The following is a 115,343-nucleotide window of genomic DNA, read 5'->3' on the forward strand; positions in this document are numbered from 1 at the left end:
AATGAATATAATGGGGTTAAATATCAACGGTTCTAAACCAACGACCCCTAAAAAAGATCGTGATATTATTAGGGCAACGTTGCATCGTTTTGATAAGCATCCAGCTTCTTTTTCAGTAGAAGATTTACGTAGTTTACAGGGAAAGATCATAAATATTCGGCGTATGCATGTATCAAAAGGTGAGAAGTTTCTTAAGCAATTCAAAGAAACGTTACATAAAAATCATATTACTATATAAGATTTAGCTTAATATAAATTTGTATATTTAAAATTGAAGTATATTTGCTTTGTAAATAAGCATTTTATTTAATAAAGTTATAAATAATTTTAGTTTAGGGAGAGAGCATACCAATGGTTCATATCAGTCGATGGAAGAAATTATTATTCAGCACCATGTTGGTGCAAATTGGAACTGTTGGTTATGGGATGATTTCGATCCCTGCGTGGGCGGATGAAAATACTAAATCTGCACAAACACAAGAAAAAACACAAGAACAGGCATTGATGCGTTATCCAACCTTACACGGGGATAAGATTGCATTTGTTGCGCGTGGTGATGTGTGGGAAGTCGATAGAAAAGGTGGAACTGCACATCGTTTGACTGCGGATACGGGTGAAGATTTAATGCCACGATACTCGCCTGATGGAAGATGGTTGGCTTTTACCGCCAGCTATCAAGGCAATCGTGATGTTTATGTCATGCCTGCCGCTGGTGGAGCGGTTAAACGGTTAACTTATCACTCTGATGTTGTCGCTTCGGCTCCTGAACGGTGGGGGCCTGATAATATGGTTGTCACATGGACGCCTGATTCAAAGGAAATTGTCTTTTTATCTCGTCGTAATGCGTGGAACAGTTGGATGAGCTTGCCGTTTACGGTTTCTGTCGATGGTGGTTTACCTAAACAACTTCCCTTAGATCGCTCTGGATTTATCAGCTACGGCGCTTCGGACAAAGAAATTGCTTATACCCGTATTTACCGTGATTTCCGCACATGGAAACGGTATGATGGCGGGCTGGCTCAAGACGTTTATACGTATAATTTTGATACAAAAAAGCTCGATCAAATTACCCATTGGAAAGGCACAGATACCATTCCAATGTGGTATCAACATAAGATTTATTTTCTATCAGATCGTGATGCCAATCGTCGTTTAAATTTATGGGTATATGATAAAACGACGGGGAAAACCACACAGGTTACACATTTTACGGATTATGATATTGATTTCCCATCATTAGGTGATAATGGCATTGTTTTCCAACAAGGTGGCAAACTCTACGTCTTGGATTTACCTTCGGAACAACTTCATACGGTTTCAGTTAAAGTTCCTGATGATGGCACACGTACGATGCCTCGTTTTGTAGAGGTCAGTGATTCTATTTGTAAAATTGATGCTGCACAACAACCTGATTATTCGATTTCTCCGAATGGTAAACGTGCTGCCTTTGCTGCCAGAGGAAATATCTTTACCGTGCCAGTCGAACACGGTGCGATACGGAACTTAATTTATGCGAGTGATGTGGATGCAGATCATCCAGTTTGGTCTCCTGATGGGCAATGGATAGCCTATACAACGGATAAAAATGGTGAGCAAAATATTGCAATTCGTCCATCAATTGGTGGTGAAGAAAAAATCTTAACGGATTTCAAATCAGGATATTATTATGCACCGCGTTTTTCTCCAGATGGTAAAAAACTAGCTTTTTCTGATGGAAATCATAATTTATGGCTGGTCGATGTTTCTGGTAAGAATCTAAAGCAAATTGCTGTGGATCGGAATGCAGAAATTCATGATTTTAATTTCTCGCCTGATAGCAAATGGATTGCATATAGCCTAACACAAGCCAACCAACAACGTACCTTATGGGCGTATAATATTGCTCAGAATATGCCTTCTCGGCTGACTACAGGTCAAAATAGTGATTATTTACCTGTATTTTCTCCTGATGGTAAATATTTATATTTTGTTTCTAACCGATATGAAAATACAGTGTTTGCTGATAATGAAATGAATGCACTAACGGTTAAAAGTGCAGGAATCTATGTCGCGACTTTGGCTTCGGATATCCCATCACCTTTTGCTGTGCGTTCCGATGAAGGCCAAACTGAAACCAAAGACGACAAAGAAGCGAAAAAAGCATCTGTGCCAGAAGTAAAATTTGATACGCAAGGATTTGGTGAACGGATTGTTCCCGTGCCGATGACTGGTGGTGAAATTACAGATATGCAAGCTGCTGGGGATAAGATTTATTATTTACTATCTCCACCACAAACGATTTCTGGAGAATTTTCTGGTGAAAAGCCTGAATTGCATGTTTATGATCTCAAAGAACGTAAAGATTCATTGATTGAAAAAGGGATTGATAATTACAGCCTGTCTTATGATGGTAAAAAGGTTCTCTACAATCAAAAAGACTCTTGGATTATTGCGGATGCCAAAGAAAAACATAGCGATGATAAAACATTAGACGTTTCTTCGATGCGTGCTCGGATAGAGCCACCCAAAGAATGGCAAGAAATGTTTGATAATGCTTGGCGTTTACAAAGAGATTTATTTGTTAATCCAAAGATGAATGGTCAAGATTGGCAAGCCATTCACGATAAATATGTGGCTTTGATGTCTTTGGCGGGTTCCAGAGCTGACGTAAATTATATTATCGGACAAATGGTGGGTGAAATCGGGAACTCTCATACTTATGTAGGGGGTGGGGATCAACAAGACCCCGTTAAAGCAGTTCCAACTGCTTTATTAGGTGTTGATTTTGCCTATGATGCACAAAAGGAACGCTATTCATTGGCAAAAATTTACCAAGGGGATAATAGTCGTCAACAATATCGCAGTCCTTTGACAGAACCAGGGCTAAACATTAACGAGGGGGATTACTTATTGTCTGTGAATGGGCAAGAGGTCAAAGGAAATGTGAATCCTTATCAGTTCTTTGTTGGGGTTTCTAATCCTGTGCAATTGTCTTTTGAAGATAAAGATTCAGGTAAAATCAAAAATGTTGAAGTGAATACCCTTAAAAACGAGCTTTCTTTGAAAGAAAGAGCATGGGTAGAGCATAATCGTAAACTCGTTGATCGTTTATCAGATGGCAGAATTGCTTATATTTATCTGTCTGATATGGAAGAGTTGGGAATGCAGCAATTTATTCGCCAATTTTACTCTCAACTTGACAAAGAAGCCGTGATTATTGATGACCGCTGGAATGGCGGTGGGTTCATTGATCAAATTCTGTTGGAAAGATTACGACGCATCTTGGTTGGTATGACAACCAATCGTGAAAAGATGCAAGCAACCCTGCCTCAACAATTAATTAATGGACCCAAAGTAACTTTGGTTAATCAATATTCTGCTTCTGATGGCGATATTTTTCCATATTATTTCCGTAAATATGGATTGGGTAAAGTCATTGGTAAACGCACATGGGGCGGTGTTCGTGGTATTCGCGGATATTGGCCTTTACGTGATGGGGGATATATTACCATTCCAGAGGAAAGCCTGTATGGATTGAACTCTGAATGGATTATTGAAAATTATGGTGTTGAACCTGATATCGAAGTCGAAAACACACCAAGTGAATTACAAGATGGTCATGATAAACAACTGGAAACAGCAGTGAACTATTTAATGAAAGAATTAAAAGATCACCCTACGAATTTGCCATCTTCTCCAAGTTGGAAGACTGCTTATCCTCCTCAAGGAGAGCCATTTGCTAAAGATCAACCTAATAAAGAAACTAAATAATAAATAATTTTATAGTAAAAGGGCATATTTGATAGAATATGCCTTTTTTATATTTTAATAGTGACCTGATTAAACAAAATAATATATTTGTAATGTAAGAAATATTATTCTTGGAGATATACCATTGATAAACCGTTTCTTTTGCTGGAGCATCCAAGCGATACAAAGATCTTTTGATTATAAAGGTCGTGCTTGCAGAAGAGAGGTTTGGAGTTCCTTTTTTCTTTTTCTTGGAATTGGTGTAATCGTATCTTTATTAGCATCATGGATGAGTGATGGTGCATATCTTTTGTTACTATTGATGATGTTTGGGATCTTTATTGTTCCTGTTATTTCATCATGGGTGCGCAGGTTTCACGATATTAACCTCAGTGGAAAATGGTTTTTTCTTTTATTGAGTATGATCCTTTCTTGTTTTGGATATTTGATTAATTATTTTATCTTGGCATTACCTAGGACTTTACAAGACTGGGAAGCGTTAGAAAATGTGGAACGAGCAGAGGACCCATTATGGGTTGCTCTGAGTATATTATGCTTATTTTGTGTGTTGTTGATCGTCTTTTTGACGTTGATGTTAGTCCGTGGTTCGGAAAAAAATAAATACGGCTTACTTCATGATTATATAGATCATGATAATTGGTTACTTCGTTAAGTAAATAGATACTGAAGGATATGTAGCTTATTGATCAAATCTTGTTAGGAATATTAAGAAGTATCTTAGTTGCTATTGCTAAAAGTATTTTTTCATTTGAAAGTTTGTTAATAGTTGCCCACGACAATATACATGCTGATGGGTAACAACTGTAAATTGATGTTTTTCAAAAAAAGGTTTAGCAGTAATGCTGGCATCGGTACTGAGCATTTTTATATGATGTATCATTTCTTGATCTTCTAATTTTTTTAAAAGTTGAGCTGCTACACCGATACGTTGATAGGTTGGATGAACATAGAGCATCTCAATATGATGAGTTGCTTGGAGGCTGATAAAGCCAATAATGAAATTTTCTTTTGTTATAGCAACCCATGTGGTCAGTTCTTTAAATTTATTATGCCATTGTTCAGGGTTGATTTGCGACCATGCTTTAATTTGTTCTGGACTATAGTCTTTATTGGCAGTTTCATGGATGGATTTAACAAACAAATCTATAAGCAAACCTGAATTGTCAGCTTCCAAAGGACGTATTGTAAATTTTGTATTATGAATCACTGGCATGCTCAATATTTTATAGAGTGTGTGAATTAATACAGCTTACAACAACGGTAAATGCGGTACAAATATTGTGTAATACCCAGTGGCAAGGGTACAGCTTTCTATCTTTTTACCGTTTTGTATGGGGCATTGAACCCAATGATGATTTTCTAAGATCATAGCAAAACCATCTTCTTCTTTACAATCTTTTTTTAACCATCCATTAGCAACGGTGCATTTTTTATAAAGGTCTTTTTCTTTGATAAAATAATAGCCATCTGCTGGGTTGCAATTAATGGTTGCCACGCCTTCTTTAATCCAACATCTTTTATAATTAGCATATGCAGAACATGAACCGACCAGACTTGAAAAACATATTCCTAAAAGGGTAAGGAAATTTATACGGTGATGAGGCATAATATTCATATTTCCTATATTGAGATGCAGAATACAAAGAATGATATTGTTTTCAGGGATCAAGATAGCTTAGGATGCGTAAGGAAGAAATTCTTTTTTATACATAAAGGATAAAAAGTGCAAAAATATTATAAAATCAAGTCTGCAGCTCTTTGTGTTTTGGTAGGAGCTAGCGTTTTGGGAACGTCTGTATATGCAATTGATGTCAAAAGCTCTATTCCAAAAGCGAACCAAACATTGCAGGCTGGCACTCAAGAAATCATGTTGAAATACGATCATGAATTTAACCCTTTTCGTAGCAGATTATTACTGGTTGGGGAACAAGGAGAGCCAAAGCTCATCCCAGCAACGGTTTCTTTAGATCACACGCAAGTAAAAACACAATATCCATTAACAGCAGGAAAATACAAACTGCAATGGCAGATTTGGACGTGGAAAGGCGAAGAAAGCTCTGGTGAAATTCCGTTTACAGTCGAGGAAAATGCACTTGATACCACTCACTCTACGGCTAATTTAAGTCCAGCCCCAGCGACGAATGGGCAAAGTGGTAATGCCAGTGCAAAACAAGCCCCGAGTAATTGAAGGTGAGGCATATAATTTAATGCATGGAGCTGAGCATCCGTAATCATTGCGCCGAAAATGATAATTGGGGTTAGTAAAGGAAAGGTCAGTAAAGGAAGTAAGAAAGCACTTCTTCTGGCACCTAGGGCAATACAAGTTGCCATGCCGCCGAGTAAGGACAAGCATCCTGTGCCAATCATCAGGCTAAATAGGAATAAAGGGATTGCATGATAGGGAAAATTGAACATCAACGCTAAAGGAACACTGGCAATCAGTAAAGGCATCCCTGTTGTTAACCAATGCCCTACTATTTTTGCGAATGCAACACCATATGGGGGCAATCCCAACAATAAGAGTTGCTCCAATGATCCATCTTCATATTCATGGTTAAACAGACGCTCTATGGGTAATAGAGCGGCGAGTAAAACACATACCCATAAAATACCTGGGGCGATTTGACGCAATAATTGTGGCTCTGGCCCCAAGGCTAATGGAAACAAAGAAGCGATTAAAATAAAAAATAAAATCGTGCCTAAACTATCCGTCCCGTATTTCAAGGACAATTGTATTTCTCGGTGAATAAAGAATAAAAATATACGCATTTTATAGGGATGGTACCAAAGACGATAAAGAGGGTAGATGAAGCGTTTTGCTATTTTCTAAAGGTAAGGGAATATGAGTTGTGGTAATAATCATTCCCCCTTGTTTTGTAAATTTTTTAAAGATTAAACCTAATTGTTCGATGGTTTCTTGATCTAATCCAACAGACGGCTCATCCAACAACCATAATTGTGCAGGTTTTAATAAAATACGTGCTAATGCTGTGCGTCGTTTTTGCCCTGCGGATAGCATGCGCACAGGAATATCCGCCATGTGATCTAGGTTCACTGTTTTTAAAGCTGCTTGAAGATCAGTTTTGTAAATTTGGCTGGTGATTAGTAAATTTTCTTTGACGGTAAGAGCGGGTTTTAAAGAATCTTGATGGCTCAGCCAAGCAATATGTTGTGTATGTTCTATAGCGTTTTTGGTAATATCGGCCTTATTCCAAGTCATTTGTCCAGCATCAGGCGATCTAAGTCCTGCTAAGAGACGCAGTAATGTACTTTTTCCTGCCCCATTTTTTCCTGTGATAATCAAAGACTCACCGGAAGAAAGTGAAAAGCTGATATTTTTTAAAACTAACTTTTCCCCATGAAATGCGCTGATATTGATAATCTCAAAACAATTTGTTGATATAATAGACAGTATTTATATCCTTTTCGTTTCAGTACACACGTAAGTGAAAAAACAAATTGACTCATATAATTGCTTTTATTCGATTCGGGATATAAAAACTATAGTAATCGATAATTTTGGTAAAATAGTTTACTATATAGATTGTTCAGAAACGAAATACACGAATAAGGAAGCCATTATGAAGCTCATTGGCCAAGATAGTTTAAAAACATGTCGCACATTAGATGTTGATGGAAAAAACTATCATTACTTTTCTTTACCCGAAGCAGAAAAACAAATAGGCTCTGTTAAACATTTGCCTGTTACGTTAAAAGTATTACTTGAAAATATTCTACGCTTTGAAAATGGAAAAGCCTTTACCGTTGAGAATGCAAAATCTGTCGTAGAATGGTTAAAAAATCATCGTAGTGATTCCGAGGTTCCATTTCGTCCAGCACGTATTTTGATGCAAGATTTCACAGGGGTTCCTGCCGTTGTTGATTTGGCGGCTATGCGTGAAGGGATGATTAGTTTAAAAGGCGACCCTCAAAAAGTTAATCCTTTGATTCCTGTGAATTTGGTTATCGACCACTCTGTGATGGTCGATTATGCAGGTTCTTCAACAGCATTAACACAAAATATTACGTTAGAATTTGAACGTAACGCTGAACGTTATGCATTTTTACGGTGGGGACAAGAAGCATTCAAAGGTTTCTCAGTGGTTCCTCCTGATACAGGGATTTGCCACCAAGTCAATTTGGAACATATTGCCAAAGTGGTTTGGCATAATGAGGAAGATGGTAAAACCTACGCATATCCCGATACGTTATATGGAACTGATTCACATACAACCATGATTAATGGTTTGGGTGTTTTGGGTTGGGGTGTTGGTGGAATTGAAGCCGAAGCCGCAATGTTGGGGCAGCCAATCACCATGTTAATTCCTGATGTTATTGGGTTTAAATTAACAGGCAAATTGGCTGCTGGTGTAACTGCTACAGATTTAGTTCTTAAAGTTACCGAAATGCTGCGTAAAAAAGGTGTTGTTGGTAAGTTTGTTGAATTTTTTGGTCCAGCGTTGGATCATTTGCCACTTTATACTCGCGCAACAATTGCAAATATGGCTCCTGAATATGGGGCAACTTGTGGATTCTTCCCAGTTGATCAACAAGCCCTTGATTATTTACGCTTAACAGGCCGTGATGAACATCAAATTAAATTAGTTGAAGCTTATCTTAAAGCTCAAGGCATGTTCCGTGATGCAAACGCGGTTGATCCAGAATTTACCGATACATTAGAACTTGATATTGGCACTGTTGTTCCTTCTATTTCTGGCCCTCGTCGTCCACAGGATCGGATTGATTTATCTGCTGCAAAAACGGTATTTGAAAAAGAATTAACAGACGGATTTAATGTTCCAGCGGCTCAAGACAAATCTTATCCTGTTGCCAATGCTGATTATGAATTAGAACATGGTTCTGTCGTGATTGCTGCGATTACCTCTTGTACCAATACATCCAATGCTGAAGTGATGATGGCTGCTGGGTTGTTGGCGAAAAAGGCACATGCATTGGGATTAACCCGTAAACCTTGGGTTAAGACCTCTTTGGCACCAGGATCTAAAGTTGCAACAAATTATTTGCAGAATGCTGGCTTGATTGAGCCTTTAAATGCATTAGGATTTAATATTGTCGGATATGGTTGCACAACTTGTATCGGGAATTCAGGTCCGTTAGAAGATGATATCATTGATACGATTGAAAATAATAAAATGGTAGCCACAGCCGTTCTATCTGGTAACCGTAATTTTGAAGGTCGTATTTCTCCGAACGTTCGTGCGAATTATCTTGCCAGCCCTCCGTTGGTGGTTGCTTATGCAATTTTGGGAACATTGCGTAAAGATATTACCAAAGATCCAATTGGCGTTTCCAAAGATGGTAAAGAAATCTATTTGAAAGATATTTGGCCATCAGCCAAAGAAATCTCTGATGCCATGGCTTCTTCGATTACCAAGGCTGAATTCCTTAAAGGATATGATGGCGTTGAAAAAGGTCCTAAAGAATGGCAAGCTTTGTCTGTTGCAACTGGGTCGCAAACGTATAGTTGGGATGAAAAATCAACTTATGTCCGTAATCCACCATATTTTGATGGCATGGGTCAACAAGCACCAGCAACACGTCCTGATATCAAAGGGGCCAGAGTATTAGCAATCTTGGCTGATAACGTAACAACTGACCATATTTCTCCAGCAGGCTCTATTCGTAAGGATTCCCCAGCAGGAAGATATTTGACCGATCATGGTGTGAAAGTCGAAGACTTTAACTCTTATGGTTCTCGTCGTGGTAACCATGAAGTCATGATGCGTGGAACCTTCGCTAATATCCGCATTCGTAACGAGATGGTTCCAGGTGTTGAAGGTGGCTACAGTAAACATTATCCAGATGGCAAAGAAGGTGCGATTTACGATGTTGCGATGCAATATATGCAAGAAAACACCCCACTAGTTGTCTTTGGTGGTAAAGAATACGGAATGGGTTCTTCTCGTGACTGGGCAGCCAAAGGCACCAATCTTTTGGGTGTGAAAGCTGTTGTTGCAGAAAGCTTTGAGCGTATTCACCGTTCTAACCTTGTAGGAATGGGTGTGCTTCCATTATTATTTGAAGAAGGAACAACGCGCAAAACGTTAAACCTTAAAGGGGATGAGCAAATTGATATTCTTGGTGTGGAAACATTACAACCACGTCAAAAGATGACAATGCGTATTCATCGTGCTGATGGGTCAACTCAAGATGTTCAATTGATTTGTCGTGTGGATACCCAAGAGGAAGTTGAATATTACCGTCATGGTGGTATTTTGCCTTATGTTCTTCGTCTTATGGCTGAATAAGATTTGCTGTTATAGATCATGAAAAGGGAGGCTTTAAAAGCCTCCTTTTGTGTATGGAGATTATTAGTCGGCAGAATCAGTATTGCCTTCTTTTTTACAAGAGTTTGTCAGTTGAACTAAGAAAATAGCAGCATCTTGTTTATAATAAGTAAGAATTTGTTTTAGTCCCTTATTGGGGAATTGTGGCTTTACGTAATAGTTAAAGCGTTTTTGGAAAGTTGGCCAAGACACAAAAGGATATTCTTGACTAATATCTGGTTTCCCCAAAGCAGCTCTTTTTTCTTGCTCTAACATAATCTGACTTGTAATGGCGATATCAGCAAGAATACATTGTTGAATATCAGGCGACGTTCTATCTGTGTTTTCATAGCAATCTGATATTGCATTGATCAGACCTCCTATATCTCCTTGACATAAAGGTGGGGAAAACCGTTTTGATGCAGCTTCTATTGTATCAAAAGCTAAAGGTTTTTTTGTATTTGCAGCAGAAGCGCATATGGGTAAAGCCATTAAACCTGCCACAATTAATATTTTCTTCATGAAAAATCCTGTTATATTTATGATTGTTCACTGAATATATACAGACATATAATACTTATGAAATTTTTTAATAAAAATAATTATTATTTAATTATTATAGTTGCTGATAAACAATCAAGATGTATTTATTATTCGTGGCGATCGTCAAAAATTAATAAATAACCTTATGCCCATAACTTGCCAGAATAGATTGTAACCGTTTTAAAGTTTCAGCAGATGGGGGTTCAACGCCTTCCAATTTATATTCTTTTCCTAGAGTTTTCCATTTGTTTGCGCCCATTTGATGGAAAGGCAACATTTCAATACGTTCAACATTATCCATCTCTTTGGTAAATTGTCCCAATAAATGTGCGGATTCATCGTCATCTGTCCATCCAGGAACAATAACATAACGTATCCAAGTGCGTTGATTTTGTTGATGTAAATATTTTGCAAACTTTTTGGCATATTGATTGGAAATGCCAGTCAGTTTTCTATGGATATCATCATTCATTTGTTTTAAATCAAGCATGACCAGATCAGATTCATTGACTAAATTAACAATATCTTGATTATACTCACCGACATAACCATTGGTATCGAGGCAAGTCGTTAGTTGTTCTTGATGCACGGCTTTAAAAAGTTCTGTTACAAATTTTGCTTGTAAAACAGCTTCTCCCCCAGAAGCAGTAACCCCACCGCCATTCGGTTGTAAGAAAGGTTTGTAGGTTACGATTTCTTTCATTAACTCAGGAACGGTGACAATTTTCCCTCCTTTAATATCCAAAGCATCGGGATTATGGCAGTATAAACATTGCATTAAACAGCCTTGAACAAAGACAATAAATCGAATTCCATCGCCATCAACAGTACCAAAAGATTCAACGGAATGAATACGTCCTGTAATAAGCTCTGCTGACATATTTATGCTTTCATTTATAGTTGTAAGAAAGACCCTATAAAGGGTCTTTCGTTAGTATTCGTTCGTTATAGAGTAAAAGGATTGTTTAATCTTTACATAGAAGCTGTGAATGTACGATTAATCACATCATTTTGCTGTTCAGTGGTTAACGAGTTAAATCGTACCGCATATCCAGAAACACGGATCGTTAGGCTTGGATATTTTTCAGGATGTTGTTGTGCATCGACCAAGGTTTCTTTGTTAAATACATTGACGTTCAAATGCTGCCCACCTTCACGGTTGTCATTATGATGGAAATATCCATCCATCATGCCTGCAAGGTTGGCTTTGCGCACAATGTCGTCTTTACCCAAGGCATTCGGAATAATTGAAAATGTATAAGAAATGCCATCTTTTGCATAGGCATAAGGTAGTTTAGCGACAGAAGTCAAAGAAGCAACAGCGCCTTTTTTATCCCTGCCATGCATCGGATTTGCGCCTGGTCCAAATGGAGCTCCAGCACGACGACCATCAGGCGTATTGCCTGTTTTTTTGCCATAAACAACATTCGACGTGATGGTTAGCACAGATTGTGTTGGTACGGCACCACGATACATGGGAAGTTTACTAATCTTCTTCATAAAGCGTTCAACAAGATTACATGCAATATCATCTACACGATTATCATTATTGCCGAATTGCGGATACTCGCCCTCAATTTCAAAATCGACAGCAACCCCATTTTCATCACGAACAGGGTGAACTTTGGCGTATTTGATTGCTGATAAAGAATCTGCAGCAACGGAAAGTCCAGCGATACCACAAGCCATTGTGCGAATAACATCACGATCATGTAACGCCATTAATGCAGCTTCATAGCTATATTTATCATGCATATAATGGATACAATTCAGGGCTGTGACATATTGTTTTGCTAACCAATCCATAAAGTTATCCATACCTGCCATCACTTTATCAAAGTCAAGCACTTCATCCATCATAGGCGCAGTTTTAGGTCCAACTTGAGCTTTTGATTTTTCATCAACACCGCCATTAATGACATAAAGCAATGTTTTAGCAAGGTTTGCACGTGCGCCAAAGAATTGCATTTGTTTACCAACGACCATTGGGCTGACACAACATGCAATGGCATAATCATCACTGTTAAAATCAGGACGCATTAAATCGTCATTCTCATATTGCAATGATGAAGTGTCAATGGAAACTTTACTGCTGAATTCTTTAAAGCCTTGAGGCAGTTTTTCAGACCATAAAATGGTAATATTTGGTTCTGGTGAGGGTCCCATTGTGTAAAGCGTATTTAGGAAACGGAAAGAGTTCTTTGTGACCAAGGTGCGCCCGTCAAGTCCCATACCACCAACAGATTCTGTTGCCCAAATTGGATCACCAGAAAAGAGCTCATCATATTCTGGAGTGCGAAGGAAACGAACCATTCGCAATTTCATCACAAAGTGATCGATAAACTCTTGAGCTTGCTCCTCAGTAATAACACCATTGTCTAGGTCACGTTGAATATAAATGTCCAAAAATGTTGATGTACGTCCCAAAGACATTGCCGCCCCATTTTGGGATTTAACAGCTGCCAAGTAAGCAAAATATGTCCATTGAATGGCTTCTTGTGCGTTGGTGGCTGGGGCTGAGATATCGTAACCATAGGATGCTGCCATGGTTTTCATATCATTTAAAGCACGATACTGCTCTGTAATTTCTTCACGTAAACGAATAGTTTCTTCTAAGTTTTTGCCTGTTTCCAAATTATCTTGTAAAGAATCAAATTGTTGACGCTTTTCAGCCATTAAGAAATCAATACCATAAAGGGCTACACGGCGATAATCGCCGATGATACGACCACGACCATATGCATCAGGAAGGCCGGTAATAACACCAGATTTACGACAAGCCATGATTTCAGGGGTATAGACATCAAAAACGCCTTGATTATGGGTTTTACGATATTTGGTAAAGATGTCCAAAACTTCAGGATCCAATGTTTTATCATAGGCTTTACAAGAACTTTCGATCATACGAATACCACCATTTGGCATAATCGCACGTTTTAAAGGTTTATCGGTTTGTAAGCCAACGATTTTCTCTAAGGATTGGTCGATATATCCGGCGTCATGAGAAGTAATGGTTGAGATAATTTTAGTATCAAAATCCAAAGGTGCCTTGGTGGCATTTTCGATTTTAATTCCCTCCATAACGTCAGCCCATAATGCATCCGTTGCTTTGGTAGCAGAAGCTAAAAAGGTTTCATCTCCTTCATAAGGAGTGTAGTTATCTTGGATAAAGTCGCGAACTTCGACTTTAGCTTGCCAAGAGTGACCTTTAAAACCTTTCCAGGCCAGGACTTGTTTTTCAGTGAGGTTAGACATATTCATCTCCATAGATAGTTTAGTAAGAGAAAATCGTTTTCATTTTTAATATGAAATGATAGGCAAATCCTTTGTTTGATATATTTTTGAATAAAATTTAGAAATATTCGTCGTAAAATAAAAATAGAGCTTACGGCTGAAATAATATTGAACACGCAAAGCTGAATAAAACGGCGAAGATTGGCATAGCCTCTTAATAAAAGGGAGGAGGCGTTAAAGAAAATTTTATATTTCGCCAATCTCTTCATAGATTTTAACTCTATATTCTATAACGTCACTAAATTCACGTTATTGTGATTATTAGTTTAAGGTTGATATTGTTTTTTTTCAAGGGTTAAGTAGTATAATTGATAAATAAAGCTAAAGGTTTATTAATAATTACAGAATCTGTTACATTAATATTTAAGTTCGCAAATATTTCGCAAATATTAAGTCTGAGTAAGGAAAGAATCATGCCCAATCTTCCTCGTACGGTTACGTCTCCTAAGAAATTTATTATCGGTAGTGGAATATTAAAAGAGCTGCATGAATATATTAAAGATTTTGGAACTAATGCATTGTTGCTTTGTGATGAGTTTATCATAGAGCGTGTTAACCAAGAAACGTTGCCTTATCTGCATATGGCAGGATTTAAAGGAAAAACTGAAAAATTCAACCGTGAATGTACTGATGCAGAAATTAAGAGAATTATCAGTATCATTGATGGTGCATCTGCCGATATTATTGTGGGAATTGGTGGTGGAAAAACGCTTGATACAGCCAAAGCTGTTGCTTTTTATAAAAAAATCCCCGTGATTATCTTTCCAACGATTGCCTCTACGGATGCGCCTTGCACAGCATTAACGGTTGTTTACAAAGAAGGTGGGGCATTTGATCGTTATTTATATTTACCACAAAATCCAGATGTTGTGATTGCAGATACTTCTATTATTGCGCAAGCCCCGGCTCGGTTTTTTGCTGCTGGAGTAGGGGATGCATTGGCGACTTATTTCGAGGCCAGAGCTTGCTATGCTGTGGATGGTGTTAATCTTGTGCTAAAAAGACCTTCTCGAACAGGATTGGGATTGGCACATTTATGCTATCAAGTATTGCAAGAAAATGTCGAATGCGCCATGGATGCGGTGCGCGATAAAATCGTGACTCCTGCTTTGGAACAAGTCATAGAGGCCACGATTTATCTAAGCGGCGTCGGTGCGGAATCAGGCGGATTGGCAGCTGCACATGCGGTGAATAATGGAATGTCTATGGTGCCCGATTTACACAAAGCACAACATGGTGAAAAAGTAGCTTTTGGACTGTTAACACAGTTGGTTTTAGAAAATGCCCCCAAACATGAATTTGAAGAAGTTATTCGAATTATGAAAGTGGTCGGGTTACCTTTGACCTTACAAGATATGGGACTAACCAAGTTTGCAGAACAAGAATGGCGTAAAGTAGCCGAAGTTGCTTGTGATAAGCATGATACGATGACGAATATGCCTAAGAAAGTCACGTCAGCAATGCTTTATGATGCTATTATTGCAGCGAATAATTTGGCTGAACGCTATAAATAATTGTTTTATATACGATAATAATGTCACGAAGATCGTTGTTAAAAAAGTTAATGCTTGTAAACCAGAGTAGTTTCAAGTAAATTGATAAAAAATTATCTTCCTTATTGTGGGGGGTGGCCTTAGTCGGCCGCCTTTTTTGTTTTGGATTCATTAGAATTTTCAGATAACCGTCTTGAACACCGTATTGCTGCATTGATCGAACCAACATTGATCGATATGGGATACGAAGTTGTAAGAATTATGATCTTAGGTAAGGTCGCATTGACCTTGCAAATTATGGTCGATCGTGCCGATGGATCTTTGATTAATGTCGAAGATTGCGAACAGATCAGCCATGCTGTAAGCGCTATTTTAGACGTCAGCGATCCTATCGATGGCGCATGGACATTAGAGGTCTCCTCTGCTGGGATTGATCGTCCTTTGGTTCGTCCAAAAGATTGGAATCGTTTTTCTGGGCATTTGGCAAAAGCTGAAACCATGATTCCGATTGAGAGCAGAAGACGCTTTTCTGGTATTGTCCTAGGGGCAGATGATGAGTATGCTCGGATGCGTTTGGATGATGGGTTGGAAGTGGCATTGCCATTTTCAGAAATTCGCAAAGCGAAATTGGTCTTAACAGATGCGTTGATTGATGCTTGTCAGCATATGTTGAGTTCTAGTGGTGGTGTATCTGACAATTCGCAAGATGCTGTCGAAGAAGATACAAAAAAAGACCAGTCAAAACGACCTGGTAAACATAATCGTTATAAAACACATTGAGAGGTTTCAATGGATACGTCTGTTTCTCGTCCTGAGTTGTTATTAGTTGCGGATGCGGTCGCTCGTGAAAAAGCGATTAGTCGAGATGAAGTGCTTGAGGCCATGGAACAGGCCATTCAAAAGGCTGGTCGCGCTAAATATGGTCATGAAAAAGATATTCGTGCTGTGATTGATCGTAAAACAGGAGAGGTTCGCCTTTCCCGTTGGACAGAAGTTGTCGAAGAGGTCGAACACGAAGATTCTCAGATTCCGTATGCAATTGCGATCAAAATTCAACCCAATATTAAAATTGGTGAACATATTATTGATCCGTTGCCTCCGATTGATTTTGGACGAATCGCAGCACAAACGGCGAAGCAAGTCATTGTGCAACGCGTTCGTGAGTTTGAACGTAACCGTCAATACGAAGATTTCAAAGACCGTGTAGGCGAAATTGTTAACGGAACGATTAAACGTACAGAATATGGTAATTTATTGGTTGAAATCGGTAGTTCAGAAGCATTATTACGTCGTGACGAATTGATTCCTCGCGAAAACTTCCGTAACTCTGAACGGGTTCGTGCCTATATTTATGACGTTCGCAAAGAACCTCGTGGGCCACAAATTTTCTTATCTCGTTCTCACCCAGCATTTTTAGCAAAGTTATTTGCTCAAGAAGTTCCTGAAATTTATGATGGGATTATCGAGATTAAAGCGGTTGCCAGAGATCCTGGCTCTCGCGCGAAAATGGCTGTGACCTCAAAAGATACCACGATTGACCCTGTGGGTGCTTGTGTGGGTGTTAGAGGGTCTCGTGTTCAAGCAGTCGTGCAAGAATTACAAGGTGAAAAGATTGATATCGTACCTTGGAGTGGTCAAGCGGCGACTTTTGTGGTCAATGCGCTTGCTCCAGCTGAAGTCACCAAAGTGGTGATGGATGAAGAAGCTGGTCGTGTAGAGGTAGTTGTCCCTGACGATCAACTGAGTTTAGCGATCGGTCGTCGTGGTCAAAATGTGCGTCTTGCAAGTCAATTAACACGCTGGGATATTGATATTCTGACGGAAACAGAAGAATCAGAACGTAGACAAGAAGAGTTCAAAACCAGAACAACGGCTCTTGTGAATGATTTAGATGTTGATGATGTGATTGCAGGCCTACTGGTTACCGAAGGATTCCACAATATTGATGAACTTGCTTTTGCAGCGCCCGAAGAAATTGCCGAGATTGATGGTTTCGATGAAAATGTTGCACAAGAGCTTGTTCAACGTGCGGAAGAATTTCTAGTAAAACAGCAAGATTCCTTGGATAAAAAACGTCAAGAGCTTGGTGTAACGGATGATATTGTTGAACTTGATTGCTTCACACCACAAATGTTGATATTATTAGGTGAGAAAGGCGTTAAAACGCTTGACGATTTGGCTGATCTTGCAAGTGATGAACTGATCGATATCTTGGGGGCAGATTCTTTGGATGAAGAAACCGCAAACGCAATCATTATGAGTGCGCGTGAGCATTGGTTTGAAGATGAAGAAGTCGAAGAGTCTCAGGAAAATGAAGGGTAATTAAGCCAATTTACGTAATATTTGTAGCTGTTTTGATGAAACCTCTTTTAATTCTTGGTAAACTGCGGTAATGATGAAGAAATCTGAAGCACCAAAGGAACAGCGTTGTTGTTTGGTCACAAGAGAGAAAGGTCGTCCAGAAGATTTGATTCGTTTTGTTGTATCCCCTGATGAAATGGTGGTTCCCGATTTAACAGAGCGTCTTCCTGGGCGAGGAATGTGGTTGCAAGCCAATCAAAATGTGCTACAAACAGCAATACAACGTCGTATGTTTTCCAAAGCAGCACAATGCCAAGTAAAAGTCCCAGATAATTTATTATCAATGATCGTTGATGGTTTAAAATTTAGGATAAAAGATGGCTTGGGTCTTGCAAGACGTGCTGGACAGATTACATATGGTTTCGTAAAAGTAAGGGAAAAGATTTCTCAAAATAATGTTGGGTTAATCATACAAGCCACAGATGGTAGTGAAGACGAGAAAAATCGTTTACTTTCTGGGGCAAAAAATTTGCCAGTTGTAGCAATTTTTACGGGTGAAGAATTAGGAAAATTCTTTGGTCGTGATTATGTGGTTCATGCGGCAATTCACACAGGTCCGTTTACGGGTCGTCTTTTGAACGATAGTAAACGTTTGGCAGGGTTTATCAATTAAGGTATTGGGTTCGGCGGGTTAAATCCGGCGAATGGATAAAGAATAGGCAGGTATATGAGCGAAGGCAACGATCAAGAACAAGGGCAAGGCAAAAAACGTCTATCTTTACGTTCGCCAGTAAGACAAGATGCAGGACGTACAGTCGATGCTGGGTCGATAAGACAAAGCTTTAGCCATGGGCGTACAAAAGTCGTGCAAGTAGAAGTTCGCAAGAAACGCGGTGCTTCTGGAAATAGTGAAAAAGCAACGGGGGCTTCAACTGGGGTTGCTCGTAAACCAACTGCAAAGAAAACAGCTGGATCATCGACTGGCAAACGTGCTTTGACAGCTTCAGAGTTGGCAACACGTCAACGCGTGCTAGAAGAACAACGTCTTGATTTGCAGCGCAAAGAAGCGGAACGTAGAGAGCAAGAAAAGATTGCAATTCTATCCGCAGCAGAAGAAGCAAAGCGCCGTGAAGAAGAAAAAGTGCAGCAAGAGGCTGCCGCTGCATTAGCAGCAAAAGAAGCCGAGCAAGCAGCTCGTTTAGAAGCCGAAGCTGCTGCAGAGCAAGCAAAAGCTGATAAAGGTAACACTGAAAAAGAAGTTGTTAAAAAACAATCTTCTGCACCTAAAGCTGCAACTGGTGCCAGAAAGAATGTTGATCAATCTTTACCTGTGCGTAAAACAAAGGTTTCGCATACACCAATTCCTGGTGAAATTACATTGGCACCAACGCCAAAACCTGTTGAACCTTTGGCAAAACGTGCAGTGATGCCAAGTAGACCTGCATCTAAGAGTAATTCTGCGTCTGCTGGTGTGGAAAATGATAAAAATGCTGGTTTTGCTGGGCGGAAAACTGATAAAGACGATAAAGTTATTAAGAAAAGTAATGACTTTGTTCGCACGCGTACTCCATCTCATGACGATTCTGATGGTGATGATGGGGATGGTCGTAAAGGTGGTTCTCGTCGTGGCGGTGCTGGTGGTGCTGGCGCTGGCGCAGGTCGCAAAGTTAGCAGCGGTCGTGGAAAAAGTGGTGATAATCGTCGCTCTGGAAAAATTGATATTCAGGCAGCGATTGAAGGTGAAGACGACAAAGTTCGTTCATTAGCTTCAGTTCGCCGTCAAAGAGAACGTGAACGTCGCCAGGCTGAGCTTGAAAGATTACGTGCAGACCAAGTTAAAGTCGTACGTGATGTGACACTACCTGAAACCATTACTGTGCAAGAGTTAGCCAACCGTATGGCGGCACGTCAAGGCGATGTCATTAAAGCCTTGATGAAAATGGGCGTTATGGCCACGGTTAATCAATCATTAGACGCAGATACTGCTGAATTAGTGATTGAAGAATTCGGCCATCGTGTTCACCGTGTTGCCGATAGTGATGTTGAATTGGGTATTGAAGGTATCGAAGATACAACAGAAAACCTACTTTCTCGTCCACCTGTTGTGACTGTGATGGGGCACGTCGATCATGGTAAAACCTCTTTACTAGATGCGTTACGTACAACAGATACAGCCAGAGGTGAAGCGGGTGGAATTACTCAACATATCGGTGCTTATCAAGTAAAACTGCCTTCTGGTGCTAGAATTACATTCTTGGATACTCCAGGTCACGAAGCTTTCACGGCGATGCGCTCTCGTGGTGCATCTGTGACGGATATTGTGGTATTGGTTGTTGCTGCTGATGATGGGGTAATGCCTCAAACCATCGAAGCGATTAAACATGCTAAGGCTGCTGGGGTTCCGATTATTGTTGCGATTAATAAATGTGATCTTCCAGGTGCTAATCCAGATCGCGTTCGACAAGAATTACTGCAATATGAAATTGTCGTTGAGCAAATGGGTGGTGATACCCAGGATGTTGAAGTTTCCGCTAAAAAACGCATTGGTTTAGATAAGCTTGAAGAAGCAATTATTTTATTGGCTGAATTTCAAGAGTTAAAAGCAAATCCAAATCGTATTGCCGAAGGTGCAGTGATTGAAAGTCGTTTGGACAAAGGACGTGGACCTGTTGCAACGCTATTAGTGCAAAAAGGAACCTTGAACAAAGGGGACGTGATTGTTGCTGGTGCTGAGTGGGGTCGCGTTCGTGCGATGCTAGATGATAAGAGCGTGAATATGAAACATGCTGGTCCATCTGCTCCTGTTGAATTGCTTGGGTTAACCGGTGTGCCTCGTGCGGGCGAGCCTTTCATTGTCGTTGATAGTGAAAGCAAAGCCAGAGAAATCTCTGAGTTCAGACAACGTAAAGTTCGTGAAAAGCAAGCTGCTGTTCGTTTGGCTGCTCGCGGTACTTTGGATCAAATGCTTGAACGTATTCAGGCTGGTGAACAAAAAGAAGTTGCTGTTTTGATTAAGGCAGATGTTCAAGGTTCAGCTGAAGCGATCCAAGCAACTGTTCTGAAGCTTGAGCATGAAGAAATTAAGGTTAATGTAATTTCTGCTACTGTTGGTCAGATTACAGAAAGCGATATTCAGTTAGCAAAAGCATCAAATGCGATTATTGTTGCCTTTAATGTGCGTGCAACTGTTCAGGCCAGAGAATTAGCTCAGCAAGAGGGTGTTGGAATTAATTATTATTCAATTATCTATCAAGTGATTGATGATGTTGAAAAAATGATTAAAGGACGTATTGCTCCTAAACAACGTGAGAAATTCTTGGGTTATGCAGAAATCCGTAAAGTATTTACTATTGGTAAAACGATTAAGATTGCGGGTTGTTATGTCACACAAGGCGTTGTTCGACGTGGATGTGGTGTACGTTTGTTACGCGATAACGTGGTTATTCATGCAGGCAACTTAAGCCAATTAAAACGCTTTAAAGACGATGTTAAAGAAGTCACACATGAATATGAATGCGGACTTTCTTTCGCAGGATTTAACGATCTCCGCGAAGGCGATGTTGTTGAGTGTTACGAAATGGAAACTATTGAAGCGTAATGAATAAGCCTTTATTTACAGGAAAGGGTTCCTTGGGCAATATGCCCAAGGGCCCATCCCAAAGACAATTACGTGTAGCAGAAGAAGTAAGACACGTGCTTGCGGACGTCTTCGCTCGTACAGAATTTCGTGATCCTGAGTTGCGTGATAAACGCTTAACAGTGACCGAAGTCAGAATGACTCCTGATCTTCGCAATGCTATTATTTATGTTGTTCGTTTAGGACAAGATAATGTTGAGGATTTATTGCCTGCTTTAAAAAGAGCAGCACCGTATCTTCGTTCTCAATTAAGTCAAAAATTACGTCTTAAATTCTTGCCTGAATTACGGTTTCATGCCGATACAGGTTTGGACTATGCCGCTAAAATTGATGTATTGCTGCATAGTCCAGAAGTTTTAAGAGATTTAGATAAAGATGATGAATAGATTAACGTAGCTGCTGAATAGTTGTATTAATATTATTTGTCAGCTGCGTTAACGCATTTTGTTCTAATTTCACAATATCATTATCGGTTTGTATTGACCCCTGAACAACGAAGCTCGATCTTTGTTTTTGTACAGGGGCTTTGTCGTTTTGTGGAATGATTGACCATGAGGCCTCAAGGTTCAAAGTTCCAGTTTTATTTGCTTCTGCTTGTAGGTCAAATCGTCTGATATTAATCCTTACTTGATAGGCAGGTGGACTGACCGGTGCCTCGTCTGTAATCCATAAATTAGGATTTTTGTCTGTTAGAAGATTTGTAATTAATCCTGTAGCACCCACAGACAAAATACTGCTTAGTCGACCATTGACACTATGAGTTAACGCTGTGCCATTGCGTGTCGTAATATCAGTTGTATTAAGATAATCAGGGACAGTGACTCGCGCAATATAGATGATAGAGGCATTATTTGTAGGGGTAAATGTTTGCGCTGATTTTGGTGCGGGGTTGCCTTCCGTTAATGTATAATATTGTAGAGAAGGCGCAGCGCATCCCGCAAAGAAAGCGAGAGCACTGAGAGAACAATAGGTAATTATCTTATTCATTGGCGACGACCTGTCAGTAAGATTTTAGGATTGCGTTCGATTTGAGTTGAAAAACCTCGTAGAGATGTAGCCGCATCAGCAAGGTTTTGCAGAATAATTTCGAGGTTATTCCGTGTTGTTGAACGTACAGAAGTCATAGATTTGATATTTTGTAAAACATCAGTTGCTGCGGTAAGAGTTTTATTGGTAGAGGTTAACACCTGATGGATCTCGGCACCTTTACTTTTGATTTGTTGGTCTCCATCAATCAGCAATCTATTTAAATTTGTAAATAAATTATCCAGCTTTTGATCAACATTTGAAATGAGTTTATTACTGCTTTCAGATGTTCTTGTAACATTTTCAAGCAAAGTTGGAACTTGTTCATTTAATGTGTCAGCAAGTTGTCCAACCTTAAGAATAGTCTCATTCAAATCTTTGGACAGTTTTTCTAATTGCAAATTCATTAATTCTGATTTGATTTGTTGAATAGTCGATGGGTGGGATGGAATTTCAATTAATCCATTAATGAACTGAGGATGAAAAGTAGGTTTATCATTCGGATAAAAATCCAAAAATATATTTGAAGATCCTGTTACGAAACTTTCGGTACTAATTTCGGCACGTAACCCGTTTGCGATCATCGTATCCATAAAATCTTTATAATTTTTATAATGTGCATCAAGACGTATTTTTTTTGGGTCGATACTCACGACAACAGGGATATAAGCTTTGTGATCTTTTGGATCAAATTGTAACGTAATAGAATTAACCGTTCCGACTTGAACCCCTCTAAAATTAACTGGCGCGCCAATTGATAAACCGGTTACAGAACCGGGAAATACAACAATTGCCTGTCTTTTAGAGGAAAATAGGTTGAAATTTCCAAAAAGGATAATAGCCGCCAATGCAAGGATGATCCCTCCTAGAACAAATGCTCCAATAGATGTTTGTTTAGTGATTGTCATAATGGATAGTCTTTCTATTTCGGATTTTGAACGGTTTGGCGATGCATGAAGTCATTGACTAATGCGCAAGGTGGATTATCTCGTAACGCTCTGGGAGAGCCATGAGCAATCGGTCTTTTTGTTTCTGCATCAAGGAATATTCCATCGTCTGCAATGGTGAAAAGACTAGGCAATTCATGACTGACAATAATGATTGTCGTTCCCAATCCATCGCGCAGATTTAAAATCAAATCATCCAACCGTTTTGAAGTAATAGGGTCTAGTCCAGCAGAAGGCTCGTCAAAAAACAATATTTCTGGATCCAACGCCAGTGCTCTGGCTAAACCACACCGTTTTTTCATCCCTCCACTAAGCTCGGAAGGATATAAATTAATGGCGTGGCTCATTCCTACAAGACCCAGTTTCATTTCGACCAAGCGTTGTATCATAGACGCAGAGAGATTTGTAAATAGTTGTAATGGCAGAGCGATATTTTCACCGACGGTCATTGAGCTCCATAAAGCAGCACTTTGGAATAGAACCCCAAAATTACGGGCAATTTCAACACGATGATTTTTGTTTGCTTTCCAGTAATTTTCGCCTTTGACTAAAAAATCACCGTTTTGAGGCGGTAACAGACCGATCATGGATTTTAAGAGTGTACTTTTACCACACCCGCTACCACCCATTAATGCGAATATGCTGCCCTTTTTTACGGTGAAATTAATATCTTGTTGAATAATGCGTTCACCATAGCCAACGGTTAAATTTTCAATGGATAATAAGGTATTTTGAGGAGATGTCACATTCATGATTATATACCAATAATGTCGGCCAGAACTGCAAAAACAGCATCCAAAGCAATTACCCCAACAATACCCGCCACAACGGCTTTCGTTGCAGCAACACCAACATCCGCGGCACTGCGTCCAGATTTCATTCCGATGTAACAGCTGCTGACCCCGATGAACATTGCAAAAGCGACGGTTTTCGTTCCTCCAAAGATAAATTGATTAAAAGGAACGGCTCCAAATGTTTGGTATAAAAAGCCAATGACAGAGACTTTTAACATTAAAATAGAAACGATTAACCCGCCGAAAATGCTCATCAAACATGCATATAAATACATGATTGGCATTGTGATGACCAATGATAACATAGAAGGCAAAATCAAATATTCTGTCACGGGAATACCGAATACTTTTAACGCATCGATTTCTTCATTCCCTTGCATGGTTGCAATACGAGCAGCGTAAGCACCACCTGTGCGGCCCGAAATGACAATAGCTGTCATCACGGCGGCCAGTTCTCTGACTGTGGCAATCCCTACAAGGTTTGCTACATATGCATCAGCTGAAAATTTACGCAATTGGACTGCACCCACAAAGGCGAGAATGGAACCCATGAGGAAGTTAACGACGCTGATAATAATCAAAGCAGAAGGACCAGCAGCTCTAATATCTCTAAGCAAATCGTTAAGGCGCATATAAGAGCGCCCCATTAAGAATTTAAAAACACCCTTTAAAGCGAAAATAAAAAGTTGAAACGTTACCCCTAGACTATTTAAAGAGTTAATTGTCCATTCCCCAAGATCGTATAAAGGGCGGAACTGATATTTAGGCGGTAAAGTTGGTTCAGGTTTTTTATCATTGAGAAGACCAACCAACTGTTGTGCAGCAACAGGCAAGTTGTCTTTATCAATAGAAATTCCGTTAATAGTTGCAAGATTTTTAACATCCCACAAAAAAACTACAAATCCACTATCCCATGATCCCAATCGATCTGTGTTGATGTGAACAGATATGTCTGTGGAGCAGTTCTTAAAAATATCCACTGGTAATTGTGGTATATTATTGTTTTTTGCCAGCCAATCCCCATTTAAAATAAGTATTGGTTTATTATTTTCGAACTTTAACGTCCATTCTGGTGGTTGAGGCGGCAAACTTGATTTTTTATTGACCTTCAAGTGATAACCTTATCAATCTATAATCTCGTTATTAAATCTATGTTTATCATAGAATAAACACAATTTTGAATTACGTTCGTTCTGATTGGCCATTACCATATTATAAAATTCTTGCTTTGTATAGAATATATCGTTTTATTTTAACCCTTAGCGTGGTAATGAATTAAAAGTGAAAATGCTCTTGATAATTGAATCAAGAGATTTAGGAGAGTTGTTGTATCTATGCGCAATAGGCGTGGACAAATCGTTGATGGATGGCTTTTGATTGACAAGCCTTTGGAAAAAACATCAGCCTTTATCGTGAATAAAGTAAAATATGCTTTTGATGCGCGCAAAGTTGGGCATAGTGGTACTCTTGATCCTTTGGCAACGGGGCTATTGCCTGTTGCTTTTGGTAAGGCAACAAAAACGATTCCTTATATATTAGACAAGAAAAAAGTCTATCATTTCACATTGACTTTTGGAGAGTCTCGGACAACGGATGATGCCGAAGGTGAAGTGCTTGAGCAGTCTGATGTCAGACCTAGCGATGACGAAATCAATCATGCACTCGAAGCATTTCAAGGTGAGATTCTACAAGTTCCACCGATTTTTTCAGCGATTAAAGTCGATGGTAAACGTTCGTACGATTTGGCGCGTCAAGGTGAAGTGCCAGAGTTAAAAAAACGTCCAGCTCGGATTGATTCTTTTCGAATGATTGAGCGTCTGGATCGAGATCGTGCGAAATTCGAAGTTATTTCTGGAAAAGGCGTTTATATGCGTTCTTTAGCCAGGGATTTAGCGGTTGCATGCAAATCTGTCGGATATATTTCCGAGTTGCGCCGTTTAAAAGTTGGTCCTTTTGATGTAACAGATGCATTTTTACTGGACAAAATTGTCGGAAACGACAACAAAGGAGAGGCTTCTTTGGATCTGATTCTGCCTGTCGAGACTGCGCTGGACGACATCCCGGCTCTAGCCTTAACATCAGATGAAGCCACAGAGCTCAGCTTTGGTCGTGTTCTTGAACGAGATCAAGTTGCAGATCGTGTTTCACAATATTTGGATATTCCTGACGGAGTTGTCCGTGTTGTGGATGGGAAGCGTTTTGTTGGATTATGCCGTTTGGATTCTGAATGGTTGCGTCCAATTCGTATATTTTAATTTTTTAGAAAAAGGATAACACGATGTCGATTACAGCAGTGCGTCGTACAGAGTTAATGAAAGAATATCAAACCAAAGAGAACGATACAGGTTCTCCAGAGGTTCAAGTCGCTTTATTAACAGAAAGAATTGTTAACTTAACTGAACATATGAAAGAACATGCAAAAGACTTTCATTCACGTCGCGGTTTGTTAAAATTAGTTGGACAACGCCGTCGTTTATTAAGCTATTTGCGTAATAAGGACCAAGGCCGTTATGAAAACCTAATTAAACGTCTAGGCTTACGTCGTTAGTAATTATTAGAGGTTGGCTTTCGAAATGAAACCAACCTCTATTTTTAAAAATTGTAAAAATCAAAGATAGATAAAAAGGAAAAAGTTTAAGATCCCGTTTACAGCGTTTCAGGCCACATGGTGCGATTAACGATAATAGTAAAACAAAGTTCCATGCCGTCCGAGACGCTGTCATTTGCAGTTTTATGGTGTAAGAGTGATTTGAATTTTTTCCTATGGCTTATCTTAAAAATAGGACATAATTAATGTTTAAATATTATCGTAAAGAAATTGAATGGGGCGGTCGTCCTCTTATTCTCGAAACAGGGAAAATTGCTCGCCAAGCTGATGGTGCAGTTGTTATCACTTATGGTGGAACGGTTGTTTTATGTACCGCCGTCGGGGATAAAAAAGTAAAACCAGGTCAAGATTTCTTTCCATTGACCGTGCATTACCAAGAAAAAGCGTTTGCTGTAGGTAAAATTCCTGGTGGGTTCTTTAAACGCGAAGGTCGTGCGTCAGAAGCAGAAACATTAAACTCACGTTTAATTGATCGTCCAATCCGTCCATTGTTCCCAGAAAATTTTACGAATGAAGTGCAAGTTATTGCAACTGTTCTAAGCCATGATCTGGAGAACGATCCAGCTATTGTTGCATTAATTGGGTGTTCAGCAGCATTAACATTGTCTGGCATCCCGTTTCTTGGTCCAATCGCGGGATGTCGCGTAGGTTATAAGGATGGAGAATATATTTTGAATCCAACGCTATCAGAAGTTAAAGATAGTGAGTTGGATCTAGTTGTTGCTGGAACAACCGAGGGCGTTTTGATGGTCGAATCAGAAGCCAAAGAATTAACCGAAGAGGTGATGTTGGGTGCGGTTAATTTCGGTCACCAAGCAGGACAGGTTGTTATTGATGCAATTATTGCCTTGGCAGAACACGCAGCGCGCCAACCTTGGGATTTAATTGAGCCTTCAGCTGAAGAGAAAAAATTAAAAACTCGTATTGATAAAGTGGGTCGCAAATTATTAGCCGAAGCTTATAAAGAAAAAGAAAAGCAAAAACGTTATGCTGCTCTTGGTGAAGCACGTGCTAAAATTCTAGAAAAAATTACTGAAGAAGAGTTAGATGCAGAAAAAGCACCTTCTTTGATTGATTCTCTTGAAGCTGATATTGTTCGTACGTCTGTTTTAAAAACTGGTACCCGTATTGACGGTCGTGATTTGACAACCGTTCGTCCAATTATTGGTGAAGTTGGTATTTTGCCAGCCACACATGGTTCAGCATTGTTTACCCGTGGTGAAACACAGGCATTAGTGGTTACAACACTTGGAACTGCACAAGACGAACAAATTGTTGATGCATTAGAGGGCGAACATCGTTCTAACTTTATGTTGCATTATAATTTCCCTCCATATTCTGTTGGAGAGTGTGGTCGCTTGGGTGCGCCTGGTCGTCGTGAGATTGGTCATGGTAAGTTAGCATGGCGTGCGATTCATCCTTTGTTACCAAGCAAAGAACAATTCCCATATACGATGCGCGTTGTTTCTGAAATCACAGAAAGTAACGGTTCATCTTCTATGGCGACGGTTTGTGGTACTTCATTGTCTTTGATGGATGCTGGTGTTCCTATGGAACGCCCTGTTGCAGGGATTGCAATGGGCTTAATTAAAGAAGATAAAGGCGTTGCGGTTTTAACCGATATCCTTGGCGATGAAGATCATCTTGGGGATATGGATTTCAAAGTTGCAGGAACAGAGCAAGGAATCACAGCCCTTCAAATGGATATTAAAATTACTTCTATCACGCCTGAAATTATGAAACAGGCTTTGGCTCAAGCCAAAGATGGTCGTATGCATATCCTTGGTGAAATGGCGAAAGCATTAACAGAAAGCCGTTCTGAAATTTCAGAAAATGCACCTCATGTAATTATTATGAATATTCCAAAAGAAAAAATCAGAGATTTGATTGGTGCTGGTGGAAAAACGATCCGTGAAATCGTTGAATATGCTGGGTGTAAAATTGATATTGATGATGATGGCACCGTAAAAATTGCGGTTACTTCAAGTGAGCAAGAACAAAAAGCCAGAGAACGTATCGAAGCGATTGTTGTTGAGCCAGAAGTAGGTCGCATTTATTCTGGTAAAGTGGTAAAAGTCGCTGATTTTGGTGCATTCGTAAACTTTATGGGTGCTCGTGATGGTTTGGTTCATATTTCAGAACTTGCTGAAGGACGTGTTGCACGCACAGGTGATGTTGTGAAAGTTGATGATATTGTCAAAGTCAAAGTCGTTGGTTTTGACGATCGTGGTAAAATCAAATTATCTATGCGTGAAGTAGATCAGGAAACGGGGGCTGATATCAGTGAAACGCTTCCTCCACGTGCACCTTCTCCAAGTCGCAGCAGAACTGATCGCCCACAAAGAAGATCATAAAATCTAGTTATTTCGGTGGAAGAAGGAGAAAAGTTTTTTCTTTTTTCACTGGAAAAAAATAATAATATGAGTAAAAGACTTTATTTAAGTGTTTGTTTTCGATAATTGTATGTTGAGCTGGAGTAGTAATGAAGGCAGTTAATCCAATCCTTATGGGCGGTAAAGAAATTTTGCCACTGATTGAAGGGGGCAAAGGGGTTGCAGTATCTACAGGGGTTTCTGCTGGATATTGGTCTGCTGCTGGTGGTGTTGGTACTATTTCAGTTGTAAATGCAGATAGCTATGATGATAAGGGGAATATAATCCCTCAAATTTATCACGCTAAAACGCGCCGTGAACGCCATGAAGAACTGATTAAATACGCAATTTCTGGCGGGATTAATCAAGCAAGAATTGCGCGAGAAATTGCTGGCCCTAATGCGCCTATCCATGCAAACGTCATGTGGGAGATGGGTGGATGTGAAACGGTTATTTCCGCAGTATTGGAGCAAGCTAAAGGAACAATAACCGGCGTAACTTGTGGTGCAGGAATGCCGTTTAGATTGTCTGAACTTGCCTCTAAAAATGGTGTATACTATTATCCAATTATTTCTTCTGGACGTGCGTTTAATGCGTTGTGGCGTCGTGCCTACAAAAAACATCCTGAATGGTTAGGTGGTGTTGTTTACGAAGATCCTTGGCGTGCGGGTGGTCATAATGGATTGTCCAATAGTGAAAACCCATTAGAGCCACAAGATCCGTTCCCTCGGGTGTTAGAGCTTCGCAAGGTAATGCGCCAATATGGGTTGGATAACATCCCGATTATCATGGCAGGCAGTGTTTGGTGGTTATCTGAGTGGGAGGATTGGCTCGATAATTCTGATTTAGGACCGATTGCATTTCAATTTGGAACTCGTCCTTTATTGACCAAGGAAAGCCCGATTCCACAAGCTTGGAAAGATCGGTTGAGAACGCTGAAGGAAGGAGATATCTATCTTAATCAGTTTTCACCTACTGGTTTTTATTCTTCTGCGGTAAAAAACAGCTTTTTGCTAGATTTAAAAGCACGTTCAGAGCGTCAGGTCACGTTTGCAAAAGAACCTGAGGGCGACATGACCGTGCCATATGAATATGGTGCAAGAGGGCGCGTTATTTACGTCACTTCTCAAGATCGCGAACAAATTGCTGGGTGGGAGCAACAAGGGTTTACTCAAATGATGTTAACCCCTGATAATACTTATGTATTTGTCACACCTGAACAGGCAAAATCGATCTTAAAAGATCAAGCGGATTGTATGGGTTGTTTATCTATGTGCCGTTTTTCCAATTGGTCACAACATGGTCCAGAATACACAACGGGGAACCGTCCTGATCCTCGATCATTTTGTATTCAAAGAACATTGCAAGATATCGCACATGCTTCTGGTGAACATGCCCAAGAGGTTGTTGACCATAATTTGATGTTTAGTGGTACTCAAGGATGGCGTTTTAATGCTGATCCATTTTATGCCAATGGGTTTACCCCAACGGTCAAAGAGTTGGTTGATCGTATTTTAACGGGATATTAATTTTTTCAAAAAACCCTCTAATAAGTTAGAGGGTTTTTTTATTGTTTGATAGCATGAATATCTATTAATTACTAAAGTAGAATGAAATTTATTACGGATAGCCCTTTTATATTACAGTCAATATTTAAGTGGAATGGATCATTTAATAGTAAAAGCCGAATTTTAGTAAATGGGCGATGCACGAGATATAAAGTTGACGGAAAAATTTTATACAAATGCGTTCAAATTCATTCTGATTATGTGTTATTTGTAACTGATGAAGAACTATCGATATATGTGGCGAACATTTATCTATTAGATATGAATGGAAGAGTAATAGATAAAGCTAAGATCTATGCTGCATATTTAGAAGACGATTTAAGTGCTTTCTTTAATTTGATCGAGGACGATACATATTCTGGTGAACTAACCGACTTTAGGTGTTTATGCCGAATATAATGACTTTTGAATTTCTTAAGAATATCTGGAAATTAGAGGTCTTGTACAAACCTTGTTGCTATTGATATTCAGAAATAGGTGATCGGTCTTGTGGTCGGTTATTGGGCCAACCCGCAGAATTGAGAACATATTTAAAATTTGCTATTATTCATAGACAATCTATCAACTTAGGTTTTTACAATCAGCAGCTATAATCTTGTCTATAAACTAGATAGTTAGCTTATAGACAAGATAAACAAAGATTACTTTCTTAACGCACGATTACCGATATCATTGCGCCAAATGCCGTCTTTCCATACGATTTTATGAACAGCTTGATAGGCGATTTCTTGTGCTTTTTCTAAATCATCATGCAATACGGATACGCAAAGCACGCGTCCACCAGATGCACAAAGCTCTTGATTTTGGTTCATCGCTGTGCCTGCGTGGAAAACTTTGACATTAGGCAAGTCTTCCGCAGCTTCGACATTTGAAATCACACCACCCGTTGTTGGGGTGCCAGGATAACCTTTGGCTGCCATGATAATACAAATACCAGCTTGATCCGAGAATTTGATTTCTGATTGGGATAACTTCCCCTGGCTCAGGTTAAACAAAATTTCTAATAAATCAGATTGTAAGCGTGGTAAGAGAACTTCAGCTTCAGGATCTCCAAAACGTGTATTATACTCAATTAATGCAGGACCTTTCGAGGTTAACATCAACCCAGCAAAAATTACACCACGGAATGGTGTTCCTCTGTTACTCATTTCTATGAGCATCGGACGAACGGTCAAATCCAAAGCATGCTCTTGAGCTGCTTTGTCAAAGAAAGGAGGTGGGGAAACCGCACCCATTCCTCCTGTATTTGGTCCAGTATCGCCGTCACCTATACGTTTATGATCTTGTGCAGCACCAATAAGAACAGCGTTCTCTCCGTCACAAAAAGCAAATAAAGAAACTTCTTCACCCGTTAGAAATTCTTCAATAACGACTTTATGTCCAGCCTGTCCAAAAGCCGAGCCTGCTAACATATCTTTGATGGTTTGTTCTGCTTCTGTGAAGTCAGCAGCAATAATCACGCCTTTCCCCGCAGCCAATCCATCTGCTTTAATCACAATCGGAAAAGATTGTGTTTTCAGATACTCAATTGCGGGAGCGATTTCAGTAAATTCTTGCCATTGAGCGGTTGGAATATTCGCAGCATCACAAACGATTTTGGTAAAGCTTTTGCTGCCTTCCAGTTGCGCGGCTTCTTGTGTTGGACCAGCACATGGAATATCCACAGCATTACAAGCATCGGTCAATCCTTTAACCAAAGGAAGTTCAGGACCAGGGATTACAAGGTCAATATGATTTTCTTGTGCAAATTTTACAAGATCGGTGATATTATCAACTTTGATGTCAATATTTTTACCATATTGAGCAGTGCCTGGGTTTCCTGGTGCGATAAATAGCTCGGTAAGTTTCGGGGAACGGGCAAGTGCCATAGCAATGGCGTGTTCTCTTCCTCCTGAACCGACCAGTAAAACTCGCATTGTGATTTCCTTCCTTATTTCTATGTCTTTTACTTGCGTAAGGTTTATCATATTTTATGTCTATGAATGACCAACTTTCTGATTTGATGACGGATAATATACCAGAATTTACCGTAGGGGATATCTCTACAGCGATTAAACGGATTTTAGAAGGGAATTTTTCACGTGTAAAAGTGCGTGGGGAAATTACTGAGTTAAAGAAATATCCGTCTGGTCATATTTATTTTTCCTTGAAAGATGAACAAGGGAAACTAACAGCGATTATTTGGCGTTTTATGGCTGCAAAATTAAAGATGCAGCTGGAAAATGGGATTGAGATCGTTGCCACAGGTAAAATCTCTTCTTATGGAGAGCGTTCATCCTATCAGTTGATTGTCGATCATGTTGATTATGCGGGTGAGGGCGCAATGCTTGCCCGAATCGAGAAACTGCGCAAAAAGCTAGAGGAAGAAGGACTTTTCGCACAGGAAAGAAAACGTCCCATCCCTTTATTGCCTCAAACGATTGGGGTGATTACTTCACCGAAGGGGGCAGTGTTACATGATATTAAAACAACAATTGCTCGCCGTTTCCCAAGAGACATCCTGATTTGGCCTGTTGCAGTGCAAGGGGATGGGGCTGTAGAGCAAATTGTTCGAGCGATTGAGGGGTTTAATCAATTCTCCGATGATACGAAACTGCCTCGCCCTGATATTTTGATTGTAGCGAGAGGCGGTGGGTCATTAGAAGATTTAATGGCTTTTAACGATGAGCGTGTGGTTAGAGCTGCAGCCAATTCGCAAATCCCGTTAATTTCGGCTGTTGGGCATGAAACAGATACAACCCTGATTGATTTTGCGTCGGATCGCAGAGCGCCAACACCAACGGCTGCGGCTGAAATGGCAGTGCCATCCAAGGCGGATATGATCGCAGGACTAATGCAATACACGACACGGCTCAGCAAAGCATTAATTCACACCAATCAAGCCTATCGATTACGATTAGATCGCGCCATTTCTAAATTACCAGATATTCCAAGTTTGCTTGCACAAAGTCGTATGAGACTCGATGATCGTTCTTATCGGTTGGATTTGTCTTTGCCTTCTTTGGTCATGAAAAGACGACATCAGCTGGCAGCAATTAAACCTGTCGATCAATATGTGTTTGGATTATTAAGTCGACTGAAATCCACAGTAAACGTGCACAAAGTGCAAATGACTTCTTCTTGGCGTCATTATGGGCAACAGCAAAAGGCAGCATTGCCACCATTGCCGTCATCATTATTAAAATCAACCTATAGAGAAAAGAAAATACAATTAGAATCATTGGCTTCTCGTTTAGAATCATTGTCTCCTAAAGCTGTGTTGTCACGTGGTTATGTGTTTGTTAAGGATAAACAGGGTCACACGGTGACTCAAGCCAAAGGACTGCGTGCTGGTGCAGAATTAAATCTGACTTTTTATGATGGTGAACGTATGGTTCGAGTGGTAAAAGAACAAGATCAACGACAAGAAACTTTGGATTTGTAAAGAGAATAGATGGTTAAAGATCAACAAAATAACGACAATTATTGGGAAATACTGACGCTTGAGCAAATGGATGAAGCTCAATGGGAGGCTCTATGTGATCGTTGTGGTCGGTGCTGTCTAAACAAATTACGTGATGAAGATACCAACGAAATTGCCTATACCAATGTTGCTTGTCGATTATTAGATGCTCAGACGGGGCAATGTTCGGATTATTGTCGCAGGTTAAAACGTGTTCCTGATTGTATTCAATTAACCAAAGAAATGGTGGCGGAAATTGATTGGTTACCACCCACTTGTGCTTATCGTTTAGTATCAGAAGGAAAAAACCTACCAGAATGGCACTATTTACGCTCTGGCAGTTTTGATACTGTTTATCAAGCAGGGATTTCCGTCAAGGGACGGGTTATCAGCGAGCGTGATGCAGGAGATTTAGAGGATTATATTGTGGATTGGCCTGCCGAGGAATCGTAAAATTTATAAATGATTGTCGTTGGTAATGATTTAAATATTGAAAAATTTAAGTTTTTTAATTTTTACAAAAAAAAATAAGAATTTTGTTATTATTTATTTGACGTTTTCAATCTTCATGCTATTAATATGTCACAAACATCAAGAGGCGAGCTTGGCGGAATGGTAGACGCTCAAGACTTAAAATCTTGTGTCCAATTGGACGTGTGGGTTCAAGTCCCACAGTTCGCACCATTGATGTTTGTTTTAAAATATTTCCCCTTTAAAAATTAAAAATACAGTAAACGATCAGGTCGTTTTTATTTGCTGTTTTTCTGCTTATATTTCATTATAAAAATAATATAGATACGAATTGGGGTTGTTGATGGCGCAAGAAAATATGATTCTTGAAACTTTCCTTGAACATTATAAGTGGGCATATGATGGTTACCACAACCTTGCGAAATTAGTATCAGATCAATGTGAAAAAATGCTTCAGGAGCGCGGTATCAGAGCGATTGTTACGTTTCGTGCCAAGAAAGCCAAAAGTTTAAAAGAGAAAATTTATCAAAGACACAAAACAAAAAAGTATCAAAGTGAACAAGATATTCGTGAGGATATCGTTGATCTTGCAGGTGTTCGGATTGCGTTATATTTTCCAAAAGATCGCGAGTTGATAGATAATTTATTGAAAGATGTTTTTATTGTTATTGAGGAAAGATTATTTCCTAAATCTGAGACTGATAATATACAGGATAAAACAAGAAATATATTTAATGGTTATCATGCCAACCATTACAGAATTATGCTTAATCCAGAAACATTAGAAGATAAGAATAAACACTTTCTTAATCATATTGTAGAAATACAAGTTGCATCAATCTTAATGCATGCTTGGTCAGAAGTGAATCATGACTTAGCCTATAAGCCATCAAGTGGAGCGCTTTCTGACCAAGAATTATCGATATTAGATGGGTTAAATGGGTTGGTTTTAACGGGCGAGGTTTTGTTGAGGCAGTTGCAGTCAGCTTTTCAAAATCGTGTTACTCATCAAGAGCACCCTTTTACTAATCAATATGAATTGGCAACTTTTCTTCAGGGGTGGTTGGGAAATTTATATAACCTTGATGAGAGTGTCGAGCCTTCAATGGAGGGTGTTGACTTTTTATTTATGTTTTTAAATATAATTTCATTGAATACTCCAGAAAAACTCAATGCGTTATTATATAAAAAACTAGATTGGGATATTTTTAGATTTCCTATTTCTGATCAAATATTAGATCTTATATTTGAAAGAAATATCGAAGAGTTTGAAATATATTATGAATATACGATGTATAGAGATGTCGATAATAAAGAAGAAGCTAAAGATGAGTTAAGGAAAATATTAATAAAGAAACTTTTATTACAACGTTATATACGTTGTTTAGCACATTATCGTAATGTTCAAGGTGACGATTTAGCTGATAAAGCTGAGATGTTAGTAGGGTTAGGATATCCACCTTTTCTTTCATTTATTGTGGGTTGGATCATCACAGCGGATGAATATATTCATAGTTATTTTATTCATGGTTTATCTGATTTAATTGATGGCGTAGCAACAGAACTTGATATCTTAGAAAAATTAGATGATGCAGACTCTAAAAAGGCAATGGAATGGGCGCGTTCTGGTCAATTAGAGCTGCCAAAAAAATTATAGCTTGGTCTTACTTAATATAAAAATAAATATATCACTAACTATTAGATCATTTCAATTTAATGTAATTTATGAAGAATGACGGATATTTAATTTAGATAAAGAAATGCGTTGAATATTGTAGAGTATTCATACAATGAATCACGGCAAAAATAAAAAAAGCCTTATATAAAATATAAGGCTTTCTTGATAAATAATAGCAGCAATATATTAAATATTAACACCAAAATTAGTGGCAACAGCACCTAGACCACCGCTATAGCCTTGACCGATGGCTTTGAATGACCATCCGCCATCTTTGCGATAAACTTCCGCAAAGATCATTGCTGTTTCCGTAGAGGCATCTTCGGAAAGGTCAAAACGAACGATCTCTGTTTTAGATTGTGCATTCACAAGGCGAACGAACGCGTTGGAAACCATACCAAAATTTTGTTTCCGTGCTTCAAAATCATAAATAGTCACAACAATCGCGATCTTTTCAATTTCAGCAGGCACTTTGGAAAGGGTAATTCTGATTTGCTCATCATCCCCATCGCCTTCGCCTGTTAAATTATCGCCTTGGTGTTCTACGGCACCATTAGCAACTTTCAGCTGACCATAAAAACAAAAGTCTGAATCATTGCGAACATGACCATTTTTATCTAATAAAAATGCAGAAGCATCCAGATCAAATGCTTTGCCATCTGTTGTTCTGGTGTCCCATCCTAACCCAACCAATGCGAACTCCAGAGACGCATCAGTTTTTGTTAAGCTGATATTTCCACCTTTTTGTAATGAAATAGCCATCTATATGTCCTTTCGTAAAATATAATAGATTATATTTTAACAATTATGTTTTATTTATGGTTTTATTTCACTAAAAAAAAAAAAAAAAAAAACTAAACATTAACGCCATAATTACGTGCCAATGGCCCTAAACCGCCATTATACCCTTGACCAACAGCTCTGAATGACCATCCACCGTCTTTGCGATAGATTTCGGCAAAGATCATTGCTGTTTCTGTGGATGCATCTTCTGAAAGGTCAAAACGAACAATTTCAGCACCAGATTTGTCATTTACAAGGCGTACATAAGCATTGGAGATCATGCCAAAATTTTGTTTACGTTCTTGGAATTCATGAATAGTCACGACAATAGCAACTTTTTCAATATCAGCAGGTAATTTTGATAGGGTAATTTTTATTTGTTCATCATCCCCATCGCCTTCGCCAGTAAGATTATCGCCTTGGTGTTCTACAGCACTGTTAGCGATATTTTTTTGATTATAAAAACAAAAATCATCATCACTACGAACACGACCATTAGCCGTTAATAAAAACGCAGAAGCATCTAAATCAAATGCTTTGCCGTCTGAAACTCGTGCATCCCAACCAAGCCCAATCAGAGCCAAGTCAAGTGTCGCATCGGTTTTGGTAAGGCTTAAATTAGCACCTTTTTGTAATGTAATAGCCATAAATAAATCTCCTTAGTTATTGCAAGTCAATTTAATCTTGTGATGCCTGTTCTGGATGTTTTTTATTCCATCGTATTGAGGAATAAAGCGCTAGCAGGATAAAGGCCGCACCAATTAATCCAGTCACGACTTCTGGGACTTCTTTACATACACTCACGAACATTAATCCTGATAAGGCAAGAATTGCCCAAAACGCACCATGCTCAAGGAAGCGATAACTGGAAAGTGTATCCAGTTCAACCAACATCACCGTTAAGGAACGAACAAACATTGCGCCAATTCCTAAGCCTAGTGCAATGACGAATAAGTTGGTGGATAATGCAAACGCACCAATAACGCCGTCAAAGCTGAATGAAGCGTCTAATACTTCAAGATATAGAAAAGCACCTAAGCCAGCTTTGGCAACGGTGGTAGATGCATCTTCTGAATCTAGTAATGTGCCAATGGCTTCAACAGCAATAAAGGTAATAATCCCGAAAATACCCGCAATAATAAAGGTCAATGCTTCTGAGGTAGTTAAGAATTTAGAAATTCCAAATAGAGCTAATAGAACAATAACAATCTCAATGGCTTCTAGCTTAGAGAATTTAGCAAGTTGCGTTTCAATGACAGAGATCCAATGTACATCTTTTTCGGCATCAAAAAAGAATTTTAATCCAACTAATGCAAGGAATGAGCCACCAAATCCCATAATTCCAACATGAGCACCTGATAAAATTTGTGCATATTGATCTGGATGTTTAATCGCCAGGTCAAGTGCAGAAATAGGGTCAAGATGAGCAGCAATGCCGACAATTAATAACGGGAAAACCAGTCTCATTCCAAAGACTGCAATTAAAATCCCCCATGTTAAGAAGCGGCGCTGCCACAAAGGATCCATGTCTTTTAAAACGGTTGCATTTACAACAGCATTATCAAAAGACAAGGAGACTTCCAACACACCTAAAATTGCACAAATAAAGACAGTCGATAATGCGCCTGTTACTGTGCCAGTTGCATTAAAACCAAGCGCGGCAGCTAAGCCAAGGCAAATAATTGTAAAGACAAAAGAGCCTTTAAAATATTTCATAAATAATAATCCACTATTAAATATTGATAGAAAATATTAGTCTTTGCGGGCGCCAACCCATTTCAGGAAAATATGAACACTATTGGCGAATTCTTCATGATCTTTAAAGTATTCCACCAATCGGCTCACTTTCATCTGCCCGTTAACGTTATCAATTAATGCGATGCCACACATGGTTCTATTGTTATGCCCCTCGGTCATTCTTACTTCTAAAGGAGGTTGATCGGGAACAGTTAGGGTAACGACACCGTTCGTTTCATTCCAGTTGGGAACACCATCATAAATATAGGCAAAAATTGCTATTCTTTCAATTTCGTCGAAGAATTTGCCATTTATCAGCAAGGTTTCGCCAGAATCAATATCGCCCGTTCTATCATCTCCTAAGAGTTTGATATAAGGCTTTTTGTTGAGATCACCAAAACGTTTTCCCAACGCTTGAACAACGCTTTTTTCACCATTTTTCAAGACATATAAACAACCAAGATCTAAGTCAATAGCTTTATTAGAGCTAATCTTGCCAAAGAAACCTTTTCTTGCAGAGGATCCTCGTGACCAATTTAAGTTGACCTTTATCTCTCCGAATGTAGGGGTTGTTTTGGTTAAACTGATTGATTGCTTTTGCTCTAAGGTAATCTTGTTCAGATTCAAACCCGGTGGCGTAGGTGATGAAGAAGGCGAGGGTGGCGATGTAGAGGTTGATGTAGGAGAAGCAATTTCCCCACCAAAATGAGTGATTAACGCTGCAAGCCCACCATCAAAACCTTGTCCAATTGCACCTAGTCGCCAAGTATCATGATATCGATATAATTCAATCATCATGACTGCTTTTTCTGTGGTTAAACCCTCTTTGGCATTATAAATTGCCGCTTGTTGCCCCACAGATACATCCAGCTTTTTTGCCTTACCAATAGCATGAATATCATGCGTAGCTGTAAAAATAATGCGCTCTATTGTGGTGGGTAAACGATCAATATCAATTGTAAAGATCGCTTTGCCCGTTTGCAGGTTAAGCGTAATGCTGTTATCGGGACTTTGTTGATTACTAAATAGAATCGTATAACGATCATCTTTAATCTTGCGGTCTTTATCTAAACTAAACGCAGCAATATCTATATCTGTTGGATAATAGTCAATTGTAATAAAAACTGAACCGTTTGGGATCAACTCTCTGACCGGTAGTTTTTGACCACGAGATAGTTGCATGATCGTTTCTTCCTTTCACAGGTCGAAGTCAGAAGGGTTCTCGCCTAATTCATTAATAATGGTTCTGACGGCTGTTTTTTCGTTATTATCAAAATTACCATCAGAATTGCCAATCATGATTGCGGCACGAATAATCAGACGGGCAATTTCACTATTTCCACGATGTTTGCTGATGATACGTAATGCCTCTGTTTTTCCAATTTCAAAGTCAAAGTCAAAACGGTCTGCATGTTCAGTAAAGACTTTGATGGCATTATCTGCACCATAAACGCTGATGAGGGGACTGTTCTTAACTAGGCCAATCATCTTGCGTTTTTCTTCTGGGTCAATATGACCGTCTGCAGCAGCAATATAAGCACATGCGGCCATGACTGAATTTAAAATATCTTTATTTTTAAATTTTTTAAATTCTTCTGTTAATCCTGAAAGGCGGTTTTTAAAGTCGTCAAAAAATCCCATTATTATTCTCCTTAACTAATTTTACGATATAATAATAAATATTATTCATTTTTAAAAGATAAATATATATTTTTTTTCATATGTTTTTGCGTTGATGAGGTGCTAAATGAACAGGAATATCATATTGTTGGTATATATCTTCTAAGCCATTTTGATAGGTTTCACCTATTGCACGAAACCGCCATGTTAAATCACGCCGATATATAGAAAATGCAACAATGGCTCTGCCATTGGTGTACTCTTTTAAGTCAAATAACGCATTATTAACACGAAAAAAAATATTTCCGACATTTTGGATATTGACCCTCATCATACCTGTTTTTTCCGCATGAATGATCGTGGTTAACGTATGAATAAAACAAGGGATAGCGGCCATATCTACAATTATTCTAAAACGATCGACTGCAAGTTTTGTAATGGATATACCTGCGATCGTATCTGTTGGCGTCCAGTTTTTCGGAACTTTATTGGAAGATTCAAATGGGATAACCATGATTTGTAGAGTGCCTTCAGGAATATTTTCAGGCTTTTCAACTTCTAAGTCAACAACTTGTTTGCGGTTCAATAAATCAAATCGTTGTCCTTTGATTATCATTTATAACCCTTTCAAGAGGTAACTCTTGTTAATAATAGATGGTTCAAATAGGCTATATCGGCACTCGCAGTCGACTAATTCCAAGTAATTCAATGATATTTTATTTATTTTCGAATGTTTAGGGTGTATTAATAATACAAATTGAAAGAGATTTAAATGGAAGATTACTTTTTATTAAAAAATTTAACCCATGCCGTTACTGCATGGATAGTCGGTATTATTTTAGCTTTTACTGATCTTGTTTATATAGTGATGCATATATATGTCGCAGGATACTCTCTGGTAATTCCTACGATCCTTATGGTTATAGGAATTATCTTAATTGTTTGGTCGAGCTATCGCATTGCAGTGATGGGTCGTGAAAATGATTAATCGTTTACTACGGTTTATTGTTTCATTGCCTTGGCCCAAATATTTTGCTGTTCCAAGGTCACAGGAAGTTCGGTTTTGGTAATATCGACTCCTTGCCATCCTGCGCCCAAGGCTGTGAACAAATTAACCGCATCCTGAAAACGATCTAAAATAGCAACAGCCTCCGCATTATTTGCTGTGGTTGCTGTTCTTTGTGCGGTCAGAACATCTAAATATCCCGTTAATCCAGCTTTATAGAGTTTTTGTGCGCGCTGTAACGCCAATTGGCTGCTGAGTTTTGATTTATGTAACAGTTCAACATGCTCGGCGTCGTCTCCCCAAGCAGCAATAATGTCTTCTATTTCTTTCAACGCATTCAGAATAGTTTGGCGATATTGTAGTCGAGCTGCCTCGGCATCGGCTTCTGCACCTTTGACTTGTGCGCTTAGACGACCACCATGTAATCCAGGAATAGACATATTGATAAAGCTGCTGGATACCAAGCTGGCAATATTGGCCATTTGGCTTGTAAAAGAAGTTGTTGGCATCGCGCTGAGATCAATTGTGAATTGAGGATATAGCTCGGCGACGGCAATGCCAATATTTGCGGTTGCCATGGCATATTGGCGTTCTGCCATTCGCACATCAGGTCGATTGGCCAGTGCGATAGAAGGAATAGAAGGGGGATATGCTGGTAAATCAGGTTGTGGTTTTTCTTCTTTTAACAAATTTTCGGTGGTGCCTGGCACTTGACCAATAAGGACGTCGATTGCATGAGTAATTTGTGTAATATTTGTTTTAATTGGCTCTCTTGCTGCGCGTTGCGTTTCCAATTCTGCTTGCGCTTGTGCAGTGCTAAGGGTTGTGCCTGTGCCTTCTAAATATTGCTTTTGAGTTAAGTTAAAAACATACTGAGCAATCGCAACGTTTTCATCAGCAATTCTGAGACGCAGCTGCATATTTCGTAATGTCACATAGTTATTGGCCAATTGCGATAACATGGTCAGCAATACAGAACGTCGTTCTTCAATAGAATATTTAACAGCTTCTTCTTGAGATTGAACCATGCGCCGAATTTGACCAAACGCATCAATTTGCCAACTGAGCGTTGCGCCATAACGACGAATAGCAGCATTATTTGCATTTCCATTCTGTGCAATGGTTTGTGACGTTGTATAAGACGTGGTTTGATATCCATATCCTGCGGAGCCATCTAATTGAGGGTACCAATTAGATGCATTTTTATCTCTTAACGCTTGTGCGGATAGGATACGCTGACCAGCTACTTTGAGGTCATAATTGTTGTTAATGGCTTCTTCAACTAAGTGATTTAACAACGGATCATTAAACTGTTCCCACCAGCGTTTCATATCATTGGTGGCTTGAGCGATTTGCTCGGCAGTGGCAGGTTTTTTCCAAACTTTCTCTGTCCATTGATCTGGTATTTTCATATGATCTCGATGGAAATCAGGACCGACGGTACAGGATGCTAATCCGCATAGCAGAACAATCGGTGTTGTATAACGAAGAAAATGTTTATACATGAAATTGTTCCTTATAGGTGGTTTTGCAGCCATGAAGCCAAGAGACCTCTGCGCCCTTTGGTTTCTGGGCCAATACTGACAGTTGCTGTCATCCCAGCAGATAGATGGATGGTGTCAGGAACGTGGTCAATATGGATTCGAACGGGGATACGTTGGGCTAGTCTGACCCAAGTAAAGATAGGATTAACATTTTGTAATCCAAATGCATCTGCGTCCGCATTGGCATCATTAATACCCCGTGCAATACTCACGACGTGTCCAGGTAATATTTGTTTGTATCCCATTAATTTAATGCGCGCGACATCGCCAACATGAATACCCCACATTTTTGTTTCTTCGAAATATCCATACACCCAAAAGGAGTCAGCATCGATAACGGATAAATAAGATTGCCCCGTGCTGACATAATCCCCAACACGTAAGTTCAGGTTAGTTACATAACCATTAACAGGAGAATATAAAATGGATCGTTGCATATTCAATTTAGCTTCGTCTAGTGCTGCTTTGGCACTATCGACGCTGGCCTGAGCGGTGGCAACTTTGGTGTTATAATCTTCTTTTTCTTCCGTAGATACAATGCCCTCTAATCCCTTTCGGCGCAGGGCATTACGACGCTGTAGTGTCAAATTGGCTTCAGCATTTTCTAAACTTGCTTGGGCTTGTTGAATAGCAATTCTGAACCGTGCAGGATCAATAATAAATAAAGGTTCGCCCTTACGAACATATTGATTGTCTTTGACAGGAATTTGCACCACAGTTCCGGAAACTTCGGGGGCAATTTTAACGACGTAAACGCGAACTCTACCATCGCGCGTCCACGGCGCGATCATATAGGTATCCCATAACGTTACCCCCAGAATAATGGCAACGATAACAACAATGAGTGTTAAACTAATACGAATAATATTGCTAAGAGAGAACATGGTGCAGGGTCAAAACTTATGTGGAAATAAAGGGGGTTATAGGTAAAGAATAAGTAAACATAAAACACAAAAATATAAGGCTACTTCAAACAAAGCAAGGTGCCAAAACATTTTTATTAATCCTGTTCGCCATAAAATAGAACGTATAATCGTCGTAACGATCAAGGCAAGTAATGTATATACAACAAAGGGGGCAATAAAGATGCCAAAAAAATTAAATTCCGCGATCATTTTATTGTAACTAACAGGGTATTGTTATCAGTTTTCAAAGTGTAAATAGACAGAAAAAATAGAGACAATCTATTTATGCTAAATACGAGGAGAAAGTAAAATAAGTGTATATTAAAAGAAAATATACACAATAATTTATATATTATTTTCATCTTTTTCAGTAAAGATAAAAAAAAGCTTTGTTTTATTATGTATATAAGATCAAAAAGAAGCATCATCGAGTCATTTTAATATATATCTATTTTCGAAATTTTTGGTAACAGATATATGTTCCGTTATTTAAATATACTTAATGCGAATAAGTCTTTGTGTGATTGCAGTCAAGAAGTTTTCAATATTTTGTTCATAATTTGTTTATTGTTTGGTTAAAACTAGCCACTCATCAAAAATGTCATCTAAGGAAACGGTTGGTTGTTGAAAAGAATTGGTTTCTTCTTTGACGATTGTTTCTTGCATTATTTGTTTGGGATCAGCGGATGGAAAAGAAAGAAAAGAGGGATGTTGTAACAAAGAGTTAATTAACTTGATTCGTTGTGTGGGAATGGTTGCAGGAATACTAAACACAATTGGGTTTTCAATTGTGTTTTTATATTGGTATTGGAAATGTGATAATGGATATTGTTTTTGAAATGCACTGATACTGAGGATCGAGCCACTTGTCATTAACACTTGATTTTTATGTAATAAAAAATTGGCTTCATTAGGTGTTGTCCACCAAACAATATAAGGCCGAAGTTGGTTTAGCTTTTTAAAAGCCCGTAAGATTCCAGCAGGTGTAGATAAAACCTCTGTTACTTCATCAAAAGGAACATCGTCAGCAAGTAATGCAATTGATAATGCGCTAAATGCATCTTTTTGTAATCCTCTTTTTCCTGGGTATTGTGTAATATTCCAGAAATCTTTCCAAGTGGGGTTAAAATGAACTTTGTCAGTGTCCCATGCCAATGTAATGTGATCTGTAATCGTTTGAAAATTACATTGTTTGTCATTTGATGACAGTAAATCCTCAGGAAACGCAATCAGTAAGCCAAGATTGCATGCTTGTTCAGCTATTTTTTCGTTTAATAATAAAATATCAACGGGGCTTTTATTTTGAGATAGGGCTTTTTGTAGCGTAGAAAGATGGCCATCCCATGTTATTATACGGTATTTTTGTGAATATTTCTTTAAATAAAGTTGATAGCCGTTCAATATACCAATATTTATTTTGTTCTCTTTAGGATGGGCAAAGCAGAAGGGCGGTATTGAAATTATTGAAAATAAAAAAAATAAGAAGATAAATTTAGGTGAATACATATAAATTATTAAACATTGCATTAAAGTAACTTATTTTACTATAAATTGTTTAGTTTAAGATGTAAAATAGTTTATATGTTAAAAAGCAACATAATTATTCTCTGGGTAAAATAATAGTTATTAAAAATTAAAAGAACATTTATTTTTTATGTATAAATAATTGTATTTTAAATATATGATATTTTATATTAGAGGGTTAATATATTGTAAATTGAGTGATTAACTTTGGCTGGAAACAATTTTATTAAGGAAAACGGAAATGTTTTTTAGAAAAAAAGATAAGAAAAAGGCTGCAGAACTTCAAAAAAATGCCCAAGATGAAATCGTATCTTTAAAAAAACAAGTCGAAGATTTGTTAAACGATCGCGTAACGCCAGCAATCGTGCAAGCTGCGGATAAAGCGGATCAGGTTGTTCATAATACAAAAGAAATAACCGATCATCAAATGAAACAGGTTTCTGATAAAGTGCAATCTAAACCTTTAATTGCTATTGTTCTATCTATCGTCATTGGGTATTTATTAGGTAGAGTTATTCGTTAATTTTATCATAATATAGAAAGTGATTTAAAAACTCATGAAGATTGCTGAGTATGGTAAGGCCGCAGTTGATGCTGAGGTTATGCTTCTTAAGAAAAAGTCAGTCAGAATTACCAAGCAAGTTGTTTTATGCTTGGTTGGTGCTCTTTTTGGTTTATTTACTTTGATTTCAATTCATGCTGTTTTAGCTGCGTTGTGCTGGAATATTTTGCAGACAGGGGCTTTGGGAACAGCATTGATTATTCTGGTGTTTGATATTGTTTGTATGCTGTTGTTATTTTTATGTGCATTTAAACAAAGGGTCAGCACAGAGGAAATCGAAGCAAAAATCATTCGTAATTACAATCTAAAGGAATTACGAAATTCATTGGCTATTACTGCGTTAATTGGTACGCTAAGTGGGCCTTTGGGCAGCTATTTGCGTGGCTTTTTTTGGCAGTTTATAAAAAAAATATTTAAAAGAAATTGATTACTACATACAATACTGATGGTTGACTGTGGTTTTGAAGTTAACCATCAATAATATTTTATTGTTATTTATATTAAGTTATAATTTTTTTTATTTTCAACTTATGGTAGTTATATAACTATGAACTATCTGGAGTAGATATTATGCATGTTCTTCTTATGGGTGAAACGTTTTTTTCTGAACATGAGTTTTATCAGGAGTTGAAAGCGACAGGATTCTCAATTGATCGTGTTGGCTATGATCCACAAATATTATCAGCGTCTCAGTTCTATGATTATGATATGATTATTGTCGAATTGGATCAGCTGGATAAACAATTCTTCTCCACGATCAAATTATTAAGGTCAATTAACGAGCAATTGCCAATTATTATTGTTTCAAAAAAAGATGATGTTGATATGAAAATACAAGCATTCCAAGCTGGTATAGATGATTACGTGATGATCCCTTTTGCAATGCCAGAATTATTGGCGCGGTGTAAGGCTGTTTTGAGACGATCTAATAAGGTTATTGCAGATCGCGTTATTCAAGTTGGGCAATTAAAAATTAATTTAGAAACACGCGAGGTGTTTGTAAATGGAAAACCTGTAAATCTAACAGGTAAAGAATACGCTATCTTAGAGATGTTAGTATTAAGGCGAGATGTTTTAATCAGTAAAATCACAATTTTAAATGATTTATATGCCGGTAGTAGTGATGAGCCAGACATGAAAATTATCGATGTTTTTGTATGTAAGTTAAGAAAAAAATTGCAAAAAGCTGGCGCTGGGGATTTGATTTCAACGATGTGGGGACAAGGTTATATTTTTCGTCAACCAAGCCCCCTTGCGACAGAGCGCGAGCATGCAATATAATTGCGTTAGGCTGTAAACTGCTCCGTTACGATTCTTTCTGATAACTCATGTCCTGGATTAAATAGAATTTCAGATTTGATTGTTTTATTTTCTTTTACAAAAACTTTGGTTACATCTCTTATTTCAGTAAAGTCAGCTACTGCTGCGATCGGTCGCTTTTGCTCTTCAATCGTTAAGAATTGAATAGAAGTGCTAGATGGTAATAGGGCGCCTTTCCATCTGCGTGGGCGAAATGGGCAAATGGGTGTCAGTGGTAACAATCCAGAATTAAGCGGAACAATGGGGCCGTGAGCTGATAGATTATAAGCTGTTGATCCTGCTGGTGTTGAAACAATAATACCGTCACAGATCAGCTCTGATAGTCTGATTTCATCATTCGTGATAATTTGAATTTTTGCAGCTTGTCTCGTTTGTCGATATAGAAAAATATCATTAAACGCCAAGGCGGTGTGCGTTTTACCATCGGCAGTATATGCAGTCATTGATAAAGGATGAAGGTATGTAGGTTGCGCTTGATGTAAAATAGAAGGTAGATCTTTTTCCAATGTTACCTTTGGATTCGTTAAAAAACCAACAGAGCCAAAATTAATGCTGTAAATTGGAATGTGATAGTTCAAATAGTTATGTAATGTTTCCAACATAAACCCGTCACCACCAATACAGATGATAACCTCAGCTTCATTGATGTCAGAATTGCCATATTTATCAATAAGGTTCTTTTTATATTGGGTAGCTTTTGAGCTTGGTATAGAAACAAAATGTAATTTTTGTGGAGGATTCGTTGGTGGCCACATAATATTCCCAATAATTTAGAGTATACTTAAACATTTATATATAAGAACAGATTGAAAAAACGATTCTGCGAAATATATATATTTCATCTTACTAGAATTTAAAAATAATCATAGATGATTAGACTAATTTAGTCCTTTTTTTTGAAAGAATAGAATACAAATGATATGATTGTTGTTGGATAAAGTTTATATTTAATCATTATTTTATACTGCGCTCTATTGTATAATTGATAATATGTGATAAGTATATATGTGTATCGTTTTAAATAGAAATGCAACTTATAGTTTTAATTTTCTAGTATTGAGAAGTAAGTAAAATTTACACAAGTATGAATTTTATCTTTTTTCGATTTATTACATTAAATAACAATTCCTATACTTGAATTTATTTTTTTATGCTGCTAGGTATTGTTGCGGTTGATATTTAATTTTAATAAAAAAATATTTTTTTAGTAATATTTTTCATTTACAGAGTAAGTATTTTATGACGACCAATCAAAAACCTTTGGAAATAGATTCAAAAGAGAATAATTCTGAATCAGTTGGTATAGATCAAAGAGTAGGAAGCCGTATTCGCTTAAGAAGAAGGTTATTAGGATACTCTCAAGAGAAGCTTGCATTGGCGTTGGGACTTTCTTTTCAACAAGTGCAAAAATACGAAAAAGGAAGTAACCGTGTTGGCGCATCTAGACTTTTTGATATCGCAGAAATTTTACAAGTGCCTATTAATTTCTTTTTTGACGAACATTTAAACCCTTTTTACATAGAGGAAAATGTATCTTTAGCAAATTCAAAAACCACTTCTGCAGTTCAAGCACGAGATGTTCATGCAGCGTTGAATGAAGATAATATAGCACAGGCATCTTTAGCGACCGTAAGTGATGATATTTTTGATTTGATGACCAGTAAAGAAACGATGAACCTGTTGAAAGCTTATTACGCAATTCTAGATCCAGAAGTTCGCCAAAAATTGCTGCATTTAATTTGCGCAATGAGTGAAAGCAGCAAATAAAACAGAAATATTATTTATTCCCGACGTAAGATTTTGTCGGTTATAAAAGAGAATAGTTTTTTATGTCGGAACTCTTTTCTTAAAATATCTTCATGATACTCTTGTTGTAACCATTTTAAGAAATCTATTTTTCCTTTTGTTTGCTGAAAGTAATAGACAAAGAATTGGTCAAGTATGCCTGTTTTGGCTTGCTTAAAATGTCCAAATTTCCAAGATAGCTCTCCCATAGCATCTTCTAGGGTGTAATTTTCAAACAATTTAATCAATGCAGATACAAGTCCTGCACGATCAGCACCCGATTTACAATGAATCAATATTGGAAAATCAAGTCTTGGATATAATTGTGCAAGGTTTAAAATCCGATCTTTATGAGGCGCTCCACGACTTTCAAACGGCATGTCGTGTAAAGTAATTCCTAATTCTTTTGCTGTCTGTCGAGAAAGCGCATCAGATCCACAATCCCGTTTTCCACGTAGATTTATAATTGTTTTAATATGATATTTTTGAACAAGTTTACGCAAACGTCCTGGTGTAGGATGATTACAGCGATAAACTTTATTGGGAATAACGATGTGAAAATTAGTCCACACTAATCTAAATATGGAGTGGTCAATAAATAGGCTATCTATCCATGCCTTATAACGGTCAGATGGACGGGAGAGTGACGGATCAAAAGATATTTTCTTGCTCATGATCCATCACTACCTGATTTACATTTTACGTTCAACCTGTAAATGTTTTAGCTCAGCAATTGCTTTGGCAGGATTTAATCCTTTTGGACATGTTTGAGTACAGTTCATAATTGTACGACATGCATATAAACGCATTGAATCTTCAAGTTCGCCCAAACGTTCCCCAGCAGATTCGTCACGACTATCGGAAACCCAACGCATTGCAGCAAGTAAAACTGCTGGACCAAGATATTTGTCTCCATTCCACCAATAAGATGGGCAGGAGGTTGAACAGCAAAAACAAAGGATACATTCATAAAGACCGTCTAGCTTTTTACGCTCTTCGACACTTTGTAAGCGCTCTTTGTCAGGAGGAGGAGGCGTATCTGATTTTAACCAAGGTTCTACTTCACGTAGTTGCGCATATGGCCCGCTGAGGTCAGGAATCAAATCTTTGACGACAGGCATATGCGGTAATGGATAAATCGGCACATCTGAATTAATATCTTTAATATATTTCAAACATGCCAGCGTATTATGTCCATCAATATTCATCGCACATGAACCGCACACCCCTTCACGACAAGAACGACGGAAAGAAAGGGTAGGGTCAATTTCATTCTTGATATAGATCAAAGCATCCAAAACCATTGGACCAATTTTATCTAAATCAATTTCATAAGTATCAATGACAGGGTTACGGTTATCATCGGGACTCCAACGATAGATTTTAAACCGTTTTACATTTTTTGCATCAGGAGCGGCATGAAATGTTTTCCCAACTCCGACGCGGCTATTTTGAGGTAATCTAAATTCAACCATAATTTTAACCTTTTCTTTCTCTTAATATACGCGTTTTTTTGGTGGGAAAGTTTGAATCTCATCTGTCAATGTATTCATGTGCACTGGACGATAATCCAAAGACACTTCACCTTTGTCATTAAGGAAAGAAACTGTATGTTTTAACCAATCTTTATCATCACGTTCTGGATAATCATCATGCGCATGTGCGCCACGGCTTTCCTTGCGTGCCTCAGCACTGACCATAGAAACTGTTGCATTTGCAAGAAGGTTTTCGAATTCTAATGCTTCCATCAAATCTGTATTCCAAATCAACGATTCATCAGCAACAGAAATATCAGCAAGCTCTGGCCAAAGTTTTTCGATCTTGGTAACACCATCTTTAAGGTTTTGATTATTACGGAAAACAGCAGCATGACGTTGCATTGTGCGTTGTAATGAATCACGCATTTGTGCAACTCTGATATTGCCTTTTGCATATCTTAATTTGTCTAGACGAGCAATGGCATCCTCGCCAGCACCTGCTGGTAATGGAGCAATGGCATCATGTGGTTTTAAGGTTTCTTGTGCACGTAATGCAGCCGCACGACCAAAGACGATCAAATCAAGCAAAGAGTTGGTTCCAAGACGGTTTGCACCATGAACAGACACACAAGCTGCTTCACCCACAGCCATTAGACCAGGAACGGTTGCATCAGGGTTTTCTTTAGTTGGACGAATCACTTCGGCATGAATATTGGTTGGAATACCACCCATATTATAATGAACGGTTGGTAATACAGGAACAGGGTCTTTGGTGACATCAACACCAGCAAAGACTCTGGAGGTTTCAACAATACTAGGGAGGCGTTCATGCAAGATATCTGCACCCAGATGTTCCAGATGTAACATAATATGGTCTTTGTTTGGACCACATCCGCGTCCTTCGTTAATTTCAACAATCATTGCACGAGAAACAACGTCACGAGAAGCAAGGTCTTTGGCATGAGGGGCATAACGTTCCATGAAACGTTCACCTTCAGAGTTAGTTAAATATCCACCTTCACCACGACAGCCTTCGGTTAGCAAGCACCCTGCTGGGAAAATACCTGTTGGATGGAATTGAACGAATTCCATATCTTGGGTTGGAATGCCAGCACGCATGGCCATTGCATTGCCATCACCCGTACATGTGTGGGCTGAAGTACAAGATTGGAATGCTCTACCATATCCGCCAGTTGCAAGAACCACTAAGTTCGCACGGAAACGGTGCATTGTGCCATCATCAAGACACCAAGCCATAACCCCTTTACATGCACCTTTGTCATCCATAATCAAATCGAGTGCAAAATATTCGATAAAGAATTCCACGTCATGCTTAAGGCTTTGTTGATACAAAGTATGTAAAATAGCATGGCCCGTTCTGTCAGCAGCAGCACAAGCACGTTGAACAGGTTCTTTACCAAAATCACTCATATGTCCACCAAATGGACGTTGATAGATTTTTCCATCTTCGGTACGAGTAAATGGCACGCCCATATGTTCTAATTCATAAACAGCAGGGACGGCTTCACGGCATAGATATTCAATAGCGTCTTGGTCGCCTAACCAATCTGATCCCTTAATGGTATCATACATATGCCATTGCCATTTATCTTCGGCCATATTTCCCAAAGATGCAGCAATACCGCCTTGGGCTGCAGTTGTGTGGCTGCGTGTAGGAAAGACTTTGGTGATACAAGCCGTTTTTAAGCCAGCGGCACCCATACCCAATGTTGCACGAAGTCCAGAGCCACCAGCGCCAACAACAATAACATCATATGCATGATCGACAATGCGATAACTGCGTTGTGAAGGTAAGGTTATGGTATTCATTATTTAATATATCCTGTTTCTTTTATTTCTTGATTATTTTTTAGCTGGAGCGAGAGCAATTTTTAAAATGGAAATAACAGATAGCAGCCCTAAAAAGAATGTTCCGCCTTTGATGATTAAATCAAGGATTGTTTTGTTTTTACCACGAGAATAATCGCTGGTAATGACTTGTAATCCCATTTGCATATGATGAAAGGTTAGAATCATCAAAGAGAGTAATAAGACGGTATTGACTGGTTTTCCAGCCCATTGCACGACATCTTTGTGGTCTGCGTCACCCAGTCTCAGCATTTGAACGATAAACCAAATAGATAAAGGTGCAGTGCCAATAGCGGTTAATCGTTCGGCTTTCCAATGTTCAACGATATGATGACCAGCACCTAATTGACGCATACGACCAAGGTTAGAACGTAAAATAGTAGGGTGATCTAAAGGGGTTGTCACTTGTAGTTTCTCCTGAGAGCTTGATGATAAATTACAAAATTATCGGTGATTATTCATTATATAATTCAGAATTTATTATTTTTTCTTTTTACCTAGTTTTTTGCCAATAATAATTGTCCATAAACCAAGGGTTAGGGCAGAGATACTGATCATATCGATCTTACTATCTTGATTTATTTCTTCTTTTTCCAAGCGTTTTGCGGTGCTATCCCAAACTAAATGACGTATCCCGCGAATAAAATGAAGAAAGAATGAAGCAGAAAAACCAAATAAAACAAGCTGTCCAGGGAAACTGCCTGTTACTTTTTGAACTTTTTTAAACGATTTTGGACCTTTTGCTGCTGATGCAAGCCAAGCAACCATGATGGCTGATCCAAAAGATAACGCCGCCCCAGTAATACGATTTAAAATAGATAAGGACATCGAAGGGATAGGTTTATAAACTTGCAAATGTGGTGACATAGGTCGTTTTTTAAGAGAACCATCACTGGTATGGCCGACATAAAAAGTTTCGCGTATATCCGACATAATTATTTCCTAATGTATCATTTTCGGCATAGTGCCAAGTAAATTACTTAGGTCATAACCTATACCCCGTTATTCAATAGGTCTAGTCAATTTATTAGGAGAAATGGGTTATTTGAGTAAAAAATATAATAGTTTTTGTGTATTTAACGCATCCCTAATAGGTTACTCATGATTCTTGTAAATGAATAAGTTGTATAGCGGTGTAAATCGGTTTAGATGGCTTATGATGAAGTCTATTGATTGTACATAAATGATGGTGGGTTAAATGAAATAAAAAATATTGACAGGGTTTCTTGTTTTAATCGGCGTAGTGTATAGTATCATTGGTTTTGCGCAAGCTATGCCAGAGAAAATAATACAAGGGCCTTTTAAAACAGCTTTATATCCGAATGGAAAAATATATTTTACCAGAGAGGATGAAGATGAAAACGCGGCCGTTCAAACATGTCATCCAATATCTTTCTTCTTAGAGAAAAATCAAAATAACTTACAACAGAAAGACAAGATTGATTTTTATGAAGTGGATGGAGAATGTCCAGAAATAAAATCTGTCTTTTTTGGTAATATTCATAATAAAAAATATATTTTTGTTATGGTTATTCGGAATTCTAACCATCCTGGAGCTGGTATGGATGGTGATTTCTATCAAATATATGCTTATACCAAAAATAAGGAAGGAATATTGTCACTTGATCGGATTATTTCAGGTGATGGTAATTTATCAGGGTTTGATGGCGGTCGAGATTGTAAAAGTTATGCAAATCCTGATGGCAATGATGATTGCTATGTCAATTATAAGTATAAAACTGCTGCAGATGTAAAGAAATATTTAAAGCAGAAATATCATTAAATATATAAAAGAATTTTTAATAATTTGGAAACAGAAGAATGGATTTTTATACAGGAAAACCTGACCGGGCTATCAAGCATTACGGGGTTATTCACTATACTTATCAAACGTCTCAAGCAGCGGGTTTTGCCAAAGTATTTACGAATATGTTGCGTTATACGACTGACATAGAGCAGCAATCTGATGAAGATGCGTTATTGGCCATTGAAAATCTGGTTTTAGAAAAGCAACCCAATGCGAATGTGATCTATGATATGAATGTATCTATGGTGCATATTCCTATACAGGGAAGCTATTGTATTATTACAAAAATATTTGCCAGTTATGCTGCTTATCAAGATGTATGGTAACTAATAAAAAAGGCGAGAGAATTCTCTCGCCTTATACCTATCTCATCTGATACTCAGAATTACTTCTGAGAAACCAAATTTTGTTCAACCATAGACTCAGCGATTTGCACTGTGTTTAATGCAGCACCTTTACGTAAATTGTCGGATACGCACCAGAATGCCAAACCATTAGGTACCGTTGGATCAATACGTAATCTGGAAACATAGGAAGCATCTTCACCAGCAGCTTCGATTTGGGTGACATAGCCTTCATCTTGGCGTTCATCATATAAAATTACACCATCTGCGTTACGTAATGCTTTACGAGCTTTTTCTAAATCAACGGGACGTTCGCATTCAATTGTGATGGCTTCACCATGTCCAATGAAAACGGGAACCCGAACACAAGTCGCAACCACAGCAATATCTGGATCAAGGATTTTTTTGGTTTCAACGGTCATTTTCCATTCTTCTTTGGTAAAACCATCATCCATAAATTTATCAATATGAGGAATACAGTTAAATGCAATTTGTTTAGTAAAATTGCCTCGTGTAATGCTTTCGCCAATTAAAGAAGATTTGGTTTGGGTAAAGAGTTCGTCCATGCCTTTTTTACCAGCCCCACCCGTTGCTTGATACGTTGAAACAACGACTCTTTTAATTTTAAAAAGTTCATGCAATGGCTTTAAGGCGACAACCATTTGAATGGTGGAACAATTAGGATTCGCAATGATGTTACGTTTTGCTTTTTTAAGAGCGTCTGGATTAACCTCTGGTACGACCAATGGAACATCGGGTTCCATACGGAAATAAGAGGTATTATCCACCACGATACATCCTGCTTCAGCGGCTTTGGGTGCATAAATTGCAGAAACAGATGCTCCGGCAGAGGCCAATACAAAATCCCATCCGTTAAAGTCAAATGTTTCAAGATTTTGAATTTTCAGAACTTTTTTTTCACCAAAAGAAATTTCTTTACCAGCAGAGCGTGGAGATGCTAATGCTGCGATATCCTTAATTGGAAAATCCCGTTCAGCAAGAATTTTTAAAATTTCTCTGCCAACAGCCCCTGTTGCGCCCATAACTGCTACGCGATAGCCCATAGTTCTTATATCCTTGAATAGGTTCGTAAATCTTAAAAACTATAGTTTACCTGTTTATTTTTGGATGTAAACGCACGAAAATAAAAAACTATTAAAAGAGATCACGATTGCACGAGATGGACAAAAATAACTATGAATTTTAATTTATGTCTTTAAAAAAGAATATATAAAATTATAGTAATCTTTTAGGATTGGTTAGAAGAGTTAAATATGAATTTGCCCAGTAATGTTTATCAGGCAAGAGTAAAGGCGGGAACCTTAAAACAAGATGATGCGCAACAAAAGATCGTTTTGTTATTGGACCAACTATGTAGATCATTAGAAAACTATCAACCTGTTGTGCATTCTGCTGGTGGTATGTTTGGCACTTTAAAGAGTTTATGGAAAAAACCAGAACAGCCTCCACGTGGATTGTACTTAGTGGGTTCTGTTGGACGGGGAAAGTCAATGTTGATGGATCTGTTTTATGAACAGGTTCCCGTGCAACATAAAATCAGAACACATTTTCATATTTTTATGCAAGAAACGTATAAAAGATTTCATGTTTTAAAACAGCAATCAGGTAAAGGAGGAGATCCTATTCCTGATTTAGCCAAAGAGTTGGCTCAAAAAGCATGGCTACTTTGTTTTGATGAATTTCAAGTGAACGATATTGCGGATGCAGTTTTATTAGGGCGTTTATTTGAACAGCTCTTTGCATTGGGTGTTGTGGTTGTGGCGACTTCAAATGTTAATATCTCAAGTCTTTTTCAGAATAGACCTGGGGCGGATGCATTTAAACCGTTCATCAAGATATTATCGCAGCAAATGCAAGAGGTTGAGTTAAATGCTGCTCAGGATTATCGTTTGGGCCGTCCAGAGGATGAAAAACGCTGGTTGGTTCCTTGTAATGCAGAAAGTAAAGAGCGTTTAGATCATATCTTTTTACGTGAATCTAAAGCACAGCCTATCAAAGAAGAAGCATTAACAGTTATGGGAAGATCCTTGCGTATTCCTTGTGCAGCAGGCGATGTTACGCGTTTTTCATTTACAGACCTTTGTGATGTTAATTTAGGTGTCGGGGATTATCTGGCATTAGCACAAAGGTTTAAAACGATCATTTTAGACGATATTCCACGATTTAATCCTGATAATATGAATGTAATCGAACGTTTTACGATGTTAATAGATGTATTATATGAACAAAATGTCAAGTTATATGCTTCGGCAGCAGCAGAGTTTGACGAAATTTATCGTAAAGAAGATCGCAGAGCTTTCTTTGAGCGTACAATTTCACGTTTAAATGAAATGCAAGGGCAAAATTGGGGTAATGCAAAGCGCATTATGTAAATAATGTTGTTTTAATATTTAAGAGATACAGCAATTACTTAAAACAAAAGGTAAGGAAGAAATATAAGATGGCGATAAATGATCATATTGCAAGTGTGTTCAGCGGATCAAATAGTGCCTATCTTGCTGATTTATATGCACAATGGGTCGAAAACCCAGAGAGTGTTGACTCTTCATTTTCAGAATTATTTACAGCATTAAATGATGCACGACATATTGTTGCCAAAGATGCTAGAGGGGCATCTTGGGCTCCGCGCCCTTTAACAGATATTGTTATCGAGACAGACGAAAAAACGCCGTCTCCTTCTAAAGGAGATAAGATTTCCAAAGAACAACTTTATAGTGCTGCAAATGACAGTATTCGGGCTATACAGTTAATTAATGCTTATCGGACTTTGGGTCATCAATATGCACAACTTGACCCTTTACAACTGAGCCACAGAATTTTGGTTGCAGAGCTGGATCCAGAAACCTATGGATTTACGGCGCAAGATATCGACCGTCCTATTTTTATTGGAAAAAATATCGCTTCGTTTTTGCCACAAGAAATACATTCAATACGAGAGATCATTGCAGGGCTTCATAAAGTCTATTGTCGTTCTATTGCTTGGGAATATATGTATCTACAAGACAATAAGCAACGCCAATGGCTGATGCAAAAAATAGAAAATTTAAACACTGTCAGTTTGCAAAATGATGATAAAAAACGACTTTTACAACAATTAACAGAAGCCGTTGGGTTCGAAGCGTTTTGTTCAAAACGATATGTTGGTGTAAAACGTTTTGGTCTTGATGGGGGCGAAGTCACTATTCCAGCACTACATGCTGTGATTAGACACGCTGTTACTCAATATGACGTAAAATCGATCAGCATGGGAATGGCGCATCGTGGACGGTTAAATGTTTTAACAAATGTTGTTGGTAAGCCCTTTGTTGCTTTATTTCACGAATTTGCGGGTGGCTCTTATAAACCTGATGGAATTCCTGGTGCTGCGGATGTTAAATATCACCTTGGATATCGCAAGCAAGTCGAAGTTGAAGGGAAATCTGTTGAACTGTCGATGGCTTTTAATCCTTCTCACTTAGAAGCGGTGGGTGCTGTTGTCGAAGGACAGGTTCGTGCAGAGCAAGATCGGGATGGTCAGAAACATTTGGCTGTTCTTTTGCATGGGGATGCAGCGTTTGCTGGACAAGGTGTGGTTTATGAAATTCTAGCAATGTCACAATTGCCTGCGTATGAAACGGGCGGAACCATTCATATTGTCACCAATAATCAAATTGGTTTTACAACATCACCAGATTTAGCGTTTTCTGGATATTATGGCACCGATGTCGCCAAAGTTGCACGAGCACCGATTGTTCATGTGAATGGAGATGATCCAGAGGCTGTTGTTAAAGTGATGCAGCTTGCTGTAGAATTTAGAGAACAGTTTGCAACGGATATTGTGGTTGATTTGGTTTGTTATCGTCGTAATGGTCATAATGAGACGGATGAACCTGCATTTACGCAACCCTTAATGTATAATGTGATTCGTAAGCATGATACGATCTACAAAATTTACGCTGATAAACTTGCTAATGAGGGTGTGATTACTTCTGGTGAGAGTGAAGCTCATTGGAATACATTCCAAGAATATTTGCAAGCTAGCTATAATGCCTCTCAAGATTTTCGTGTGAATACGATGGAGTGGGTTAATGCGGATTGGCATCAAATGAAGCTCAGAGGACAAGAGCGCCAAGAAGCAATTACAGCTATTTCGATGGGTGTAGCTCAGAAAGTTGGCAAAGCATTATCGTCTTATGCTGATGGGTTTAATTGTCATCCTAAGCTAACCCGCCAATTGGAAGCAAAGGCACAAATGTTTTCATCAGGTGAGAATATTGATTGGGCAACGGGTGAGGCTTTGGCTTTTGGCAGTTTATTATTAGAAAATTATCCTGTTCGCTTGTCAGGTCAAGATTGTCAAAGAGGCACATTCAGTCATCGTAATGCTGTTTTATTTGACCAAAAAACACAACAACCTTATGTTTTGTTAAATCATATTCAGCCAGAACAGGCAAAAATTGATATTTATAATTCATTTTTATCTGAGTTTGCAGTGCTTGGATTTGAATATGGGTATAGTTGCACAAATCTAAACGCTTTAGTTTTATGGGAAGCTCAGTTTGGTGATTTTGCAAATGGGGCTCAGATTATTATCGATCAATTTATCAGCGCAGGCGAGAGTAAATGGTTGCAAATGTCTGGTCTGGTTATGTTGTTACCACATTCTCAGGAGGGACAAGGCGCAGAACATTCTTCAGCAAGATTGGAACGTTTTTTACAACTTTGTGCTGATGAGAATATGCAGGTTTGTAACTTAACAACACCAGCTAATTATTTTCATGCGTTACGCCGTCAGTTGAAGCGTAATTATCGCCAGCCTTTGGTTATTATGTCTCCTAAATCTTTATTAAGACATAAATTGGCACAGTCTCCTTTATCGGCATTTATTGATGAAACAAAATTCCTTCCTGTGATTGATGAGGTTGATTCTGCTGTTATCAAAGAGAAAATCAAACGTGTCGTACTATGCTCGGGTAAAGTTTATTATGATTTATGGGCACGTCGTCTTGAGTTGCGGTGTGAATTACAATCAGAGCAAGTCGCTTTGGTTCGTATGGAGCAACTTTATCCATTTCCAGCGCAAGAATTATCAACGATATTATCACAATATCCAAACGCAGAGATCATTTGGTGTCAAGAAGAGCCAGAGAATATGGGGGCGTGGAATTTTGTTGATCGTAAAATTGAAAAATGTTTACGAGAAATAAAACATTCAAACCCATTTGTGCAATATGCGGGACGTTTGGCTGCTGCCAGCCCAGCCTCAGGCTTATCTTCTGTATATAAATCAGAGCAAGAAGGTTTGGTGGATCAGGCGCTAGGTCATAAAAAAGCTTAAATTTATTACGATAAAAATAGAGAGAAAAAGAGTAAGAAAGTAGTCATTATGTCAGTAGAAATAAAAGTACCACAACTTGGAGAAAGTATTTCCGTTGCAACGATTGCAAAATGGTTAAAGCAACCTGGTGAATATGTAGAAATCGATGAAGCGATTGTTGAGCTGGAAACTGATAAGGTCAGTGTCGAAGTCGCAGCCTCTCAAGCAGGTGCTTTGGGAAATCATTTCGTCAATGAAGGGGACGAGGTTGAGGTCGGTGCGATATTGACAACAATTGAAGAAGGTGGCGCAAAGGCTGCATCAGCACCCGTTGCAAAAGCACCAAAGGCAGAAGAAGCTATTAAAGCTGCTGCACCTGTTTCTTCAACGGCTGAATCCCATCAACCTATGCCTGCAGCTCGTAAAATGATGGATGAAAAACAAATTTCTGCGTCTCAAATCGGTCAAGGCTCAGGAAAAGACGGTCGTATTACACGTGAAGATGTTGTGAATTTTGTGACGGGTGCAGGCTCTAAACCAACAGCTTCTGTGCCAGCACGTCAAGATGATCCTCGTGAAGAACGTGTCAAAATGACTCGCTTGCGTCGTACGATTGCACGACGTTTAAAAGATGCTCAAGAAACTGCTGCCATGCTAACCACTTTTAATGAAGTTGATATGTCGGCAGTGATGAAATTGCGTAGTGAATATAAAGATGCATTTAATAAAAAATACGAAGATGCACGCTTAGGGTTTATGTCTTTTTTCGTCAAAGCAACTGTTTCTGCTTTACAAGAATTTCCAGCAATTAATGCGCAAATTGATGGCGAAGATGTTATTTATCGTCATTTTGTGAATATGGGGATTGCCGTGGGTGGTCCAAATGGATTGGTCGTTCCTGTTTTACGTGATGCGGATCAAATGAGCTTTGCTGAGATTGAGGGAAGTATTATTGGTTTTGCCAAAAAAGCTAAGAATAATCAATTAAAGATAGATGATTTGTCAGGTGGAACTTTTTCTATTACCAACGGTGGAATTTATGGTTCTTTGATGTCCACACCAATTTTAAATATGCCGCAATCAGGTATTTTGGGGATGCATGCTATCAAAGAACGCCCCATTGCTGAAAATGGTCAGGTTGTTATTCGGCCAATGATGTATCTGGCATTATCTTACGATCATCGTATTGTTGATGGCAAAGAAGCAGTTAGCTTCTTGGTTCATATTAAAGATAGAATTGAACATCCAGAACGTTTATTATTAGGCGTTTAATTTTTAACTGACTTGATGCTGCTCTTGTTATAAATAAAGAAGGATTATCCTTATGGCTGTGGAAATCGTAGTTCCTGTTCTAGGCGAAAGTATTACTTCTGCTATTGTTTCTAAATGGTTAAAACAACCAGGAGAGGCGGTAAGTGCTGATGAGGCAATTATTGAACTGGAAACAGATAAGGTCAATGTTGAAGTTCCAGCTCCTATTTCAGGAGTTGTTGGACAGCATCAAGTTTCTGTTGGGGACGAGGTTTCGGTTGGTGCTTTGTTAGTTACTATTGGTGCTGCTGAGAGTGGCACGCCAAATAATAATGCTCCGCCACCTGTTGTTGAAGAGAAAAAAGATACATCTGTATCTAATGATGCTGAATATGATTTGGTTGTTATTGGTGCGGGTCCAGGTGGATATGTTGCGGCTATTCGTGCGGCTCAGTTGGGCATGAAAGTTGCATGTGTTGAAAAAAGAAAAACATTAGGGGGGACTTGCCTTAATGTTGGCTGTATCCCGTCCAAAGCATTATTATATGCTTCAGAGCAATATGAAGCTGCTCAAAAAAGATTTAAGAGCTTGGGGGTATTGGTTAAAGATGTGCAATTAGACTTGGCTGCAATGCAGGCACATAAAGACTCTGTGATTAATGCCAATGTCTCGGGAATCGAGTTTCTTTTAAAGAAAAATAAAATTACGTGGTTAAAAGGGACAGCAACCATTCCTGCGCCAGGTCAAGTTTCAATCGATGGTGAAGTTGTTACAACACGTTCTATCGTTATTGCAACAGGTAGTGAGAGTGTTTCTTTGCCTAATGTAGAGATTGATGAAAAGCAAGTGGTGACCTCTACTGGTGCTTTGTCTCTTGAAAAGGTGCCAGAGCATATGGTTGTCATTGGTGGTGGGGTGATCGGTGTTGAATTAGGGAGTGTTTGGCATCGTTTAGGAGCCAAAGTCACTATTGTTGAATATTTTGATCGCTTACTACCGGGCTTTGATAAAGAGGTCTCTTTGAATTTTGCTAAAATACTGGAAAAACAAGGTATTCAGCTAAAACTTGCGCATAAAGTTGAAAAATTAGAGAAAAACAGTTCAGAATCTCAAGTAATCATTAGCAATGTTGCTGGAGACCACACAGAGACTTTATATGCGGATGTTGTGTTGGTTTCAGTTGGTCGTCGTCCTGTTACACAAGGGTTGGGTTTAGAAAATATTGGCGTTGTTTTAGATGAAAAAGGGCGAATTAAAACAAACGAACAATTCCAAACCAATATCTCTGGCATTTATGCGATTGGAGATGTGATTGCAGGTCCTATGTTAGCTCATAAAGCTGAAGAAGAAGGGGTTGCTGTTGCTGAGTATCTAGCAGGACAAAAACCTCATATTGATTACGGGTTAATTCCTGGAGTGGTTTATACAGAGCCAGAAATTGCAATGGTTGGTAAAACAGAAGAAACGCTAAAGGCTGAATCGATTGAATATACAGTTGGCAAATTCCCATTTAGTGCCAATGGTCGGGCAAGAGCTATGAATCAAACCGAGGGTTTTGTGAAGATTCTAGCAGATAAAAGAACTAACAAAGTTTTAGGTGTGCATTTAATAGGGCCTCATTGTAGTGAAATGATTGCTGAAGCTGTATTAGCAATGAATTTTGGGGCTTCTGCTGAAGATATTGCATTGACTTGCCATGCCCATCCGACTCTGACAGAATCGATCAAAGAGGCGGCTTTGGGAACACAGAAAAGATCAATTCACATGTAATTAACATAAATCTTGTTTCCTTTGTTTAGGCATTCGATTACAGTGTGATTTTACATTAATTAACCCTGTGTAATGAGGAGTAGTAGGAATGAAGCTCAACCGTATTGCTGTCAGTGTGATTGGCGTTCTGGCCGTATTGACACAAATACAATCTCAAGCAGTTCCTACTTCATTTGATATAAGAGACGATATTAAGGGGTTAGAGGATACGAGTGGTTTACCATCATATACCCCGATTCCTGACCCTCATGCAGATCGTTCTTACGTGCATTTTTATAATTTGGCAGAGACGTCTTTATTTAAAAAAGAGCATGAGTTACATGGTTTGCCGCCTCTGCCTTTTTTGACACAAGAGGAAGCATATCAAGAGGCAGCAAGACTGACAGCATTGTTAAAGAAAACGGTTCCAAATGCACTGACTTATTCTGCGGAACGAAATAAAAAATGGGTTCAACTGGCTCAAGATGAAATGGATCGCAAAGGTCCCCCTGTGAAAAGAGCACAGTTATTAATTGTTGTTGATCGTAATCCCAAAGTTCAAGAATTATGCTTTGTACTGGCATTCCCGAAAGGACAAGGGGAGTGGAAGGCATTAGGGGGAGGAAAGGTTTCAACGGGGAATACTGGGCGTAAATTATACTATATTACCCCAACAGGTGTTTTTTATAATACTGTTGAACGTATTGGCTATCGAGCATTAGGAACCAAAAATAAAAATGGCATTCGCGGGAATGGTATTAAAGGAATGCGCGTTTGGGATTTTGGATGGCAATGGGCAGAGAAAGGTTGGTTGCCAAACCGTGAAAAAGGACAAATTCGCTTGGAAATGCATGCGACAGATCCTGACTATTTAGAGCAACGTCTGGGTAAACCAGCATCAGAAGGATGTGTAAGGCTTGCAACAAAAATGAACGAGTTTATCGATCATAATGGTATTATCGATGCTTTATATACCCAAGCTGCTCACAAAGATAAAAGGTTTAGTTCCGTTTTATCTAAAAAAATCCGATTTACGCCATTGGCTGGGGATAAATTAGTTGTCGTTGATTCTTCTCATTCGGCAGATTCTCAACGAAGTTAACATTACTGGAATAAGGTGATAAAGAGGATTGTTAATACGGATGGTTATATTTAACAAACGATCATTATCTAAATTCTATTTCAAAATTATTAAATAATAGTATTGAAAATGAACAATATAGATCTAAATAAAATAATTATTAATCTATTGTAATGAGATTAGAAATAATAGGTCTTTTTCAAAATTGTTTGGTTAATAAATAACAATTTAATGGTATAGACTTGGCAAAAGATTGTTTTGTATAAGCTACATTTATCAGTAGCAATGATTTAGAGGAGAATATAATATGCCTATACAAACGAAAGAAGCTGAAGCATTAGAGAAATATTTACAAAAAAAATTGGAAAGCTCTTGCCTGAAGATTGTTCTGCCTAAACGTGTTGGACAACCCGTTGAATTATGTGTTCAAAAGGGTAAAACATCAGAATCTATTGGGACGATTTACCGTGATGAAGATGAAGGCGAGGTTTCTTATGCAATTTCGTTAACGATTTTAGAAGAAGATTTGGAATAAAATTTATTTCAAGTCAGATTGTTGGAAAAGTTGGAAAGTAAGTTCTTCTGAAAATTTAAAAGAAGTTACTTTCCATTTCCAATTTTGTAAATGCAATGTCATTTCAATATAATTTTTTTCTTCCCCTGGAATTAAAATGTCAGCTTTTAATAAAAATGGGGATATAAAATGAATATGAGTGGACATAAAAGAGCGTAATAATGTTCTAATGGTAGAAGAGTTTTCGATTGAATTATCCTGTTTGATATGATTGATAAATTTAGCAAGATTATCTGGTGTTAGATTTAAATCGACCGCGTTTGAAATAGCGGTTGTCGCAAATGAATTTCCAAAATCTGGCAGATCGTCTTGGGATGTAGGGGCATTTTGAATCGATTTTGTTAAATCTGATTGTAAATTTGTTTTAATGGATTGCCAGTCCAAATATGTTATTAACTGTGGCGTATTATGGGTCTGAATTGCTTTATAAATGGACCATAATGTCGTGTATGGGTATATAATATAAAGGCCGCCTAAAAAAAGAAGTATAAAAATTAACTTCCATTTTCTCAAAAATGAAACAAACATTTAATATTCCTTTGCGATAAAATAATCAGACGGCGGTTTGGTTATATGAATATATAACAATCTGAATAGCATATATTTTCAATAGATAGTGGGGAATATAATTGCTATAAAGAATCTTTAGAAGTCATATTAACATTAGCTACATTTTATATTACTAATATAAGGAGCTATAAATTATTTATTTAAATTTTAAAATAAAAATGTATATCTTTGAAAGATAGGATCATATGAACTATTGTTTTTCTGAATTGTCTATACCTTATCGTTGGACAAAATATAAAACGACTACCGCTTTTATATTAACTTTGTTGGCTGGTGGTGTCTTTTTTCCTATTTCTGGATATGCACAAGGGTCACAAGAAAAACAATATCCGCCCAGTGCGACTGCTCCTGCTCCGGTCACTACACAACCGTTAGCACCGCAGAATGGTGCTTTACCTGCTGTCAGTGGAACGGGACAAATTCTTCCTTCTGCTACTGATAATGGGGAAAAAGGGGCTGTATCTGGTAAACCTTTGCCTTATTTTTTGTCGTTAAGGGCTGATGAAGTTAACATGCGCGCTGGACCAGGGGCACGCTATCCAATTAGTTGGACATATCATCGTCGTAATATGCCCGTCAAAGTCACACGAGAATTCGACATTTGGCGTTTAGTAGAAGATGCTGATGGTCAAAAAGGTTGGATTCAACAAGCTATTTTATCTGGAGGTCGTTCTTTTATCATAACTGGCGAGCCTTTGTCTGTAGGCCAAGAAGTGGCCGATCAAAGCAAGGATAAAGATAAAAAGAAAAGTGAGCATATGGACAGCCGTATTGTTGGTTATATTGCGGATGCGCAATCAGTCCAGCCAGGTAAAAATAGTATTATTGTGAGATCGGAACCAAAAGATAGTGCTACAGCGATTGCCGTCTTAAAGCCAGGTGTTGTGGGCAGTATTAAATCATGTCCTGCAGGATCAGAATGGTGTAATATTGCAATTAAGGGATATAATGGTTGGATACCACGAAATAGCTTTTGGGGAACAACACCTCAAGAGGTCATTGAAGGCCATTAAGGCATTTTAGAATCAATTTTTATCGATGTTTATTGTTACAAACGAAATAACTTTGATTTATTCATTTAGAATATAAAGGAATTACATATTATGGAAGACAAAGCTAGTTTATTAAGAGGTCGTCGTACCAAAATTGTTTCTACTTTGGGACCAGCATCCTCTACCAAAGAAATGATTCAGACATTATTTTTTGCTGGCGTTGATGTTTTTCGCTTGAATTTTTCTCATGGAACCCACGAAGAACAAGCAGCACGATATCATATTATTCGTGAACTTGAAAAAGAAACAGGTAAGGTTATTGGTGTTCTTGCTGATATCCAAGGGCCAAAATTACGCGTTGGTAATTTTGCAGACGGCAAAGTTATTTTAAAAACTGGTGCCATATTTCGCTTAGATCTTGATAAAACATTAGGGAATGAAGAACGCGTTTGTTTGCCTCATCCAGAAATTATTAACAGTGCTGAACCTGGTTGCCGTTTATTACTTGATGACGGAAAATTATGTTTAATCGTTCGTAAAGTTGGTAAAGATTTTCTAGAAACTGAGGTTCTTGTTGGCGGACCATTGTCTAATCATAAAGGGGTTAATGTTCCCGATATGATTTTACCAATTCCTGCTTTAACAGAAAAAGATCACAAAGACCTTAAGTTTGCATTGGAACTTGGGGTTGATTTTATTGGTCTTTCCTTTGTACAACGTCCAGAAGATGTTCAAGAAGCCAAAGATATTTCCAATGGTCGTGCATGGATTGTGACCAAAATGGAAAAACCACAAGCAATGCAAAATATTGATGCTATCCTTGAATTAACGGATGGTGTGATGGTTGCTCGTGGTGATCTTGGGGTGGAAATGCCTCCAGAAGAAGTGCCATTAGCTCAGATTAAAATCATTCGCAAAGCACGCCAATTGGGTAAACCTGTGATTGTTGCTACTCAAATGTTAGAAAGTATGATTTCATCTCCGACGCCAACACGTGCAGAAGCATCCGATATTGCAACTGCAGTTTTCGAGGGTGCAGATGCGGTGATGCTTTCTGCTGAAAGTGCTGCTGGACAATATCCTAAAGAAGCTGTCACGATTATGGATCGTATCATTAGTCGTGTCGAAAAAGACGAAGAGTGGCGTAAATTGATGGAAGCAACGCGTGAACAACCACATAACAATGTGGCAGATGCGATTGTTGCTGCTGCTCAAAAGATTTGCAACACCTTGGAAACTCCAGCTGTTGTTGCATTTACGCGTAGAGGGAAAACAGCACAACGTATGTCCAGAGAGCGCCCTGATTCAATGATTTTTGGGGTTACTCCGACCTTGGAATCTGCTAGAAAGCTTGCTTTGGTTTGGGGAGTTCATCCTTATCACTCCATTACTGTTGATAATCCGGCATGTTCTGTCGAAGACATGGTAGCAGAAGCGTCACGTATTGTTCAAAGTTATCAAGTCGTTACAAAGGGCGATCATATGGTCGTTATTGCCGGTATGCCGTTCGGTCAAGCAGGCAGTACGAATTTAATTCGTGTGGTTGATATTCAGTAATTAATCATTTTAAAGAGAGGTATTTTTATCTCTCTTTATGATATTAAATGATTTTTAGAATCTTGAATAGCTTTGATACATTCTGCAAGCACGGTATGGGTTATGGGCTTACGGATGATAAAATTTTGTTCGCGAATAAATGAATCGAATATGATGGGTGTTTCTTCATATCCTGTAATAAATAAAATAGGAAGTTGAGGATTATTTGTCTTAATAGTTGATAAAAAATCCGTAGGTGTATTGGGTAAAATACGGGTATCAATCGCCACAAAGTTAAATTGACTATTACTTTTAAGTAAAGTAAAGGTTTCTTTGGTTGTTTGGGCAATAGTCATTGAATATCCCAAGTCTTTTAGGTTTTCACTAAGCAACATACATAGATGATTATCCTGTGAAATAAGCAATGTTTTAAGTAAGTTAGCTTTCATAGGATTGCTATTCAATTTGTGTATGGTCATCGAGTTATAGTGGCGAGGCAAAAAAAGACTAATTGTCGTTCCTGCTTTTGGATTTGAATCAATGGTTAAATGTCCATTGGATTGTTTGGTAAAGCCATAAGCCATCGATAACCCAAGGCCTGCTCGTTTTCCCAAAGGTTTAGTCGTAAAAAATGGGTCTGTTGCTCTGTTAATAATATTAGGAGACATTCCAATCCCATTATCTTGCACGACAATGCTGATATATTCTCCGTGATCAATAAATTTCCGAAGAGGATGGGATGGTGTGATGATAATATTATGCGTTTCTATGGCAATTTTACCATTTGACGAGTGAATGGCTTCGCAGGCATTTTGAAAGATATGCAAAATCGCATTTTTTAAATGTTCTGGATCACAAAAAACAGACCAAATATCAGCTTCTAGCTGAATTTGTAAGTTAATATGTTCCTTGATATGATCCTTGTCTTCTTTGATACAATTTTGAAAAGTATCTAATAAAGCCTGTATCGTGTGATTAGGATCTACGATATGAGGTGTTAAAATTTGTCTTCTTGAAAATGAAAGAAGCTGATGGGTAATTTCAGTGGCTTGCGTTGCAGCTTTTTGGGCAGCGTGAATATAACGAGGTAATAAATCTGCTTTATTTTGTTCAATACGCATTTGCATTAGTTCTAGATTGCCAATAATACCAGCCAGTAACGTATTAAAGTCGTGCGCTAATCCACCGATAAGTTGTTCAATTGTTTGAGTGGGTGAAGTGGTTGATAAACTTGATTCTGTAACAATACTTAACATGCCTTGAACTTGATTTTGGTCTCCAAGAATTGGATTGTAAGTTACTTCAATTTGAGTTGGTGTCGAATGCTGATGGGTTGTGCCAGGAATTTGATAATTGCTTGTATATCGAATGGTTTCTTTTTGATAGACAGCGCTGACAACTTGGTTGAAATGCGCTTTACGTTCTGGCCATATATTGATTAATGGTCTGCCCAACAAAGCAGGATGTTTCGTGCCGATTAATTTTGCATAAGCATCATTATATAAAGCAATATTTTCCCTTCCCCAATAAATAATCATAGGTGAAGACGTATTGAGAACTAATGATAATATTGCTTGTAGGTTTAGTGGCCAAGAATCCTGTGAACCTAATATGGTATTGTTCCAATCAAAGCTGCTGATAAGTTGCTTGACGGTTAATATTTCTGAAGTTGGAACGGATTCTGTCATTACGACACCTTGCGTATTTTACATCATCAAAGAATATAGGGTTGATTAGTTATTATTATACCTGTTTTTATTATATTTGAAACTCTGTCTGTCAATAACGTGATCTGCTTTTAACTGAAATTCCAGCTTCTAGATAATTTTTAAAAATAGTAGGCAAAGTAGCAATATTTTAATCGTTTTTAAATATTTCGATCAGATCAGTATTCTTGAATAGAGTATTTGTGAAATTTCTTGGAGAACGCCCGATTTTGTTTTTACAATCTGGGTTTACCCCACGTTGTAATAGATATTATGTAATATAACAATGTTTCCTCAGGTTAAGGCAAGCTGTCCATAAGAGACCGTTGCCATATTGATTCACAATGTCTAAATCAGCCTTTTATCTATAATTTTTGTAGTGAGTGCAGCTTGGTGAATAGATTATTGCACTTGTTTGTTTTCGATCAAAGATTTACGAATGCGCCGACCTTTTTGAATGGTTTCTGTGATATATTCTTCATCTTTCCATCGGATGGCTTTTGCCATGGCTTGGGCATCTTCTGTAAAGCGTGCCAACATTTCCAATATAGCTTCACGATTATTGATGAAAACATCTCGCCACATCGTTGGATCAGACGACGCAACCCTGGTAAAATCTCTGAAACCAGAGGCAGCATAGTCAAGCACTTCAGATCTTGTTTCTTCTTCTAAACTATCGGCAGTATTACAGATTGTAAAGGCAATCAGATGCGGTAAATGGCTGACGATAGCACAGACCTTATCGTGATGCTGGATTGAAAGGATACGTGTATTCGAACCCATAGCTTTCCAAAAAGCAATGATTTTATCAGTAGCTTCCTGTGTTGTGCTAGGGATGGGGGTAATCAAACACCATCGATTTTCAAATAACGTATCAAAACCAGCATCTGGACCGGAGAATTCCGTTCCTGCCATAGGGTGTGCAGGGACAAAGACAATATCGGGTGTAAGATGGGGCTCAATAGCAGCAATGACGGAAGCTTTGGTGGATCCCGTGTCAGTCAATATTGCCCCTTTTTTCATGTAAGGAACAATTTGTTTGGTAACCTCTTCCATAGCGCCAACAGGAATGGATAAAATAACGCAATCGGCATTTTCAACTGCGGTTTTTGGATCAAAACAAACTTCATCTGCGATTTGCAGTTCTTGGACATGCTTACAAACATCTGGATTATTATCATAGGCAACGGTATGGGTTGCGATGGAACGATCTTTTTGGATACGCCTTAAAATAGAAGAACCGATTAGACCTGGCCCAATAACGGTAACGCGGTGAAAGAGAGGAGTGTTCATGATATATGATCAATTTGAAAAGTGAAAACAAAGAAAATGGATTAATTGGAAGTGATGTTGAGCTCGGTATCTTTTTGAGGATTTTGACGTAAATATCGAATTTCGCCGATCTGCCACAATAGTAAGATTGGGATACCAATGATTAAATCACGTGCACGGCGTAAGATCGATAGCCCAAAAGATAAAGAAGGATCAATTCCAAAAATCGTTCCGATAATAACATAAGCACCTTCTTGTATTCCTACACTGGCAGGAACTAAAAATCCAATAGAAAGAACCACGCAAACAAGGGCTTCAATGGTAATGGCTTCAAGCAAGGTAATATTTGCCCCTAGGAAATGATAGCACATCCACGTTCCTATACCACTGCCAACCCATCCAATAAAATGGATCGTACAACTATAAACTACTCGTTTTGGGTGCGCCCAGATTTGGTCTAGTGCTTCTTGTAAAGAATCTGCGCTTGAAACAATTTTTCCGCTCCATTGTTGGGCAATATTAGAGCTTAGTCCATTGACTATTTTACGAAAGAAAAGATTGCCTTGTCTTTGTGTCCAAATAAAAGGAACCAACCCAAATATTAGTAATAGCACCCCAAAAATGATAAACCATTTAAGGTTGATTTGCGCACCCAAAAGATGAATATCTTGTAATTGTGTATGATATCCTCCGACGAGGAGAATTGTGATGCCAATGATAATAAACACAACTTGTCCCAATGTTTCCGTCGTAATATCAACAATATTGGAACTGATCCCCTGAGCGGTGGATAGCGTCGGAGGGTTTTTAATATAACGATAGCCTTTAAAACAAACGGCACGTACTCCCAGCACGATCCCACCAATTTGTGAAAAGGGCAAACATGTAGCAGCAGCTTCTCTGAGGTTTCTTGCCCAAAAAAGTCTTATGATCCCCAGTTCTGGGCAGATGCAATGCCATGCCCAACTTAACACGACAATAATCAATAACTGCCATAGACATAATAGGAGAAGTCTGTCTAATCCAATAGAAAATACAGATTTAAAGATACTATCCGCACCTATCCAAGCAGCTCCAGCAATAATGAGGCTGAGCCCCAAAAAAAATAAAATTATTGAAATTTTTTTCAAAGTAGACCGTGCATCTTTTATATAGAGTAGTTATTATTGCGTTTAATGGAATACATAGTAATTATATATAAAATTGATTACAATATTCTTTAACGTATTATTCAATAACAGATTCAACGTTATATGTGAAATTTTTATATTTTTTGATCGGGGGGTTTTATGGTTACCTCAACTTTCGTTACCGGGGTTACAGGTTTTGTTGGTTCAGCTGTTGCAAGAAAATTGGTTGAAAGAGGCCATCATTTAAGAGTATTGACCCGCCCCAATAGTAACAAAGCCAATTTACAAGGCCTGGATGCAGCAGTTGTTGAGGGTGATTTATTAAACCCAGAGGCTTTTGAAGAGTCTTTAAGAGGATGCAAATATCTTTTTCACGTTGCTGCAGATTATCGTTTATGGGTTCCTGATCCTGCTCAAATGATGAAGATTAATGTAGAGGGTACTCGTCGTTTAATGTTGGCGGCTCAAAGGGTAGGAGTTGAAAAAATTGTATATTGCTCGTCTGTTGCTGCTTTAGGATTGGTTGGTGATGGCAGCATTGCGGATGAAACAACACCAGTGCATAAGATTATTGGAATTTACAAACAATCAAAATATGAAGCTGAACAAGCTGTTTTAAAACTGATTCAAGAAAATCAACTACCTGCGGTCATTGTGAATCCATCCACGCCTATAGGCCCAAGAGATATCAAACCAACCCCCACAGGGCAAATGATTTTGGATTGCACCAGAGGGAAAATGCCAGCTTATGTGGATACGGGGCTAAATATTGTCCATGTGGATGATGTGGCTGAGGGGCATTTATTGGCTTTGGAAAAAGGCGTGATTGGTGAAAAATATATTCTTGGCGGAGAAAATATGTCTCTGCGAGATTTTTTTGCGATGACCTCTAAGATTGCGAACGTCAGACCACCGTTGATGCGTTTAAACCAAAAATTGATTTGGCCTGTGGCGATTGCTTCAGAGTGGATGGCTAATCGCTTTGGCATACAACCACGCGTAACTCGTGAAATGTTATTAATGTCTTATAAAAAAATGTTTTTCTCTTCTGCAAAGGCTGAAAGGGAACTTGGATATCGCTATCGTCCCGCTCATGAGGCAATCAAAGATGCCGTCGATTGGTTTCGCCAACAAGGATATGTGCGTTAAAAAATATTGAATGAGAAGTTAAAAGAATGACGTAATTTTTTAGAACAGATATTCGAATATAGAATAGTAGATTAAGAGTATTTATGATGATGATCGTTGCAATATGTTCTTTTATTATTTGGATTTGGTTATTTCTATTTCACGGGCGTTTTTGGCACAGAGAGCCAATTTTATATCCTTATTCCAAATCAATAATCGATTCGATAGAAGAATGGCCAGATGTATTTGTTATTATCCCTGCACGTGATGAGGCCGAGACAATAGAGCGTGTCGCCCATTCTTTGTTACATCAAGATTATTTAGGGCGATATAAAGTTTTAGTCGTTGATGATGCGAGTACTGATCATACAGGCGATATTGTTAGAGCTTATCAAAAAAGCTTACCTTCTGCATTTCAAAATCGATTAGAAGTGATTGAAACCGCTTTGCGTCCTGCAGGATGGAGTGGTAAATTATGGGCACTATCCACAGGTATAGATTATATTAAGCAGCAATATTCTACAGAAAATACATTTTTCTTTTTTACTGATGCTGATATTGAACATGATTCCTCTCATCTCACCACATTAGTTCATAAAGCATTGGTCGATCAATTGGATCAAGTTTCTGAAATGGTTCAACTAAGATGTGAAAATATTTATGAAAAAACCTTTATTCCAGCCTTTGTTTATTTCTTTTGCATGCTATATCCTTTTGCTCAAGTAAATAAAAAAAGCTCTTCAGTCGCAGCCGGAGCAGGCGGAACAGTTTTACTTCGCAGCGAAATGCTTGAGAAAATAGGTGGAATTGCTGCTTTAAAGTCTGCGCTGATTGATGACGTTACGTTGGCAAGTTTGGTTAAACAAAATGGCGGTAATATTTATCTCGGGCATAGCAGTCTTGCACGCTCACTGCGACCTTATGAGCTATTAAGTGATATTTGGAATATGATTACCAGAACGGCTTATGTGCAATTACGCTATTCTGTGCCGCTTCTTTTATTAACAATTATTTTGATGTCTTTGATGTGGTTCGCACCATTTATACTCATGATAACAACGCATGGGTTAACACAACATTTTGCGATCGCTGCGTATTGTATTTCGATTGGTTCATTTATTCCCACGTTATCCAGATTCCGTTTGTCATATTTATGGATATTTGCACTTCCATTGATTGCTTTGTTTTATTTACTGGCAACGATTGGATCAGCAATGAATTATTACTGTGGCAAAGGAATGATGTGGAAAGGCAGAGCATACACAGATCCAGCGATCGGAATGGATAAAAAAGAGTTACATATTCAACTATCAGATATGATAAGCTCTGATCAAACTCAACAAACAAATGCACAAAGTGATAATAAATGATGGCTTCTCAACCAAGTAAATCGACCTTATATGATTCTTCAATTTGGGGAGAAGAAGACGTTTCTTCTGGAAAAGCGGCTAAAGACGAAAATTTCCCCGTAGGTTCTTTATTAATTAGCCGGCAACTCAGACCCCATGTCCAAGCCTATTATGATTTTGCAAGAGTCATTGATGATATAGCGGATTCTGAAACCCTGACCCCAGAAGAGAAGATTAATCGATTAAATGGAATGGAAGCGGTTTTATGTAAAGACGTTCCCGCGCCAGATCGGTCTGATGTTTGGACGGCGCGGCGTTTACATAACAGCTTCATTGAAACAGGTGTTTCTTTTGATACGGCGACGGATTTGATTATTGCTTTTCGTCAAGATGCAGTCAAAACTCGATATAAAACATTAGATGAATTGGTAAATTATTGTCGTTATTCTGCTAATCCTGTCGGGCATTTTTTGTTAAAATTACATAAAGAAGGGCCAGATACGATACCAGCTTCTGATGCGCTATGCACATCTTTGCAAATTTTGAATCATTTGCAAGATTGTAAAACGGATTTAATAAAACTAGATCGTTGCTATATTCCGTCTGATTTAATGCAAGAATATCAAGTGACTATTGATGATATATTGGCTGATAAAACCAGTTTTCCTTTGCGGAAAATATTTAATAGATTGCTGGATTATATTGATGCATTAAATAAAGAAGCAGAAGATTTGCCTCGTCTGACACGTGATCGGCGTTTACGTTTAGAATCTGCAGTGATTGTTTATTTGGCTAAATTTTTAACCCAACGGTTAAGAACAGAGGATCCCTTGGCAGGGCGTGTAAAGCTCAGCAAAAAGGATGTTTTATGTTCTACTTTGAAATCTTTTCGTCATTTTATGTAAAAATATGTGATATGTCGGATACCATTCACCTGTATCTAATTAGAAAAAAAAGATATATAGCTGAAGGTTGTATATTTATTAGTAACTTGGTATTTGTGACATTTATTGAATTTTGTCATACAAAAGAAAGGTCGGATCAGACATTATGCGTAAGCCGTTAGCTGAAGCTGCACAGATTATGGGGTGCAGCGAACTTGATTTGACTTATGTAGAAAATATTGTTTGCAAATCAAAGACCTCTTTTGCTGCTGGAATGCACGTTTTATCACCAGAGCGTCGTTATGGTATGTATGCGCTCTATAGCTTTTGTCGTATTGTTGATGATATTGCGGATGAAGAGGGTGATATTTCAACAAAGCAGCGTTTATTACAAGAGTGGCGTGATAAAATGTCTCGTCTATATGATGGGCATGCAGAGGACGCAGTTGAGAAAGTTTTATTAGCAACGATCCAACGATTTAGTCTGAAACAACAAGATTTTATTGATATTATTGATGGCATGGAAATGGATGTAGAGCATCCTATTGTTGCCCCAGATGAAAAGACGTTGGATCTTTATTGTGATCGTGTTGCCTCGGCCGTTGGTCGCCTAGCCGTATGTATTTTTGGTGACAGCTCGAATTCTGCTCAAGAAGTTGCTTATCATTTAGGCAGAGCTTTACAATTAACAAACATCCTACGCGATATTGAAGAAGATGCTGAACGTAGTCGCTTATATTTACCAAAAGAGTTATTGGAACGGTTTCACTTACCCTTAGAACCCAAAAAATGTATCACTCACCCTGGTGTAGATCAAGTTTGTAATATTTTAGCTTATAGAGCGGCCGATCATTATCAATTAGCTCGTCGATTTACCGCACAATGTAGTCAGAAGTCACTGCGGCCAGCAACAATTATGGCGATTACCTATGGATATGTCTTGGCTAAACAAAGAAAATTAGGCTGGAAGCAACCTTTTCAAAGAGCTTCTTTATCAATATTTGAAAAAGTTGCAGTAACGGGCATTGGCTTGTTGGTCAGCTTTATTGGATTGAAGAGATAGATATTTCATAATGGCAAAAAAACATATTCATATTATTGGTGGTGGACTAGCAGGTTTATCTGCTGCGGTTTCTTTATCTCAACGATCTGATGCTCAGGTTATTTTATACGAAAGTAGCCCTTGTTTGGGGGGAAGAGCCCGTTCTTTTTATGACGCTCAATTAGATCGAACCATTGACAATGGGAATCATTTAATTTTGTCAGGAAATGAGGCTGTTTTTAAATATCTACGGATGATTGATGCAACCAATAGTTTGATTGGGTCGGGATACCCGTTATTTCCATTTGTTGATTTAGAAGTTGGAAAACGTTGGGATTTATTACTTTCCAAAGGACGTTTTCCTTGGTGGTTATTTTTTGCAAAACATCGTGTTCCTGATTTCAAATTTCCAGAATTATTTGCATTATGGAAGTTCTTAAAAGCAGACACCCAACAAACCGTTGCTGATTGTTTGGTGAATGGACAATTTGCCCGTCGCTTATTAAAACCTTTTGCTGTTTCGGCTTTGAATACGTCTTGTGATGCAGGCAGTGCTTTGTTGCTTGGGTCAGTGATGCGCCAATCTTTGATGAAGGGTGGCAAGGCCTGCATACCTTATTTTCCGAAAGAGGGTTTATCAGAAACATTTGTACAACCTGCAATCTCTTTAATTAGTTTGCAAGGTGGTAAAATTCATACAAAATCACGCCTTTCAGAATTGCATGTTGAAGAGGGTAAAATTGATTATTTTGTGATGAATAATGATAAAATTGAGGTGGGTCCTGATGATAGTGTTATTTTGGCACTGAGTGCGCATGTCGCAGAGCAAATATTGGGTACAGTATGTCCAAAAGTAAAAGTGCCGAATCAATTTGAAAGCATATTAAACCTACATTATGCCGTTGATCCTAACTTACGAGTGAAGGGTAGTATAGATAAAGCCAAATTTGCGGGTGTCATTGGAGGCATTAGTGAATGGATATTTGTCAAACCAGGTGTAATTTCTATTACAGTCAGTGCAGCAAATCGTTTTATGGGATGTCAGTCTGAGAATTTAGCCTCTTTGATTTGGCAAGAGGTTAAGGAAGTTTTATCTCCTGTGGTAGAAACAGCTTTACCCGAGGAAATCCCTAATCATCGTCTTTTATGGGAAAAGCGAGCGAGTTTTGTTGCGACAGTAGAGCAAAATCATCGCCGCCCGTCCTGCTATACGCCATATCACAATTTATTTTTAGCAGGTGATTGGGTTGCAACAGGGTTGCCAGCTACAATCGAAGGGGCTATTCGTTCTGGATTTGGAGCTGCGGAAGCTATTTTTTCTTCTCAGCCACTCTAAGAAACGATATTATTATTCTCAAAGAGGATAAATATTTATCCAAGAATACTTTGTATTGTATCAATAAAAAGGAAATATTTGATTATGCTTGACCATGTTGACTCTTTGGAAAATACGATTAAGGACGAAGCATTAGATCATGCTATTTTACAAGCACAAAATATTTTGGCAGATCGTCAAAATGACGATGGACATTGGGTCTTTGAATTAGAGGCAGATGCAACTATCCCTGCTGAATATGTTTTATTAGAACATTTTCTTGATCGTATCGATACAGAGTTAGAAGAAAAAATTGGGGTCTATTTACGTCGTATTCAAGGCGATCATGGGGGATGGCCTCTTTATTATGGTGGGAATTTTAATATTTCAGCTTCGGTGAAAGCCTATTTTGCGCTCAAAGCGATTGGTGATGATATCGATGCCCCTCATATGAAGCGTGCAAGAACGGCAATTTTAGCACATGGTGGAGCCGAAGCATCCAATGTTTTCACACGCACCCAGCTGGCTTTGTTTGGTGAAGTTCCTTGGCATGCAACCCCAGCAATGCCAGTAGAGTTGATGTTAATGCCAAAATGGGCGTTATTTTCTGTATGGAATATGTCTTATTGGTCCAGAACGGTTATTGCGCCTTTGGTTTTGTTAGTTTCGTTAAAGGGCAGAGCCGTTAATCGTCATAATATTCATGTGCAAGAACTTTTTGTAACGCCTCCAGATCAAATTAAAGAATGGATCAAAGGCCCATTTCGTTCTCAGTGGGGATATTTATTTAAATATCTTGATAAAGTCGTTCGTCCTGCCGAAAAATTATTTCCATCTTGTTTACGTAAATATGCTCAAAAAAAGACAGTAGAATTTATTGAAAAACGCCTTAATGGTGAAGATGGATTGGGTGCGATTTACCCCGCAATGGCGAATACTGTGATGTCATTTCGTTGCATGGGTATGCGTGATGATGATCCTCGGGCAGCGATTGCTTGGGAATCAGTCAGAAAATTGATGGTCATTAAAGACGACGAAGCCTACTGCCAGCCTTGTGTGTCACCAATTTGGGATACCGCGTTGACAGGACATGCAATGTTCGAAACAGCCTCTGGTATTCGCGCTGCTGATCGTGAAAAAACAGTGCAAAAGCTTGCTAAGGCAACAGAGTGGTTAAAAGATCGCCAAATTCTGGATGTCAAAGGGGATTGGGCGATTAATTGTCCTGATGTGGCACCTGGTGGTTGGGCATTTCAGTATCGCAATGACTATTATCCAGATGTTGATGATACAGCCGTAGTGGGAATGCTGCTTCATCGACAAGGCAACCCTGAACATCAGGAATCTATCGAACGTGCACGTCAATGGATTATTGGAATGCAAAGTTCTAATGGTGGTTGGGGTGCTTTTGATATTGATAATAACAAAATGCTGTTGAATCACATTCCGTTCTCGGATCATGGTGCTTTGCTTGATCCACCAACAGTGGACGTGGCGGCACGTTGTATTTCTTTCCTTGCACAATTAGGCCATCCAGAGGATAAACCAGTTATTGATCGTGGTATTCAATATTTGCGCGATGAACAAGAAAAATTTGGTGCGTGGTTTGGTCGTTGGGGAACAAATTATATTTATGGAACGTGGTCTGCACTATGTGCATTCAATGCTGTTGGCATTTCTGAAGAAGATCCCGCGGTCAAAAAAGCGGTTGATTGGTTGCTTTGTGTGCAACGTCCTGATGGTGGTTGGGGTGAAAGCGAAGAATCTTACGAAGGTGCTACACCTGGACAACATCATACTAGCCTACCTTCTCAAACAGCTTGGGCTTTGCTGGGGTTAATGGCTGCAAAACAACATCAACACCCAGCAGTACAAAAAGGGATTCAATGGTTAATGGAAAATCAAGAAGCTGATGGTCAGTGGAATGAAGACCCTTATAATGCTGTTGGGTTTCCAAGAGTTTTCTATTTGCGTTATCATGGATATCGTCAATTTTTTCCATTATTTGCTTTATCACGTTATCGGAATCTACAATCCAGTAACACAGGTAAAGTCGAGGTAGGATTTTAAATGCAACAACGTATCGGCGTTTTGGTTGGGATGCAATCAGAGGCGAAATTAGCTCGTCATTTGTATCCTGCGGCTATAGAGGCAAGTGGGGCAACAAAAGAAGGGGCAAAAATCGCTTTGAATCGTTTGATTATGGCAAATGTTACTTCGATTGTTTCTTTTGGTTTTGCCGCAGGTTTGGATCCATTAATCAAAGCCGGTACTATTTTGCTACCTAATGTTATTCATGTAAATGGAAAAGATTATGTTTCAGACCCAGCTTTGCGGTTGAAACTAGGTGCGGAAAAGTCCCAAATTAAAGTCGGTGCTTTGTTACATAGTGATGAAATCATAACCGCTTCTGCTGAAAAGCAAGCGCTTTTTCACAAGACGGGCTGTGTGGCACTTGATATGGAAAGTGGTATTGTTGCGCAATATTGTGAAGATCACCAAATCCCCTTTGCTGTTTTAAGAGTTGTTTGTGACTCGGCAGCAAGGGATTTACCACCTCTTGCTTGTATGGCTTTGTCCCATGATGGCAATTTAAATAGAATTCAAATGGCAAAAAGTCTGTTGTCAAATCCAGGTCAGATCGCTGGGCTTATTAAACTTGGTATAGATGCTGGGGTTGCTTACACACGATTAAATAGTTTTGTGCATCATAAAAATATTTTTGAAGGTATTTAACCTACATCGTTTTTTGTTTGTGGTGACTTAAAATAATAAAGAATATTTATCACAATCTACTAAAAATTATATGTGTAGATTGTGAATCAATTAGTCTTTCCTTGTGATTAAGAAAACAAGACTTTCAAACGATTCAAGGTTGATGGAACATCTTGAATAACTTCAAATAGGTTTAAGATCCCAGCGTCAGCGAACCCTTGATCGACTATTGCTTTTAGTTGATTACAAACTGGTTCTGCCCAATTTTCAATATTGATAATGATAATGGGTTTATTGTGCAGATGCAGTTGTTTCCAGGTTAATATTTCAAAAAACTCGTCAAAAGTTCCGATACCGCCTGGTAGGCACAAAAATGCATCTGCTTCTTGGTATAAGATTTCTTTTCTTTTATGCATATCTTGGGTGACGATAAGATCTTGAACGCGGGAATGTTCCCCTTCTTTTTTTTGTAAAAATTTGGGGATGATGCCTTTTACAGCGCCGTTTAGATCGATGACAGTATTGGAAACAGCGCCCATAATACCGACGTTTCCACCTCCAAAAACAAGACGAATGTTATTTTGCACCAAGCCTTTTCCCAGATCTTTGCCAGCTTGTTCAAAAGCTGGATTATTACCCAGATGAGACCCACAAAAAACTGTGACAGAATGTGTATATGTAGACATTAATTTAACTTTTTATAATGTGATTTTGATTAGATGCTGTCAGGTTACGATATTTTGATTGATAGTGCAAAATATAGGTTAATATTGTTCCTGCACAGGTGAAAATAGCAGCGCTTAGGAATAACCAGTAATATCCCCAATGAAATAAGATAAATCCTAATAATGGTCCTGCGATAAAAAGAGCGATATCAAGGAAAAGACCAAAACATGCCAAAGCGGATCCTCGGTTTTCTGCACCGACTGTGGCAATAGCAATAATGCCTAGAGCAGGAAAAATCAGTGAAAATCCACAACCAGTCAATCCAGCACCAATATATGTTCCGATAATAGAGTGGCTAAATGCAATGAAACATAGTCCTATTGTCTCAATACTCAAGGAAACAATAGAGACCATATATCCACCATATTTATGAATAGCATTTTTAAAAATAAAACGAATGAAAACAAAACATATTCCAAAAAGAGTAATGACATAACCAGAACCGTTCCATCCATTAAATACAAAATAAAGTGCCATAAACGCTTGAATACTGCCAAAACCAACGGTTGCTAGCCCAAGACCTGAACCAGTAGGTAACACGCGCATAAAAACTGTGGTAAAAGGAAGCGGAGGAATAGTCGACGGGGTGGGAGCAATATTAGAATAAGTTGATGCAAGCACAGCACCCACGCCAGCAAGAACGATTGTGACAATAGCAATCGTGGTTAGTCCACCAAAATGACCCGGAAGGTTTAATAAAAAGATACCTAATGGTGCCCCAATCGCCATTCCTCCATAAGAAGTCACCCCGTTCCAAGAAATAACATGCGTTGCATTTTCTATTCCTGTTCGACTGATGTTCCAAAGATTAGTTCCCGTTGATGCCCAGCTTTCAGAGGCACCTATACATAATCGCCCGAGGATAATAATAAGCAATGTTACTATTGGAAAAGTGGTAAATAACGTTGAAATAAGGGTAAAAATACCACCAATAGCACTGACACATAATCCGATAATGACTGAACTTTTTGCCCCTTTGGTGTCAATCCATCTGCCTGCACTTGGTCGCGTCAGAAATGTGCCAATATAAGCCACAGATACAGCCATTCCTGCAATAACAGAATTATAATGGAGGGACTGATGCACGAATACTGATATCGCGGTAAAGAACATACCGACGTTAATGTAACAAATCAGATTAAATATTACAACAGCGAGAATTTTTAATGTAATTTGGCTGGGTTTAAGGCTATTGATAGGCATTATGTGAGATTACAGTTCTTAATTTAAAAATCCTGTCCGTGGTAAAGATAGATTTTTCTAATTTTTGGAAAATGATTATAATCATAAAATGGTTGTATGGATAAAGAAAGGAAATATTTTTGCAAACAATTTTAGGATCTGTTGATCGAGGACTATCTGAATCGTTAGAAAAATTATTTGAATTATTAAAAATTCCTAGCATTTCAGCCGACCCTGCTTATGCACATGAATGTCGCAATGCAGCCAATTGGTTAAAAGAATATCTAACGTCTTTCAACTTTGTCACACGCATTTGTGAAACAGAAGGACACCCTATTATCCTTGCACAAGAGCTTTCGGCAACGAATGCGCCACATATTTTATTTTATGGTCACTATGATGTTCAGCCTGTTGATCCGATTACATTGTGGAAAATTCCTCCTTTCGAACCATGTATGCTTAAAGATAATTTAGGACAAGATGTGATTCATGGCCGAGGATCCTCCGATGATAAAGGACAAATATTAACGTTCTTAGAAGCATGTCGTGCAATTTATACAGAGACGGGTCAGTTCCCTGTTCGGATTACGGTGCTTTTGGAAGGTGAAGAAGAAAGTGGTGGAGAACACCTGCCAGCTTTTCTAGCTGAACAAAAACAACATTTACATCCTGATATGGCCTTTATTTGCGATACGGATATGGCAACAGCAGATGTGCCTGCAATCACCGCAATGGTGAGAGGATTAGTTGGTGAAGAAGTAACGATTTACGCTGCTAATAGAGATTTACATTCAGGGATTTACGGTAATGCTGCACGTAACCCTATTCAAGTTTTGTCTGAAATCATTACAGCGTTAAGAGACGATCAAGGTCGTGTCACCATTCCAGAATTTTATGAAGGCGTGCCAGAAATTCCTTCTGAAATTAGAGCAAAGTGGCAGGAAATTGGTAAAACGGATGCAGCGCTTTTATCCCCTATTGGGTTAAAAGAGTCTGCGGGTGAACAGGCTTTTAATGCCATTGAGCAAACATGGTGTCGTCCATCGTGTGAAATTAATGGGATCAGTGGCGGCTATCAAGGTGCAGGATTCAAAACCGTTATTCCAGCAAAAGCGTCTGCCAAGATTTCTTTTCGGTTAGTAGGACACCAAGATCCTATTAAAATTAGAAAGAATTTCCGCGATTTTGTGTCTGCTCTTATTCCTCAAGATTGCCGAGTTGAATTTGAATCTTATGGTGCGTCAAGAGCTGGCATGGTGTCGCTAGAGGGTGCTATTTTAGGAGCGGTTTGTCAGGCTTTACAAGACGAATGGGGTTGCGAAACAGCCATTGTTGGTAGTGGTGGTGCCATTCCTGTCGTGAATGATTTACAACGTGAATTTGGGATTGAATCGTTCTTAGTAGGGTTTGCAAATGCTGATGATTGCATTCACTCCCCCAATGAAAAATATAATTTACGTTCTTTTCATAAGGGGATACGGTCTTGGGTGCGTATTTTGTATGCGCTACAACCCGTTAAACTATAAAAAAACATCCATCAAGGGGGGTAAATATTTTTCAAGTTTGACTCGTAATGGCATTAAATAAGTATTGCTATTGGTTTGTTTGATTAATTGCAATGCACGTTTGGCGAAAGCGATGTTGGCTTCTAATGTTGGTTCAAAATGATGTGGAAAAATAACACGATTGGTGACTTCCCAATAAGATTTCGATTTTGGACCAACAACGGGTGACAATCCCCAAAATACATTTTTATCATGTAGCCAATCCATGCAAAGTTCTAGCATCTTTTCGTCAAAAATAGGTTGTGTAAAAAAACCTGTTGCTCCCGCTGCTTCTTTAGATTGGATATGTTCTAATTCTTCTTTAGGAGAGCGACGGTATGGGTCAAATGCAGCATATAAAGTAAGATGGGGCAGTTCTTTTTGATAGCGACGTAAGATCATTTCCGTTGTATTGGGATATGTTACTTTATGGAGGTCTGCCGGTGGATCACCTTGAATAACCAATATTTCTTTGAGGTTCGACTGATTATATCCTGGTAATGGCGCATTGGGGTCAATATCAATGGCTCTGATATGAGGGATTGTATTTGGATATAAAGGATACGTAATATCAAAAGTCTCCCAACTTCGTAAAGGGAAACGCATCAGATCAGGAATATTAATGGTATCTGCGACGGAAAAATATTCCTTGATATTATTCATATCGAGCGTCAAGCTATCTTTATCTCGAGGGATGAGTTCGATTGAAATGCGTGTCATTTTTTATCCTTTATTGTTTGATATATAGTATAAAGATTTAATAATGACTGCAAGTCATCGTAACACAGTTTATGTTCAATTTTACGATGACAGTAAATTAAAATAATAGGTTATTTATGGTTGCCCCGTATCTTCAATGTATGGTGATGGTGTCGTCTTTTCATCATCTGCCACCCAATGTTCTGCCATCAATACAGCGTGTTGAGGGCGGTGCACCTGGTATTGTTTCGAACAATAAAAATGGAACACAAGATTTAGGTGTGATGCAAATTAATACACGATGGATAGAGCCATTACGACGCACAACAGGCGAAACTGGAGATATAATTTATAAAAGGTTAAAAGAAGATAGTTGCTATAATATTGCTGTGGCGGGGGCAATTATGAAGTTGTATTTAAAAGAGACGAACGGCGATTTAATGCAAGCGATTGGTAATTATCACTCTCATACACCCTCTTTGAATAATCAATACAAGTTAAAAATTATAAATGCGTCTTATCAAACTAATGGTTCTGATGTTCCTTTGGGAAAACATTTGTCGCCTTACCAAAAACGTTTATTAAAAGCAAAACAGAAATCAAATAGGTATCATCATCGTAAAAAAAATCAACGATCATGATACCTATTCAAATAAACCACTTATTTCAAGCTTGTGGTCGTACGTTTTCTTTTAGTTGCAGAGCTTAAAGTTTTAGCTTTTGGTGCCGCTTTAGGATTTTTTTTGGTTGTTGTTTTAGCTTTTGCTGGTGGGGCAACAACGATTTCTTCTTTTACTTCCTCTTGTTCCTGTTCTTGTTCTGCTTGAACTTCAATAGGCTCTTCAGGAGTTTCTAATATACTTTCTGATGTATCAGTATCTTCAGTCTCAATAAGTTCTTCTTGTAGAAAAATATCGAAAGTAATTGGAGGTAAAGGCATTGAACCAGGTGAACGGGGAAGTCTCCCTTCTGAAGCACCATATAAGATATAGTGGATAAAAGGATTGATTGAAGATTGTGCAAGATCAGGATAGGAGGCTAAGTAAAAGTTAGTGTTAAAAAAACGATTAGGGTTACGTCCTTCTCGGTATCCGAAAGAAAGGTAATGATCTAATGGGTCACAATTTGCCATTGCAACATCTTGATATGTTGCAAGATACCAAGCAGAGTCAAATAAAAGAGATAGGGTTTCAATTTCAGACATTTTGTTTTTAATCCATTATAATATTTCGTGAATTATAAAGAAAGTATGGCACCAGCTTATTTATAATTTAAATATGTAGGTAATGTCTGAAAGAACGTTTTACAAGTTTTATGATTGTTTTTTATGTAGAATTTATAATTCTTTATCGTTACTTTTTCTTTTTTGCTGCACTTAAGGCATTGTATAATAAGCAAGATATTGTTACTGGACCCACCCCACCTGGTACTGGCGTAATTTTACTTGCGATACCTAATGTTTCATGAAAAGCGACATCACCAACCAATTTTACTTTGTTTTCTTCTGTTGTGATTCGATTTATTCCGACATCGATAATGACGGCACCTTTCTTTACCCAAGACCCTTTGACCAGTTCTTTGCATCCTGTGGCGACGATCAGGATGTCTGCTTGTCTTGCCAGCTCTTCTGTATTTCGAGTATCAATATGAGCTATTGTGACTGTACAACCTTGGTTTAAGAGCAGTTGTGCCATAGGTTTGCCCATTAGATTAGAGGCACCAATAACCAAAGCATTTAATCCACGTAGATTTGAAAGTTCTTGTTGCAATAATAACAAACATCCCAAAGGGGTGCATGGAATGAAGCCATCTGTATGTCCAAGGGTCAATTTTCCTGCATTATATGCAGTCAGTCCATCGACATCCTTTTCAGGTAAAATTGCTTGAATAATAGGATCTGAATCTAAATGTTTTGGTAACGGCAGTTGAACAAGAATACCATGAATATCTGGATCATTATTTAATCTTTGTATTAGGGTTAACAATTCTTGTTGAGTGGTTGTTTCAGGAAGCAAATGCATAAATGATCGCATACCAACTTTATGTGTTTGTTTCGTTTTATTACGCACATAAACTTCACTGGCGGGATCATTACCAACAAGAATAACCGCAAGACCTGGCGTTACCCCTGTTGTTTGTTGTAATTCTGCCACTTGAGCTGCGACTTCTTTAGTCATTTTTTCAGCAAAAGCTTTACCATCGATAAGCTGTGTTTCAATAGATGTATTCATGATGATTAATCTTTTTTCAAAATTTTGTACAATAAAAAATTATAGAGTTGTCGTTTTGCTTTTTTTAAGCTGCTCTTTTTGATCCCATTCATCGGCAATCGCAGCAACAATTCCATTTCCTAATACACTGGTTGCAGTTCTGGCCATGTCAAGAAATTGATCAATCCCTACAATCAACGCAAGCCCTGCTGCGGGAATGTCAAAACCTGGCATTACAGCTGCCAGCATAACAGTTGATGCTCTTGGAACGCCAGCAATCCCTTTGCTGCTAATCATCATCACAAGGAGCATCATCATCTGTTTATCCCAAGGCATGTTGACATGATAAACTTGGGCAATGAAGATTGCTGCAAATGAAAGAAACACCATCGTTCCACAAAGATTGAAACTATATCCTAAAGGCAGAACAAAAGCAGATATTTTTGGGGAAACACCAAATTCAGTCAGTTTTTCTAATAAACGTGGGAATGCAGATTCACTGCTGGCTGTTGAGAAACCAACTAAAACAGGTTCAGAAATAAAAGGGAGAAGTTTAAATACTTTTTTCCCCATCATACAATATCCCGCGCCGATTAATATGGCCCACATAATAAGGACAAGTATATAGAACTCTATTAAATATATACCGTACTTTTCAATGATTTGAACGCCATTTTGGGTCGCGATGGAAAGTAAAGATGAAAAAACAACCAAAGGAACAATTTTCATCACCATATCAGTGACTTTTAACATGACATGTCCCATCGCATCAATTCCATCGCGCAGCGTTTGTGCCGATTTTCCTGGTAGTCTTGCCAGACCTAGGCCAAAGAACACTGCAAAAACAACCAATTGAATCATGTCATTTTTGGCCATAGCATCAACGATGCTATCTGGTACAATGTGAAGGGTAAATTTTACAATATCAAAATGATAACTAGAATGGTCAGCAGCAATAGGAGGAGGATTGTCAGTAAAGCCAACACCAGGTTGAACAATATTGGCATATACCATTCCCACAGCCAAAGAAACAAAAGATGCAGCAATAAACCATAGAATAACTTTGATACCAATTGTTTTAATGGTGCTGGTATCTTGTACATTACTGATCCCAGCGATCAACGTGGCCAGCACAAGAGGGGCAACAATCATTTTAATCAATCTTAAGAAAAGGTGAACGATTAAATCGGATGCCCCCATAATGAAGGTAACTAAGTCTGTAGTTTTTGTAATATAAATATTTTTACCATAAGCATGACAGATCAGGCCTAAAATTAGTCCAGATATCATCGCAATTCCGATAATCGTTACTTGTCTTAACAGTGAATTGGATGAAGTTGATGGTGTTTGCCCGATTTGTTCTGCTGCCATACTGTATTTTCCCGTTCATGACCAGTAATTAAGATAAAGTAAATAAGTTTAAACCAATTTTTTACTGCGTAATAAACAGAATGCAGCAATAGTAACCATACAAGTAATTTCACCTGTTTCAATCATTTGTTCAAATTGAACAAGTGGTACAGAATGGCAAGTCATATTTTGTTCAGTCGCTTCACGATTTGTTGTATGTTGAGTCAGATCTGTTGCCAGAAAAACATGACCTTTTTGCGTGGAATAGCCAGCGCCTTGGTAAAAACTGCCTGCGTGAATCATGTTTTTTGCACGAAGACCTGTTTCTTCTTCAAGTTCTCCCATAGCGACCATTTCAGGGGTTGCATCGGGTTTTAGCTCCCACATACCCATTGGCAGTTCCCACATAAACTCCCCAACAGGATAGCGATATTGACGAATAAGAGTGACTGTTTTTTCGTTATTTTCAATATGTAGGGGTAAAATAACTGCAAACTCATTACGTTCAACAACCCCGAACATTCCATCTAAATCATTTGGGTATTTAATTATATCTTCACGTATTTTTAACCAACGATTTTCATAGGCAATGCGTGAGGATATAGGGGTAATACCCCCTGCATCAGGTTGACCGATAATTTTTTTAAGAGTCATAATCAATAATATCCTGTTGGTATTTAATAAGGTATAATATTCAGTTTAAACTATTTATTCTGGACTAGTTTCTTTTTTTTCTTTCCACATAGTTGCAAAGTCAATACGTTGTAAAGTCACGGGGGGCAAATTTGCTGATCTAGTAACATTCAAAACTGTATTTCTAATTTCTGGGAAAAGTAAATCAGGAGTATGCACCATCAATAAATCTTCTAGGTTAGAAGTTTCCAGCGTTGGAAAGGTAACCATTCCAGCATATTGAAGATGTAAATTGAAAATAGAATTCGTAAGATCATCGTCGGTGGTTGTACTAACACAAGAAATAAATACAGTTACTTCGAAATTAGGTTGTTCTTCGACAAGTTGTTGTGCATTGACATCAACAGTTACTGTTAAGTTAGGAGAGGGGGGTATATTTTCAAAAATATAAGGAGCTGCTGGGATTTTTAGGCTTATTTCTTTGATGTATTGGGTGTGTAGTTGAAGATCAGATAGTTTGGTTATCTTAACAGTCTGGTTTTTTTTAGGCATGATATTTATTCTTTATTATTTAAGTATATGAATTATTCTTGTTGAAATTATATAACAAAAATTACACAGAAGACAAAATTAGAATTTAATTTATTTATATTTTGAGAATAGGAAATGAGAGATTTGTTTGTGATATGGTATTAATGCTCCGTTTTTTAAAGTAGGATTACTAAATTTTGAAATTAATTTGATATCGTTATGATATGCTTACATATTTAGAATTACTAATATTATGAGTGAAGAGACATCAGAGTATTATGAAATATTGAGTAATTTTAAATTTTGCTGATGTAAAATTGCTTATCTATATTTTAAAATATATTATATACTATTTTGAAAATGATACCTCAATTAAATAATTTAAGGAGATATTTTAAGTGTTGCGTTTAATAATTATTGTACCGTTTTTGGCTATTTTGGGTGTTTTTTTAATATTTAACGAAGAACCCGTACAAATGTATTTTCCTCTGTTAAGTTGGAAAGTTTCTGTTGGAACTTTTGCTTTGTTACTAGGGCTTGCCTCTTTTATCATTGGTGTTTTAGTAATGTTTATTGCTATTGTCAAACAATGGCGAAAAGTAAGAGCAGCTAACAAACAAATTCAAGAATTAGAAAAAAAGCTAAACGAATTACGTGAACAATATATTAACAATTTAACACAGCCTGCTGCTGGACACGCACCTGTTCAAACTCCTCAGGAACCTATAACAACAATTGGACAGTCCGCAGAAGCTGACGCAGAAATATTGACCTTAACCAAATAGTGTAAAAATGATCAAAAATACAGGATTAATCCTTGCGTTAGATACCAAAGACCCTGTTCAAGCGGAACAATGGGCAAAAATTGCTGATGCAACTGGGCAAATGATAAAGATAGGAATGGAATATACCTATGCGTGTGGCTTTGATGAAGTATGTCGCCTCGCTCAGGGCAGAAAAATTTTCCTAGATTTAAAATTGCATGATATCCCTAATACTGTTGCTTCTGCGATTGCAAGCTTGGCGCCTGTAAAACCTGCAATGCTTACTGTTCATGCGTTGGGTGGGCAGGACATGATCCGTGCTGCAAGAAGGTCAGTTGATGAGCATTTTCCCAGCGACAGTAAACCGATCTTACTGGCTGTTACGATCTTAACCAGTATGAACCAAGAGAATTTAGGCTCTATTGGTATTTCTGTATCTCCGCTGGAACAAGTGTTATTATTGGGTAAAATGGCTTTGGCGGCTGGAGCAGATGGTTTGGTTTGTTCCCCACATGAGGTAGCATATTTGAGGGAGCAATTAGGCGATGACGTTGTTTTAGTAGTCCCTGGTATTCGAATGGCAGATGCGGCTGCTGATGACCAACAACGTGTAACGACACCCATACAAGCACATCAAGCCGGTGCCAGTTGGATTGTCGTTGGTCGTCCAATTACGAGGGCAGAAAACCCAGCAGGAATGGCAAAACAAATTATTCATGAATTACAAGGATAATAGAGGGTGACTGCGATTAAGATCTGCGGGGTGAAGGATCCTGAGATTTATGAGTTATTAGCAACGCTTAAAGTCAATTGGGTTGGGTTGGTATTTTATGAATCTTCACCACGATTTATTTCCATCGATCAAGTACGTCAATTGCCCGATTACTACAATGAGGGGATATCAAGGGTTGGGTTATTTGTAAAACCAACGCTTGACGAGGTGAAGCGCGTTCTTGAAACAGTTAGACTGGATATTTTACAGCTTTATACAACACCAGAAATTGCACGAACTATTCGTGAAATATTTGATGTTCCTGTTTGGTTGGCTAAAGGTATCAAAGAGCGCTCTGATCTTCCCAAAACTTGCTCAATTGACGGCTTGGTGATAGAAGCACCACCCAATCACTCTGATTCAAGACCTGGCGGGAATGGACGAACCTTCGATTGGCAATTAACTTCTGCATGGAATGCGCCTAAACCTTGGCTATTGGCGGGTGGATTAACGCCAGAAAATGTGGTTCAAGCGATCCAACAATCTGGTGCCAAAGCGGTTGATGTGTCATCTGGTGTAGAACGTCGTAAAGGCGAAAAAGATCCTACGTTGATTCGACAATTTATTCAAAATATTCGTACTATTGATTTTAACCAGTCTTAGGTAATTTTGCAGATGAACCAACAGTTTTTCCCCAATTCATCCGTTCGGCTCGAAAAGGATAATATTCATTTAGAGCCACTATCTCTTGCTCATCGAGAGGGATTACAACAAGCATGTAAAGATGGTGAGTTGTGGAAGTTAAGAGTTACCTCAACACCACATTATTCAGAGGTTAATTCTTATATTCACACGGCTTTGCAAGCTAGGGAAATAGGAAAAAGATTTGCTTTTGCTGTTATCGACGACCAAAATAATCGTGTAATTGGGACGACCAGTTACCATGATATTTTGCCAGCCGTCCAACGATTGGAAATTGGATATACTTGGTATGCAAAGTCAGTGCAAAGAACAAGTGTAAATACAATCTGTAAATTGTTGTTACTAGAATATGCTTTTGAAACGTTACAAGCAAGAACAGTGGGATGGCGTACAGATATTTTTAATTTGAAAAGCCAACGTGCGATAGAGCGGTTGGGTGCTAAAAAAGACGGTGTCGTTCGTGGCGATGCTTTAAGAAAAGATGGTACCATTCGTGACACGGTGATGTACAGCGTCGTTGCAGGAGAATGGCTCAATATCAAGGCGCATCTAATTGGATTATTAGATAGTCAATATTAATTTAGCACATTTAATGGTCTGCTTGGGAGGGGATTTGTCATTTGCTAGGTGAGTTTACCTTTTCAGCTACAGTTATAGAATTTTATGTAAAAAAAATTGTGACCCGAATTAAGTATTCAAAAGATTAAAGCCCTTCTTAAGCTATTTAAAGAAATCGAGTATATTGAATTAGTTTTTCCCGAAGGAAAACGCCTTGAGATAGAAGCGATACATTATCATGCAGGTTATCAACTAATGATAACAGAACCCTGTCAAGAAATGTCGCAAGCACTATAATGGGGTGAGCGTTGCGCAATATTTGTAATAGAATTTGTAGCTATTTTACGTGTGATTGCTTTCTTTTCATTTTTTAATCATGCTCATGTTGGTCAGAAAAATATTGCTATAAATTGGCAAGTTTTTGGCTGCGTTTATATAAGTAAACAAGTTACTTTAAGTTCTCTGTATTTTAAGGGTATATCTTTTTTTTCGAACTGATCTGTTATGTGATAATCATCATGATCTGTATCTATACGATTTTGATTTATAAGCTGATAGATATAGAGGATGTAATCTATAAATTTTGTATCAAGTGGAGATGTTTATCAAATAGAGTAAATACTTTTTTAATTTACTTAAAAATTTGTTATAATTATATATGGTTTTGGTTTTTTTATAAAAAGGAACAATATGATGCAAAATAATCTAAGTAGCCCATCAAAAGCGATTGAGTTTTTTCTTGAGGATAGAGGTTCGAAGTTGAGCCTGCAGAATATTGATAATTTTATTAAAAATATAGAGGGTGTAAAGTCTGCAGAAGTTAATCCTGCATCAGGTCAGGCTAAGATAATTTTAAAAGATGATTCTCTATTTGATAAAAAATTAATTGAAATACAAAGACTACTCTTTGCGCAAGGCTATGAAGTAAAAGCAAAAAATACTAATGGTGTACAAGCTGTTTTATTTTTTGGTACAATGGCATTAGGATTCTTGGTTGTGGCTATTGTGATGACACTATTTTACTATTATGGACCTTCCTTACCATCACTAGTGTAACTATATTGTTTCGTTAAAAATAAAAAGCCTCTTACTGTAAAATAAGAGGCTTTCTTTTATATTAATTCATATCCTTCTTCTTCAATAGCAGCTTTAAGTGCTGCATGGTCTGGATTTCCTTTTATAGTCACTGTTTTGGCTTCTAAATTAACGGTTGCTTCTTCAACGTTGGATAATGCTTCGACAGCTTCTTTGACTGCTTTGGCACAATGTTGGCAGGTCATTCCTTCAACTTTATAAGTTTGCATGATTGTAACTCCGTTTAAAAAATATACTATATGATAATAAGAATTATTTTTATATTAGGCTACAAAAACAGGATGAAGTAAAGATGTCAGATGAATCTTCTCTTACGAAAACAGTTGATTTTTCAATTTCAGGGATGACCTGTGCGTCGTGTGTTAGGCGTGTTGAAAAAGTTATAAAGCGTGTTGAAGAGGTAGATGAAGTCAGTGTTAACCTGACTCTGGAACAAGCCAGAGTTGTTTTACAAAATCCTGATATCATTCAGCAAAAAATAAACGAAATAGAAACTGCTGTCAAAAATGCAGGGTATGAAGCGAAATGGATCAATCCAGAAGAAAAAATCGAGGATAGCTCTGAAGCGACTCAGCATAAAGATTTTCTACAATGGGTAATTGCGGCTGCATTTTCCTTACCATTAGTGGTTTCTATGATTGTGGGATCACTCCATCATGGCTGGATGTTACCAGGTTGGATACAGTTTTTATTGGCAACGCCCGTTCAATTTTGGTTAGGAAGGCATTTTTATGTTGCTGGGTATCGTGCCGTTAAAGCAGGTGCTGGAAATATGGATTTATTGGTTGCGTTGGGTTCCAGTGCAGCTTGGATTCTTAGTACGGTTTTATTAATTGGATATTATTTAAATCCAACAGCACATTCCGAGCCTCATTTATATTATGAGAGCTCAGCTTTAATCATTACCTTTATTCTGTTTGGTCATTGGTTGGAAAAACGTGCCAGACATAAAGCAGCATCCTCTATTCGTGCTTTACAAGCCTTAAGACCAGATACAGTTTGTAAATGGGTAGACGGACAAGAAGTAATTGTTCCAAATGAAGCCATGAATGTTGGGGATATCGTTGTGGTTCGCCCAGGAGAGCGTATTCCTTGTGATGGTGTCGTTTATGATGGTGAAAGTGCTGTTGATGAATCGATGTTGACTGGCGAAGCTGTTCCTGTTGAGAAAATTAAAGGAGACCAAGTTACAGGTGGTTCTTTGAACGCCAATGGTCGTTTACTAATTCAAGTTGAAAAAACCGGTAAAGAAACACGTTTAGCCAGTATTGTGCAATTGGTTGAAAATGCACAAGCCTCCAAAGCACCTATTCAAAAGTTGGTTGATCGTATCAGTGCTGTCTTTGTGCCTATCGTGATTGTGATTGCTTTGGTAACATTTTTTGGGTGGTGGATTGATGGATATTTGGTTGAAGGATTACTGCATGCAGCTGCTGTGTTAGTGATTGCATGCCCTTGTGCTTTGGGACTAGCAACACCAACAGCATTGGCGACAGGATGTGGGGCTGCGGCACGGTCTGGAATTTTGATTCGGGATGCCGAGGCATTGGAGCGTGCAGCACATATTCAAGTTGTAGGGTTTGATAAAACAGGCACTTTGACCGAAGGGAGATTATCAGTTGTTTCAGTTATTCCCACTGAAAGGTTCAACGCGCAGCAAATCCTACAATGGACAGCCAGTTTGTCTTTGGGTAGTGAGCATCCTTTGGCAAAGGCTTTATTAAACAAAGCGCAAGCAGAAAATATAGAATTAATCATCCCCGAATCTTTTCGTGTGATTAAAGACCAAGGCAGAGGGATTAGTGGTAAGATAAAAGATGCTACTTTTCTTTTTGGCAATCAAAAAATGCTTGAAAATTTAGGGTTGGATGGAAGTCAGTTACCTAGCGATATTCAAGGCGCAACAGTTTCTTGGCTAGTTCGCTTTAAAGACGAGAAATATGAATTATTAGGTGTCGTTGCATTTGAAGATCATATTCGAGAAGGTGCTGATAAAGCCATTGCCCAATTAAAAGCAAAGCAAGTTAAGACTGTTATTTTAACGGGCGATAATGAACAAGCTGCATACAAGGTTGCAAACGCTGTCGGGGTAGATGAGATTCATGCGAACCTAAGCCCTGAAGATAAACAAAAATTTATTGTTAAGTTAGGCAATGAAGCTGGTCAAAAGCGTTCTGTTGCAATGGTTGGTGATGGAATTAATGATGCTCCCGCATTGGCAGCAGCAGATTTAGGGATCGCGATTGGCGAAGGTACGGATGTTGCTGCTGAAGTAGCAGGTGTTGTTTTAATGCGTAATCATCCAGGTTTGGTCGCCGCAACAATAGATATTGCCCAAAAAACACGCCAACGGATTAAAGAAGGTTTGTTCTGGGCATTTATTTATAATATCATCGGTATACCTTTGGCTGTTTTTGGATTACTCAGCCCAGCGGTGGCAGGTGGAGCAATGGCATTAAGTAGTGTTTGTGTTGTAATGAACGCCCTAAGATTATTGCGATGGAAAGCCCAAGTTTAACCGAAAATTAGGAGTTCAATGGTTATGAATTTAAAAGCAATAAGTATTAAACTATGTCTTTGTGCTAGTTCAATCTTATTTTCAACTCAGTTGATGGCACAATCAGCAAAACCACAAAATAATATTGTGAATTTTAAGCAATCAGATCATTCGATTACGTCCAATTGCCACTATACTGCGGTGGGTTTCTTTCACGTATTACAAGAAAATATTGCCCAAAAAGATAAAAAAGCAGTTGCAGAAATGGTGAAATATCCGTTGTGGATACAGTTGAATGAAAAACAGATCCAGATCAAAGATCAGAAACAATTTATAGAACATTACGATGCAATTATTACCCCCAAAATTGAAAAAATAGTGCAAGAACAAAAATTCAAAGATTTGATCTCGACTTACCGTGGTATGGCTTTTGGAAGCGGCGAAATTTGGTATTCTAACGCCTGTCCAGATAAAGATCAAAAAACTGATCAAGCTACAAGAATGAAAATTATTGGTATTAATAATTCTATGTAGTTCCGTAGAATATGTTAATGAATTTATCTTAATTTGACAAAGACGATACATGACCAAAATCAAAATAATGATCGCTTTTATTGCGGTTGGTTCATTGGCATATTCATTGAATGCTGTGGCAATACCATTACAAACTGATGAGATTAAAACAATAGAGCAAATGAATGCTCGACTGGATTTTTTATTTGGGTCTCATGACGATTATTATGCTTTTATCGATCAATTAAAAGAGGATGTTACGCATCAAAATAAAGCCGCTGTGGCAGCGGTGGTTAAATATCCCCTGAAAGTTGACATTGCTAATAAGCGTGTTTTGATTAAAAATCAACAGCAATTTATTCAAAATTACCAAGCAATTATTACCCCCAAAGTAAAAGAATCTGTTGCAAAGCAAGAATTTATTGGGATGTTTGCAAATGGGCAGGGAATGATGTTCGGCAGTGGTCAATTATGGATTTCTGGATATTGTATGGATAAAACTTGTAAAGACCCTGCTCAAACTAGAATTTATATCAAAGCTATTAATAATTAAAAATTAGGGCTGGAAATAATCCAAGCCCTTTTAAATTATTAAGCAGACGCTTCAACCATTTTATCAGCAATTTGTAAGCCTAATTTATTAAATAACGTCAGATCGCTGCTTTTCTCGGGGTTTGGACAGGTTAATAAACGTTGACCAAGAAAAATAGAGTTTACCCCAGCTAAATAACAAAGCGTTTGCATTTCAGGACTCATTTCGGTTCTGCCAGCAGCAAGACGCACGTAACTTTGTGGCATCACAATGCGCGTAACGGCAATCGTGCGCACAAAATCCAAAGGATCAATGGTTTCTGCATCTTCCAAAGGGGTGCCTTTGACGCGGATTAATAAATTAATAGGCACGCTTTCTGGGTGTTTCGGTAGGTTAGCTAGGCTTTTAATCATGCTGGCACGATCAGCTTCCTGTTCATTCATCCCAAGGATCCCACCACAACAGACTTTAATTCCAGCATCACGCACAAAAGCCAAGGTATCTAAACGATCTTGATAGGTGCGGGTAGAAATGATTTTCTCATAATGTTCTTCGGAAGTATCCAGATTATGATTATAATAATCTAGCCCAGCTTTTTTTAGTTTGAGCGTTTGTTCAAGGTTTAACATGCCTAAGGTCACGCAGGTTTCAAGACCTAACTCTTTGACGCCTTCAATCATGGCGCAAACGGTTTCTAGGTCATGATCTTTTGGGGAACGCCACGCAGCCCCCATACAAAACCGTGTGGCACCTTCTGCTTTGGCTTCTCTAGCTTTTTCAAGGACTTTATCAACCGCCATTAAACGATCTGCTTTGATTTTTTCCTCGTGTCTAGCACTTTGTGGGCAATAAGCACAATCTTCTGGGCAGCCACCACTTTTAATAGAAAGTAACGTAGAGACTTGGATTTTTGTAGGATCAAAATAAATGCGATGTGCAGATTGCGCTTTGAACATCAATTCTGGTAAAGGCAGTGCAAACAATGCAGAGACTTCTTCTCTTGTCCAATCGTGTCGAATAGGGAAGGTTTCTTCTATTATGAAGTCATCACTAAGAGTTTTATGGGAAAGCATAAAGATATCCTTAAATTATTATCAGGCTAAGTCACCGAGATAAAAGAGTGCTGTATATAGGGTTAAAATAAGTTAAGAAAAGATTTATGAAAACAATAAAATATTAGGAATATAAAATATTTATTTTCAGACAAAGAAGCTATAGTAAAATTTAGTTCATTCTATATAAGGTTAATTTTGCGGTTAAGATGTAAGATATGTTTACCAAAATGAAGTGAGGGGCGTTATGAATCGGTTAATTACAACTCAAAAAAGAGGAAAATTAGGTATTTTAACCTTAAATCGTCCCAAGTTTTTAAATGCAATTAACGCAGCGCTACAGCAAGAAATTATATCGCAGTTAGAATTGTGGAAAACAGACCGACAAGTTCAAGAAATAGTTATTAACAGTTCACATGCTAAGGCTTTTTGTGCAGGTGGGGATATTCGTGAAATTGCATCTTTTGTAAAAGTGGGTCAGTATGAGCAAGCTGTCGACGTTTTCTTGCATAATTACCAGCTTGTTCATTATGTTTCTAACTATCCTAAGCCCGTTATCAGCATTATGGACGGGATTACGATGGGTGGAGGGGTTGGATTGGGCTGTTTTTCTTCTCATCGTATTGTGACTGGGCGTGCTGTCTTGGCAATGCCAGAGGTTATGATTGGCCTTTCGCCGGATGCGGGAAGTAATTTACTGTTTAGTAAAGCACCTGGATATACAGGGTTGCGTATGATGTTAACAGGAAAAAGATTTCATGCCGAAGAAGCGATTAAATTGGGTTTTGCCGATTACATGGTATCTTCTTCTATGGTTGATTATGTTTTAACACAATTAGAAAAACGCGATATGAATGATGTTTTATCTTTTTTAAAACGTGAAAAAGAATATGATTCTAGTTTCTTACAAGAAGTTGAGAGTGTTTATAACGCTCCTGACGTAAAAACAATTATATCTAATTTAAAACAAAGTAATTTTCTTTGGGCAAAAGAGGATTTAAAGGAGATTTCTCAGGCATGTCCTTTCTCTTTGCACATTACTTATAAGGCTTGGCAAAATAAATTATCTGATTTAGGGGAAGTATTAGAACAGGATCTGAGCGTCATTAGTCATTTAGTGATGCGTTCTGATTTTATGGAGGGGGTTCGGGCTAGTGTGATTGATAAAGATCGTTCCCCAAAATGGAGTAATGCTCCAATTATACCAAAAATAATCGACACATGCTTTGTTTCCTCTTATAAACTATATAGTTGAATGTGTTGTAGCAGATATTTTCTTTTGCTCTAAAGGACTCAAAAATATATAATCTAGAAAATTAAGAATATTAATCTTTTTTCAAGGTAAAAAATTATGAAGCATTGGGATATGGAACAGATCAAATGGGATCGATTTGATCCATCTCTTATTGATCCAAAAATTGTTCCTTTAATCAAAGCCGCTTCGGTTGTTGAACGAAATAGTGTCGATTACACAGTTTATTTAAATAATGTATTTGCTCATGATGCCGAATTAATGCAGCTGTTTGAACAATGGGAAGTAGAAGAAGTTCAACATGGTGAAGTACTTGGCCGGTGGGCAATGATGGCTGATCCAGGTTGGAATTATCAAAAAAGTTTTGATCGATTTAAAGAGTTTTATAAAATAGATCTTGATACAAATAGCTCCATTAGAGGCTCGCACGTAGGAGAGTTTATTGCCCGTGCAATGGTCGAGGTTGGAACCTCTTCTTATTACAGTGCGTTGGCTGATTATGTAAAAGAACCTGTTTTAAAGGAAATCTGCCGTAAGATAGCAGGAGATGAGTTCCGTCATTATAAATTATTTTATGATTGTATGAAACGATATTTACCTCAGGATAATTTATCTAAATGGGCTCGGGCAAAAATTGCAATTGGGCGTATTGTCGAAAGTCAAGACGATGAATTGGCATCTGCATTTCATATTACCAATGAACCCGAAGGAATGCCTTATAATCATAAACGTTGTATTGCGTTATATATGGTGAAGGCAATGCCTTTATATCAACGTCACCATGTTGCACGTGTGGTGAATATGGTATTTAAAACCATTGGTTGGATGCCTTCGATGAAATTACAAGAAATCCTTGCTAGAATAATGATGCATATTATCAAATTTCAACAAAAATCTTATGCAAAACAAATCTCAGGTTTGGTATAATTAATATAAATTTCTAAAATAAGGTGGAGAAATAGTGACTCAAGAATCTTTAACATTGGGTTTTTTTGATATTCCTGTTCACGAAGCAGCGGCAGCAGCTGTTTTACGTGTATTAGAAGCCCATGGTGTCGCAGACATAGAGCTGATAACGGGCGAAACTGTGGCTTTGTTTCAAGAGATTCGTAACGGGGAAATAGATATTTTTGCGACATTATGGACCCCAGATGTGCATTGCGACTTGTTAAATTCGGCCTCCTCTATGCAGGCGATTGGGAATTTATATCAACCATTTTTATTTCTGGCCTTGCCTAGTAAATTTAAGGCAGAGATCACATCAATCGATCAATTATTACAATCTACTGACATAGATAGAGAAGTGATTGTTTCTGAAATTATTTATGATCGTGTGTTATCTGCATTCCAAACGTATGGTTTGATAGATGTGGGATATATCCTAAAATCTGCTACAGACGAAGAAGTAATCAGTCGATATAGAGATGCCATGACTTCTCAAGAACCAAAGATTATGGTTCTATATTCGCCAAGTTTTTTAGAAGATTCTGAGATGATTTATCAATTAAAAGATTCAAAGAACCTCTTTGCTCAAGAGCAAAAAGCCATCATTTTGATCAAAAAACAGTTGATTGATTCTTTGGGCGCTGATTTGATTGACGAGCTAGAAGAAATGACCTTGGGCAATCAGGTTATGAAGCTGATGGAACAAGCAATGCGTGTTGATGGAATGGATGCGCATGAAGCGGCAGAAGCCTGGCAACGTGGAAAATTAGTAGTAAGAACATAATGACAAAAGAACACGATCAACAAGACATCAGCTTGGCTGCTCAATATGAGGCCTATCCTTATCCAGAGCGTAACCCTTTGGATGAAAAGAAACGTTTATTTATTGGTAGTCCCAGCCATTTAAATGAAATTGATTATTGGGTCTTTGGTGGTTACAGAAAAATTACTGATCCATTAAAGGTGCTTGTTGCAGGTTGCGGCACTGGGGATGCTGCAATTATGATGGCCCAACAAATGGCGCGCCAGGATTGTCCAGGTGAAGTTGTTTGTCTTGATCGTGCGGAAGCAGTCTTAGCGATTGTTAAGGAACGTGCCAAAGTTCGTGAATTAACTAATTTACGGTTTGTACAAGGATCAATTTTTGATCTGCCTGAACTTAATTTGGGCAAGTTTGATTATATTGATTGCTGTGGCGTATTGCACCATTTGCCTGATCCCGACAAAGCATTGCGTATTTTAAAAGGGGCGTTAAATATCGGTGGTGGTATCGGTCTGATGGTCTATGCGCCGCATGGTCGCACGGGTGTATATATGCTTCAAGATGCGCTTTCTCATCTTGTCCCCATTCAAGAAAAGCCTGCACAACGTTTAGACATGGCGAAACGAGTGTTGCGTCATCTGCCTCAAACAGCTTGGTTACGAGCCAATGGTAATTTTGGTGACCATTTAACCGGTGGGGATGCAGGTATTTACGACTTGTTATTGAACCCAAGAGATCGTGCTTATACAGTTGATGCGTTATGGGATTTGATCCAACAAACAGGGTTCGAGATTAATGCTCTTGTTGAACCTGCTCGTTATGATCCTAAATATTTAATCACTGATCCTAAATTTCGTGAAAAAATCGATCAATTAGATGCTCGTACGCAGGCAGTTATTGCCGAAGGACTGGCAGGGAACATGGCAACGCACGTTGTGTATATTCGTAGGTCAGAGGATGAATTGTTTTTCGTTGATCCTATGGATCTTGAATCCATTCCTTTTATGCGGGAAAAGCCAGGCGAGATTCTAGCAAGTGAAATACTGCCATCTAATTTATTACCTTTTTCCTTTGGAACATTAACAGTAATGATTCCGTTGCCAGCACAGGCCAGAGGTTTTTTAGGCTTAATTGATGGAAAACGTAATTTGGGTGAAATTGTTGAAATTGTTAAAGCCAGAGGGGTTCCAGAGAAAAAGATCCTTCCCTTGTGGAAAGAAACATTTGAAAAATTACAATCAATTAATCAGTTATTTGTAAGAGTTGCTGAATGAATGCTCAGCCGATTCTTGTTTTTGGTGCAGCGTTAAATGCTGATGGAACGCCCAAACGTGCTTTGATGATGAGGATATATGCTGCGATTGCATATGGAAAATTGTGTGTCTCTCCATTATACATCGTTACCGGTGGGAATCCTCAAAAAGAGATAACCGAAGCTGAGGTGATGAAGCAGCTTTTGATTGAAAATGGCGTGCTAGAGGAACAAATTATTTGTGAAACGCAAGCGACAAAAACGATTCAATCTGTTGTGCTATGCAGTGCTTTGTTGAAAAAATTAGGATTTATACCAAAGCAAACACGATTAGTTGTCGTATCGAACGCTTATCATTTGCCGCGATGTTGTTGGTTGCTTTTTTTACTAGGATGGCGCACACGCGCTGTTGCAGCATTGGGAAATGCGTCTCGTCATTTTTATAAATGCTGGAACTGGCGTTTGCGTGAGATTCCTGCGATAGTGTGGAATAGTTTTGGTATTTTATTCAATTAATTTTGTTTTTAATTTATAGTTTATTTAGGAATAATCAATGGCAGTTAGTGCTTTTCTTTTCCCTGGTCAGGGTAGTCAATATGTCGGAATGGGTAAAGAACTTGCAAAAGCATTTCCCGTAGCTCGTGAGGTTTTTGAAGAATTAGATGAGACATTAAAACAACCTTTATCAAAAATGATGATGGAGGGACCAGAGGATGAATTAACGTTAACGCAGAATACTCAACCTGCTTTGATGGCACATTCAATGGCTGTTATTCGTATTTTGGAAAAAGAAGCAGGATTAAATCTTGCACAAAATATTGCTTTTGCCGCAGGACATTCTTTAGGTGAATATTCTGCATTATGCATGGCAGGCGTCTTTGATTTTGCAACAACGGCTGCTTTGCTGCGTGTGCGTGGCGATGCCATGCAAAATGCTTTGCCTAAAGGGATGGGGGGTATGGCTGCGTTATTAGGCACTGATATGGCGCAAGCCCAAATGATTTGTCAGCATAGCAGCCAACCTGATTCTTTGGTTGCTGTGGCCAATAATAATGGTAATGGGCAAGTGGTGATTTCTGGGCATATGGATGCGATTGATCGAGCAGTGACTTTTGCAGCAGAGCAAGGAATACGCAGGGTTGTTAAATTAACAGTGTCTGCCCCTTTTCATAGTCCTTTAATGGCTCCTGCTGCGACAAAAATGCAAGAAGAACTCAGACATTCTACGTTGAAACCTTTCAATTGTTCTGTGTTAGCGAACGTAACAGCTCAACCTTATACCAGTCTGCCAGAAGTGCAAGAATTGTTGGTCAAACAAGTGACTGCGCCCGTTCGTTGGGCAGAAACAATGCAATTTATGATCGATAAAGAAGTAGAAGTTTTTTTTGAAATTGGCTCGGGTAAAGTATTATCTAATTTAATGCGCCGAACTGCCAAAGATCGTCAGGTTTTTTCTATAGGAGAACCTGCAGATATTGATCAATTTGTGACTATTTTTTCGAATTCTAAAAACTAATCATAAGGAATAAACATGTTTAGATTAGACGGTAAAGTTGCGCTGGTAACTGGGGCTTCTGGTGGTATTGGCCAAGCAATTGCAAAGGCATTAATTGCCCAAGGAGCCAAAGTTGTTTTATCTGGTACTAGAGAAAATATACTTAAAGAAGTCCAAGAAAAATTAGGCGGTGAAGAAAAAGCCAAGATCCAAGTGGCTAACTTAACAGACTCCGAATCTGTGGCGGCATTAATCCCTAGTTCAGAAGAGCTTTTTGGTGCTCCGATTGATATTTTGGTTAATAATGCAGGGCTAACACGTGATACATTGGCATTACGGATGAAAGATACAGATTGGCAAACGGTTTTGGATGTTGATCTTTCTGTGCCTTTTAAGCTCAGTCAAATTGCGATCAAAGGAATGATGCGTCGTCGTTATGGCCGTATTATCAATATTGCATCGATTGTTGGTGTAACTGGGAATGCGGGTCAAACAAATTACTCTGCTGCAAAAGCTGGGTTAATTGGGATGAGCAAATCTTTGGCGCTAGAAATTGCCAGCCGTGGAATTACCGTGAATGTAGTCGCCCCAGGGTTCATCGAAACAGCAATGACAGATCAACTTGCAGAGGCACAAAGGGAAAAATTATTAGAAAAAATTCCATGTAGTCGTATGGGTAAAGTTGAGGATATTGCAGCAGCAGTAACCTATCTTGCTTCTGATGAAGCGCAATGGGTCACCGGGTCTACGCTACATGTGAATGGTGGGATGGCGATGATTTAAGTAACCCACTGTTGTAAAAATCATATATTGACGTTATCTTAATAAAGAATTATTTGGTTAATACAAACGAGTATATGTAATTTTAAGTTTAGCTTGGCTATTACTAAGAAATGTGATATGCCCCATGCTAATATATTACAAGATTGAGGTTTATTGTATAATAAACCTTTGAAATATAACAGAGTCAAGATCACTTAGAAATGCTTAGAGCAAGCAGAAGGAATAGAATTAGATGAGCGATATCGCCGATAAAGTAAAAAAAATCGTTGTTGAACATCTTGGTGTTGAAGAAGCAAAAGTAACACCAGAAGCTTCTTTTATTGATGATTTAGGCGCAGATAGCTTAGACACAGTTGAATTAGTTATGGCTTTTGAAGAAGCTTTTAGTGTTGAAATCCCTGAAGATTCAGCTGAAAAAATTGCAACTGTTAAAGATGCTATCGACTACATCGAAAAACAAAAGCAATCAGCTTAATTTTTTAAATATAGTTACTTAATTTCAAGAGGCACATAGGTTAACCAGATGGCAGAAAATAAATTGATTTGTCAGCGCCGCGTCGTTGTGACCGGTATGGGGATTGTAAGCCCTCTTGGAATTGGTATTGATAATGTGTGGAAGCGCCTTGTTGCTGGTGAGAGCGGTATTAACGCGATCAGCAGTTTTGATGCTTCTAGCCTTCCTGCTCGTGTTGCAGGCGAAGTGCCTGCGGGAACGAAGAGCGAAGGAAAATTAGATCTTGCAGAATGGATTCCTGTTAAAGATCAGAAAAAAATGGATCGTTTTATTCATTTAGGTCTTGTCGCAGCAATGCAAGCTGTGGAAGATTCTGGATGGGTGCCACAAACTGAAGATGAACGTTGTGCCACAGGTGTGATGATTGGTTCTGGTATTGGTGGACTACAAACGATTTATGAAGCTTCTGTTAAGGTTCATGAAGGTAATAGTCGCAAGATTTCTCCATTTTTTATCCCATCATCATTGATTAATCTAGTTTCTGGATATGTTTCTATAAAATATGGCTTTAAAGGGCCAAATCATGCTGCGGTGACAGCCTGTGCATCTGGAGTTCATGCAATTGGTGACGCAGCGCGTTTAATTGCATTGGGTGACGCGGACGTCATGGTTGCTGGTGGTGCCGAATCTGCAGTTTGTGCTTTGGGGATTGCTGGTTTTGCTTCTGCACGAGCATTATCAACTGGGTTTAATGATACTCCGGAAAAAGCTTCACGTACTTGGGATAAAGATCGTGATGGCTTTGTGATGGGCGAGGGTGCTGGTATTGTTGTTCTTGAAGAGTACGAGCATGCCAAAGCCCGTGGTGCAAAGATTTATGGCGAAGTCATTGGATATGGAATGTCTGGTGACGCGTATCATATCACAGCGCCAGCTGAAGGTCATGATGGTGCTTACAGAGCAATGCGTGCTGCGATCAAAAATGCAGGAATTGCCGTTGAAGATATTAACTATGTTAATGCGCATGGAACTTCAACGATAGCGGATGACCTTGAATTAGAAGCAGTGGAACGATTGTTCGGGGATGCTGGTAAGAAATTAGCAATGTCTTCAACGAAAACATCAATTGGCCATTTGCTAGGTGCAGCGGGTGCAGTAGAGGCGATTTTCTCTTTGCTTGCTATTCGTGATAATATTGCACCACCGACTTTAAACCTTGATAATCCCTCCAAGGAAACGATGATTGATCGAGTTGCGCATGAAGCACAACAACGTCAAGTGAATATTGCTCTATCCAATAGTTTTGGATTTGGTGGTACTAACGCTTCTTTACTGTTTAAAAAGGTTTAAATTTAGAGCTTAAGGATATGTCATAATGCGTAAATTCGTTATAGTTTTGGGCGCATTATTGGTTCTTCTTGCTGTTTTTTTCGTTTTCGGAAAAAGCATTTACTCTAGGCCAGGAATCTTGCAAGTTACCAAGAATGTTGTGATTCCAAAGGGTAATACAGAAGCAATCTTGAAGCACTTACAGACCGAGCATGTTATTGGAAATGATTTTATTAATAAAATTGTCTTCCAACTCGCTGCTAAAATGACCGAAAATCAAGGTACATTACATGCAGCAGAATTTTCTTTTCCTAAAAATGCTTCTATACACCAAGTTTTACAAATCTTGCGTCATGCAAAGCCTGTACAACATGAACTGACCATTCCCGAAGGGTTAACGAGATATCAAATTACAGATTTGATTAATCAAGCGCCGTTTTTAACAGGCCATATTGAAGTCCCTGCAGAAGGAAGTATTTTACCTCAGACCTATGCGTACGAATTTGGATACTCTCGAGATAAATTATTACAAAGAACGCAAGTAGCTATGCAAAAGGCTTTGGATCAAGTTTGGAAAGATCGCCAACCAATTGTACAAGTTAAAACACCACGTGAATTGTTAACGCTTGCCTCAATTGTAGAAAAAGAAACAGCCTTGTCTCGCGAACGACCAATGATTGCGCGTGTATTTATCAATCGTTTGCAAAAAGAGATGAGGTTGCAGTCTGATCCGACGGTTATATATGCATTGACCGACGGTCATGGAAAGTTAGATCGCCCTCTATTAAGACGAGATTGGGAAGTTGAAAGTCCCTATAATACCTATTGGATAGCTGGCTTACCACCATCTCCGATTTGTTCACCGGGAAAAGCAGCTTTAGAAGCGGTAGCACATCCAGCCGATGGAAATATGCTATATTTTGTTGCAAATGGAACGGGTGGGCATAGTTTTTCCAGCACGTTGACCGAGCATAATCATAACGTGCATACTTATAAAGAAAAAAAATAGCCAAATAATTTGGCTATTTTAATGAAGGGTTAATATTTTTTAACAGGTGGTGGGGCTAAATTTTCTGATTTAATACTGCTATTATTACCGCTTGGGGCTAATTGAATGGCTCCAGAATCGACATCTCCACTGTCATTATCTTGTTGTTTTTTATTCGTTTTTGTCTTTATTTTAGAAGTAGATGATGTTGCTTCGTTACTTAATTTCATAAGAATCCGTCTTAGTGGATCTGCCCCAGAATTATTAACACGCATTGCAATCACAATATCTTCTGGCCCAACAGTTTCATTATAATAATTGTGATTTGATTTGCTGTTAATTTTAAGTTTAGACCCTTTTAGAGCGGCACCGGCAAATAATCCCGAACTTTTTTGAATGGTATAGATATTCGCGGCACCACTATCTGCGCTGCTATTGGCTGTGGCTGCTGTTGCAGAAGCACTGGCTCCCATCGTAAATTGGCTATCTAATAAAGAACGCAAGCTGGTTTCATTCATCACGAACAGCATGATTTCGGCGTTTTCAACGCCTAATTGTATTCCAAAAGATCCACTGGACATTTTATAAAAAGCAGGGCTTGACCAAGATCCTTGGGCGTCTCTGGATAAGAGAACACAACTGCCACCAGATCCTCCAAACACCAAAGAGATTCGCGTGACTGCTGGGCAAATCATGACAGCTCTGGCTTCTTTGAGACGGCTATAAAGATTATTGTCTGTAGAGACATTGCTGTAAATATCCTGAACAGCCAAAGTTGCATGATCGACCAAAGATTGTTCTGGTTTTGTACTGGCATGTGCAGTATTGGATAGATTGATCCCAAAAGCAGCTGTAAAGCAAAGTAAAAGAGATTTATAAAATTTCATGTGTTCCATCTGTTAAACATAAAAAAGTTCAGAAATAGAAAAAATTAGGCAGTGCGTAAAGGCATATTGACCGTTTTGGATAAAAGATCAGCCAGTCCTGGTGCAGTTGTTAATAAAGGAGTTGGTTGATGCAAGCCGCCATCTTCTAGGAATGGGGAGACTTTTGCCCCAGCTTCTTGTAATAAGACCAATGCAGCAGCTACATCCCAAAGATTAATCGCCATTTCAAAATGTCCGTCCAATCTGCCGCTGGCGACATCAACCAAAGACATTGTTCCAGACCCTAGCGTACGAATCATGGCACCTGTTTCTAAAATAGCATTGGCATGTTTTAGGAATTCTTCTCTCTTACTGACATGACTCCACCCTAACTCTACCATTGCAATTTTAGGGTCGGTAACAGGAGAAGCATGAATGCGTTGACCATTCATGAAGGCACCCTGTCCCAATCTTGCGGTATAGAATTCTTGAACTGGGGGTGCTGCGATAATTCCTAAGATTGGTGTATTCCCTTCCATCAGACCAAGGGAAACGCACCATCGATTACGACCTCTGGCATAATTGGATGTACCATCAATAGGATCCACAACCCATCTGAGGGCTCCTGTTCTGGTTTGCCCTTCTTCTTCACCTTGAAAACCATCTTCTGGAAAGAGATTTTTAATTTCTTGGGAGATAAAAGCTTCTACTTTTCCATCTGTTTCGGTTAACCAATCTTGAGCATGTTTCAAGAATCCTTGTGGACCTCCTGGTGCTGGGCGCATTGCCATGGCCATTTCAGCGGCCTTTTTAACAATAGCTTGTGCAGCTTCAAAGCGATGAGAAAGAGCATCCGTCATAATAAGATTAACCTCGACAAAGAAATTGTAAATTATAGAATAGCGATATCATCAATATCTTTTTTTTCTGATATGTTAGAAACTATGCTAAAAAGCAGATAAGATATATGCTCTGTTTTTGAACAAATGATGGCAATATCTATTTTAAAGCACAGATTCTATGCTTTTTAAAGATGGATATCAATAGAATATAGAATTCTACAGAGAAAACTCGAAATGATAGAAAATAGTTGGAGAGAATAAAATGTCACAAGAATTAAGATTAATTGCAAGATGTGATCTCAAGTCAGGTGCGTGGGAAAATATTTCTTCAGTAGTGAAGGAATGCGTTGCCCAATCTCGTAAAGAAGCAGGCAATCATCTTTATACCGCCTATTTCGAACAAGGAAACCATAATCGTGTGATTTTCATAGAACATTGGAGTAGCCAAGAAGTTCTTGATCTTCATATGACTACTGAACATTTTCAGAATTTAGTCAAGGCAATGAAACCTTATTTAGAGCAATCAATGGAAGTCATCCTATTGGACGAGATTTTAACAATCAAAGGATAAACGGCGCGTGTCTATTTATGAGACGGATATTTGGCGTGTAGGGATTATCAAAGCCCCGATGGAAACAGTGATTTACGAAGGCATTAATCATATTCATTGGTTGTGTGAAGAACCTACGTTTCGATTTTTAGCTGATCCTTTTGGATTACATCAAGACGGTAAATTCTATATTTTCGCTGAAAGCTACGATTATAGGGATCGACACGGGCGTATCGAGGTTTTGATTCTTGATGAAGCTCTGCGCCTTTTAGATAGAGCGTTGGTATTAGAAGAGCCATGGCATTTGTCTTATCCAATGATGATTAAAGATCAAGGGCAGATTTATATGCTGCCAGAGGCATATAAATCTGGCAAAACAACATTATATAAAGCGAAGCGTTTTCCTTATCAGTGGGAGCCAGTATCAGAATTTACTTTTCCAGAAGTGGCCATTGATCCTAGCATTTTTTTTCATAACGGTTTGTGGTGGATGTTCTATACGCCTGCGAATTCAGGATATAGCCGCCAAAGTGTCCTATCGATTGCTTTTTCTGAAAATTTAATGGGACCTTGGCAAATCCATCCTCAGAATCCGGCGCGTATTACCCCATCAAGTTCTCGGCCTGGTGGAAATGTCGTGGTTACCGATTCCGAGGTTCTTTTGCCGACGCAAGATTGTACAATGACTTATGGAGGTGGGCTATCTTTTCTAAAGATTACCTGTTTAACACCACACAAGTTTGAAGCGCATATTGTGAAGAGACTGAAAGCAAATAATGTAAATTTTGGATCTTATTCTCACGGAATACATACATTTAGTGCGTTAGGGAATTACACATTAATTGATGCTAAAAAAATGGATCAATCTCTGTTCCAACGGTTAAAAATTGACACATTATATCATGTGAGAAAAAAGGTGGATGTTTTTACATAACTAGTAAAAACATTTTAATATATTGGCTATTAATTTTATCGTGGAGTAAAATGCTTCATACGTTCATAAATTAGTTGACCAATTGTGTTAAAACGGTCTTCAGAGAAATTGTTCATAACTGTTTCTCTGGCCAGTTGACCCATGGGATAGAGTAATTCGGGTTTTTGCAAAAATTCATATAATGCATTTGCCAAAGCCTCAGGATTGTTTGGTTGAATAGTCAGACCTGTTTGATAATCTTGGATAGAAAAAGGAAGCTCCCCAACATTACTTGCGATGACAGGTAACCCCGTTTGCATAGCTTCGTGAGCGGCAATACAAAACCCTTCAGAACGAGAGGGCTGGATATACAAATGATATTGTCTAAGGGTTTGCGCAACGTGAGGTGTGAACCCTGCTAGTTGGATTTGGTTTTCTAAGTGGTAATGCTGAATAAGTGTTTTTAGTTTTTCATACTCTATGCCTTCTCCATAAATAGAAATCTTATAAGGAGGAACGTTAGCATATTGCGTTAATAAATGGCATGCCTCAATCAACACATCATATCCTTTTACAGGATGTAATCTACCCATCGAGGCAATTCGAATGACCTGCCCTTTTTCCCATGTCTTTGCTTTGGGCGTGTCTGGGGACGTTTTGAAAATTGGCCAAGTAATTATTTTTTCATCAGGAATTTTTAAACGTTGTTGAGTCAAAGTAGTTACTTTGTTTGAATCCCCAATCCATAATTGTGACAAAGAACGTGTTGCCTTTAAGAGTCTCAAATTCCATGGTTTCAGATAAGCAGCATGCTGCCAACTAACAACAGGAATACCGAGTTGTAATCCAGCCAGTTGCCCCAACAATGTTGCCCTGGTTAAAGAAGTCCATAAATGGGTTGGCTGATACACGCGAAGTTGGTGTCTGAGCCATAGGAAACTTTGAATATGGTCTTTTAAACCACCCTCTCTGACTGAGACTGGTATAAACGCTTTACGTATAGCTGGTAACGCTTTGCCATCTTTTTGAGCAAGGGCAAATATTTTAACCTCTGCCCCATAATCCCGCATTAATGATAAAATGGCTGGGATTGGAAAACCAGCTCCGCCACCTTCCATGGAATTGATGATATAGGCAATACGCATGGATATATTAATTTTGCATGAGAGTACGAACGATTTTTAAATCTTCAGGCTTATCTACATCAACAGACGCTTGCCCCCAAGGCATTACTACAAAATGAGTTTTTGCTTTGGTAAGCTTGTAAATTCTTTTTTTAAGGGCATTTCTGGTTAAGCATTTTATTAAATATCTTAAAATAATTTTATATCCTAATAAATAACTCATTTTGACTGGCCTCTTACGATGCTTCTCAAGTTTTTGCCATAACTTTGCAACTTGTATAGATTGAGGAGTTCTGAATAAAAATAAGTTACAACCAGAAAAGGAACCATCTGCAAGTTTGATATAGGTTCTGCGTGTATTTGGTACATCCGTTTCTATTTGTTCTCTTAGGGCGATACCTACAGCGATATCACATTTTGTCAGTTCAGCTTCTTTTAAGAAATGGCTGATCCATTCAGGTTGTAATAATGGATTGTCTGCTGTCGTGACAAGTAAAGGTGTTCCAAGGGTTTCAATGGCTTGAATTACACTGTCACTTGGCCCCAAGGCCGCGGGTAAATATTGAATATATTCAGGTAGGATATCTTGAACAATGGAGCATTGTTCAATCGTTACTGCAATCTTATTAATGTTGCTGAGCCTAGATAAAGCTTGGACAACATATTCAATCATAGGTCGTCCTAATATAGGTAAGATCGCTTTATGAGAAACGTGAGCTTGTTTTGCCAAAGGATCTTGTTGACCTTCTCTGGAGCCAGCTAATATCAGAGCATTAACAGTTTCACGTTCCATATTATATCCTAAGCTGCCTTTTGTTCCTGTTGAGTGGATGATTTTTTTTGCTCACGAAAATTAGACCCTTCAGGACGATCACGAGGAGGAGATCCTGTTTTTAACATAACCCAAGGGTAACGTTCCGCTTCTTTGATATCATATCCCATATTAAATACGGTTGGGCTGCGAGGACGACTCTTTGCGTCAGCATAGAAAGTACCAAATACTCTGTCCCAGAAATAGTTTGTAATGCCATAATTACCTTTTTCAAAGTGAAAATGATGCATGATGTGTAATTGTTTGATACGCAATACATATTGGGATTTTGGTTTATATCCAAGGTGTTGAATACAATGAAAAAATTCATAAAAACAAGCCATATATATAGCTGTTCCGATGGCAGCAAATGCTCCTGGTATTCCACCAACAGCCAATCCAATTCCACCGCCTACAATCAGAATGGTTGGGATTGTATTCAAAGGGGAACCAAATAGAACGTTTAAAAGATGGGGATCTTGATGGTGGTCAAAATGAATCCTTTTCCACAAAGAGGCTGTCCATTTAATTTGATATAAAAAGGTAGCATGCATGATCCAACGATGGATAATATACCAAATTAAAGGGAAACCAAAAATCATAACGATAGTAGAACTAAGAATGGGTATCCATCCTGTGAATGTACAATAAATACCTACAATGCAGGCAAGAATAAGGCCAAAATAAAGCAAAATTGTGCCGTGTGTTAAATAGGCAACCCATAATTCCTTTAAATTCATTTTACCTAAATCGTAGCTACGACCAGAGCGTAGCTCTTGGTCTCGCATAATTTGAAAGATAGATTGTTTTTTCATGTTTTTTCTTCAATCATTAAAATAATAGCACTGGCTGCTAAAATAAATATTAGCAGTGAGGGAATGACCGCAATAGGCGCAGGTAATGTCCCAGCTTTACCCAAAGCGCGCAGAACTTCCTGAAAAATAATAAACAACAATCCTGCTCCTAGACAATATACAGGCAACCAGCTTTTTAATCCAGCTCTTGGAGGGATTGAGGTGACAGGAATGGCAATAATCAACATAACAATAAACATAAAGGGAATGAAAAGTCGTGCCCAAATAGTTGTTTTAATTGTATTTGTAGGTATCCGGAATGGCTCTGCTGCATTTGATAGTTGTTTTAGCATGATGTGTAAAGACTGAGGCAAGGCAGGTACTGAAAGTCCTATCAATGTACGTGGTGTTAAAGGTGTCTCCCAAATCATTTCTTCGGGTTTAGTCAGATTTGTAAATTCTAGGGGAACGCCAGGTGCAATAAGCAATATTTTGGCATTTGAAAGCAGCCATCGTTTATTGCTATATTGAGCCGTTTCAGCTGTTAAAATAGAATCTAGATGAGACAAATCTTTGCGTTTGTAAATCGTTAATCCTTTGATTGTATTGCCACCGTATGCGATATAATCAACGCTAACGATATCAAGATTTTGATAGAAATAAAATCCCTTACCCTTCTCGGGTGTAGGGTCTGTTTTATTCCACCAAATTGCTAAATTTAGTTCTGATTTTGGTGTGATTTGGTCATGAAAGATGAAACAAATGACTCCAAGCAGTATGGCTGCGGGTAACAGCTTGGTTATAAATCCAAGGGAAGATAATCCTGCAGCTTTAAAAATGGTTACCTCATTGTTTAATGTAAGTCGCGTCAGCATTACAATAGTGCCAATTAACATACTTAGAGGTAAAACAGAGCTAAATAATAAGGGTAGACGTAACCCCATATAATGTGCAATTCCAATCCATCCTAAATGCCTTGCTAAAATGGGAGACATTTGCTCAAGAAGGGTTAATGCTTCCATAATAATGGTCAGTAGTATAGCAGTGCCTAGAACGATGCTTAGTAATCGTAACGAAAGATAAATAATTAATTGATGTCGTCTAAACATTTTGTTCACTATTTATCCATATGCTTTGATGAACGTTTAAATAAAGAAATAAAAAGATACTGTAAATTACCACTTTTAAATAGCAATATAGTATAGCACATCATAAAGAATACGAACAACGGCATCCATAATGCAATAAAAGCTGAGTGATGTCCCGTGGCAACAAGCTCAGTGCCGAACTGTTGAATATGGTCATATGCGAGTAAAGTAACTGCGGCAACCCCCAATCCCCAATTACGTTTTTTACGTTTTTTCATAATCGCTAGCCCAGTTGCAAGGATAGGAATGCCAAGAATGGATAATGCTCTGACCAGTCGAAAATGGAATTCTGCTCTTATATCAGCAATAGGTGTAGTGTTAGTATGATGGCGTAGTTGTTGAAATAATTCTGTGATGGTTAATTCTCTTTCATCATCCCCACGTTCACGAAAGGTCACTTTTTTACCTTGTTGTTTTAAGTTTTTTTCAGCTTTAGTAAAGTCAGTAATATTATTCTTATTGTTGGAATTTAAAGTCAAATTCTGTCCGTTAAATAAATTGAGTTGTATCTTAGAGCGGTTTTGAACCGTATAAAAAGAGCCTGATTCTGCAACAATAATATGTTCAGTTGTTTTGTTTTTGACTTTGTCTAGTGCTTTTTGTCGAATAAAAATACCCGATAAACGTGTTCCATGTTCAGTCGCTTTATCAACGACCATGACAAGATTATCATCGGGTTTCACAATAGTATGACTTTGTATATTGGGAACCCATCCTGAATGCGAAGCATAAAAAAAAGCAGCCCGAAAATCATAACGTGCATAAGGTTGTATATAACCATATAAAATAATACATAAAATACTGATGACTACTCCACACATCATATAAGGGCGGGAGTAACGAGATAATGAGATCCCAGAGCTGAGCAGCGCCTCAATTTCACTATTAAGGCTCATTTGTCTTACGCTGGCAAAAATTGCCACGCAAAATGCCGCTGGAATAGCTAGTCCCAAATAATGGGGTACAAGATCAGTCAATAGTCCCAAAAAGGTGCTAAGGGGGCTATTATCCGCAGCAAGCAAATCAAGTAATACCAATAAACGCTCGAGCATTAAAGCTGTGAGGATAATACCAAGAGCAATCAAAAAAGTCGGTAGCGCCAAAGACAAGCAATAATGATCCAACGTTCCTGGAAGAAGGTAAGACCAAAGCGTTTTCTTGTGGTGGGAGGATAGTTTGTTATTTGACAAGGCAGGAAACTAAGGTTTGTGGTTTAGATAAAAAGAAGATCTTTCGATAAATTGTTGATGTTTATCTACAGTTCTCACTGAAAAATTAACATGTAGCATATCTTCTTGTGATTCCAGAGTTATTTTACGCCAAGCAGCTTGTCTTTGTATGCGAACAGCGTTGGACGAGGCAGAAGCGATCCCTAGCATTGGAATATTGGTATGCAAGAATCTTGTCGTTGTTGTCTTATGGGTATGACCATACAAAATCATATCTGCCCCTTCGTCGAGCAGAATTTTTTTCAATTCTTTTCTATTTCTAAGCGCTTTTCGTTCTTTGGTAATTCCAGACACGGGGGGATGATGTAACATAACGATTCGGAAAAGTTTTTCTTCTTTTGCTTTGCGCAGAGCTTCTTTGATTCGTTCTAATTGATCGCGGTCAATAAAACCACTAG

General features: G+C 38.4%; 113 protein-coding genes and 1 tRNA gene (2 of these 114 only partly in view). 63 read left to right on the forward strand and 51 right to left on the reverse strand.

Features of this window, described 5'->3' with window-relative positions:
• From PQG54_RS06140 to PQG54_RS06150, 3 genes are all read left to right on the forward strand, one after another.
• On the forward strand, positions 1–238 hold the 3' end of the coding sequence (locus PQG54_RS06140; RefSeq protein WP_271789653.1) for a reverse transcriptase family protein. It extends 704 nt beyond the left edge of the window; the window shows 238 of its 942 coding nt (coding positions 705–942); the start codon falls outside the window, past its left edge; it ends in the stop codon at positions 236–238.
• Between the two features lie 113 nt (positions 239–351).
• A complete protein-coding gene (locus PQG54_RS06145; RefSeq protein WP_271789652.1) occupies positions 352–3,750 on the forward strand; it encodes a S41 family peptidase in 3,399 nt (1,132 codons plus the stop codon).
• A 124-nt stretch (positions 3,751–3,874) separates the two neighbouring features.
• Positions 3,875–4,402, forward strand: a complete 528-nt coding sequence (locus PQG54_RS06150) for a DUF805 domain-containing protein (protein ID WP_271789651.1) — start codon at positions 3,875–3,877, stop codon at positions 4,400–4,402.
• A gap of 78 nt (positions 4,403–4,480) precedes the next feature.
• On the opposite strand, the gene PQG54_RS06155 is transcribed toward PQG54_RS06150, so the two are convergent.
• Complete coding sequence (locus PQG54_RS06155) at positions 4,481–4,957, reverse strand: GNAT family N-acetyltransferase (RefSeq protein ID WP_271789650.1); 477 nt, start codon at positions 4,955–4,957, stop codon at positions 4,481–4,483.
• A gap of 42 nt (positions 4,958–4,999) precedes the next feature.
• Positions 5,000–5,356, reverse strand: coding sequence for a hypothetical protein (locus PQG54_RS06160; RefSeq protein WP_271789649.1), 357 nt, complete (start codon positions 5,354–5,356; stop codon positions 5,000–5,002).
• A 117-nt stretch (positions 5,357–5,473) separates the two neighbouring features.
• On the opposite strand from PQG54_RS06160, the gene PQG54_RS06165 reads away from it, so the two are divergent.
• Positions 5,474–5,938 (forward strand): copper resistance CopC family protein, encoded by a 465-nt coding sequence (locus tag PQG54_RS06165; protein ID WP_271789648.1) that lies wholly within the window; start codon positions 5,474–5,476, stop codon positions 5,936–5,938.
• On the opposite strand, the gene ccmB is transcribed toward PQG54_RS06165, so the two are convergent.
• On the reverse strand, positions 5,854–6,519 hold the full coding sequence (ccmB, locus tag PQG54_RS06170; RefSeq protein WP_271789647.1) for a heme exporter protein CcmB: 666 nt from the start codon (positions 6,517–6,519) through the stop codon (positions 5,854–5,856). The genes PQG54_RS06165 and ccmB overlap by 85 nt on opposite strands.
• A gap of 1 nt (position 6,520) precedes the next feature.
• A complete protein-coding gene (ccmA, locus tag PQG54_RS06175; protein ID WP_340163358.1) occupies positions 6,521–7,165 on the reverse strand; it encodes a heme ABC exporter ATP-binding protein CcmA in 645 nt (214 codons plus the stop codon).
• 166 nt (positions 7,166–7,331) lie between these two features.
• On the opposite strand from ccmA, the gene acnA reads away from it, so the two are divergent.
• A complete protein-coding gene (gene acnA, locus PQG54_RS06180; RefSeq protein ID WP_271789646.1) occupies positions 7,332–10,019 on the forward strand; it encodes an aconitate hydratase AcnA in 2,688 nt (895 codons plus the stop codon).
• A gap of 63 nt (positions 10,020–10,082) precedes the next feature.
• Here acnA and PQG54_RS06185 read toward each other — a convergent pair whose 3' ends face one another.
• The 3 genes from PQG54_RS06185 to pflB all read right to left on the reverse strand — a co-directional run bounded on the left by PQG54_RS06185 (position 10,083) and on the right by pflB (position 13,835).
• On the reverse strand, positions 10,083–10,559 hold the full coding sequence (locus PQG54_RS06185) for a hypothetical protein (RefSeq protein ID WP_271789645.1): 477 nt from the start codon (positions 10,557–10,559) through the stop codon (positions 10,083–10,085).
• A gap of 151 nt (positions 10,560–10,710) precedes the next feature.
• Positions 10,711–11,460 (reverse strand): pyruvate formate lyase 1-activating protein, encoded by a 750-nt coding sequence (pflA, locus tag PQG54_RS06190; protein ID WP_271789644.1) that lies wholly within the window; start codon positions 11,458–11,460, stop codon positions 10,711–10,713.
• Between the two features lie 92 nt (positions 11,461–11,552).
• On the reverse strand, positions 11,553–13,835 hold the full coding sequence (gene pflB / locus PQG54_RS06195) for a formate C-acetyltransferase (protein WP_271789643.1): 2,283 nt from the start codon (positions 13,833–13,835) through the stop codon (positions 11,553–11,555).
• Positions 13,836–14,287: 452 nt separating this feature from the next.
• Here pflB and PQG54_RS06200 point away from each other — a divergent pair, with 452 nt between their 5' ends.
• The 6 genes from PQG54_RS06200 (at position 14,288) to rbfA (ending at position 21,691) form a co-directional block, all read left to right on the forward strand.
• On the forward strand, positions 14,288–15,388 hold the full coding sequence (locus PQG54_RS06200; protein WP_271789642.1) for a glycerol dehydrogenase: 1,101 nt from the start codon (positions 14,288–14,290) through the stop codon (positions 15,386–15,388).
• Positions 15,389–15,529: 141 nt separating this feature from the next.
• Positions 15,530–16,147, forward strand: a complete 618-nt coding sequence (rimP, locus tag PQG54_RS06205) for a ribosome maturation factor RimP (protein ID WP_370866899.1) — start codon at positions 15,530–15,532, stop codon at positions 16,145–16,147.
• A 9-nt stretch (positions 16,148–16,156) separates the two neighbouring features.
• The gene (gene nusA, locus PQG54_RS06210; RefSeq protein ID WP_271789641.1) at positions 16,157–17,689 is read left to right on the forward strand and encodes a transcription termination factor NusA; all 1,533 of its coding nucleotides are present in this window, start codon (positions 16,157–16,159) and stop codon (positions 17,687–17,689) included.
• A 70-nt stretch (positions 17,690–17,759) separates the two neighbouring features.
• Positions 17,760–18,341 carry an RNA-binding protein gene (locus PQG54_RS06215; RefSeq protein ID WP_271789640.1) on the forward strand — a complete coding sequence of 194 codons (582 nt, stop codon included), beginning with the start codon at positions 17,760–17,762 and terminating at the stop codon, positions 18,339–18,341.
• Between the two features lie 54 nt (positions 18,342–18,395).
• Positions 18,396–21,266, forward strand: coding sequence for a translation initiation factor IF-2 (gene infB / locus PQG54_RS06220; protein ID WP_271789639.1), 2,871 nt, complete (start codon positions 18,396–18,398; stop codon positions 21,264–21,266).
• Positions 21,266–21,691 carry a 30S ribosome-binding factor RbfA gene (gene rbfA, locus PQG54_RS06225; protein ID WP_271789638.1) on the forward strand — a complete coding sequence of 142 codons (426 nt, stop codon included), beginning with the start codon at positions 21,266–21,268 and terminating at the stop codon, positions 21,689–21,691. The genes infB and rbfA overlap by 1 nt, the downstream gene beginning before the upstream one ends.
• Position 21,692: 1 nt before the next feature.
• On the opposite strand, the gene PQG54_RS06230 is transcribed toward rbfA, so the two are convergent.
• Genes PQG54_RS06230 through PQG54_RS06245 form a run of 4 tightly spaced genes read right to left on the reverse strand, consistent with a single transcriptional unit; the run spans position 21,693 to position 25,184 of the window.
• Entirely contained in the window at positions 21,693–22,292 is a 600-nt protein-coding gene (locus tag PQG54_RS06230) for a PqiC family protein (RefSeq protein WP_271789637.1), read from the reverse strand.
• Positions 22,289–23,239, reverse strand: coding sequence for an MlaD family protein (locus tag PQG54_RS06235; RefSeq protein ID WP_271789636.1), 951 nt, complete (start codon positions 23,237–23,239; stop codon positions 22,289–22,291). The genes PQG54_RS06230 and PQG54_RS06235 overlap by 4 nt, the downstream gene beginning before the upstream one ends.
• Positions 23,240–23,253: 14 nt before the next feature.
• On the reverse strand, positions 23,254–24,030 hold the full coding sequence (locus PQG54_RS06240) for an ABC transporter ATP-binding protein (RefSeq protein WP_271789635.1): 777 nt from the start codon (positions 24,028–24,030) through the stop codon (positions 23,254–23,256).
• A 2-nt stretch (positions 24,031–24,032) separates the two neighbouring features.
• A complete protein-coding gene (locus tag PQG54_RS06245) occupies positions 24,033–25,184 on the reverse strand; it encodes an MlaE family ABC transporter permease (RefSeq protein WP_271789634.1) in 1,152 nt (383 codons plus the stop codon).
• A 222-nt stretch (positions 25,185–25,406) separates the two neighbouring features.
• On the opposite strand from PQG54_RS06245, the gene truB reads away from it, so the two are divergent.
• From truB to PQG54_RS06265, 4 genes are all read left to right on the forward strand, one after another.
• Positions 25,407–26,327: a tRNA pseudouridine(55) synthase TruB gene (gene truB, locus PQG54_RS06250; protein WP_271789633.1), complete on the forward strand. Its 921-nt coding sequence runs from the start codon at positions 25,407–25,409 to the stop codon at positions 26,325–26,327.
• A gap of 23 nt (positions 26,328–26,350) precedes the next feature.
• Entirely contained in the window at positions 26,351–26,620 is a 270-nt protein-coding gene (gene rpsO / locus PQG54_RS06255) for a 30S ribosomal protein S15 (protein WP_034339510.1), read from the forward strand.
• A 245-nt stretch (positions 26,621–26,865) separates the two neighbouring features.
• Positions 26,866–29,034 (forward strand): polyribonucleotide nucleotidyltransferase, encoded by a 2,169-nt coding sequence (gene pnp, locus PQG54_RS06260; protein WP_271789632.1) that lies wholly within the window; start codon positions 26,866–26,868, stop codon positions 29,032–29,034.
• 128 nt (positions 29,035–29,162) lie between these two features.
• Positions 29,163–30,581: an NAD(P)H-dependent flavin oxidoreductase gene (locus tag PQG54_RS06265; RefSeq protein ID WP_271789631.1), complete on the forward strand. Its 1,419-nt coding sequence runs from the start codon at positions 29,163–29,165 to the stop codon at positions 30,579–30,581.
• Positions 30,582–31,261: 680 nt separating this feature from the next.
• On the opposite strand, the gene purD is transcribed toward PQG54_RS06265, so the two are convergent.
• Positions 31,262–32,536: a phosphoribosylamine--glycine ligase gene (gene purD / locus PQG54_RS06270; RefSeq protein WP_271789630.1), complete on the reverse strand. Its 1,275-nt coding sequence runs from the start codon at positions 32,534–32,536 to the stop codon at positions 31,262–31,264.
• Between the two features lie 56 nt (positions 32,537–32,592).
• On the opposite strand from purD, the gene xseA reads away from it, so the two are divergent.
• The 4 genes from xseA (at position 32,593) to PQG54_RS06290 (ending at position 36,190) form a co-directional block, all read left to right on the forward strand.
• Positions 32,593–34,044, forward strand: coding sequence for an exodeoxyribonuclease VII large subunit (gene xseA, locus PQG54_RS06275; protein ID WP_271789629.1), 1,452 nt, complete (start codon positions 32,593–32,595; stop codon positions 34,042–34,044).
• 9 nt (positions 34,045–34,053) lie between these two features.
• On the forward strand, positions 34,054–34,515 hold the full coding sequence (locus tag PQG54_RS06280; RefSeq protein ID WP_271789628.1) for a YcgN family cysteine cluster protein: 462 nt from the start codon (positions 34,054–34,056) through the stop codon (positions 34,513–34,515).
• 145 nt (positions 34,516–34,660) lie between these two features.
• Positions 34,661–34,746, forward strand: a tRNA-Leu gene (locus tag PQG54_RS06285).
• A gap of 130 nt (positions 34,747–34,876) precedes the next feature.
• On the forward strand, positions 34,877–36,190 hold the full coding sequence (locus tag PQG54_RS06290; RefSeq protein ID WP_271789627.1) for a RelA/SpoT domain-containing protein: 1,314 nt from the start codon (positions 34,877–34,879) through the stop codon (positions 36,188–36,190).
• Positions 36,191–36,397: 207 nt separating this feature from the next.
• On the opposite strand, the gene PQG54_RS06295 is transcribed toward PQG54_RS06290, so the two are convergent.
• The 6 genes from PQG54_RS06295 to PQG54_RS06320 all read right to left on the reverse strand — a co-directional run bounded on the left by PQG54_RS06295 (position 36,398) and on the right by PQG54_RS06320 (position 40,967).
• Entirely contained in the window at positions 36,398–36,973 is a 576-nt protein-coding gene (locus tag PQG54_RS06295) for a TerD family protein (protein WP_271789626.1), read from the reverse strand.
• Positions 36,974–37,065: 92 nt separating this feature from the next.
• A complete protein-coding gene (locus PQG54_RS06300; protein WP_271789625.1) occupies positions 37,066–37,641 on the reverse strand; it encodes a TerD family protein in 576 nt (191 codons plus the stop codon).
• Positions 37,642–37,672: 31 nt separating this feature from the next.
• Entirely contained in the window at positions 37,673–38,710 is a 1,038-nt protein-coding gene (locus PQG54_RS06305; RefSeq protein ID WP_271789624.1) for a DUF475 domain-containing protein, read from the reverse strand.
• Positions 38,711–38,746: 36 nt separating this feature from the next.
• Positions 38,747–39,913 carry a TerD family protein gene (locus PQG54_RS06310; RefSeq protein WP_271789623.1) on the reverse strand — a complete coding sequence of 389 codons (1,167 nt, stop codon included), beginning with the start codon at positions 39,911–39,913 and terminating at the stop codon, positions 38,747–38,749.
• Between the two features lie 15 nt (positions 39,914–39,928).
• Positions 39,929–40,372, reverse strand: a complete 444-nt coding sequence (locus tag PQG54_RS06315; protein WP_271789622.1) for a tellurite resistance TerB family protein — start codon at positions 40,370–40,372, stop codon at positions 39,929–39,931.
• A gap of 76 nt (positions 40,373–40,448) precedes the next feature.
• The gene (locus PQG54_RS06320) at positions 40,449–40,967 is read right to left on the reverse strand and encodes a TerD family protein (RefSeq protein ID WP_271789621.1); all 519 of its coding nucleotides are present in this window, start codon (positions 40,965–40,967) and stop codon (positions 40,449–40,451) included.
• Between the two features lie 156 nt (positions 40,968–41,123).
• On the opposite strand from PQG54_RS06320, the gene PQG54_RS06325 reads away from it, so the two are divergent.
• The gene (locus PQG54_RS06325; RefSeq protein ID WP_271789620.1) at positions 41,124–41,339 is read left to right on the forward strand and encodes a hypothetical protein; all 216 of its coding nucleotides are present in this window, start codon (positions 41,124–41,126) and stop codon (positions 41,337–41,339) included.
• A 14-nt stretch (positions 41,340–41,353) separates the two neighbouring features.
• Here the strand turns inward: PQG54_RS06325 and PQG54_RS06330 are convergent, their stop codons facing one another.
• The 4 genes from PQG54_RS06330 to PQG54_RS06345 all read right to left on the reverse strand — a co-directional run bounded on the left by PQG54_RS06330 (position 41,354) and on the right by PQG54_RS06345 (position 45,207).
• Positions 41,354–42,862, reverse strand: coding sequence for an efflux transporter outer membrane subunit (locus PQG54_RS06330; RefSeq protein ID WP_271789619.1), 1,509 nt, complete (start codon positions 42,860–42,862; stop codon positions 41,354–41,356).
• Between the two features lie 11 nt (positions 42,863–42,873).
• A complete protein-coding gene (locus PQG54_RS06335) occupies positions 42,874–43,785 on the reverse strand; it encodes an efflux RND transporter periplasmic adaptor subunit (RefSeq protein ID WP_271789618.1) in 912 nt (303 codons plus the stop codon).
• A gap of 36 nt (positions 43,786–43,821) precedes the next feature.
• Entirely contained in the window at positions 43,822–44,016 is a 195-nt protein-coding gene (locus PQG54_RS06340) for a DUF1656 domain-containing protein (protein ID WP_271789617.1), read from the reverse strand.
• Positions 44,017–44,370: 354 nt separating this feature from the next.
• Complete coding sequence (locus PQG54_RS06345) at positions 44,371–45,207, reverse strand: extracellular solute-binding protein (RefSeq protein WP_271789616.1); 837 nt, start codon at positions 45,205–45,207, stop codon at positions 44,371–44,373.
• Positions 45,208–45,571: 364 nt separating this feature from the next.
• Here PQG54_RS06345 and PQG54_RS06350 point away from each other — a divergent pair, with 364 nt between their 5' ends.
• The 3 genes from PQG54_RS06350 to PQG54_RS06360 all read left to right on the forward strand — a co-directional run bounded on the left by PQG54_RS06350 (position 45,572) and on the right by PQG54_RS06360 (position 47,173).
• Positions 45,572–45,853, forward strand: coding sequence for a hypothetical protein (locus PQG54_RS06350; protein ID WP_271789615.1), 282 nt, complete (start codon positions 45,572–45,574; stop codon positions 45,851–45,853).
• Positions 45,854–45,887: 34 nt separating this feature from the next.
• The gene (locus PQG54_RS06355; protein ID WP_271789614.1) at positions 45,888–46,319 is read left to right on the forward strand and encodes a hypothetical protein; all 432 of its coding nucleotides are present in this window, start codon (positions 45,888–45,890) and stop codon (positions 46,317–46,319) included.
• A 143-nt stretch (positions 46,320–46,462) separates the two neighbouring features.
• Entirely contained in the window at positions 46,463–47,173 is a 711-nt protein-coding gene (locus tag PQG54_RS06360) for a response regulator transcription factor (RefSeq protein ID WP_271789613.1), read from the forward strand.
• A 5-nt stretch (positions 47,174–47,178) separates the two neighbouring features.
• On the opposite strand, the gene PQG54_RS06365 is transcribed toward PQG54_RS06360, so the two are convergent.
• Positions 47,179–47,967, reverse strand: a complete 789-nt coding sequence (locus tag PQG54_RS06365; RefSeq protein WP_271789612.1) for an NAD kinase — start codon at positions 47,965–47,967, stop codon at positions 47,179–47,181.
• A gap of 484 nt (positions 47,968–48,451) precedes the next feature.
• Here PQG54_RS06365 and PQG54_RS06370 point away from each other — a divergent pair, with 484 nt between their 5' ends.
• A complete protein-coding gene (locus PQG54_RS06370; RefSeq protein WP_271789611.1) occupies positions 48,452–48,979 on the forward strand; it encodes a helix-turn-helix domain-containing protein in 528 nt (175 codons plus the stop codon).
• A 14-nt stretch (positions 48,980–48,993) separates the two neighbouring features.
• On the opposite strand, the gene PQG54_RS06375 is transcribed toward PQG54_RS06370, so the two are convergent.
• From PQG54_RS06375 to sdhC, 5 genes are all read right to left on the reverse strand, one after another.
• Positions 48,994–49,671 (reverse strand): fused DSP-PTPase phosphatase/NAD kinase-like protein, encoded by a 678-nt coding sequence (locus tag PQG54_RS06375; protein WP_271789610.1) that lies wholly within the window; start codon positions 49,669–49,671, stop codon positions 48,994–48,996.
• Between the two features lie 18 nt (positions 49,672–49,689).
• Positions 49,690–50,472: a succinate dehydrogenase iron-sulfur subunit gene (locus tag PQG54_RS06380; protein ID WP_271789609.1), complete on the reverse strand. Its 783-nt coding sequence runs from the start codon at positions 50,470–50,472 to the stop codon at positions 49,690–49,692.
• Between the two features lie 21 nt (positions 50,473–50,493).
• On the reverse strand, positions 50,494–52,305 hold the full coding sequence (sdhA, locus tag PQG54_RS06385; protein ID WP_271789608.1) for a succinate dehydrogenase flavoprotein subunit: 1,812 nt from the start codon (positions 52,303–52,305) through the stop codon (positions 50,494–50,496).
• A gap of 33 nt (positions 52,306–52,338) precedes the next feature.
• Complete coding sequence (gene sdhD / locus PQG54_RS06390; protein ID WP_340163346.1) at positions 52,339–52,749, reverse strand: succinate dehydrogenase, hydrophobic membrane anchor protein; 411 nt, start codon at positions 52,747–52,749, stop codon at positions 52,339–52,341.
• Between the two features lie 75 nt (positions 52,750–52,824).
• Positions 52,825–53,277 (reverse strand): succinate dehydrogenase, cytochrome b556 subunit, encoded by a 453-nt coding sequence (gene sdhC, locus PQG54_RS06395; protein ID WP_271789607.1) that lies wholly within the window; start codon positions 53,275–53,277, stop codon positions 52,825–52,827.
• 280 nt (positions 53,278–53,557) lie between these two features.
• Between sdhC and PQG54_RS06400 the strand changes: the two genes are divergently transcribed.
• Complete coding sequence (locus tag PQG54_RS06400) at positions 53,558–54,127, forward strand: hypothetical protein (protein ID WP_271789606.1); 570 nt, start codon at positions 53,558–53,560, stop codon at positions 54,125–54,127.
• A gap of 38 nt (positions 54,128–54,165) precedes the next feature.
• Positions 54,166–54,477, forward strand: coding sequence for a hypothetical protein (locus tag PQG54_RS06405; RefSeq protein WP_271789605.1), 312 nt, complete (start codon positions 54,166–54,168; stop codon positions 54,475–54,477).
• A 59-nt stretch (positions 54,478–54,536) separates the two neighbouring features.
• Here PQG54_RS06405 and PQG54_RS06410 read toward each other — a convergent pair whose 3' ends face one another.
• A complete protein-coding gene (locus PQG54_RS06410; RefSeq protein WP_271789604.1) occupies positions 54,537–55,559 on the reverse strand; it encodes an aspartate-semialdehyde dehydrogenase in 1,023 nt (340 codons plus the stop codon).
• 210 nt (positions 55,560–55,769) lie between these two features.
• On the opposite strand from PQG54_RS06410, the gene zapE reads away from it, so the two are divergent.
• The 6 genes from zapE to PQG54_RS06440 all read left to right on the forward strand — a co-directional run bounded on the left by zapE (position 55,770) and on the right by PQG54_RS06440 (position 64,429).
• Entirely contained in the window at positions 55,770–56,888 is a 1,119-nt protein-coding gene (zapE, locus tag PQG54_RS06415) for a cell division protein ZapE (RefSeq protein ID WP_271789603.1), read from the forward strand.
• Between the two features lie 68 nt (positions 56,889–56,956).
• A complete protein-coding gene (locus tag PQG54_RS06420; RefSeq protein ID WP_271789602.1) occupies positions 56,957–59,833 on the forward strand; it encodes a 2-oxoglutarate dehydrogenase E1 component in 2,877 nt (958 codons plus the stop codon).
• Positions 59,834–59,881: 48 nt separating this feature from the next.
• A complete protein-coding gene (odhB, locus tag PQG54_RS06425; RefSeq protein WP_271789601.1) occupies positions 59,882–61,084 on the forward strand; it encodes a 2-oxoglutarate dehydrogenase complex dihydrolipoyllysine-residue succinyltransferase in 1,203 nt (400 codons plus the stop codon).
• Between the two features lie 52 nt (positions 61,085–61,136).
• Positions 61,137–62,834, forward strand: a complete 1,698-nt coding sequence (lpdA, locus tag PQG54_RS06430; RefSeq protein WP_271789600.1) for a dihydrolipoyl dehydrogenase — start codon at positions 61,137–61,139, stop codon at positions 62,832–62,834.
• 88 nt (positions 62,835–62,922) lie between these two features.
• Entirely contained in the window at positions 62,923–63,915 is a 993-nt protein-coding gene (locus PQG54_RS06435; RefSeq protein WP_271789599.1) for a L,D-transpeptidase, read from the forward strand.
• Between the two features lie 286 nt (positions 63,916–64,201).
• A complete protein-coding gene (locus PQG54_RS06440) occupies positions 64,202–64,429 on the forward strand; it encodes a DUF3126 family protein (RefSeq protein ID WP_271789598.1) in 228 nt (75 codons plus the stop codon).
• A 3-nt stretch (positions 64,430–64,432) separates the two neighbouring features.
• Here PQG54_RS06440 and PQG54_RS06445 read toward each other — a convergent pair whose 3' ends face one another.
• Positions 64,433–64,996, reverse strand: coding sequence for a DUF2939 domain-containing protein (locus PQG54_RS06445; protein WP_271789597.1), 564 nt, complete (start codon positions 64,994–64,996; stop codon positions 64,433–64,435).
• Positions 64,997–65,223: 227 nt separating this feature from the next.
• Between PQG54_RS06445 and PQG54_RS06450 the strand changes: the two genes are divergently transcribed.
• On the forward strand, positions 65,224–66,051 hold the full coding sequence (locus tag PQG54_RS06450; RefSeq protein ID WP_271789596.1) for an SH3 domain-containing protein: 828 nt from the start codon (positions 65,224–65,226) through the stop codon (positions 66,049–66,051).
• Positions 66,052–66,141: 90 nt separating this feature from the next.
• Positions 66,142–67,587, forward strand: a complete 1,446-nt coding sequence (pyk, locus tag PQG54_RS06455; protein ID WP_271789595.1) for a pyruvate kinase — start codon at positions 66,142–66,144, stop codon at positions 67,585–67,587.
• 35 nt (positions 67,588–67,622) lie between these two features.
• Here the strand turns inward: pyk and PQG54_RS06460 are convergent, their stop codons facing one another.
• The 3 genes from PQG54_RS06460 to PQG54_RS06470 form a co-directional block, all read right to left on the reverse strand.
• On the reverse strand, positions 67,623–69,254 hold the full coding sequence (locus PQG54_RS06460; RefSeq protein ID WP_271789594.1) for an ATP-binding protein: 1,632 nt from the start codon (positions 69,252–69,254) through the stop codon (positions 67,623–67,625).
• A gap of 420 nt (positions 69,255–69,674) precedes the next feature.
• Positions 69,675–70,565: a prephenate dehydrogenase/arogenate dehydrogenase family protein gene (locus PQG54_RS06465; RefSeq protein ID WP_271789593.1), complete on the reverse strand. Its 891-nt coding sequence runs from the start codon at positions 70,563–70,565 to the stop codon at positions 69,675–69,677.
• A gap of 41 nt (positions 70,566–70,606) precedes the next feature.
• Positions 70,607–71,674, reverse strand: a complete 1,068-nt coding sequence (locus tag PQG54_RS06470; protein ID WP_271789592.1) for a lysylphosphatidylglycerol synthase domain-containing protein — start codon at positions 71,672–71,674, stop codon at positions 70,607–70,609.
• A gap of 159 nt (positions 71,675–71,833) precedes the next feature.
• Here PQG54_RS06470 and hpnA point away from each other — a divergent pair, with 159 nt between their 5' ends.
• From hpnA to PQG54_RS06505, 7 genes are all read left to right on the forward strand, one after another.
• Complete coding sequence (hpnA, locus tag PQG54_RS06475) at positions 71,834–72,823, forward strand: hopanoid-associated sugar epimerase (RefSeq protein WP_271789591.1); 990 nt, start codon at positions 71,834–71,836, stop codon at positions 72,821–72,823.
• Positions 72,824–72,906: 83 nt separating this feature from the next.
• A complete protein-coding gene (locus PQG54_RS06480) occupies positions 72,907–74,172 on the forward strand; it encodes a glycosyltransferase (RefSeq protein WP_271789590.1) in 1,266 nt (421 codons plus the stop codon).
• On the forward strand, positions 74,169–75,056 hold the full coding sequence (hpnC, locus tag PQG54_RS06485; protein WP_271789589.1) for a squalene synthase HpnC: 888 nt from the start codon (positions 74,169–74,171) through the stop codon (positions 75,054–75,056). Before PQG54_RS06480 ends, hpnC begins: the two co-directional genes overlap by 4 nt.
• A gap of 145 nt (positions 75,057–75,201) precedes the next feature.
• Positions 75,202–76,098 carry a presqualene diphosphate synthase HpnD gene (gene hpnD / locus PQG54_RS06490; RefSeq protein WP_271789588.1) on the forward strand — a complete coding sequence of 299 codons (897 nt, stop codon included), beginning with the start codon at positions 75,202–75,204 and terminating at the stop codon, positions 76,096–76,098.
• A gap of 10 nt (positions 76,099–76,108) precedes the next feature.
• Complete coding sequence (gene hpnE / locus PQG54_RS06495) at positions 76,109–77,413, forward strand: hydroxysqualene dehydroxylase HpnE (RefSeq protein WP_271789587.1); 1,305 nt, start codon at positions 76,109–76,111, stop codon at positions 77,411–77,413.
• Between the two features lie 84 nt (positions 77,414–77,497).
• A complete protein-coding gene (gene shc, locus PQG54_RS06500; protein ID WP_271789586.1) occupies positions 77,498–79,462 on the forward strand; it encodes a squalene--hopene cyclase in 1,965 nt (654 codons plus the stop codon).
• Positions 79,463–80,128, forward strand: coding sequence for a phosphorylase family protein (locus tag PQG54_RS06505; RefSeq protein WP_271789585.1), 666 nt, complete (start codon positions 79,463–79,465; stop codon positions 80,126–80,128).
• Positions 80,129–80,235: 107 nt separating this feature from the next.
• On the opposite strand, the gene PQG54_RS06510 is transcribed toward PQG54_RS06505, so the two are convergent.
• Positions 80,236–80,793: an LOG family protein gene (locus tag PQG54_RS06510; RefSeq protein ID WP_271789584.1), complete on the reverse strand. Its 558-nt coding sequence runs from the start codon at positions 80,791–80,793 to the stop codon at positions 80,236–80,238.
• Positions 80,794–80,797: 4 nt separating this feature from the next.
• Complete coding sequence (locus PQG54_RS06515) at positions 80,798–82,036, reverse strand: MFS transporter (protein ID WP_271789583.1); 1,239 nt, start codon at positions 82,034–82,036, stop codon at positions 80,798–80,800.
• Between the two features lie 113 nt (positions 82,037–82,149).
• Here PQG54_RS06515 and PQG54_RS06520 point away from each other — a divergent pair, with 113 nt between their 5' ends.
• Complete coding sequence (locus PQG54_RS06520; RefSeq protein WP_370866900.1) at positions 82,150–83,541, forward strand: M20/M25/M40 family metallo-hydrolase; 1,392 nt, start codon at positions 82,150–82,152, stop codon at positions 83,539–83,541.
• Here PQG54_RS06520 and PQG54_RS06525 read toward each other — a convergent pair.
• Positions 83,536–84,279, reverse strand: coding sequence for a methylenetetrahydrofolate reductase (locus tag PQG54_RS06525; protein WP_271789581.1), 744 nt, complete (start codon positions 84,277–84,279; stop codon positions 83,536–83,538). The two genes, PQG54_RS06520 and PQG54_RS06525, sit on opposite strands and share 6 nt — an antisense overlap.
• A 116-nt stretch (positions 84,280–84,395) precedes the next feature.
• On the opposite strand from PQG54_RS06525, the gene PQG54_RS06530 reads away from it, so the two are divergent.
• A complete protein-coding gene (locus PQG54_RS06530) occupies positions 84,396–84,899 on the forward strand; it encodes a lytic transglycosylase domain-containing protein (protein ID WP_271789580.1) in 504 nt (167 codons plus the stop codon).
• A 20-nt stretch (positions 84,900–84,919) separates the two neighbouring features.
• Here the strand turns inward: PQG54_RS06530 and PQG54_RS06535 are convergent, their stop codons facing one another.
• The 5 genes from PQG54_RS06535 to PQG54_RS06555 all read right to left on the reverse strand — a co-directional run bounded on the left by PQG54_RS06535 (position 84,920) and on the right by PQG54_RS06555 (position 89,003).
• Complete coding sequence (locus PQG54_RS06535; protein ID WP_271789579.1) at positions 84,920–85,462, reverse strand: hypothetical protein; 543 nt, start codon at positions 85,460–85,462, stop codon at positions 84,920–84,922.
• Between the two features lie 148 nt (positions 85,463–85,610).
• Positions 85,611–86,489: a bifunctional methylenetetrahydrofolate dehydrogenase/methenyltetrahydrofolate cyclohydrolase FolD gene (gene folD, locus PQG54_RS06540; RefSeq protein WP_271789578.1), complete on the reverse strand. Its 879-nt coding sequence runs from the start codon at positions 86,487–86,489 to the stop codon at positions 85,611–85,613.
• 39 nt (positions 86,490–86,528) lie between these two features.
• The gene (locus PQG54_RS06545; RefSeq protein WP_271789577.1) at positions 86,529–87,839 is read right to left on the reverse strand and encodes a dicarboxylate/amino acid:cation symporter; all 1,311 of its coding nucleotides are present in this window, start codon (positions 87,837–87,839) and stop codon (positions 86,529–86,531) included.
• A 48-nt stretch (positions 87,840–87,887) separates the two neighbouring features.
• Positions 87,888–88,472, reverse strand: coding sequence for an NUDIX domain-containing protein (locus tag PQG54_RS06550; protein ID WP_271789576.1), 585 nt, complete (start codon positions 88,470–88,472; stop codon positions 87,888–87,890).
• A 54-nt stretch (positions 88,473–88,526) separates the two neighbouring features.
• Positions 88,527–89,003 carry a protein-export chaperone SecB gene (locus PQG54_RS06555; protein WP_271789575.1) on the reverse strand — a complete coding sequence of 159 codons (477 nt, stop codon included), beginning with the start codon at positions 89,001–89,003 and terminating at the stop codon, positions 88,527–88,529.
• A 377-nt stretch (positions 89,004–89,380) separates the two neighbouring features.
• On the opposite strand from PQG54_RS06555, the gene PQG54_RS06560 reads away from it, so the two are divergent.
• From PQG54_RS06560 to PQG54_RS06580, 5 genes are all read left to right on the forward strand, one after another.
• Entirely contained in the window at positions 89,381–89,767 is a 387-nt protein-coding gene (locus PQG54_RS06560) for a LapA family protein (RefSeq protein ID WP_271789574.1), read from the forward strand.
• Positions 89,768–89,774: 7 nt separating this feature from the next.
• A complete protein-coding gene (gene pyrF, locus PQG54_RS06565) occupies positions 89,775–90,479 on the forward strand; it encodes an orotidine-5'-phosphate decarboxylase (protein WP_271789573.1) in 705 nt (234 codons plus the stop codon).
• A 6-nt stretch (positions 90,480–90,485) separates the two neighbouring features.
• Complete coding sequence (locus PQG54_RS06570; protein ID WP_271789572.1) at positions 90,486–91,121, forward strand: phosphoribosylanthranilate isomerase; 636 nt, start codon at positions 90,486–90,488, stop codon at positions 91,119–91,121.
• A 12-nt stretch (positions 91,122–91,133) separates the two neighbouring features.
• Positions 91,134–91,739 (forward strand): GNAT family N-acetyltransferase, encoded by a 606-nt coding sequence (locus tag PQG54_RS06575; protein ID WP_271789571.1) that lies wholly within the window; start codon positions 91,134–91,136, stop codon positions 91,737–91,739.
• Positions 91,740–92,408: 669 nt separating this feature from the next.
• Positions 92,409–92,774 (forward strand): heavy-metal-associated domain-containing protein, encoded by a 366-nt coding sequence (locus PQG54_RS06580; RefSeq protein WP_271789570.1) that lies wholly within the window; start codon positions 92,409–92,411, stop codon positions 92,772–92,774.
• 56 nt (positions 92,775–92,830) lie between these two features.
• On the opposite strand, the gene PQG54_RS06585 is transcribed toward PQG54_RS06580, so the two are convergent.
• Complete coding sequence (locus tag PQG54_RS06585; protein ID WP_271789569.1) at positions 92,831–93,022, reverse strand: heavy-metal-associated domain-containing protein; 192 nt, start codon at positions 93,020–93,022, stop codon at positions 92,831–92,833.
• A gap of 83 nt (positions 93,023–93,105) precedes the next feature.
• Between PQG54_RS06585 and PQG54_RS06590 the strand changes: the two genes are divergently transcribed.
• From PQG54_RS06590 to PQG54_RS06600, 3 genes are read left to right on the forward strand one after another with little or no spacing between them, the layout of a single operon-like run.
• The gene (locus PQG54_RS06590; RefSeq protein WP_271789568.1) at positions 93,106–95,331 is read left to right on the forward strand and encodes a heavy metal translocating P-type ATPase; all 2,226 of its coding nucleotides are present in this window, start codon (positions 93,106–93,108) and stop codon (positions 95,329–95,331) included.
• A 24-nt stretch (positions 95,332–95,355) separates the two neighbouring features.
• A complete protein-coding gene (locus PQG54_RS06595; protein ID WP_271789567.1) occupies positions 95,356–95,844 on the forward strand; it encodes a hypothetical protein in 489 nt (162 codons plus the stop codon).
• Positions 95,845–95,893: 49 nt separating this feature from the next.
• Positions 95,894–96,376: a hypothetical protein gene (locus PQG54_RS06600; protein WP_271789566.1), complete on the forward strand. Its 483-nt coding sequence runs from the start codon at positions 95,894–95,896 to the stop codon at positions 96,374–96,376.
• 38 nt (positions 96,377–96,414) lie between these two features.
• Here PQG54_RS06600 and bioB read toward each other — a convergent pair whose 3' ends face one another.
• The gene (bioB, locus tag PQG54_RS06605; RefSeq protein ID WP_271789565.1) at positions 96,415–97,428 is read right to left on the reverse strand and encodes a biotin synthase BioB; all 1,014 of its coding nucleotides are present in this window, start codon (positions 97,426–97,428) and stop codon (positions 96,415–96,417) included.
• 226 nt (positions 97,429–97,654) lie between these two features.
• Here bioB and PQG54_RS06610 point away from each other — a divergent pair, with 226 nt between their 5' ends.
• The 10 genes from PQG54_RS06610 (at position 97,655) to mltG (ending at position 106,689) form a co-directional block, all read left to right on the forward strand.
• A complete protein-coding gene (locus tag PQG54_RS06610) occupies positions 97,655–98,662 on the forward strand; it encodes an enoyl-CoA hydratase/isomerase family protein (RefSeq protein ID WP_271789564.1) in 1,008 nt (335 codons plus the stop codon).
• A gap of 96 nt (positions 98,663–98,758) precedes the next feature.
• The gene (locus PQG54_RS06615; protein WP_271789563.1) at positions 98,759–99,586 is read left to right on the forward strand and encodes a ferritin-like domain-containing protein; all 828 of its coding nucleotides are present in this window, start codon (positions 98,759–98,761) and stop codon (positions 99,584–99,586) included.
• Positions 99,587–99,620: 34 nt separating this feature from the next.
• A complete protein-coding gene (locus tag PQG54_RS06620; protein ID WP_271789562.1) occupies positions 99,621–100,388 on the forward strand; it encodes a glycine betaine ABC transporter substrate-binding protein in 768 nt (255 codons plus the stop codon).
• Positions 100,388–101,641, forward strand: coding sequence for a class I SAM-dependent methyltransferase (locus PQG54_RS06625; RefSeq protein ID WP_271789561.1), 1,254 nt, complete (start codon positions 100,388–100,390; stop codon positions 101,639–101,641). Before PQG54_RS06620 ends, PQG54_RS06625 begins: the two co-directional genes overlap by 1 nt.
• Positions 101,638–102,135: a YdcF family protein gene (locus tag PQG54_RS06630; RefSeq protein ID WP_271789560.1), complete on the forward strand. Its 498-nt coding sequence runs from the start codon at positions 101,638–101,640 to the stop codon at positions 102,133–102,135. Before PQG54_RS06625 ends, PQG54_RS06630 begins: the two co-directional genes overlap by 4 nt.
• A 37-nt stretch (positions 102,136–102,172) precedes the next feature.
• The gene (gene fabD, locus PQG54_RS06635; RefSeq protein ID WP_271789559.1) at positions 102,173–103,135 is read left to right on the forward strand and encodes an ACP S-malonyltransferase; all 963 of its coding nucleotides are present in this window, start codon (positions 102,173–102,175) and stop codon (positions 103,133–103,135) included.
• 15 nt (positions 103,136–103,150) lie between these two features.
• Positions 103,151–103,897 carry a 3-oxoacyl-[acyl-carrier-protein] reductase gene (fabG, locus tag PQG54_RS06640; RefSeq protein ID WP_271789558.1) on the forward strand — a complete coding sequence of 249 codons (747 nt, stop codon included), beginning with the start codon at positions 103,151–103,153 and terminating at the stop codon, positions 103,895–103,897.
• Between the two features lie 232 nt (positions 103,898–104,129).
• Positions 104,130–104,372, forward strand: a complete 243-nt coding sequence (locus PQG54_RS06645) for an acyl carrier protein (protein WP_271789557.1) — start codon at positions 104,130–104,132, stop codon at positions 104,370–104,372.
• A gap of 48 nt (positions 104,373–104,420) precedes the next feature.
• Positions 104,421–105,701 (forward strand): beta-ketoacyl-ACP synthase II, encoded by a 1,281-nt coding sequence (gene fabF, locus PQG54_RS06650; protein WP_271789556.1) that lies wholly within the window; start codon positions 104,421–104,423, stop codon positions 105,699–105,701.
• 25 nt (positions 105,702–105,726) lie between these two features.
• Positions 105,727–106,689: an endolytic transglycosylase MltG gene (mltG, locus tag PQG54_RS06655; protein WP_271789555.1), complete on the forward strand. Its 963-nt coding sequence runs from the start codon at positions 105,727–105,729 to the stop codon at positions 106,687–106,689.
• Between the two features lie 29 nt (positions 106,690–106,718).
• Here mltG and PQG54_RS06660 read toward each other — a convergent pair whose 3' ends face one another.
• Both PQG54_RS06660 and PQG54_RS06665 read right to left on the reverse strand, forming a co-directional pair.
• Positions 106,719–107,555, reverse strand: coding sequence for a lipid-binding SYLF domain-containing protein (locus PQG54_RS06660; protein WP_271789554.1), 837 nt, complete (start codon positions 107,553–107,555; stop codon positions 106,719–106,721).
• Positions 107,556–107,599: 44 nt separating this feature from the next.
• Positions 107,600–108,394, reverse strand: a complete 795-nt coding sequence (locus tag PQG54_RS06665; protein ID WP_271789553.1) for an inositol monophosphatase family protein — start codon at positions 108,392–108,394, stop codon at positions 107,600–107,602.
• Positions 108,395–108,638: 244 nt separating this feature from the next.
• Here PQG54_RS06665 and PQG54_RS06670 point away from each other — a divergent pair, with 244 nt between their 5' ends.
• Together PQG54_RS06670 and PQG54_RS06675 are read left to right on the forward strand one after the other, a co-directional pair.
• On the forward strand, positions 108,639–108,947 hold the full coding sequence (locus PQG54_RS06670) for a putative quinol monooxygenase (protein WP_271789552.1): 309 nt from the start codon (positions 108,639–108,641) through the stop codon (positions 108,945–108,947).
• 7 nt (positions 108,948–108,954) lie between these two features.
• Positions 108,955–109,860: a glucosamine inositolphosphorylceramide transferase family protein gene (locus tag PQG54_RS06675; RefSeq protein WP_271789551.1), complete on the forward strand. Its 906-nt coding sequence runs from the start codon at positions 108,955–108,957 to the stop codon at positions 109,858–109,860.
• 35 nt (positions 109,861–109,895) lie between these two features.
• On the opposite strand, the gene PQG54_RS06680 is transcribed toward PQG54_RS06675, so the two are convergent.
• The 6 genes in view from PQG54_RS06680 to PQG54_RS06705 are tightly spaced (at most 9 nt apart) and all read right to left on the reverse strand, a layout consistent with a single transcriptional unit that may run on beyond the window.
• Positions 109,896–110,984, reverse strand: coding sequence for a glycosyltransferase (locus PQG54_RS06680; RefSeq protein ID WP_271789550.1), 1,089 nt, complete (start codon positions 110,982–110,984; stop codon positions 109,896–109,898).
• 7 nt (positions 110,985–110,991) lie between these two features.
• Positions 110,992–111,756 (reverse strand): nucleotidyltransferase family protein, encoded by a 765-nt coding sequence (locus PQG54_RS06685; RefSeq protein WP_271789549.1) that lies wholly within the window; start codon positions 111,754–111,756, stop codon positions 110,992–110,994.
• Positions 111,757–111,764: 8 nt separating this feature from the next.
• Positions 111,765–112,589 carry a sterol desaturase family protein gene (locus PQG54_RS06690; protein ID WP_271789548.1) on the reverse strand — a complete coding sequence of 275 codons (825 nt, stop codon included), beginning with the start codon at positions 112,587–112,589 and terminating at the stop codon, positions 111,765–111,767.
• Positions 112,586–113,677 (reverse strand): LptF/LptG family permease, encoded by a 1,092-nt coding sequence (locus PQG54_RS06695; RefSeq protein ID WP_271789921.1) that lies wholly within the window; start codon positions 113,675–113,677, stop codon positions 112,586–112,588. The genes PQG54_RS06690 and PQG54_RS06695 overlap by 4 nt, the downstream gene beginning before the upstream one ends.
• A gap of 8 nt (positions 113,678–113,685) precedes the next feature.
• A complete protein-coding gene (locus PQG54_RS06700) occupies positions 113,686–114,906 on the reverse strand; it encodes an LptF/LptG family permease (RefSeq protein ID WP_271789547.1) in 1,221 nt (406 codons plus the stop codon).
• A gap of 9 nt (positions 114,907–114,915) precedes the next feature.
• Positions 114,916–115,343, reverse strand: the end of a protein-coding gene (locus PQG54_RS06705) for a metallophosphoesterase family protein (RefSeq protein WP_271789546.1). The gene runs 457 nt beyond the window's last position; only the last 428 of its 885 coding nucleotides appear in the window; its start codon lies off the right edge, out of view; the stop codon is at positions 114,916–114,918.

The organism is Commensalibacter communis (assembly GCF_947179015.1).
GTDB classification, from domain to species: domain Bacteria; phylum Pseudomonadota; class Alphaproteobacteria; order Acetobacterales; family Acetobacteraceae; genus Commensalibacter; species Commensalibacter communis.

Bases quoted from the DNA above. Each gene is read 5' to 3' on its own strand.
- sdhA (WP_271789608.1), bottom strand. From the start codon at position 52,305: ATGAATACCATAACCTTACCTTCACAACGCAGTTATCGCATTGTCGAT.
- pnp (WP_271789632.1), top strand. From the start codon at position 26,866: ATGTTTAAATATTATCGTAAAGAAATTGAATGGGGCGGTCGTCCTCTT.
- hpnC (WP_271789589.1), top strand. From the start codon at position 74,169: ATGATGGCTTCTCAACCAAGTAAATCGACCTTATATGATTCTTCAATT.
- PQG54_RS06300 (WP_271789625.1), bottom strand. From the start codon at position 37,641: ATGGCTATTACATTACAAAAAGGTGCTAATTTAAGCCTTACCAAAACC.
- PQG54_RS06360 (WP_271789613.1), top strand. From the start codon at position 46,463: ATGCATGTTCTTCTTATGGGTGAAACGTTTTTTTCTGAACATGAGTTT.
- PQG54_RS06305 (WP_271789624.1), bottom strand. From the start codon at position 38,710: ATGAAATATTTTAAAGGCTCTTTTGTCTTTACAATTATTTGCCTTGGC.
- PQG54_RS06595 (WP_271789567.1), top strand. From the start codon at position 95,356: ATGAATTTAAAAGCAATAAGTATTAAACTATGTCTTTGTGCTAGTTCA.
- ccmB (WP_271789647.1), bottom strand. From the start codon at position 6,519: ATGCGTATATTTTTATTCTTTATTCACCGAGAAATACAATTGTCCTTG.
- purD (WP_271789630.1), bottom strand. From the start codon at position 32,536: ATGCGAGTTTTACTGGTCGGTTCAGGAGGAAGAGAACACGCCATTGCT.
- xseA (WP_271789629.1), top strand. From the start codon at position 32,593: ATGTCTATGAATGACCAACTTTCTGATTTGATGACGGATAATATACCA.
- fabD (WP_271789559.1), top strand. From the start codon at position 102,173: ATGGCAGTTAGTGCTTTTCTTTTCCCTGGTCAGGGTAGTCAATATGTC.
- PQG54_RS06350 (WP_271789615.1), top strand. From the start codon at position 45,572: ATGTTTTTTAGAAAAAAAGATAAGAAAAAGGCTGCAGAACTTCAAAAA.
- PQG54_RS06510 (WP_271789584.1), bottom strand. From the start codon at position 80,793: ATGTCTACATATACACATTCTGTCACAGTTTTTTGTGGGTCTCATCTG.
- pflA (WP_271789644.1), bottom strand. From the start codon at position 11,460: ATGTCAGCAGAGCTTATTACAGGACGTATTCATTCCGTTGAATCTTTT.
- PQG54_RS06200 (WP_271789642.1), top strand. From the start codon at position 14,288: ATGCCCAATCTTCCTCGTACGGTTACGTCTCCTAAGAAATTTATTATC.
- PQG54_RS06685 (WP_271789549.1), bottom strand. From the start codon at position 111,756: ATGGAACGTGAAACTGTTAATGCTCTGATATTAGCTGGCTCCAGAGAA.
- PQG54_RS06185 (WP_271789645.1), bottom strand. From the start codon at position 10,559: ATGAAGAAAATATTAATTGTGGCAGGTTTAATGGCTTTACCCATATGC.
- PQG54_RS06370 (WP_271789611.1), top strand. From the start codon at position 48,452: ATGACGACCAATCAAAAACCTTTGGAAATAGATTCAAAAGAGAATAAT.
- PQG54_RS06660 (WP_271789554.1), bottom strand. From the start codon at position 107,555: ATGAAATTTTATAAATCTCTTTTACTTTGCTTTACAGCTGCTTTTGGG.
- PQG54_RS06585 (WP_271789569.1), bottom strand. From the start codon at position 93,022: ATGCAAACTTATAAAGTTGAAGGAATGACCTGCCAACATTGTGCCAAA.
- PQG54_RS06320 (WP_271789621.1), bottom strand. From the start codon at position 40,967: ATGATAATCAAAGGACAACGATTTGATTTATTGAACCGCAAACAAGTT.
- hpnD (WP_271789588.1), top strand. From the start codon at position 75,202: ATGCGTAAGCCGTTAGCTGAAGCTGCACAGATTATGGGGTGCAGCGAA.
- PQG54_RS06690 (WP_271789548.1), bottom strand. From the start codon at position 112,589: ATGAAAAAACAATCTATCTTTCAAATTATGCGAGACCAAGAGCTACGC.
- PQG54_RS06680 (WP_271789550.1), bottom strand. From the start codon at position 110,984: ATGCGTATTGCCTATATCATCAATTCCATGGAAGGTGGCGGAGCTGGT.
- PQG54_RS06465 (WP_271789593.1), bottom strand. From the start codon at position 70,565: ATGAACACTCCTCTCTTTCACCGCGTTACCGTTATTGGGCCAGGTCTA.
- PQG54_RS06615 (WP_271789563.1), top strand. From the start codon at position 98,759: ATGAAGCATTGGGATATGGAACAGATCAAATGGGATCGATTTGATCCA.
- PQG54_RS06550 (WP_271789576.1), bottom strand. From the start codon at position 88,472: ATGACTCTTAAAAAAATTATCGGTCAACCTGATGCAGGGGGTATTACC.
- PQG54_RS06695 (WP_271789921.1), bottom strand. From the start codon at position 113,677: ATGTTTAGACGACATCAATTAATTATTTATCTTTCGTTACGATTACTA.
- PQG54_RS06525 (WP_271789581.1), bottom strand. From the start codon at position 84,279: ATGACACGCATTTCAATCGAACTCATCCCTCGAGATAAAGATAGCTTG.
- mltG (WP_271789555.1), top strand. From the start codon at position 105,727: ATGCGTAAATTCGTTATAGTTTTGGGCGCATTATTGGTTCTTCTTGCT.
- PQG54_RS06310 (WP_271789623.1), bottom strand. From the start codon at position 39,913: ATGCAACTATCTCGTGGTCAAAAACTACCGGTCAGAGAGTTGATCCCA.
- PQG54_RS06160 (WP_271789649.1), bottom strand. From the start codon at position 5,356: ATGCCTCATCACCGTATAAATTTCCTTACCCTTTTAGGAATATGTTTT.
- sdhC (WP_271789607.1), bottom strand. From the start codon at position 53,277: ATGTCGGATATACGCGAAACTTTTTATGTCGGCCATACCAGTGATGGT.
- hpnE (WP_271789587.1), top strand. From the start codon at position 76,109: ATGGCAAAAAAACATATTCATATTATTGGTGGTGGACTAGCAGGTTTA.
- rpsO (WP_034339510.1), top strand. From the start codon at position 26,351: ATGTCGATTACAGCAGTGCGTCGTACAGAGTTAATGAAAGAATATCAA.
- PQG54_RS06450 (WP_271789596.1), top strand. From the start codon at position 65,224: ATGAACTATTGTTTTTCTGAATTGTCTATACCTTATCGTTGGACAAAA.
- shc (WP_271789586.1), top strand. From the start codon at position 77,498: ATGCTTGACCATGTTGACTCTTTGGAAAATACGATTAAGGACGAAGCA.
- PQG54_RS06440 (WP_271789598.1), top strand. From the start codon at position 64,202: ATGCCTATACAAACGAAAGAAGCTGAAGCATTAGAGAAATATTTACAA.
- nusA (WP_271789641.1), top strand. From the start codon at position 16,157: ATGGATACGTCTGTTTCTCGTCCTGAGTTGTTATTAGTTGCGGATGCG.
- PQG54_RS06420 (WP_271789602.1), top strand. From the start codon at position 56,957: ATGGCGATAAATGATCATATTGCAAGTGTGTTCAGCGGATCAAATAGT.
- PQG54_RS06665 (WP_271789553.1), bottom strand. From the start codon at position 108,394: ATGACGGATGCTCTTTCTCATCGCTTTGAAGCTGCACAAGCTATTGTT.
- PQG54_RS06545 (WP_271789577.1), bottom strand. From the start codon at position 87,839: ATGGCAGCAGAACAAATCGGGCAAACACCATCAACTTCATCCAATTCA.
- PQG54_RS06480 (WP_271789590.1), top strand. From the start codon at position 72,907: ATGATGATGATCGTTGCAATATGTTCTTTTATTATTTGGATTTGGTTA.
- PQG54_RS06515 (WP_271789583.1), bottom strand. From the start codon at position 82,036: ATGCCTATCAATAGCCTTAAACCCAGCCAAATTACATTAAAAATTCTC.
- PQG54_RS06215 (WP_271789640.1), top strand. From the start codon at position 17,760: ATGATGAAGAAATCTGAAGCACCAAAGGAACAGCGTTGTTGTTTGGTC.
- infB (WP_271789639.1), top strand. From the start codon at position 18,396: ATGAGCGAAGGCAACGATCAAGAACAAGGGCAAGGCAAAAAACGTCTA.
- PQG54_RS06235 (WP_271789636.1), bottom strand. From the start codon at position 23,239: ATGACAATCACTAAACAAACATCTATTGGAGCATTTGTTCTAGGAGGG.
- PQG54_RS06445 (WP_271789597.1), bottom strand. From the start codon at position 64,996: ATGTTTGTTTCATTTTTGAGAAAATGGAAGTTAATTTTTATACTTCTT.
- PQG54_RS06535 (WP_271789579.1), bottom strand. From the start codon at position 85,462: ATGTCTGAAATTGAAACCCTATCTCTTTTATTTGACTCTGCTTGGTAT.
- PQG54_RS06530 (WP_271789580.1), top strand. From the start codon at position 84,396: ATGGTTGCCCCGTATCTTCAATGTATGGTGATGGTGTCGTCTTTTCAT.
- PQG54_RS06625 (WP_271789561.1), top strand. From the start codon at position 100,388: ATGACAAAAGAACACGATCAACAAGACATCAGCTTGGCTGCTCAATAT.
- PQG54_RS06405 (WP_271789605.1), top strand. From the start codon at position 54,166: ATGGATTTTTATACAGGAAAACCTGACCGGGCTATCAAGCATTACGGG.
- folD (WP_271789578.1), bottom strand. From the start codon at position 86,489: ATGAATACATCTATTGAAACACAGCTTATCGATGGTAAAGCTTTTGCT.
- PQG54_RS06265 (WP_271789631.1), top strand. From the start codon at position 29,163: ATGAAGGCAGTTAATCCAATCCTTATGGGCGGTAAAGAAATTTTGCCA.
- PQG54_RS06295 (WP_271789626.1), bottom strand. From the start codon at position 36,973: ATGGCTATTTCATTACAAAAAGGTGGAAATATCAGCTTAACAAAAACT.
- pyk (WP_271789595.1), top strand. From the start codon at position 66,142: ATGGAAGACAAAGCTAGTTTATTAAGAGGTCGTCGTACCAAAATTGTT.
- PQG54_RS06610 (WP_271789564.1), top strand. From the start codon at position 97,655: ATGAATCGGTTAATTACAACTCAAAAAAGAGGAAAATTAGGTATTTTA.
- PQG54_RS06355 (WP_271789614.1), top strand. From the start codon at position 45,888: ATGAAGATTGCTGAGTATGGTAAGGCCGCAGTTGATGCTGAGGTTATG.
- PQG54_RS06325 (WP_271789620.1), top strand. From the start codon at position 41,124: ATGGAAGATTACTTTTTATTAAAAAATTTAACCCATGCCGTTACTGCA.
- zapE (WP_271789603.1), top strand. From the start codon at position 55,770: ATGAATTTGCCCAGTAATGTTTATCAGGCAAGAGTAAAGGCGGGAACC.
- PQG54_RS06645 (WP_271789557.1), top strand. From the start codon at position 104,130: ATGAGCGATATCGCCGATAAAGTAAAAAAAATCGTTGTTGAACATCTT.
- PQG54_RS06505 (WP_271789585.1), top strand. From the start codon at position 79,463: ATGCAACAACGTATCGGCGTTTTGGTTGGGATGCAATCAGAGGCGAAA.
- PQG54_RS06410 (WP_271789604.1), bottom strand. From the start codon at position 55,559: ATGGGCTATCGCGTAGCAGTTATGGGCGCAACAGGGGCTGTTGGCAGA.
- acnA (WP_271789646.1), top strand. From the start codon at position 7,332: ATGAAGCTCATTGGCCAAGATAGTTTAAAAACATGTCGCACATTAGAT.
- bioB (WP_271789565.1), bottom strand. From the start codon at position 97,428: ATGCTTTCCCATAAAACTCTTAGTGATGACTTCATAATAGAAGAAACC.
- PQG54_RS06580 (WP_271789570.1), top strand. From the start codon at position 92,409: ATGATGCAAAATAATCTAAGTAGCCCATCAAAAGCGATTGAGTTTTTT.
- PQG54_RS06375 (WP_271789610.1), bottom strand. From the start codon at position 49,671: ATGAGCAAGAAAATATCTTTTGATCCGTCACTCTCCCGTCCATCTGAC.
- PQG54_RS06555 (WP_271789575.1), bottom strand. From the start codon at position 89,003: ATGCCTAAAAAAAACCAGACTGTTAAGATAACCAAACTATCTGATCTT.
- PQG54_RS06630 (WP_271789560.1), top strand. From the start codon at position 101,638: ATGAATGCTCAGCCGATTCTTGTTTTTGGTGCAGCGTTAAATGCTGAT.
- PQG54_RS06600 (WP_271789566.1), top strand. From the start codon at position 95,894: ATGACCAAAATCAAAATAATGATCGCTTTTATTGCGGTTGGTTCATTG.
- PQG54_RS06335 (WP_271789618.1), bottom strand. From the start codon at position 43,785: ATGTTCTCTCTTAGCAATATTATTCGTATTAGTTTAACACTCATTGTT.
- odhB (WP_271789601.1), top strand. From the start codon at position 59,882: ATGTCAGTAGAAATAAAAGTACCACAACTTGGAGAAAGTATTTCCGTT.
- pflB (WP_271789643.1), bottom strand. From the start codon at position 13,835: ATGTCTAACCTCACTGAAAAACAAGTCCTGGCCTGGAAAGGTTTTAAA.
- fabG (WP_271789558.1), top strand. From the start codon at position 103,151: ATGTTTAGATTAGACGGTAAAGTTGCGCTGGTAACTGGGGCTTCTGGT.
- PQG54_RS06145 (WP_271789652.1), top strand. From the start codon at position 352: ATGGTTCATATCAGTCGATGGAAGAAATTATTATTCAGCACCATGTTG.
- PQG54_RS06460 (WP_271789594.1), bottom strand. From the start codon at position 69,254: ATGACAGAATCCGTTCCAACTTCAGAAATATTAACCGTCAAGCAACTT.
- PQG54_RS06435 (WP_271789599.1), top strand. From the start codon at position 62,923: ATGAAGCTCAACCGTATTGCTGTCAGTGTGATTGGCGTTCTGGCCGTA.
- truB (WP_271789633.1), top strand. From the start codon at position 25,407: ATGCGCAATAGGCGTGGACAAATCGTTGATGGATGGCTTTTGATTGAC.
- PQG54_RS06230 (WP_271789637.1), bottom strand. From the start codon at position 22,292: ATGAATAAGATAATTACCTATTGTTCTCTCAGTGCTCTCGCTTTCTTT.
- hpnA (WP_271789591.1), top strand. From the start codon at position 71,834: ATGGTTACCTCAACTTTCGTTACCGGGGTTACAGGTTTTGTTGGTTCA.
- PQG54_RS06380 (WP_271789609.1), bottom strand. From the start codon at position 50,472: ATGGTTGAATTTAGATTACCTCAAAATAGCCGCGTCGGAGTTGGGAAA.
- PQG54_RS06280 (WP_271789628.1), top strand. From the start codon at position 34,054: ATGGTTAAAGATCAACAAAATAACGACAATTATTGGGAAATACTGACG.
- PQG54_RS06240 (WP_271789635.1), bottom strand. From the start codon at position 24,030: ATGAATGTGACATCTCCTCAAAATACCTTATTATCCATTGAAAATTTA.
- PQG54_RS06290 (WP_271789627.1), top strand. From the start codon at position 34,877: ATGGCGCAAGAAAATATGATTCTTGAAACTTTCCTTGAACATTATAAG.
- lpdA (WP_271789600.1), top strand. From the start codon at position 61,137: ATGGCTGTGGAAATCGTAGTTCCTGTTCTAGGCGAAAGTATTACTTCT.
- PQG54_RS06315 (WP_271789622.1), bottom strand. From the start codon at position 40,372: ATGGGATTTTTTGACGACTTTAAAAACCGCCTTTCAGGATTAACAGAA.
- PQG54_RS06330 (WP_271789619.1), bottom strand. From the start codon at position 42,862: ATGTATAAACATTTTCTTCGTTATACAACACCGATTGTTCTGCTATGC.
- PQG54_RS06670 (WP_271789552.1), top strand. From the start codon at position 108,639: ATGTCACAAGAATTAAGATTAATTGCAAGATGTGATCTCAAGTCAGGT.
- PQG54_RS06575 (WP_271789571.1), top strand. From the start codon at position 91,134: ATGAACCAACAGTTTTTCCCCAATTCATCCGTTCGGCTCGAAAAGGAT.
- PQG54_RS06590 (WP_271789568.1), top strand. From the start codon at position 93,106: ATGTCAGATGAATCTTCTCTTACGAAAACAGTTGATTTTTCAATTTCA.
- fabF (WP_271789556.1), top strand. From the start codon at position 104,421: ATGGCAGAAAATAAATTGATTTGTCAGCGCCGCGTCGTTGTGACCGGT.
- rbfA (WP_271789638.1), top strand. From the start codon at position 21,266: ATGAATAAGCCTTTATTTACAGGAAAGGGTTCCTTGGGCAATATGCCC.
- PQG54_RS06340 (WP_271789617.1), bottom strand. From the start codon at position 44,016: ATGATCGCGGAATTTAATTTTTTTGGCATCTTTATTGCCCCCTTTGTT.
- pyrF (WP_271789573.1), top strand. From the start codon at position 89,775: ATGATCAAAAATACAGGATTAATCCTTGCGTTAGATACCAAAGACCCT.
- PQG54_RS06365 (WP_271789612.1), bottom strand. From the start codon at position 47,967: ATGTGGCCACCAACGAATCCTCCACAAAAATTACATTTTGTTTCTATA.